Annotated in this window: 95 protein-coding genes, 5 tRNA genes and 1 pseudogene (2 of these 101 running past the window's edge); 36 read left to right on the plus strand and 65 right to left on the minus strand. The window is 70.3% G+C overall.

The genetic code is table 11. The features are described from left to right. Positions 1 to 2,225 carry the 5' portion of an ATP-dependent DNA helicase RecG gene (gene recG, locus ADL01_RS00280; RefSeq protein ID WP_053739788.1) on the minus strand. 13 nt of this gene lie to the left of the window's left edge, so only the first 2,225 of its 2,238 coding nucleotides appear in the window; its start codon is at positions 2,223 to 2,225; its stop codon lies off the left edge, out of view. Between the two features lie 173 nt (positions 2,226 to 2,398). On the opposite strand from recG, the gene ADL01_RS00285 reads away from it, so the two are divergent. Together ADL01_RS00285 and ADL01_RS00290 are read left to right on the plus strand one after the other, a co-directional pair. Beyond that, on the plus strand, positions 2,399 to 4,252 hold the full coding sequence (locus ADL01_RS00285; RefSeq protein WP_053739789.1) for an HSP90 family protein: 1,854 nt from the start codon (positions 2,399 to 2,401) through the stop codon (positions 4,250 to 4,252). Continuing rightward, positions 4,249 to 7,200 carry a hypothetical protein gene (locus ADL01_RS00290; protein WP_053739790.1) on the plus strand — a complete coding sequence of 984 codons (2,952 nt, stop codon included), beginning with the start codon at positions 4,249 to 4,251 and terminating at the stop codon, positions 7,198 to 7,200. The genes ADL01_RS00285 and ADL01_RS00290 overlap by 4 nt, the downstream gene beginning before the upstream one ends. Positions 7,201 to 7,398: 198 nt before the next feature. Here the strand turns inward: ADL01_RS00290 and ADL01_RS00295 are convergent, their stop codons facing one another. Beyond that, positions 7,399 to 9,102, minus strand: coding sequence for a DAK2 domain-containing protein (locus ADL01_RS00295; protein ID WP_053739791.1), 1,704 nt, complete (start codon positions 9,100 to 9,102; stop codon positions 7,399 to 7,401). Between the two features lie 288 nt (positions 9,103 to 9,390). On the opposite strand from ADL01_RS00295, the gene rpmB reads away from it, so the two are divergent. Beyond that, positions 9,391 to 9,576: a 50S ribosomal protein L28 gene (gene rpmB / locus ADL01_RS00300; RefSeq protein ID WP_006376789.1), complete on the plus strand. Its 186-nt coding sequence runs from the start codon at positions 9,391 to 9,393 to the stop codon at positions 9,574 to 9,576. A 116-nt stretch (positions 9,577 to 9,692) separates the two neighbouring features. Here the strand turns inward: rpmB and thiD are convergent, their stop codons facing one another. Continuing rightward, positions 9,693 to 10,484, minus strand: a complete 792-nt coding sequence (thiD, locus tag ADL01_RS00305) for a bifunctional hydroxymethylpyrimidine kinase/phosphomethylpyrimidine kinase (protein WP_107090770.1) — start codon at positions 10,482 to 10,484, stop codon at positions 9,693 to 9,695. Next, on the minus strand, positions 10,481 to 11,446 hold the full coding sequence (locus ADL01_RS00310) for a thiamine-phosphate kinase (protein WP_053739793.1): 966 nt from the start codon (positions 11,444 to 11,446) through the stop codon (positions 10,481 to 10,483). Before ADL01_RS00310 ends, thiD begins: the two co-directional genes overlap by 4 nt. Before the next feature lie 215 nt (positions 11,447 to 11,661). Here ADL01_RS00310 and ADL01_RS00315 point away from each other — a divergent pair, with 215 nt between their 5' ends. Then, positions 11,662 to 11,895: an Lrp/AsnC family transcriptional regulator gene (locus ADL01_RS00315; RefSeq protein WP_053739794.1), complete on the plus strand. Its 234-nt coding sequence runs from the start codon at positions 11,662 to 11,664 to the stop codon at positions 11,893 to 11,895. A gap of 20 nt (positions 11,896 to 11,915) precedes the next feature. Continuing rightward, a complete protein-coding gene (locus ADL01_RS00320) occupies positions 11,916 to 12,416 on the plus strand; it encodes a DUF3515 domain-containing protein (protein ID WP_053739905.1) in 501 nt (166 codons plus the stop codon). Between the two features lie 34 nt (positions 12,417 to 12,450). Here the strand turns inward: ADL01_RS00320 and ADL01_RS00325 are convergent, their stop codons facing one another. Genes ADL01_RS00325 through ADL01_RS00335 form a run of 3 tightly spaced genes read right to left on the minus strand, consistent with a single transcriptional unit; the run spans position 12,451 to position 15,547 of the window. Further along, on the minus strand, positions 12,451 to 13,608 hold the full coding sequence (locus ADL01_RS00325) for a D-alanine--D-alanine ligase family protein (RefSeq protein ID WP_053739795.1): 1,158 nt from the start codon (positions 13,606 to 13,608) through the stop codon (positions 12,451 to 12,453). A gap of 59 nt (positions 13,609 to 13,667) precedes the next feature. Further along, positions 13,668 to 14,678: an NAD(P)H-dependent glycerol-3-phosphate dehydrogenase gene (locus ADL01_RS00330; RefSeq protein WP_053739796.1), complete on the minus strand. Its 1,011-nt coding sequence runs from the start codon at positions 14,676 to 14,678 to the stop codon at positions 13,668 to 13,670. Continuing rightward, positions 14,675 to 15,547, minus strand: a complete 873-nt coding sequence (locus ADL01_RS00335) for a lysophospholipid acyltransferase family protein (RefSeq protein ID WP_053739797.1) — start codon at positions 15,545 to 15,547, stop codon at positions 14,675 to 14,677. Before ADL01_RS00335 ends, ADL01_RS00330 begins: the two co-directional genes overlap by 4 nt. Positions 15,548 to 15,759: 212 nt before the next feature. Between ADL01_RS00335 and cofC the strand changes: the two genes are divergently transcribed. Next, a complete protein-coding gene (gene cofC, locus ADL01_RS00340; protein ID WP_053739798.1) occupies positions 15,760 to 16,398 on the plus strand; it encodes a 2-phospho-L-lactate guanylyltransferase in 639 nt (212 codons plus the stop codon). 9 nt (positions 16,399 to 16,407) lie between these two features. Then, entirely contained in the window at positions 16,408 to 16,629 is a 222-nt protein-coding gene (locus tag ADL01_RS00345) for a hypothetical protein (RefSeq protein ID WP_053739799.1), read from the plus strand. 121 nt (positions 16,630 to 16,750) lie between these two features. Here ADL01_RS00345 and ADL01_RS00350 read toward each other — a convergent pair whose 3' ends face one another. The 4 genes from ADL01_RS00350 to leuC form a co-directional block, all read right to left on the minus strand. Then, complete coding sequence (locus ADL01_RS00350; protein ID WP_053739800.1) at positions 16,751 to 17,359, minus strand: HU family DNA-binding protein; 609 nt, start codon at positions 17,357 to 17,359, stop codon at positions 16,751 to 16,753. A 138-nt stretch (positions 17,360 to 17,497) separates the two neighbouring features. Beyond that, positions 17,498 to 17,728, minus strand: coding sequence for a hypothetical protein (locus tag ADL01_RS00355; RefSeq protein WP_053739801.1), 231 nt, complete (start codon positions 17,726 to 17,728; stop codon positions 17,498 to 17,500). Positions 17,729 to 17,994: 266 nt separating this feature from the next. Then, on the minus strand, positions 17,995 to 18,588 hold the full coding sequence (gene leuD, locus ADL01_RS00360; protein WP_053739802.1) for a 3-isopropylmalate dehydratase small subunit: 594 nt from the start codon (positions 18,586 to 18,588) through the stop codon (positions 17,995 to 17,997). A 6-nt stretch (positions 18,589 to 18,594) separates the two neighbouring features. Next, positions 18,595 to 20,025: a 3-isopropylmalate dehydratase large subunit gene (gene leuC / locus ADL01_RS00365; RefSeq protein WP_053739803.1), complete on the minus strand. Its 1,431-nt coding sequence runs from the start codon at positions 20,023 to 20,025 to the stop codon at positions 18,595 to 18,597. 193 nt (positions 20,026 to 20,218) lie between these two features. Between leuC and ndgR the strand changes: the two genes are divergently transcribed. Next, positions 20,219 to 20,935 (plus strand): IclR family transcriptional regulator NdgR, encoded by a 717-nt coding sequence (gene ndgR, locus ADL01_RS00370; RefSeq protein WP_006383662.1) that lies wholly within the window; start codon positions 20,219 to 20,221, stop codon positions 20,933 to 20,935. Between the two features lie 272 nt (positions 20,936 to 21,207). Next, complete coding sequence (locus tag ADL01_RS00375; protein WP_053739804.1) at positions 21,208 to 21,849, plus strand: MerR family transcriptional regulator; 642 nt, start codon at positions 21,208 to 21,210, stop codon at positions 21,847 to 21,849. Positions 21,850 to 21,911: 62 nt separating this feature from the next. On the opposite strand, the gene ADL01_RS00380 is transcribed toward ADL01_RS00375, so the two are convergent. From ADL01_RS00380 to ADL01_RS00405, 6 genes are all read right to left on the minus strand, one after another. Further along, positions 21,912 to 21,984, minus strand: a tRNA-Glu gene (locus ADL01_RS00380). 44 nt (positions 21,985 to 22,028) lie between these two features. Then, positions 22,029 to 22,100 (minus strand) — tRNA-Gln (locus ADL01_RS00385). Between the two features lie 19 nt (positions 22,101 to 22,119). Beyond that, positions 22,120 to 22,192 (minus strand) — tRNA-Glu (locus ADL01_RS00390). Positions 22,193 to 22,254: 62 nt separating this feature from the next. Beyond that, a tRNA-Glu gene (locus ADL01_RS00395) sits at positions 22,255 to 22,327 on the minus strand. Between the two features lie 49 nt (positions 22,328 to 22,376). After that, positions 22,377 to 22,448: transfer RNA gene (locus ADL01_RS00400), tRNA-Gln, on the minus strand. A 92-nt stretch (positions 22,449 to 22,540) separates the two neighbouring features. After that, entirely contained in the window at positions 22,541 to 23,272 is a 732-nt protein-coding gene (locus ADL01_RS00405; RefSeq protein WP_053739805.1) for an HAD family hydrolase, read from the minus strand. A gap of 83 nt (positions 23,273 to 23,355) precedes the next feature. On the opposite strand from ADL01_RS00405, the gene ADL01_RS00410 reads away from it, so the two are divergent. After that, positions 23,356 to 23,640, plus strand: a complete 285-nt coding sequence (locus ADL01_RS00410; RefSeq protein WP_053739806.1) for a hypothetical protein — start codon at positions 23,356 to 23,358, stop codon at positions 23,638 to 23,640. A 63-nt stretch (positions 23,641 to 23,703) separates the two neighbouring features. Here the strand turns inward: ADL01_RS00410 and gltX are convergent, their stop codons facing one another. The 3 genes from gltX to ADL01_RS00425 all read right to left on the minus strand — a co-directional run bounded on the left by gltX (position 23,704) and on the right by ADL01_RS00425 (position 26,358). After that, positions 23,704 to 25,188 (minus strand): glutamate--tRNA ligase, encoded by a 1,485-nt coding sequence (gltX, locus tag ADL01_RS00415; protein WP_078960238.1) that lies wholly within the window; start codon positions 25,186 to 25,188, stop codon positions 23,704 to 23,706. Continuing rightward, entirely contained in the window at positions 25,181 to 25,957 is a 777-nt protein-coding gene (locus ADL01_RS00420) for a fumarylacetoacetate hydrolase family protein (protein WP_053739808.1), read from the minus strand. Before ADL01_RS00420 ends, gltX begins: the two co-directional genes overlap by 8 nt. A 212-nt stretch (positions 25,958 to 26,169) precedes the next feature. After that, complete coding sequence (locus tag ADL01_RS00425; RefSeq protein WP_053739809.1) at positions 26,170 to 26,358, minus strand: hypothetical protein; 189 nt, start codon at positions 26,356 to 26,358, stop codon at positions 26,170 to 26,172. 610 nt (positions 26,359 to 26,968) lie between these two features. On the opposite strand from ADL01_RS00425, the gene ADL01_RS00430 reads away from it, so the two are divergent. The 8 genes from ADL01_RS00430 to ADL01_RS00465 all read left to right on the plus strand — a co-directional run bounded on the left by ADL01_RS00430 (position 26,969) and on the right by ADL01_RS00465 (position 37,660). Next, complete coding sequence (locus ADL01_RS00430) at positions 26,969 to 30,784, plus strand: nitrate- and nitrite sensing domain-containing protein (protein WP_053739810.1); 3,816 nt, start codon at positions 26,969 to 26,971, stop codon at positions 30,782 to 30,784. Between the two features lie 9 nt (positions 30,785 to 30,793). Then, the gene (locus ADL01_RS00435; RefSeq protein WP_044471908.1) at positions 30,794 to 31,207 is read left to right on the plus strand and encodes a roadblock/LC7 domain-containing protein; all 414 of its coding nucleotides are present in this window, start codon (positions 30,794 to 30,796) and stop codon (positions 31,205 to 31,207) included. Positions 31,208 to 31,314: 107 nt separating this feature from the next. Then, complete coding sequence (locus ADL01_RS00440; RefSeq protein ID WP_006375303.1) at positions 31,315 to 31,713, plus strand: DUF742 domain-containing protein; 399 nt, start codon at positions 31,315 to 31,317, stop codon at positions 31,711 to 31,713. Further along, on the plus strand, positions 31,694 to 32,269 hold the full coding sequence (locus ADL01_RS00445) for a GTP-binding protein (protein ID WP_006375318.1): 576 nt from the start codon (positions 31,694 to 31,696) through the stop codon (positions 32,267 to 32,269). The genes ADL01_RS00440 and ADL01_RS00445 overlap by 20 nt, the downstream gene beginning before the upstream one ends. A 379-nt stretch (positions 32,270 to 32,648) precedes the next feature. Then, positions 32,649 to 35,990, plus strand: a complete 3,342-nt coding sequence (locus ADL01_RS00450; protein ID WP_078960239.1) for a nitrate- and nitrite sensing domain-containing protein — start codon at positions 32,649 to 32,651, stop codon at positions 35,988 to 35,990. Between the two features lie 10 nt (positions 35,991 to 36,000). Further along, positions 36,001 to 36,414, plus strand: coding sequence for a roadblock/LC7 domain-containing protein (locus ADL01_RS00455; RefSeq protein ID WP_005479603.1), 414 nt, complete (start codon positions 36,001 to 36,003; stop codon positions 36,412 to 36,414). Positions 36,415 to 36,510: 96 nt separating this feature from the next. Beyond that, the gene (locus ADL01_RS00460) at positions 36,511 to 37,098 is read left to right on the plus strand and encodes a DUF742 domain-containing protein (protein ID WP_053739812.1); all 588 of its coding nucleotides are present in this window, start codon (positions 36,511 to 36,513) and stop codon (positions 37,096 to 37,098) included. Further along, on the plus strand, positions 37,079 to 37,660 hold the full coding sequence (locus ADL01_RS00465; protein ID WP_026248371.1) for a GTP-binding protein: 582 nt from the start codon (positions 37,079 to 37,081) through the stop codon (positions 37,658 to 37,660). The genes ADL01_RS00460 and ADL01_RS00465 overlap by 20 nt, the downstream gene beginning before the upstream one ends. A gap of 163 nt (positions 37,661 to 37,823) precedes the next feature. Here the strand turns inward: ADL01_RS00465 and ADL01_RS00470 are convergent, their stop codons facing one another. Together ADL01_RS00470 and ADL01_RS00475 are read right to left on the minus strand one after the other, a co-directional pair. Further along, positions 37,824 to 38,018, minus strand: a complete 195-nt coding sequence (locus tag ADL01_RS00470) for an acyl-CoA carboxylase subunit epsilon (protein ID WP_053739813.1) — start codon at positions 38,016 to 38,018, stop codon at positions 37,824 to 37,826. A 70-nt stretch (positions 38,019 to 38,088) separates the two neighbouring features. After that, positions 38,089 to 39,696 carry an acyl-CoA carboxylase subunit beta gene (locus ADL01_RS00475; RefSeq protein ID WP_053739814.1) on the minus strand — a complete coding sequence of 536 codons (1,608 nt, stop codon included), beginning with the start codon at positions 39,694 to 39,696 and terminating at the stop codon, positions 38,089 to 38,091. Positions 39,697 to 40,018: 322 nt separating this feature from the next. On the opposite strand from ADL01_RS00475, the gene ADL01_RS00480 reads away from it, so the two are divergent. The 3 genes from ADL01_RS00480 to ADL01_RS00490 all read left to right on the plus strand — a co-directional run bounded on the left by ADL01_RS00480 (position 40,019) and on the right by ADL01_RS00490 (position 42,325). After that, positions 40,019 to 40,639, plus strand: a complete 621-nt coding sequence (locus ADL01_RS00480; RefSeq protein WP_053739815.1) for a YceI family protein — start codon at positions 40,019 to 40,021, stop codon at positions 40,637 to 40,639. Between the two features lie 193 nt (positions 40,640 to 40,832). After that, positions 40,833 to 41,330, plus strand: coding sequence for a hypothetical protein (locus ADL01_RS00485; protein ID WP_053739816.1), 498 nt, complete (start codon positions 40,833 to 40,835; stop codon positions 41,328 to 41,330). A gap of 209 nt (positions 41,331 to 41,539) precedes the next feature. Next, positions 41,540 to 42,325: a S1 family peptidase gene (locus ADL01_RS00490; RefSeq protein ID WP_053739817.1), complete on the plus strand. Its 786-nt coding sequence runs from the start codon at positions 41,540 to 41,542 to the stop codon at positions 42,323 to 42,325. 214 nt (positions 42,326 to 42,539) lie between these two features. On the opposite strand, the gene ADL01_RS00495 is transcribed toward ADL01_RS00490, so the two are convergent. The 4 genes from ADL01_RS00495 to ADL01_RS00510 form a co-directional block, all read right to left on the minus strand. Next, a complete protein-coding gene (locus ADL01_RS00495) occupies positions 42,540 to 43,901 on the minus strand; it encodes a hypothetical protein (protein WP_053739818.1) in 1,362 nt (453 codons plus the stop codon). Between the two features lie 128 nt (positions 43,902 to 44,029). Then, positions 44,030 to 47,056 (minus strand): glycoside hydrolase family 3 N-terminal domain-containing protein, encoded by a 3,027-nt coding sequence (locus ADL01_RS00500; protein WP_053739819.1) that lies wholly within the window; start codon positions 47,054 to 47,056, stop codon positions 44,030 to 44,032. 198 nt (positions 47,057 to 47,254) lie between these two features. Beyond that, a complete protein-coding gene (gene cimA / locus ADL01_RS00505; protein ID WP_053739906.1) occupies positions 47,255 to 48,859 on the minus strand; it encodes a citramalate synthase in 1,605 nt (534 codons plus the stop codon). A 310-nt stretch (positions 48,860 to 49,169) separates the two neighbouring features. Further along, positions 49,170 to 50,402, minus strand: coding sequence for a hypothetical protein (locus ADL01_RS00510; RefSeq protein ID WP_053739820.1), 1,233 nt, complete (start codon positions 50,400 to 50,402; stop codon positions 49,170 to 49,172). A 182-nt stretch (positions 50,403 to 50,584) separates the two neighbouring features. Between ADL01_RS00510 and ADL01_RS00515 the strand changes: the two genes are divergently transcribed. Then, positions 50,585 to 51,199, plus strand: coding sequence for a dihydrofolate reductase family protein (locus tag ADL01_RS00515; RefSeq protein WP_053739821.1), 615 nt, complete (start codon positions 50,585 to 50,587; stop codon positions 51,197 to 51,199). A 6-nt stretch (positions 51,200 to 51,205) separates the two neighbouring features. On the opposite strand, the gene ADL01_RS00520 is transcribed toward ADL01_RS00515, so the two are convergent. The 6 genes from ADL01_RS00520 to ADL01_RS00545 form a co-directional block, all read right to left on the minus strand. Next, positions 51,206 to 52,786, minus strand: a complete 1,581-nt coding sequence (locus ADL01_RS00520) for a carboxylesterase/lipase family protein (protein ID WP_053739822.1) — start codon at positions 52,784 to 52,786, stop codon at positions 51,206 to 51,208. A gap of 16 nt (positions 52,787 to 52,802) precedes the next feature. After that, positions 52,803 to 53,441 carry a GOLPH3/VPS74 family protein gene (locus ADL01_RS00525; protein ID WP_053739823.1) on the minus strand — a complete coding sequence of 213 codons (639 nt, stop codon included), beginning with the start codon at positions 53,439 to 53,441 and terminating at the stop codon, positions 52,803 to 52,805. A 116-nt stretch (positions 53,442 to 53,557) separates the two neighbouring features. Next, a complete protein-coding gene (locus ADL01_RS00530) occupies positions 53,558 to 54,217 on the minus strand; it encodes a response regulator (protein WP_053739824.1) in 660 nt (219 codons plus the stop codon). Further along, positions 54,214 to 55,395 (minus strand): sensor histidine kinase, encoded by a 1,182-nt coding sequence (locus ADL01_RS00535; protein WP_199834715.1) that lies wholly within the window; start codon positions 55,393 to 55,395, stop codon positions 54,214 to 54,216. The genes ADL01_RS00530 and ADL01_RS00535 overlap by 4 nt, the downstream gene beginning before the upstream one ends. An 85-nt stretch (positions 55,396 to 55,480) precedes the next feature. Further along, positions 55,481 to 56,569, minus strand: coding sequence for a branched-chain amino acid aminotransferase (locus tag ADL01_RS00540; protein WP_053739825.1), 1,089 nt, complete (start codon positions 56,567 to 56,569; stop codon positions 55,481 to 55,483). 269 nt (positions 56,570 to 56,838) lie between these two features. Continuing rightward, on the minus strand, positions 56,839 to 57,879 hold the full coding sequence (locus ADL01_RS00545; protein ID WP_053739826.1) for a 3-isopropylmalate dehydrogenase: 1,041 nt from the start codon (positions 57,877 to 57,879) through the stop codon (positions 56,839 to 56,841). A gap of 142 nt (positions 57,880 to 58,021) precedes the next feature. On the opposite strand from ADL01_RS00545, the gene ADL01_RS00550 reads away from it, so the two are divergent. Further along, positions 58,022 to 59,590: a purple acid phosphatase family protein gene (locus tag ADL01_RS00550; RefSeq protein WP_053739827.1), complete on the plus strand. Its 1,569-nt coding sequence runs from the start codon at positions 58,022 to 58,024 to the stop codon at positions 59,588 to 59,590. 13 nt (positions 59,591 to 59,603) lie between these two features. Here ADL01_RS00550 and ADL01_RS47130 read toward each other — a convergent pair whose 3' ends face one another. From ADL01_RS47130 to ADL01_RS00560, 3 genes are all read right to left on the minus strand, one after another. Next, the gene (locus tag ADL01_RS47130; RefSeq protein ID WP_006374903.1) at positions 59,604 to 59,735 is read right to left on the minus strand and encodes a hypothetical protein; all 132 of its coding nucleotides are present in this window, start codon (positions 59,733 to 59,735) and stop codon (positions 59,604 to 59,606) included. A 448-nt stretch (positions 59,736 to 60,183) separates the two neighbouring features. Next, positions 60,184 to 61,815 carry an L-glutamate gamma-semialdehyde dehydrogenase gene (pruA, locus tag ADL01_RS00555; protein ID WP_053739828.1) on the minus strand — a complete coding sequence of 544 codons (1,632 nt, stop codon included), beginning with the start codon at positions 61,813 to 61,815 and terminating at the stop codon, positions 60,184 to 60,186. A 139-nt stretch (positions 61,816 to 61,954) separates the two neighbouring features. Beyond that, the gene (locus tag ADL01_RS00560) at positions 61,955 to 62,881 is read right to left on the minus strand and encodes a proline dehydrogenase family protein (protein WP_053739829.1); all 927 of its coding nucleotides are present in this window, start codon (positions 62,879 to 62,881) and stop codon (positions 61,955 to 61,957) included. Between the two features lie 152 nt (positions 62,882 to 63,033). Between ADL01_RS00560 and ADL01_RS00565 the strand changes: the two genes are divergently transcribed. Then, positions 63,034 to 64,242, plus strand: coding sequence for a PucR family transcriptional regulator (locus ADL01_RS00565; protein ID WP_053739830.1), 1,209 nt, complete (start codon positions 63,034 to 63,036; stop codon positions 64,240 to 64,242). On the opposite strand, the gene ADL01_RS00570 is transcribed toward ADL01_RS00565, so the two are convergent. After that, the gene (locus ADL01_RS00570) at positions 64,220 to 64,801 is read right to left on the minus strand and encodes a TetR/AcrR family transcriptional regulator (RefSeq protein ID WP_053739831.1); all 582 of its coding nucleotides are present in this window, start codon (positions 64,799 to 64,801) and stop codon (positions 64,220 to 64,222) included. The two genes, ADL01_RS00565 and ADL01_RS00570, sit on opposite strands and share 23 nt — an antisense overlap. A gap of 96 nt (positions 64,802 to 64,897) precedes the next feature. Here ADL01_RS00570 and ADL01_RS00575 point away from each other — a divergent pair. Next, positions 64,898 to 66,483, plus strand: a pseudogene (locus ADL01_RS00575) (MFS transporter); the annotation flags it as partial. Between the two features lie 171 nt (positions 66,484 to 66,654). Here ADL01_RS00575 and serA read toward each other — a convergent pair. From serA to ADL01_RS00605, 6 genes are all read right to left on the minus strand, one after another. Further along, a complete protein-coding gene (serA, locus tag ADL01_RS00580; RefSeq protein ID WP_053739833.1) occupies positions 66,655 to 68,244 on the minus strand; it encodes a phosphoglycerate dehydrogenase in 1,590 nt (529 codons plus the stop codon). A gap of 250 nt (positions 68,245 to 68,494) precedes the next feature. Continuing rightward, complete coding sequence (ilvC, locus tag ADL01_RS00585) at positions 68,495 to 69,493, minus strand: ketol-acid reductoisomerase (RefSeq protein WP_053739834.1); 999 nt, start codon at positions 69,491 to 69,493, stop codon at positions 68,495 to 68,497. A 118-nt stretch (positions 69,494 to 69,611) separates the two neighbouring features. Continuing rightward, a complete protein-coding gene (gene ilvN / locus ADL01_RS00590) occupies positions 69,612 to 70,139 on the minus strand; it encodes an acetolactate synthase small subunit (protein ID WP_053739835.1) in 528 nt (175 codons plus the stop codon). Positions 70,140 to 70,159: 20 nt separating this feature from the next. Beyond that, positions 70,160 to 72,007 carry an acetolactate synthase large subunit gene (locus ADL01_RS00595; protein ID WP_199834716.1) on the minus strand — a complete coding sequence of 616 codons (1,848 nt, stop codon included), beginning with the start codon at positions 72,005 to 72,007 and terminating at the stop codon, positions 70,160 to 70,162. Between the two features lie 255 nt (positions 72,008 to 72,262). Continuing rightward, positions 72,263 to 75,283, minus strand: a complete 3,021-nt coding sequence (locus tag ADL01_RS00600) for a putative bifunctional diguanylate cyclase/phosphodiesterase (RefSeq protein ID WP_053739837.1) — start codon at positions 75,281 to 75,283, stop codon at positions 72,263 to 72,265. Positions 75,284 to 75,685: 402 nt separating this feature from the next. Then, positions 75,686 to 76,636, minus strand: coding sequence for a 2-hydroxyacid dehydrogenase (locus ADL01_RS00605; protein ID WP_053739838.1), 951 nt, complete (start codon positions 76,634 to 76,636; stop codon positions 75,686 to 75,688). Positions 76,637 to 76,712: 76 nt separating this feature from the next. Between ADL01_RS00605 and ADL01_RS00610 the strand changes: the two genes are divergently transcribed. Together ADL01_RS00610 and ADL01_RS00615 are read left to right on the plus strand one after the other, a co-directional pair. Then, on the plus strand, positions 76,713 to 77,711 hold the full coding sequence (locus ADL01_RS00610) for an aldo/keto reductase (protein ID WP_078960240.1): 999 nt from the start codon (positions 76,713 to 76,715) through the stop codon (positions 77,709 to 77,711). Positions 77,712 to 77,804: 93 nt separating this feature from the next. Next, the gene (locus tag ADL01_RS00615) at positions 77,805 to 78,980 is read left to right on the plus strand and encodes a PQQ-dependent sugar dehydrogenase (protein ID WP_078960241.1); all 1,176 of its coding nucleotides are present in this window, start codon (positions 77,805 to 77,807) and stop codon (positions 78,978 to 78,980) included. A gap of 2 nt (positions 78,981 to 78,982) precedes the next feature. Here the strand turns inward: ADL01_RS00615 and ADL01_RS00620 are convergent, their stop codons facing one another. The 17 genes from ADL01_RS00620 to ADL01_RS00705 all read right to left on the minus strand — a co-directional run bounded on the left by ADL01_RS00620 (position 78,983) and on the right by ADL01_RS00705 (position 98,358). Continuing rightward, positions 78,983 to 79,240, minus strand: coding sequence for a DUF6191 domain-containing protein (locus ADL01_RS00620; protein WP_053739840.1), 258 nt, complete (start codon positions 79,238 to 79,240; stop codon positions 78,983 to 78,985). A gap of 16 nt (positions 79,241 to 79,256) precedes the next feature. Continuing rightward, positions 79,257 to 79,517, minus strand: a complete 261-nt coding sequence (locus tag ADL01_RS00625; protein WP_063783424.1) for a type II toxin-antitoxin system RelE family toxin — start codon at positions 79,515 to 79,517, stop codon at positions 79,257 to 79,259. Between the two features lie 32 nt (positions 79,518 to 79,549). Further along, on the minus strand, positions 79,550 to 82,591 hold the full coding sequence (locus ADL01_RS00630; RefSeq protein WP_078960242.1) for a helix-turn-helix transcriptional regulator: 3,042 nt from the start codon (positions 82,589 to 82,591) through the stop codon (positions 79,550 to 79,552). A gap of 257 nt (positions 82,592 to 82,848) precedes the next feature. After that, a complete protein-coding gene (locus ADL01_RS00640) occupies positions 82,849 to 83,034 on the minus strand; it encodes a hypothetical protein (RefSeq protein WP_053739843.1) in 186 nt (61 codons plus the stop codon). Positions 83,035 to 83,248: 214 nt separating this feature from the next. Next, on the minus strand, positions 83,249 to 83,872 hold the full coding sequence (locus ADL01_RS00645) for a hypothetical protein (RefSeq protein WP_053739844.1): 624 nt from the start codon (positions 83,870 to 83,872) through the stop codon (positions 83,249 to 83,251). A gap of 35 nt (positions 83,873 to 83,907) precedes the next feature. Beyond that, a complete protein-coding gene (locus ADL01_RS00650; RefSeq protein WP_053739845.1) occupies positions 83,908 to 84,483 on the minus strand; it encodes a GNAT family N-acetyltransferase in 576 nt (191 codons plus the stop codon). Next, positions 84,461 to 86,791 carry an MMPL family transporter gene (locus tag ADL01_RS00655; RefSeq protein ID WP_053739846.1) on the minus strand — a complete coding sequence of 777 codons (2,331 nt, stop codon included), beginning with the start codon at positions 86,789 to 86,791 and terminating at the stop codon, positions 84,461 to 84,463. The genes ADL01_RS00650 and ADL01_RS00655 overlap by 23 nt, the downstream gene beginning before the upstream one ends. A gap of 198 nt (positions 86,792 to 86,989) precedes the next feature. Further along, entirely contained in the window at positions 86,990 to 87,295 is a 306-nt protein-coding gene (locus ADL01_RS00660) for a hypothetical protein (RefSeq protein WP_053739847.1), read from the minus strand. Positions 87,296 to 87,412: 117 nt separating this feature from the next. Next, positions 87,413 to 88,933 carry an Asp-tRNA(Asn)/Glu-tRNA(Gln) amidotransferase subunit GatB gene (gene gatB / locus ADL01_RS00665; protein ID WP_078960243.1) on the minus strand — a complete coding sequence of 507 codons (1,521 nt, stop codon included), beginning with the start codon at positions 88,931 to 88,933 and terminating at the stop codon, positions 87,413 to 87,415. A 16-nt stretch (positions 88,934 to 88,949) separates the two neighbouring features. Beyond that, on the minus strand, positions 88,950 to 89,192 hold the full coding sequence (locus ADL01_RS00670; protein WP_053739848.1) for a hypothetical protein: 243 nt from the start codon (positions 89,190 to 89,192) through the stop codon (positions 88,950 to 88,952). Further along, positions 89,189 to 90,697 carry an Asp-tRNA(Asn)/Glu-tRNA(Gln) amidotransferase subunit GatA gene (gene gatA / locus ADL01_RS00675; protein ID WP_053739849.1) on the minus strand — a complete coding sequence of 503 codons (1,509 nt, stop codon included), beginning with the start codon at positions 90,695 to 90,697 and terminating at the stop codon, positions 89,189 to 89,191. Before gatA ends, ADL01_RS00670 begins: the two co-directional genes overlap by 4 nt. Before the next feature lie 5 nt (positions 90,698 to 90,702). After that, a complete protein-coding gene (gene gatC, locus ADL01_RS00680) occupies positions 90,703 to 90,999 on the minus strand; it encodes an Asp-tRNA(Asn)/Glu-tRNA(Gln) amidotransferase subunit GatC (RefSeq protein ID WP_015036350.1) in 297 nt (98 codons plus the stop codon). A 179-nt stretch (positions 91,000 to 91,178) separates the two neighbouring features. Further along, entirely contained in the window at positions 91,179 to 93,518 is a 2,340-nt protein-coding gene (locus ADL01_RS00685; protein WP_053739850.1) for a putative bifunctional diguanylate cyclase/phosphodiesterase, read from the minus strand. Positions 93,519 to 93,737: 219 nt separating this feature from the next. Continuing rightward, positions 93,738 to 95,933, minus strand: a complete 2,196-nt coding sequence (gene ligA, locus ADL01_RS00690; protein WP_053739851.1) for an NAD-dependent DNA ligase LigA — start codon at positions 95,931 to 95,933, stop codon at positions 93,738 to 93,740. A 15-nt stretch (positions 95,934 to 95,948) separates the two neighbouring features. Next, positions 95,949 to 96,950: a methionine synthase gene (locus ADL01_RS00695; RefSeq protein WP_053739852.1), complete on the minus strand. Its 1,002-nt coding sequence runs from the start codon at positions 96,948 to 96,950 to the stop codon at positions 95,949 to 95,951. A gap of 147 nt (positions 96,951 to 97,097) precedes the next feature. After that, positions 97,098 to 97,796 (minus strand): SDR family oxidoreductase, encoded by a 699-nt coding sequence (locus ADL01_RS00700; RefSeq protein ID WP_053739853.1) that lies wholly within the window; start codon positions 97,794 to 97,796, stop codon positions 97,098 to 97,100. 22 nt (positions 97,797 to 97,818) lie between these two features. Beyond that, on the minus strand, positions 97,819 to 98,358 hold the full coding sequence (locus ADL01_RS00705) for a TIGR00730 family Rossman fold protein (RefSeq protein WP_053739911.1): 540 nt from the start codon (positions 98,356 to 98,358) through the stop codon (positions 97,819 to 97,821). A 93-nt stretch (positions 98,359 to 98,451) separates the two neighbouring features. On the opposite strand from ADL01_RS00705, the gene ADL01_RS00710 reads away from it, so the two are divergent. After that, positions 98,452 to 98,775, plus strand: coding sequence for a DUF427 domain-containing protein (locus ADL01_RS00710; protein WP_053739854.1), 324 nt, complete (start codon positions 98,452 to 98,454; stop codon positions 98,773 to 98,775). A 31-nt stretch (positions 98,776 to 98,806) separates the two neighbouring features. Here the strand turns inward: ADL01_RS00710 and ADL01_RS00715 are convergent, their stop codons facing one another. The 6 genes from ADL01_RS00715 to ADL01_RS00740 all read right to left on the minus strand — a co-directional run bounded on the left by ADL01_RS00715 (position 98,807) and on the right by ADL01_RS00740 (position 105,881). Continuing rightward, entirely contained in the window at positions 98,807 to 100,114 is a 1,308-nt protein-coding gene (locus ADL01_RS00715) for an ATP-grasp domain-containing protein (protein WP_234354439.1), read from the minus strand. 16 nt (positions 100,115 to 100,130) lie between these two features. Continuing rightward, a complete protein-coding gene (locus ADL01_RS00720; RefSeq protein ID WP_053739855.1) occupies positions 100,131 to 101,093 on the minus strand; it encodes a quinone oxidoreductase family protein in 963 nt (320 codons plus the stop codon). A gap of 50 nt (positions 101,094 to 101,143) precedes the next feature. Next, on the minus strand, positions 101,144 to 102,571 hold the full coding sequence (locus ADL01_RS00725) for a methylaspartate mutase (RefSeq protein ID WP_053739856.1): 1,428 nt from the start codon (positions 102,569 to 102,571) through the stop codon (positions 101,144 to 101,146). Further along, positions 102,568 to 103,029 (minus strand): cobalamin-dependent protein, encoded by a 462-nt coding sequence (locus tag ADL01_RS00730; protein WP_053739857.1) that lies wholly within the window; start codon positions 103,027 to 103,029, stop codon positions 102,568 to 102,570. The genes ADL01_RS00725 and ADL01_RS00730 overlap by 4 nt, the downstream gene beginning before the upstream one ends. A gap of 43 nt (positions 103,030 to 103,072) precedes the next feature. Next, positions 103,073 to 104,287, minus strand: coding sequence for a fatty acid desaturase (locus tag ADL01_RS00735; RefSeq protein WP_053739858.1), 1,215 nt, complete (start codon positions 104,285 to 104,287; stop codon positions 103,073 to 103,075). 307 nt (positions 104,288 to 104,594) lie between these two features. Continuing rightward, positions 104,595 to 105,881 carry an MFS transporter gene (locus ADL01_RS00740; RefSeq protein WP_053739859.1) on the minus strand — a complete coding sequence of 429 codons (1,287 nt, stop codon included), beginning with the start codon at positions 105,879 to 105,881 and terminating at the stop codon, positions 104,595 to 104,597. A gap of 780 nt (positions 105,882 to 106,661) precedes the next feature. Between ADL01_RS00740 and ADL01_RS00745 the strand changes: the two genes are divergently transcribed. The 8 genes from ADL01_RS00745 to ADL01_RS00780 form a co-directional block, all read left to right on the plus strand. Continuing rightward, positions 106,662 to 107,408: an SDR family NAD(P)-dependent oxidoreductase gene (locus tag ADL01_RS00745; RefSeq protein ID WP_053739860.1), complete on the plus strand. Its 747-nt coding sequence runs from the start codon at positions 106,662 to 106,664 to the stop codon at positions 107,406 to 107,408. Positions 107,409 to 107,488: 80 nt separating this feature from the next. Next, positions 107,489 to 107,827: a YciI family protein gene (locus ADL01_RS00750; protein ID WP_053739861.1), complete on the plus strand. Its 339-nt coding sequence runs from the start codon at positions 107,489 to 107,491 to the stop codon at positions 107,825 to 107,827. 1 nt (position 107,828) lies between these two features. Continuing rightward, positions 107,829 to 109,190 (plus strand): PLP-dependent aminotransferase family protein, encoded by a 1,362-nt coding sequence (locus tag ADL01_RS00755; RefSeq protein WP_053739862.1) that lies wholly within the window; start codon positions 107,829 to 107,831, stop codon positions 109,188 to 109,190. Further along, positions 109,190 to 110,467, plus strand: coding sequence for an ATP-grasp domain-containing protein (locus tag ADL01_RS00760; RefSeq protein ID WP_053739863.1), 1,278 nt, complete (start codon positions 109,190 to 109,192; stop codon positions 110,465 to 110,467). The genes ADL01_RS00755 and ADL01_RS00760 overlap by 1 nt, the downstream gene beginning before the upstream one ends. Positions 110,468 to 110,547: 80 nt before the next feature. Continuing rightward, complete coding sequence (locus ADL01_RS00765; RefSeq protein WP_053739864.1) at positions 110,548 to 111,657, plus strand: LLM class flavin-dependent oxidoreductase; 1,110 nt, start codon at positions 110,548 to 110,550, stop codon at positions 111,655 to 111,657. A 101-nt stretch (positions 111,658 to 111,758) separates the two neighbouring features. Then, positions 111,759 to 113,438, plus strand: a complete 1,680-nt coding sequence (locus ADL01_RS00770; protein ID WP_053739865.1) for a GH3 family domain-containing protein — start codon at positions 111,759 to 111,761, stop codon at positions 113,436 to 113,438. Then, the gene (locus tag ADL01_RS00775) at positions 113,435 to 114,319 is read left to right on the plus strand and encodes an alpha/beta fold hydrolase (RefSeq protein WP_053739866.1); all 885 of its coding nucleotides are present in this window, start codon (positions 113,435 to 113,437) and stop codon (positions 114,317 to 114,319) included. Before ADL01_RS00770 ends, ADL01_RS00775 begins: the two co-directional genes overlap by 4 nt. Continuing rightward, positions 114,309 to 115,343, plus strand: partial view of a mandelate racemase/muconate lactonizing enzyme family protein gene (locus tag ADL01_RS00780; protein WP_063783425.1) — the 5' portion only. It continues 216 nt past the right edge of the window; 1,035 of the gene's 1,251 nt are visible here — the first part of the coding sequence; it begins with the start codon at positions 114,309 to 114,311; the stop codon falls past the right edge of the window. Before ADL01_RS00775 ends, ADL01_RS00780 begins: the two co-directional genes overlap by 11 nt.

Here is a 115,343-nt window from a genome sequence, read left to right on the forward strand (position 1 = left end):
AGGTACTGCTCCCTCTCCTCGTCGAGCAGCGCGTCCAATGCCGTGCGCAGCCCCGGGAGGTTCTCCAGGTCCGGGTCCGCGGCGACGACGGCCGCCGCCTCCTCTCTCGCCTCCGCGATGATCTCCTCGTCGTCGATGACGGTGAGCATCCGCAGGGAGGTGCGAGCGCCGGACTGGGCCTGGCCCAGGACATCGCCCTCGCGGCGTTGTTCGAGGTCGATGCGGGACAGCTCGAAGCCGTCGAGGGTGGCGGCGACGGAGTTGAGGCGCTGGCGGGCCGGGCTCGCCTCGGGCATCTCGCTGACCAGGAGACAGAGACCGGGCGCCGCGCCACGGCCGACACGGCCCCGGAGCTGGTGGAGCTGGGAGACACCGAAGCGGTCGGCGTCCATGATCACCATCGCGGTCGCGTTGGGCACGTTGACGCCGACCTCGATGACCGTGGTCGCCACCAGGACGTCCGTCTCCCCGGCGGCGAAGCGGCGCATCACGGCGTCCTTGTCGTCGGGGTGCATCCTGCCGTGCAGGATCTCGACCCGCAGCCCCTGGAGAGGCCCCCGGGTGAGTTGCTCGGCCACCTCCACGACGGCGAGCGGCGGGCGCTTCTCGGCCTCGTCCTCGGCAGATTTCTTCTTGCCGGCCTTCTTGGGGTCGGCGGGTTCGTCGACGTCGTCGCCGATACGGGGGCAGACCACGTAGGCCTGATGTCCCTTGCCCACCTCCTCGCGTACGCGCTCCCACGCGCGCGCCAGGAAATGGGGCTTGTCGGCGGCCGGGACGACATGGCTGGCGATGGGCGAGCGGCCTGCGGGGAGCTGGTCCAGGACAGACGTCTCCAGGTCGCCGAAGACGGTCATGGCGACCGTGCGCGGGATGGGTGTGGCGGTCATGACGAGGAGGTGCGGGGGCTGTTTGCCCTTGCCGCGCAGGGCGTCACGCTGTTCGACGCCGAAGCGGTGCTGTTCGTCGACGACGACCAGCCCCAGGTCGTGGAACTGGACCTTGTCCTCGATCAGCGCGTGCGTGCCGATCACGAGGCCCGCCTCACCGGTGACGAGGTCGAGCAGGGCCTGTCGGCGGGCGGCGGTGCCCATGGAGCCGGTCAGGAGCACCACCTTGGTGGCCTTGTCGGCGCCGCCGAGCATCCCGCCCTCCGCCAGCTCCCCCATCATCTCGGTGATCGACCGGTGGTGTTGCTGGGCGAGCACCTCGGTGGGCGCGAGCATCGCGGCCTGACCGCCCGCGTCGACCACGGCGAGCATGGCGCGCAGGGCGACCAGCGTCTTTCCAGAACCGACCTCTCCCTGGAGCAGCCGGTGCATCGGGTGTTCCGCCGCCAGGTCGTCGAAGATCTCCTTGGAGACCTTCTGCTGGCCCTGGGTGAGGGTGAAGGGGAGTTTCGCGTCGAAGGCGGTGAGCAGGCCGTCCGGGGTGGGTCGGCGCGGGACCGCCGGGAGTTGGGCGTCGGCGTGGCGGCGGCGGGCCAGGGCGACCTGGAGGACGAACGCCTCGTCCCACTTGAGTCGGGTGCGCGCGTCCTCGATGTCCGCCTTGGTGTGCGGGCGGTGGATCTTCACCAGGGCCTCGGGAAGGGCGGCCAGGCCTCTGCCCTCCCGGAGGGAGGGGGGCAGCGGGTCGACGGCCTCCTGAGCGCTGGGCAGGACCGTCTGCACCGACTTGGCGATCTTCCAGGACTCCAGTTTCGCGGTGGCCGGGTACATCGGGATCAGGGCACCCGCCCAGGAGTCGACGGCCTCCGCCGCCTCGTCGGTGTCGCCGCGCAGCAACTCGTACGCCGGATGGGCCAGTTGCAGGCGGCGGTTGAAGACCGAGACCTTGCCGGCGAACAGGGCACGGGTACCGGGGAGGAGTTCCTTGTGGGGTTTGTGGACTCCGTGGCCGAAGAAGACCAGTTGGAGCCGGCCGCTGCCGTCCGTGATGGTCACTTCGAGTCGCTGGCCCTTGCCCCGGGGGGCTTTCGAGGACGCGAAGGTGTGCAGGCGTGCGTCGGCCACCTGGGCGACCACCGTCACGTGCTCGTCCATGGGGAGGTCGGCCAGGTGGGTGAGCTGGCCCCGCTCCTCGTACCTGCGCGGGTAATGGTGCAGGAGGTCGCCGACGGTGTGCAGGCCGAGATGCTCGGCCATCACCTTCGCGGTGGCGGGGCCGAGCACTGACTTCAGTGGTTGTTTCAGTGGTTCTTCCAGTGCGGGCACGAGATCCATTGCACACCACGCCACTGACATTGCCGTATATGTGCTGGGAAGCCGCTGGTCAGACGGCTCGTTCCGGGCCTAGGATGGCGCGCCACCGGCCATCCCCCGCGGTCACCGCCTCACCGGGACCGCCCGACCCCGCGCCGACGCCACAACCTGGTCCCCCCTCCGGCGCTGCGACGATGGACTCCCAGACCTCACAGTCATCCCAGGCACCCCAGTCACCGCACACGTTCCAGGTCGACCTGCGCGGCCTCGTGGACCTGCTCTCCCACCACCTCTACTCCAGCCCCAGGGTCTATCTGCGCGAGCTGCTGCAGAACGCCGTGGACGCGATCACCGCCCGGCGGGCCGAGCAGCCCGACGCCCCGGCGCGGGTACGGCTGTACGCGGAGGGCAACACCCTGCGGGTCGAGGACTCCGGCGTCGGCCTCACCGAGGAGGACGTGCACAACCTCCTCGCGACCATCGGGCGCAGTTCCAAACGGGCGGACCCCGGCGGCATCCAGGAGGCGCGGTCGGAGTTCCTCGGCCAGTTCGGCATCGGGCTGCTGGCCTGTTTCGTCGTGGCCGAGCGGATCAGGGTCGTCAGCCGCAGTGCCCGTACGCCGGACGCGCCGCCCGTGGAGTGGACGGCCACGGACGACGGTTCGTACACCGTGCGGACGCTGCCCGCCGACGCCCGGCCCGAACCGGGCACCACCGTGCACCTGGTGGCGCGGCCCGGGGCCGGCGAGTGGCTCACCGAGGAGCGGGTGCGGGCGCTGGCGCGGGACTTCGGGTCGCTGCTGCCGTACGACGTGCGGGTGGGCGACGAGGCCGTCACCGATCTGCCGGCGCCCTGGAACCGTCCGTACCCGTCGCCCGCCACCCGAAGGGTGGCCCTTCAGCGGCACTGTCACGACCTGTTCGGGTTCACGCCGCTGGACTCGATCGACCTGGACGTGCCGCTCGCCGGGATCCGCGGGGTGGCGTACGTCCTGCCGTCCTCGGTGAGTCCGGCGCAGCGGGCGAGTCACCGGGTGCATCTGAAGGGCATGCTGCTCACCGAGCGGGCCGAACAGCTGCTGCCCGACTGGGCGTTCTTCGTGCGGTGCGTGCTCGACACCGACAGTCTGCGGCCGACGGCCTCGCGCGAGTCGCTGTACGAGGACGAGACGCTGGCCGCCGTACGGGAGGCGCTGGGTGAAAGGATTCGGTCCTGGCTCACCGGGCTCGCCGCCGGGGATCCGGAGCGGCTGGCGGCGTTCCTGTCGGTGCACCACCTGGGGGTCAAGTCCCTGGCCAGGCACGACAAGGAGATGCTGCGCACGATGCTGCCGTGGCTCCCCTTCGAGACGACCGACGGGCAGCTGTCCCTGGAGGAGTTCGCGCAGCGGCACCCGGTGGTGCACTTCACGCGCACCGTGGAGGAGTTCCGGCAGGTCGCGCCCATCGCGTCCGCGCAGGGCGTCGGTGTCGTCAACGGCGGCTACACGTACGACAGTGAGCTGATCGAGGCGCTGCCGTCGGTGCGCCCGGGGACCACGGTCTCCGAGCTGGACGCCGACACCGTGACCGCGCACCTGGACACCGTCGACCCGGGCGAGGAGCTGGCCCTGGGGGCCTTCCTCGGGGCCGCCCGCGCCCGGCTCGACCCCCTGGGGTGCGATGTCGTCCTGCGTGCCTTCCATCCGCTGTCCGTGCCCGCGCTGCACCTGGACGACCGGGCGGCCCGGCACGAGCAGGCGCGCGCGGAGGCCGAGGAGCGGGCCGACGACCTGTGGGCCGGCATCCTCGGCTCGCTGCGGGGCAGCGCCCCGCGCGCGCGGCTGGTGCTCAACCATCTCAACCCGCTGATCCGGAAAGTCAGTTCCCTGGGCGACCCGGAACTGATCGGCACCGCCACGGAGTCCTTGTACGGGCAGGCCCTGCTCATGGCGCAGCGCCCGCTGCGGCCCGCGGACACCGCGCTGCTGAACCGTGCGTTCATCGGCCTCCTGGAGTGGGCCACCCACAGCGATCCCACGGAGCCCACGGAGGACGGCCGACGATGAGCGAGATAAAGGACTTCGACACGCTCCGCGAGGCCATGGCGCTGAACTCGGAGCAGCCCGAGGGACCGGCCCGCAACGCGCGCGCGGAGCAACTGCTGGCCGAGGCCGAGAAGCTGAACATCCCGCTCGCGGTGATCGAGGCGCTCGGGCATCAGCTGAAGGCCTACAACTACAGCTCCGAGAAGGACCGGATGTTCGTCCCCTTCGCGCGTCTGCTGCGCATGTGGGACGAGCGGCCCGAGGACTTCGACGAGTACGAGGTCCACACGCTGCACTGGGTCTTCAAGTGGATGACCACGGGCATGCTGGACCAGCCGCACATACCGCTGGCCTCCATCGAGAAGTGGCTCGGCGAGATGGAGCACCGCTACCGGCTCGCCGGGCACTCCGAACGGGCCGTGCGGGGCGCCGAGTTCAGTGTGGCCGCCCATGTCGGTGACCTCGCGCGGGCCGAACGGGCGTACGCCGCCTGGCTGGCCGCCGACCGCGACAGCATGGCCGACTGCCACGCCTGCGAACTGCACAGCCAGGGCTGGTGGCAGGCCGAGCGGGGCGCGGACGCCGAGGCGCTCGACCTGTGGCGGCCGGTCCTGGAGGGCGAGTTCACGTGCGCCCACGAACCGCACACCGTCCTCGCGTCGTCCCTGGGCCCGCTGCTGCGGCTGGGCCGCCTCGACGAGGCGCGCGCACACCATCTGCGGGGCTTTCGGCTGGTGCGGCCGATGGAGAGCATGCGGGGCGCGTACGCGGACCACGTCGAGTTCTGCGCGCTGACCGGCAACGAGGCGCGCGGGCTCGAGCTGCTCGCGGAGCGCCCGGCGTACTTCACGGACTCCGGGCAGCCGCGCAGCCAGATGGACTTCCTGGCCGCGGTGGCCCTCCTCATGGACCGGCTGACCGGCCTGGGCATGGGCAGCCAGCCGGTGCCCGGACCGGCCGGGCGCGGCTGGACCGCCCGCGAACTCGCCGCCCACGCGCGCGCGGAGGCGCTTGCCCTGTCCGCGCGCTTCGACCTGCGCAACGGCACGTCGTACGTCGGTGAGGACATCCGCGCGCGCATGGACCGTGCTCCCCTGGTGGAACGGCTGCCGCTGGGCGTGCGGGCGGCGAGGGGCATCCCCGCGCCCCGCAGGGCGCCCGCGGAGTCCATGGTGACCGCGGCGGCCGTGGACTCCCCGGAGCAGCGGGCCGACGCTCCTGACGTCCTGCCCGCGCTGCTCGCCGACGCGCGCCGGATGTCGGACGCGCTGCTTCCGCACGCGATGGAAGCGTGGGCGGCAGTCTGGCGGGCCGCCGAGGACGTCGAGCTCCCGGTGGCCGACCGGGCCGAGATCGTCGACCACAGGGCCATGGAGGGCGGTCCTGAGGGCATCGCGCTCTTCGAGCGGGCCGCCGAGCTGTACGCCGAGGCGGGCGACCCCGGCGAGGCCCTGGCCGCCCGCGCCCGCGCCGCGTACGCCCGCGCCCTGGACGGCGACATGGACGCCGCCCTGACGGCCGTTTCCGAGCCGTACGAGGAGGTCCTCGCCCTCTACTCCGAGGAGAGCACCGGCGTACGGCAGGCCGCCGCCGTCCTGATGGGACGCGCCCGCATCCTCATGCGGCAGGTCGAGGAGACCGGCACCGAGCAGACCGTGGCCGCCGCCGAGAACGCCGTACGGGAACTGCTGGCGCTCGTCGACGGCCATGCCGGGGACGACGTCCGGCTCGCCTCACGCTGCGCGGAGGCGCAGGCCATGCTCGGGGAGCTGGCGACGCGCACCGGGGACCTCGCGGAGGCCGCCGAGCTGTTCACCCGGTCCACGGAGGCGTTCGTCGCGGCGGGGCTGCCGTGGTTCGCGGTGGAGTACGAGGCCCGGCTGGCCGGTCTGGCCCACCATCTCGGCGACATCGCCGGCGCCGAGCGGGCGCTGCGCGGGGCCCTGGAGCACGGCGGGGCGTATCTGGAGGCGGCGGGCCAGGCCCAGCTGAACCTGCAGCTCGCCGAACTCCTCGGGGTGCGCGACGAGGTCGCCGAGGCCGCGGACCGCGCCCTGGAGGCCGCGCACTGGGCCGACGAGGCGGGCGAGGGCCCGACCCTCGGCGCCTGGGCCCGGCATCTGCTCGGCGGTTTCCTGCTGCGGCAGGGCCGGTGGGCGGAGGCGGCCGAGGTACTGGAGTCGGCGCTGCCCGACCTCAGCGCCGAGACGCACGGCGACGGAGCGGTCGTACAGACCCTGTGGTGGCTCGGTGACTGTCTGGGCGAGCTGGGTGAGCACCGGGAGTCCGCCGAACGCCGGCTGAGGGCCGCGGAGATCGCGCGGCTCTGGCCCGAGCAGCAGGACCACGCGACCCTCGCCCACCTCGCCGCCGAGTCCCTCGGCCAGGCCGGGCTGCCCGCCGAGGCCGACCAGGCCTACGAACGCGCCGGTGACCTGTGGGACTCGCTCGGCAATGTGCACGGCCTGGTGCGCGCCCTGCGCGCCCGCGCGTGGCTCGCGCTGCGCATGGACGCGGGCCTCGAGGGCGCCCGGCGGCGGATGGGGGACGCGGTCCGTGAGTGTGCGCGAGCCCTGGCCGAGGCGGAGGACCTGGAGTCCCGCGAGCAGCTCGGCGCCGAACTCGCCCACACCCACCGCCAGTTCGGCGACCTGCTGGCCCGCTCCGCAGCGGAGGACGCCGAGGACGGCGCGATCGAGGCGGCGTTCGAGGCGGCGCTGGCCCAGATGACGAAGGCGATCGCCGTGTTCTCCTCCCTCGGCGAGGAGGGCCTCCACGGCCGCACCGGCGCCGAACTGGCCGCGGGCTGGCTGGAGGCGGACCTGAGCCGCCCCTCGGAGGCGGCGGCACGCGCGCGCGGCGTCCTGACCGCGTACGAGGTCTTCGACGACTCCGACGAGGAGGTACGGTCCCGCCGGGCCGAGGCGGAACAGATGCTGCAGCTGATGGAGGAACAGGAGCCCGAGTAGCCCGGCCCGACACCAAGGCCGTGTTTCCCACCCACCCGTTTGCCGCTTCTATCAAGCACAGGCCCAGCCATCTCAGCCCGTCCGGCGTTTGAGGACGAGGCCAACCTTCAGGGCCGGCAGCGGGGTCTGGGGCGGCAGCCCCAGGGACGGGACGGGCAGGGGCGGCGGGGGCGAAACAAACCCCGCCCGCCCCCCACCTCACTCCACCCCAATAAGCAACAACGCCCCCTGCCGACCCCCCCGATAAACCACCGTGTCGACAGCCAAGTACCCCTCCCGCACCCGCCCTTCGAGATGCGCGGCGATGCTCTCAGGCGCCTCGTCGCCGAGGACGAGGGTGACCATCTCGCCGCCCGCCTGGAGCATCCGGTCGATGACGGCCTCCGCGGTGGCCGCGACATCGGACCCGATCACGGCGACGTCGCCGTCGATGAGGCCGAGAACGTCCCCGGTCTGGCAGATGCCGGCCATCGTCCACGACTGCCGTTCCGCGACGGCGAGTTCGGCGTACCGGGTCGCCCCCGCCGCGGAGGTCATCGCGACGACGTCCTCGTCGAACCGGCGTTCCGGTTCGTGCACGGCGAGCGCGGCGATGCCCTGGACCGCCGAGCGGGTCGGGATCAGGGCCACCCGGATGCCCTCCGAGCGGGCCTGTTCGGCCGCCGCGGCGGCGGTGTGGCGCAGGTCGGCGTCGTTGGGCAGCAGCACGACCTCGCGCGCGTGGGCCCGCCGTACCGCCTCGACGAGCTCCCCGCTCGCCGGCGGCTCCCCGGGCCGCGCGAGCACGGTGGTGGCGCCGGCCTCGCCGTACAGCCCGGCCAGGCCCTCCCCGGGGACGACGGCGACGACGGCCCGCTGGACCCGTTCCCGGGGCGGACGCCCCCCGCCGGTGTGCACGTCGCCGACCCCGAAGTGCGTGATCCGGATCCGGTACGGCCGCCCCGCCTCGACGCCGGCCTCCACGGCGGCGCCCGCGTCGTCGACATGGACGTGGACGTTCCACAGCCCGTCGCCCCCGACCACCACGAGCGAGTCCCCGAGCCCGTCGAGCCGCTCCCGGAGCCGCGCGACGGCCGCGTCCTCGGCCTCCAGGAGGTAGATGACCTCGAAGGCGGGCCCGCAGCCCGCGTCGGCGCACTCGTCCGGCCCATCGGGAGCCGGCGCTGTCTCAATCACCTCGGACCGAGCCGGCACACGCACGCGTGCGGCGCCCGCACCCCCCGGCGCCTCTCCCCGGAACGTCTCGACCAGCGCCCCGAGCACCGTGACCAGCCCCCGTCCGCCCGCGTCCACGACGCCCGCGCGCCCCAGGACGGCCAGCTGGCCCGGGGTGGCGGCCAACGCGGCAGAGGCACCCTCGTACGCGGCCCTGGCCACCGTCCCGCAGTCGCCGTCGGCCGCAGTCGCCGCGTCGGCGGCGGCCGAGGCGACGGTGAGGATCGTGCCCTCGACCGGGTGGGCCACGGCCTGCCGCGCCGCGTCGGCCGCGTGCCGCAGGGCCAGGCACAGGCCGGGACCGTCGACGCCGGCGCTCTCCCCGTCCGCATCGGCGGCCAGCACCTGGGCCATGCCGCGCAGCAGCTGCGCGAGGATCGTGCCGGAGTTGCCGCGGGCCCCGATCAGCGCCCCGTGGGCCATCGCCCGGGCCGCGTCGGCCAGCGTCGGAATCCCGGCGGTGCCGGCCGGTCCCGTACCGGTCCCGTGGCCGGCGAAGGCCGCCTCGACCGCCGCGCACGCCGATTCCAGCGTCAGATAGAGGTTGGTGCCGGTGTCCCCGTCGGCGACCGGGTAGACATTGATCGCGTCGATCTCCTCGCGCGCCCGCCCGAGCGCGGCCAGCGCGAGTGCGCACCAGGTGCGTACCGCGAGAGCATCGAAGAATGTCTGCGGCACCTGCGGCACCTGCGCCTCCTTGAGCTGCTGGACGTGGCACGCAGCGTAGACCCCGGGGTGGATCACGGGTGAATGGCGGGTGGCCCGGGGCCGGGCACGGGGCCCTGATCAGCCATGGTAGTTTCGTTGCACTGGCGCAGTCGTTGTATGCTGCTCCGGTTGCCCGATCGAGAAGAGCATCCAAGATGACCTTCCACGTCGGGCCTTCCTCCTGGCAACGCCACTCAGATCCTACGATCCTGATCCCGGCGTGCCGGGATCAACCCGTAAGAGCATCTGAAGTCTTTGGAGTGACCCGTGGCTGCCAACTGCGACGTCTGCGGCAAGGGGCCGGGCTTCGGCAACAGCATCTCCCACTCGCACCGCCGTACACCCCGTCGCTGGAACCCGAACATCCAGCGCGTACGTACCGTGGTCAGTGGGACGCCGAAGCGCGTGAACGCTTGCACCTCGTGCATCAAGGCCGGCAAGGTCTCGCGCTGACGATCAGCTAGCGCGCGGCCACTGCTGGTTCGCTGCTCAGAGCCGGTCCACCTCGGTGGACCGGCTTTTTGCCGTGCCCACCGTACCCGCGCAGCAGCTCTCCACCCACGCAGCCGCTACCCACGCAGCCGCCACCCGTGGTCCACCGGCCCGATCCCGCCCCCGAGCGCGAAGCCGGCCACGATCGCCCCGGTGACGTATGCCTTCGCCGCCGTCACCGCAGCCGGTACCGACTCGCCCTTCGCCAGCTGCGCCGCGATGGCCGACGCCAGGGTGCAGCCCGTGCCGTGCGTGTGCCGGTTGTCGTGGCGCGGTGCGCGCAGCCAGTGTTCCTCGGTGCCGTCCGTGAGCAGGTCCACCGCCTCGCCGGGCAGATGGCCACCCTTGATCAGCGCCCATTGCGGCCCGTACGCCAGCACGGCGTCCGCGGCCTCACGCAACTGACTTTCCGACTCGACCCGTACGCCCGTGAGCTGCGCCACCTCGTCGAGGTTCGGGGTCGCCACGGTCGCGGCCGGCAGCAGGAGCGTCCGGACGGAGTCCAGTGCGGACGCGGCCAGCAGCGGGTCACCGTGCTTGGAGACGCCCACCGGGTCGACGACCGTCGGTACGTCCGTCGTCTTGATCAACTCGGCGACCGCCTCGACCAGTTCGGCCGAGGCGAGCATCCCGGTCTTCACCGCCTGGACGCCGATGTCGTCGACGACACTGCGGTACTGGGCCCGCACGGCCTCCACCGGCAGCTCCCAGGCGCCCTGGACGCCGAGGGAGTTCTGCGCCGTGACCGCCGTGAGCACGCTCATGCCGTGCACGCCGAGCGCCAGCATCGTCTTCAGGTCGGCCTGGATTCCGGCGCCGCCGCCGGAGTCGGAGCCCGCGACCGTGAGAACCCTCGGCGGCGGGCTCACGACTCGATGTCCGCGAAGTGGTCCCAGCCGCCCTTGCTGGTCCACGGCGCCCCGTCGACCGTCACCTGGGGCAGCGCGGACGGGTTGAGGACCTCGCCGATCACCTTCCAGCGGGCGGGCAGCTTCACGTCCGGCGGGAAGGTCGCCACGATCGCGTGGTCCTCGCCGCCGGTGAGCACCCACTGCATGGCGTCGACACCGACGGCCTGCCCGATGTCGTGCATCTGGGAGGGGATGTCGATCGCGCCCGACCTGATGTCGATACGAACCTTGCTGGCCTCCGCGATGTGACCGAGGTCGGCGATCAGCCCGTCGCTCACATCGCACATGGCGGTCGCGCCGAGGCCGGCCGCCGCCGGGCCCGCGTGGTAGGGCGGTTCGGGTCTGCGGTGGGCCTCGACGAAGGCGCGCGGCGAGCGGAAACCGCGCGAGAGCACCGCGTGCCCGGCCGCCGACCAGCCCAGCCAGCCCGTCACGGCGACGACGTCACCGGGCCGCGCGCCGCCCCGGATGACCGGCTCGTGGTTGCGCAGATCGCCGAGTGCGGTGATCGAGACGACGATCGTGTCCCCCCGTACGACGTCACCGCCGACCACCGCGGCGCCCGCGACCTGGCACTCGTCCCGCAGGCCGTCCATCAGTTCGGTGGCCCAGGTGACCGGGAGTTCGGCGGGGACGACCAGGCCGAGCAGCAGCGCGGTCGGTACGGCGCCCATGGCGGCGATGTCCGCCAGGTTCTGGGCGGCCGCCTTGCGGCCCACGTCGTACGCGGTGGACCAGTCGCGGCGGAAGTGCCGCCCCTCCAGGAGGATGTCGGTGCTCGCCACGACCCTGCGGTCGGGCGCGGCGACCACAGCGGCGTCGTCGCCGGGGCCGACCCGGACCGCCGGGGTGGTGGTGAGCCGGGAGGTGAGCTCCCTGATGAGCCCGAACTCCCCCAGTTCGCCCACAGTGCCCTTCATAGTCGTACGTCCCCTTCTGATGCTGTCCCCGTTGCTGCCCTTGCCCGGTCGCGAGGCCCCGTCGGCCTCGGTACGGTCGAGGTGACCGTCAACCTGTGCTGCGTGTGCGCCCCGGCTCGGGTGCCGTGGTCGCGGGTCTCCCCGTGGCACGCGGCGACGCGATACCGTGGCGTTCCTTTTCCCCACATGATCCTCGTGGCCGCCCTGGAGGTTCCGTGGTACAGGCGTACATCCTGATTCAGACGGAGGTCGGCAAAGCGTCGACCGTCGCCGAGACGATCAGCAAGCTCCCGGGGGTGATCCAGGCCGAGGACGTGACAGGACCGTACGACGTGATTGTGCGCGCCCAGGCCGACACCGTGGACGACCTCGGCCGCCTGGTGGTCGCCAAAATCCAGCAAGTGGACGGCATCACCCGCACTCTGACCTGCCCGGTGGTGCACCTGTAGCCCCCGTCTACCCTGTGCCGGTGAACTTCTTCAGTCCCCGGCCACTCGCTCTGCCCGTGCTCGCCCTGTTGATCGTCGTCACGGGCTGCTCCTCAGCAGACGACAGCGCCGGAGTCACGGTTCCCCAGCCGGACGGGAAGACCACGAAGCTGTGCCGGAACCTGGACAGGGCGCTGCCGGCGAAGGTGGACGGCCTGGGCCGCGACGACCCCGAGCCCCGGTCCGCACTGACCGCGGGCTGGGGCAGCCCGGCGATCATACTGCGCTGCGGTGTCGTACGACCGCCCAAGATGACGGACCCCAAGGTCGCCTCGGGGAACGATCCCAAGGCTGTCGGCGGTGAGGTGAACGGGGTCCAGTGGTTGATGGAGCAGGAGGACGGAGGGTCCTCCCGCTTCACCACCGCGTCGCGGCTGGCCTATGTGGAACTGACAGTGCCCAAGGGGCGGGACACCTCGGGGGCGCTTGTCGATCTGGCTGCCGCCGTCAAGAAGGCGGTTCCTGTCGGGATCGCCGACTGAGCGCCGTTCTGGGCCTGTTCCGGCTCGGGGCGCTTCACCTCAGGCCTGTTGAGCGGCGCAGGGCCGCCTGCACCAGGCGGTCCACCAGCTCCGGGTAGCCCACTCCCGTCTCCTGCCACATCCTCGGGTACATGGAGATCGGGGTGAAGCCGGGCATCGTGTTGATCTCGTTGATGACGAACTCGCCGTCCTCGGTGAGGAAGAAGTCCGCGCGGACGAGACCCTCGCAGGACGCGGCGTCGAAGGCCTCGACCGCGAGACGGCGCACCTCGGCGGTCTGCTCCTCGGTGAGCGGAGCCGGGACGATGCCGTCGGCCGAGTCGATGTACTTGGCCTCGAAGTCGTAGAAGGCGTGCGACTGTACGGGCGGGATCTCGGCGGGTACGGAGGCACGCGGACCGTCCTCGAACTCCAGCACCCCGCACTCGATCTCGCGCCCGCGCAGCGCGGCCTCGACGATGATCTTCGGGTCGTGCCGCTGGGCCTCGGCGATCGCCTCGTCGAGGCCGCTCAGCTCGTCGACCTTGGTGATGCCGAACGACGATCCCGCGCGCGCGGGCTTCACGAACAGCGGCCAGCCGTGCTCGCCGGCGAAGTCGATGATCTTCTTGCGTGCCGCCGACTCGTCGCGCTCCCACTCGCGCGGCCGGATCACCACGTACGGGCCCACCTTGAGCCCGAACGAGGTGAACACCCGCTTCATGTACTCCTTGTCCTGGCCGACGGCCGAGGCGAGTACGCCCGCGCCGACGTAGGGGACACCGGAGAGCTCCAGCAGGCCCTGAAGCGTGCCGTCCTCGCCGTACGGGCCGTGCAGGACGGGGAAGACGACGTCCACCTCGCCGAGGGCCTTGGGCACCGATCCCGGTTCGCTGTAGACGACTTCGCGGTTGGCGGGGTCGACGGAGAGCACTACGCCGCCCTCGGCCGACTCGGCGAGCTGGGCGACGTTCGGCGCTTTGCGGTCGACGATCGCCATGCGTTCCGGTTCGTCCGCGGTGAGCGCCCAGCGGCCGTCCTGGGTGATGCCGATCGGCAGGACGTCGTACTTCGTCCGGTCGATGGCACGCAGCACGGCGCCGGCGGTGACCACGGAGATCCCGTGTTCGGAGCTGCGGCCGCCGAAGACGACCGCCACGCGCGGCTTGCGGGACGGCTGCTCGGGGCTCTGGGGGAGGTTCTCGGTGCTCATATCGGGTTGAGGGTACCCGGTGGTAGGGCGCTGAGTCAGCGCCCGCAGACCCCTGTTGCTCAGCGTCGTTCGGGCTTGGCGCTGCGCGACATCAGTTCCTTGAGGGCCACGACCGGCGGCTTGCCCTCGTGCACGATACCGACGACCGTCTCCGTGATCGGCATGTCGACGCCGTGCCTGCGCGCCAGATCCAGCACGCTCTCACAGGACTTGACGCCCTCGGCGGTCTGCCTGGTGACCGCGATGGTCTCCTCGAGGGTCATCCCCTTGCCGAGGTTGGTGCCGAAGGTGTGGTTGCGGGAGAGGGGCGAGGAACAGGTCGCCACCAGGTCGCCCAGGCCCGCGAGTCCGGCGAAGGTGAGCGGGTCGGCGCCCATCGCGATGCCGAGGCGGGCGGTCTCGGCGAGGCCGCGCGTGATGAGTGAGCCCTTGGTGTTGTCGCCGAGGCCCATGCCGTCGGCGATACCGACGGCCAGACCGATCACGTTCTTGACGGCGCCGCCCAGTTCGCAGCCGACGACGTCGGTGTTGGTGTACGGGCGGAAGTACGGGGTGTGGCAGACGGTCTGGAGGCGCTGGGCCACGGCGTCGTCCGTACACGCGACCACGGCCGCCGCCGGCATCCGGGCGGCGATCTCCTTGGCGAGGTTGGGTCCCGTGACGACCGCGATGCGGTCCTGGCCCACCTTGGCGACGTCGTCGATGACCTCGCTCATCCGCATCGCCGATCCGAGTTCGACGCCCTTCATGAGGGAGACGAGGACCGTGTCGGGGGCGAGCAGGGGCGTCCACTCGGCGAGGTTCCCGCGCAGGGTCTGCGAGGGGATGCTGAGTATCGTGAAGTCGGCGTCGCGGGCGGCCTCGGCGGGGTCCGTGGTGGCGCGGAGGTTCCCCGGGAGTTCCACGCCCGGGAAGTAGTCCGGGTTCGTCCGCGTGGAGTTGATCGCCTCGGCGAGTTCGGGGCGCCGGGCCCACAGGGTGACCTCGCAGCCCGCGTCCGCGAGCACCATGCCGAAGGCGGTCCCCCATGATCCCGCGCTGAACACCGCCGCCTTGACCGGCTCGCTCACTTGCCCTGCCCTTCTTCCTGAACTTCCCGTGCCTGCACTGCTGCCGTTTCTGCTGGTGATCCTGCTGCTGTCGCCTCTTCTACCGCCGCCTCGGCGGCCGCTGCCGCCTGCGCGTCCAGCGCGTCCTGCGCCTCTTCCGCCGCGGTGCGACGGCGCTGCTCGATCCGCTCCCGCCGAGGGTCGTACGGCGTCTTGGGCGCCTTCTCGCCGCGGATCTCCTCCAGCTGGCGGGTGACCGCGGCCATGATGACCTCCGTCGCCTCCTTCAGGAGGTCGGGGCTCATCTCCTTGTCGTAGAACCGTGTGAGGTCCACGGGCGGGCCCGCGAGGACGTGGTGGGTCTTGCGCGGAAGGAGGTTGGGCTTCTTCGCGTACGGCGGCAGCAGTTCGTTCGCGCCCCACTGGGCCACCGGGATCACCGGGCACTTGGTCTGCAGGGCCACCCGGGCGGCGCCGGTCTTGCCGGTCATGGGCCACTGGTCGGGGTCGCGGGTGATGGTGCCCTCGGGGTAGAAGACGACACACTCGCCGCGTTCCACGGCGTCGATCGCGGCCCGGAACGCGCTGAGCGCGTCGGTGGTCTCGCGGTAGACGGGGATCTGTCCGGTGCCACGCATCATGACACCGCTGAATCCCTTCTTGAAAAGCGCGCTCTTCGCCAGAAAACGCGGAACGCGGCCACTGTTGTACTGGTAGTGCCCGTAGGCGAAGGGGTCCGCGTGCGAATTGTGGTTCACCGCGGTGATAAATCCGCCCGCCGCCGGAATATTCTCCATTCCGCGCCAGTCCCGCTTGATCAGAACCACCAGCGGCGGTTTGCAGATGACCGCAGCAAGGCGGTACCAGAAGCCGATTCTGCGGCTGGGCACGCGGACACCTTCCTCTAAGGCCTGGACCAGGACCTCCGCCGGTCGGCCTGGGGGCCGCACAAGTGTCGACCCGGGCTTCCGGTCTGTCGAGAACACCGTACGCCCCGGCACCGACACCGCCCGGTGGGCTTTGATGACAGCCAGGTGACAATGGTTGCGACCGGGAGTGCGCCGGAGGAGCAGCCGGTGGACGAGGGAGGGGCGCGACGCTCGTGCAGTGGACAGTGGTCATACCCCTCAAGCCTCTGGCGCGGGCCAAGAGCAGGCTCGCGGACACCGCCCACGACGGACTCCGCCCCGCTCTCGCCCTGGCCTTCGCTCAGGACACGGTGGCGGCGGTGCTCGCCTGCCCGGCGGTCCGCGATGTGGCAGTCGTCACGAACGACGCCCTGGCCGCCCGTGAGCTGGCGGCCCTGGGTGCCGCGATCGTGCCCGACGAGCCCCTTGGCGGCCTGAACGCGGCTCTGACGCACGGAGCGGCGGCCGTACGGGCATTTCGGCCGGACAGTGCCGTGGCGGCCCTGAACGCCGATCTGCCGGCCCTGCGCCCCCTGGAGCTGGCCCGCGTCCTGGACGCCGCCGCCGCGTTTCCGCGCGCTTTCCTTGTGGACGCGGCCACCGTGGGCACAACTGTGCTGACCGCCGGCCCCGGTCAGGAATTGCTTCCGCGTTTCGGCCGGCATTCCCGCAACCGGCACCGCGACTCGGGCGCCGTGGAACTCGCGCTCACCACCGTGCGTTCCGTACGCCAGGACGTGGACACCGGCGACGACCTGCGGGCGGCGCTCGCCCTGGGGGTGGGGTCGCGGACGGCGACCGCCGTCGAGGGGCTGCTGCTCGCGGGCCAGTAGGCTGCCGCCATGCAGGCGACCGCGTACACGTACGACGCCGGGACACGCAGTGGCAGTGTGCTGCTCGACGACGGCACCCCCGTTCCCTTCGACGCGTCGGCGTTCGACGCGGGCGGGCTGAGGCTGCTGCGGCCCGGGCAGCGGGTGCGCATCGAGGTCGAGGCGCCGGAGGTCGCGGACGGGGCTGGGGGCACCCCCAGGATCACGCTCGTCACCCTGCAAACCTTCTGAAAATCTTCAGAAGACCTTCAGAAGACCTTCAGTAGACCTTCTGATCCGCGAAGGCTCCCGGACACGCCGCGGGCCGGACTCCCTCTGGAGTCCGGCCCGGCGCGTGGGTGCCCTTGCGCCCCTACTTGGTGCGGGCGGCGGTGGCCTTCTTGGCGGTGGCGGTGGTGCGGGCCGCCGACTTGCGGGCCGGGGCCTTCTTGGCGGCGGTCTTCTTCGCCGTCGCCGTCGTCTTCTTGGCCGCCGCGGTCTTCGCGGTGGTCTTCTTGGCCGTCGCCGTCGTCTTCTTCGCCGGCGCCGCCTTCTTGGCCGTCGCGGTCGTCCGCTTCGCCGTCGCCTTCTTGGCGGTGGTGGCCTTCTTCGCCGCGGCCTTCTTGACCGTTGCGGCAGCACCGCCGCCGGTCAGGCTGCCCTTGGGCGCCTTCTTGACCGCGACCTCGCCGCCGCGCGGGAGCTTCTTCGAGCCGCTCACCAGGTCCTTGAAGCCCTGGCCCGCACGGAAGCGGGGAACCGAGGTCTTCTTGACCCGAACCCGCTCACCCGTCTGCGGGTTGCGGGCGTAACGGGCCGGACGGTCGACCTTCTCGAACGAACCGAAGCCCGTGACCGAGACCCTGTCTCCGCTGACGGTCGCGCGGACGATGGCGTCCAGGACCGCGTCAACCGCCTCGGCGGCCTGCTGACGGCCACCGACCTTGTCCGCAATGGCTTCTACGAGCTGCGCCTTGTTCACGTCTTCCCCTTCGGAGACATTGCCAGAACGAAAGTGTTCAAGCTTTTTCGCACGTTAGGCAGATATATACCGCAAATCAAACACGAAACGGGCTAATCACCCTTGTGCCGCAACGAACTCGGGCTGTCACGGAGTTCCTCAGCGTTCCTCGTCAGGGAATCGACCCTCGTCGAGGTCCGCCATGAAGCGTTCCAGCCGCCTTGTCGCATCGGCGAGATCGTGCTTGGCCGCGGCCGTAATGACCAGCAGCTTCCGGGTCAGCGCCATCCGTACGCCCTCCGGGACTTGCAGTGCGCGCACTGTTGTGTGCGCTTCCTTTAGTTGGGCCGCGACCGCCATGTAGAGCTCGAGTTGGCCGTCGTGTTCCATGCACAGATTGTGCCATCTGGGGCGAGTTGTCGCCTGCGCAGGGGGCAACTGCCGCCTCAAACGGCCTTCCCTGTTCAGTTCGCGGCCGCCTTGTCAAGACCCGGCTACCCCATCAACACCCGTTCTAACGTGGGAAGTTGAGGCGGACCGGCAGGGGGCGCGAGAGGCTCCGGAGGCAGAAACAGCTGTACCCCCAATCGTGGCGATCGGGGGTACAGCCGGGGTGTTGCGGTGGCCGAAACCCTACTTGCGAAGGGCCTGGCGGGTCAGACCTGGAGCGTCCACGGCTTGTACGAGGGCCGCTTCGCCTCGTACGCCGAGATCTCGTCCTCGTTCTGCAGGGTGATGGAGATGTCGTCCAGCCCGTTCAGCAGCCGCCAACGGGCGTTCTCGTCGAGCTCAAAGGCCGCGGTGATGCCCTCGGCGCGCACCTCGCGGGCCTCGAGGTCGACCGTGATCTCGGCCTGCGGGTCGTTCTCCGTCAGCTCCTGCAGCGCGTTCACGATCTTCTGCTCCAGAACCACCGTGAGCAGGCCGTTCTTGAGCGAGTTGCCGCGGAAGATGTCGGCGAAGCGCGACGAGATCACGGTCTTGAAGCCGTAGTTCTGCAGTGCCCAGACGGCGTGCTCGCGCGAGGAGCCCGTACCGAAGTCGGGACCGGCGACCAGCACCGTCGCGCCCTTGCGCTCCGGCCGGTTGAGGACGAAGTTCTCGTCCTTGCGCCAGGCCTCGAACAGCCCGTCCTCGAACCCGTCCCGCGTGACCTTCTTGAGCCAGTGAGCAGGGATGATCTGGTCGGTGTCGACGTTGCTGCGGCGCAGCGGGACGGCCCGGCCGGTGTGCGTGGTGAATGCTTCCATGGCTGATCAGACTCCAGCGGGCGTACGGGTGTCGGCGTCGGACAGGTCGGCCGGGGAGGCCAGGTGGCCCAGTACGGCCGTCGCGGCGGCGACCTGCGGCGACACCAGGTGCGTACGGCCGCCCTTGCCCTGCCTGCCCTCGAAGTTGCGGTTGGAGGTGGACGCGGAGCGCTCACCGGGGGCCAGCTGGTCGGGGTTCATGCCCAGGCACATCGAGCAGCCCGCGTGCCGCCATTCGGCGCCGGCCTCCTTGAAGACCACGTCCAGGCCCTCGGAGACGGCCTGCAGACCGACCCGCACCGAACCGGGGACGACCAGCATCCGTACGCCGTCGGCGACTTTGCGGCCCCCGACGATCTCGGCGACGGCGCGCAGGTCCTCGATACGGCCGTTGGTGCACGAACCTACGAAGACGGTGTCCACCTTGATGGAGCGCAGCGGCTGGCCGGCCTCCAACCCCATGTATTCCAGGGCCTTTTCGGCGGCGAGGCGCTCCGAAGCGTCTTCGTACGAAGCGGGGTCGGGGACGTCCGCCGAAAGCGGCACGCCCTGGCCGGGGTTGGTGCCCCAGGTGACGAACGGCGACAGCGCGGCGCCGTCGATGACGACCTCGGCGTCGAAGACGGCGTCGTCGTCGGTGCGCAGCGTCTTCCAGTACTCCACCGCCGCGTCCCAGTCCGCGTCGGCGGGGGCGTGCGGGCGGCCCTTGAGGTACTCGAAGGTGATCTCGTCGGGGGCGATCATGCCCGCGCGGGCGCCGGCCTCGATCGACATGTTGCAGATGGTCATCCGGGCCTCCATCGAGAGCTTCTCGATGGCGGAGCCGCGGTACTCCAGGATGTAGCCCTGGCCGCCGCCCGTACCGATCTTCGCGATGATGGCGAGGATCAGGTCCTTGGCGGTGACGCCGTCGGGCAGTTCACCCTCGACCGTGATGGCCATGGTCCGGGGGCGGGCCAGCGGCAGCGTCTGGGTGGCCAGCACATGCTCGACCTGCGAGGTGCCGATGCCGAACGCCAGCGCGCCGAAGGCGCCGTGGGTGGAGGTGTGGGAGTCGCCGCAGACGACGGTGGTGCCCGGCTGGGTCAGCCCCAGCTGCGGTCCCACCACGTGGACGACACCCTGCTCGACGTCGCCCAGCGGGTGCAGCCGCACCCCGAAGTCGGCGCAGTTCTTGCGCAGCGTCTCCAGCTGGACCCGGGAGACCGGGTCGGCGATGGGCTTGTCGATGTCGAGGGTCGGGGTGTTGTGGTCCTCGGTCGCGATGGTGAGGTCGAGGCGCCGCACCTTACGGCCGTTCTGGCGCAGACCGTCGAAGGCCTGCGGGCTGGTCACCTCGTGCAGCAGGTGCAAGTCGATGAAGAGGAGGTCGGGCTCGCCCTCGGCGCGCCGGACGACGTGGTCGTCCCAGACCTTCTCCGCGAGTGTCCTACCCATCGCTTTCCCTCCGGCCGGCCCGTGTGGGCGCCGGCCCAACTAGATAGAGATCTTGTGGAGGCGTCCGTCCGTACCCCTCGTCCGGACTTCTGCCGCCGGGCCCGTGGTCGGCGAACCCCTGTGTCTTCCAGAGTGGCGCGTTCCACCGGAAAATGAACTTGCGTTTCACAGAGTGAGACGCGAGTATCGTTTCATGGACAACAGTAGCGGCGTCGGCGTTCTGGACAAGGCAGCCCTTGTCCTGAGCGCTCTGGAGTCCGGTCCGGCCACCCTCGCGGGTCTGGTCGCGGCGACCGGCCTCGCACGACCCACGGCACACCGCCTCGCCGTGGCCTTGGAACACCACCGCATGGTGGCGCGCGACATGCAGGGCCGTTTCATTCTCGGCCCCCGCCTGGCGGAGCTGGCGGCGGCAGCCGGCGAGGACCGCCTCCTCGCGACCGCCGGCCCGGTGCTCACGCATCTCCGCGACCTGACGGGCGAGAGCGCGCAGCTCTACCGCCGGCAGGGAGACATGCGTATCTGCGTCGCCGCGGCCGAGCGTCTCTCGGGCCTCAGGGACACGGTCCCGGTCGGCTCGACGCTCACGATGAAGGCGGGCTCGTCGGCTCAGATCCTGATGGCGTGGGAGGAGCCGGAGCGCCTGCACCGCGGCCTCCAGGGCGCCCGTTTCACAGCGACAGCGCTGTCGGGCGTACGACGCCGGGGCTGGGCCCAGTCCATCGGCGAGCGCGAACCGGGGGTCGCCTCGGTCTCCGCACCGGTCCGCGGCCCGTCGAACCGCGTGGTGGCCGCCGTCTCGGTCTCCGGCCCCATCGAGCGCCTGACCCGCCACCCCGGCCGCATGCACGCCCAGGCGGTCATCGACGCGGCGGGCCGCCTCTCGGAGGCCTTGCGCCGCACAGGCTGACCACGGTGACGGATGTCGGAGATGGGTCGGCCTCAACGCCGCGGCAGACCTTCACCGACGTCCACCCCGCCTTTCAGGCGCGGGCCTGTACCGATCAGCGGCTCCGAGGTGTCCACCGGCGCCGCCGTCGCCCCCGAGCGGCGACCAAACCGCTTCCCTGCCGGAGCGCCCCCACTTCTCCACTACGCGGACCGGTGGACTCTCATTGGGTAGCGACACTATCCGACTGCCGGTGCTTGGATCGTGGCGTCGTCCGAGGAAAGGCGCAAGGCATGCGGCTGGCGGAGTTGAGCGAGCGTAGTGGTGTGTCCACCGCGACGATCAAGTACTACCTGCGCGAAGGCCTGTTGGCACCCGGACGACAGATCAACACGACCACCGCGGAGTACGACGAGGGTCATCTGCGGCGGCTGCGGCTGGTGCGCGCACTGATCCAGGTGGGCCGTATCCCCGTCGCCACCGCCCGGGAGGTGCTCGGTCACGTCGACGACGACTCCCTGGGCCGTACGGTCCGCCTGGGCGCGGCCCTGTGGGCGCTGCCGCAGGGCACCGAGCCGGACGAGGCGGACCCGGCCGTGATCGCCGCCCGCCGGGAGGTGGACCGACTGCTGGCCGGCCTCGGCTGGGAGACCGCGCGCGAGCTGAGCCCGCTGTCCCCCGTGCACCGCTCGCTGGTGGTGGCGGTGGCCGCGCTGATCCGGCTGGGGTATCCCTGGGACGCCGAACTGATGGCGCCGTACGCGGAGTTGATGCACCAGGTGGCGAACCGGGACCTGGACTATCTGGAGACGCACGCGTCGGAGGCGGAGCGGGTCGAGACGGCGGTCGCGGCGACGGTGCTCTTCGAACCGGTGCTCACGGCACTGCACCGGCTGGCCCAGGAGGAGGAGTCGGCGCGGCGGTACGGCCTGTAGGCACGGGACCACGAAACGGCAAGTGGCCCCCCGCCGAAGCGGAGGGCCACTGTGCTCTGACGTACCCCCGACCGGATTCGAACCGGCGCTACTGCCGTGAGAGGGCAGCGTGCTAGGCCGCTACACAACGGGGGCGAGGATCTTACAGGCGGTCAAAACTACACCGCCGCAGATCCGAGCTGGTCTACCTGGACTCGAACCAAGAATGACGGTACCAGAAACCGTAGTGTTGCCAATTACACCATAGACCAAGGTGATTCAAGTAAAACGTACCCCCGACCGGATTCGAACCGGCGCTACTGCCGTGAGAGGGCAGCGTGCTAGGCCGCTACACAACGGGGGCCCTAGCGATCCTGCGTGAGAGCCAGTGGGTGCGACCCGAACTGACCCTCCGGGAAGGATCTGTACCCCCGACCGGATTCGAACCGGCGCTACTGCCGTGAGAGGGCAGCGTGCTAGGCCGCTACACAACGGGGGCTTGTGTGGAGTCTGATCTCCACGGGTGCAGATTTGAAGCAATCTGCGAGCTGGCCTACCTGGACTCGAACCAAGACTAACGGAACCAGAAACCGTCGTGCTGCCAATTACACCATAGGCCACTGGAACGCGAGCCCCTGCGGGACTCTTGCCCTAGTGTGCGCCTCCGGTTTTCCGGCCTTTCGGCCCGCTGTCCGGCGGCGCAGGAAGAACATTACCCGAAGGTGGACGGCGCTCCAAAACGGGTATCCGCGCCGAGGATCGCGGGCAGTTCGGCGAGGGAGGCGATCCGGTGCGGTCCCCCGGGGGCCCGCTCGACGACGCCGGCGCCGCCGCGGTCGATCCACACGGACAGCATTCCGGCCTCCACGGCGCCCCGCCCGTCGATCTCCGGGTGATCGCCGACGTACGCCACCTGCTCCGGAGGCAGGCCGAGGGCGTCGCAGGCGGCGTGGAAGGCCTGGGCGTCCGGCTTGTGGACGCCCAGCTCGGCCGCGCACAGGACGGCCTCGAAGCGGTCGCGTACGCCGAGGACGCGCAGCTTGCGGTCCTGCACCAGGAGGCTGGAGTTGGAGAGCACGCCGTGCCGATGGCTGGCGGCGAGGAGGTCGAGGACGGGCAGCACGTCCGGGAAGAGCGCCCAGGCGGCCTCGTAGTGCCCGATGTAGCGGTCGAACCAGGCGTCGGCCTCGGCGTCGGTCAGCTCCTCGTCCAGGAACATCCGCACCCGCTCGCGGCGCTGCCCCTGGAAGTCGGTCTCCCCGGCCGCGAACCGCGCCCACTGCCGGTCGGTGACCTCCCGCCACCGCACGAGGGCGTCCTCGACGGTCCCGTACCCGTCGAGCAGCCCCTCGGCCACGAGCTGCTCCCGCATGCCGGCGCGGTCGGCCGTCGTGTAGTCGAAGAGGGTGTCGTCAACATCCCAGACCACGGCTCGGATCGTCATGACACCGACGGTACCGCCGGACCGGCTGGGGGCTCGGGGGTCATCCCCCGATGGACGCGGCCGCGGGCTGCCACACTGGGTGCATGGGCGAGTACCGAGTCCAGTTCACCGTCGAAGCCCGTGCGGTGTACGACGGCCTGTCCGGCGAGCGTCGAGCGCAGCTGGACAGGGCGGTGCGGATACTGTCGCGTGACCCCTTCCGCAAGGCCGCGACAGCGCAACTCGGCCCCGACGAACATCTACGGAAGGCGTACGTGGCCCCCGGTGTGATGCTGGAGTACATGGTCGCGGGGGCCATCATGGTCATTGTCGTACTGGAGATCTTCGACGAGTTCGCGTACCTGATCGACGAGAACGACGCGGTGTGATCCGCACGTGAGAGGGGCGGCACCCGGGGTTTCCGGGTGCCGCCCCTCTCACGTGCGTGGGTGTTACGCGGCCAGCTTCTCCAGCGCCGCGTCGATCCTCGCGAGGGTCTTCTCCTTGCCCAGGATTTCCAGGGACTCGAAGAGCGGCAGGCCGATCGTGCGGCCGGTGACGGCCACGCGGACCGGGGCCTGGGCCTTGCCGAGCTTGAGGCCGTGAGCCTCGCCGGCGGCCAGGACGGCCTCCTTCAGGGACTCGGCGGAGGACCAGTCGGCGGCCTCCAGCTTCTCCCTCGCGGTGATCAGCAGGGCGTCGCTGCCCTCCTTCATCGCCTTCGCCCAGGACGCCTCGTCGAAGGCCGGCTCGGGCAGGAACAGGAAGTCGACGTTGTCCGTGATCTCCGAGAGGACCTTGAGGCGGGTCTGGGCGTGCGGGGCGATCGCCAGCCACTTCGACTCGTCGAAGTCCTCCGGCGCCCAGGGCGCGAAGGGGGCCCGGAGCCAGGGTGCGCAGCGCTCCGTGAAGTCCTTCACGTCCAGCAGCCGGATGTGGTCGGCGTTGATCGCCTCGCACTTCTTCAGGTCGAAGCGGGCCGGGTTGGGGTTCACGTCCGACACGTCGAAGGCGGCGACCATCTCGTCGATCGTGAAGATGTCCTGGTCGGCCGAGAGGGACCAACCGAGCAGGGAGAGGTAGTTGAGCAGGCCCTCCGGGAGGAATCCGCGGTCCCGGTAGAGGTTCAGCGACGACTCCGGGTCGCGCTTCGAGAGCTTCTTGTTGCCCTCGCCCATCACGTACGGCAGGTGCCCGAAGGCGGGTACGGCCTTCGCGACGCCCAGTTCGATCAGCGCCTTGTACAGGGCGATCTGCCTCGGCGTCGACGACAGCAGGTCCTCGCCGCGCAGGACGTGCGTGATCTCCATCAACGCGTCGTCGACCGGGTTGACCAGCGTGTACAGGGGCGCGCCGTTGGCTCGTACGATCCCGAAGTCCGGGACGTTCTCGGGCGTGAAGGTCAGTTCGCCGCGGACCAGGTCCGTGAAGGTGATCGCCTCGTCGGGCATCCGGAAGCGGACGATCGGCGTACGGCCCTCGGCGGTGTACGCCGACACCTGCTCGTCGGTCAGTTCGCGGCAGTGGCCGTCGTAGCCGGAGGGCCGGCCGGCCGCGCGGGCGGCGTCGCGGCGGGTGTCCAGCTCCTCCGTGGAGCAGTAGCAGTGGTAGGCGTGGCCGGCGGCCTGGAGCCTGGCGGCGACGTCCTTGTAGGTGTCCATGCGCTGCGACTGGCGGTACGGGGCGTGCGGGCCGCCGATCTCCGGGCCCTCGTCCCAGTCGAAGCCCAGCCAGCGCAGCGAGGACAGCAGCTGCTCGTACGACTCCTCGGAGTCGCGGGCCGCGTCGGTGTCCTCGATGCGGAAGACGAACGTGCCGCCGGTGTGGCGGGCGTACGCCCAGTTGAACAGGGCCGTACGGACCAGGCCCACGTGGGGGTTACCGGTGGGCGACGGGCAGAACCGTACTCGGACGGCGGGGGCGGGTGCGCTAGCCACGCTTGACAACCTTGTTGGTGAGAGTGCCGATGCCTTCGATGGTGACGGCGACCTCGTCGCCGACGGTGAGCGGTCCGACGCCTGCCGGGGTGCCCGTGAGGATCACGTCGCCGGGGAGCAGCGTCATGGCCTCGGTGATGTTGACGATCAGGTCCTCGATGGAGTGGATCATCTCGCTGGTGCGGCCGAGTTGGCGTTGCTCGCCGTTGACCGTGAGCTGGATCGTCAGGTCGGAGGGGTCGAGATCCGTCTCCACCCAGGGGCCGAGGGGGCAGCTGGTGTCGAAGCCCTTCGCCCGCGCCCACTGCTTCTCGCGCTTCTGGACGTCCCGCGCGGTGATGTCGTTGGCGCAGGTGTAGCCGAGGATGACGTCCTTGACGCGCTCGCGCGGGACCTCCCGGCACATCCGGCCGATGACCACGGCGAGTTCGGCCTCGTGGTGCAGTTCCTCGGTGAAGGAGGGGTACTGGATCTGGTCGCCCGAGCCGATGACCGAGGTGGACGGCTTGAAGAAGGCGAACGGGGCGTCGGGCACCTCGTTGCCGAGTTCCCTCGCGTGGTCGGCGTAGTTGCGGCCGTAGGCGACGACCTTGTTGGGAAGCACCGGCGGCAGCAGGCGGACCTTGTCGAGGGGGACCTTCGTGCCGGAGAGCTCGAAGTCGGCGAACGGGATGCCCTTGATGATGTCGAGGACTAGTTCGTCCGGCTTGTCGCCCTCGACCGCGCCGAAGGCGACGTTCCCGTCGATGGAGAATCTGGCGATGCGCACGGGATTCCTGCGCCCCTTCGCTGGTCCGGCTGGAGTCTGACGCTCCAGGCTAACGCGCCGCGGGCGGGCGCCTCACGCAACAAGCTCGCGCCACAAGGGAGGGCGCCCGTGACCTTCGTACGGCGGGAAACCGGGGTACGAGGGGCAGAGGCGCCCTTGACACACAGACATTTGTGGCTCCGCCCTGAGTAACCGGGCGGCACTCGTGCGTACTACTCCGCGAGGGAGGCCGCGACGGGGGCGTCCATGAGGATGGTGCGACGGGGGTTGGCGGTCTGCGTGGGGAGGTCTACGGAGTGCTCCGGTCGCTCGACGGGCGTCAGCTCGTCGGCGTCCTTCAGGTGCGCCAGCGTCGTGCGTCGCGGGTTTGCGATGTTGTGGAACATCGTCGTCGTCTTCACTGTTGTAGTCCTCGACCCTGTCGTGTCGGGGCGCTCGGCCGGGCGGGGAGCCGCCGTCCGCGCGCGGGTTGGTCGGATTTGCCATCTCTGTAAAGCGTCAGGCTAAACATGCGATTCCCTGGGTAAGTCACGGAGACCCCTTGAACGGTGTGTGAGTTTCCTCACGAATCACTGGGCAAAACGGTCAATTCCGACCTCTACCCCCCCTCCATGAAATGGACATTTCCCTACTGAAGCTGCCATTCCGCTCCTGATCATGGCGACCTGGACACCGCAACCACCCTTGCGACCCATGGGATTTCGCCGGGTATGTACGGAATCGCCTTCTACGCCCCGTGACTGAGTACTCACGAGGCGTCATCGTCGCCACACCGTGACCCATTGGCCTTGTTGGAGATCCGGCACTGTGCTGGAATTCCACGGACCGCCGCGGGAACGAGCCGGCGCACATGGGGCGCGAGTCAGCGCCGAGCGGCGGCACGTGAGAGGGGAACCGCGCCAGGTCACTCACGACCACACCATGGGGGGCGTTTTTCAGGGCGCCCCCTATACGCCGACACCGTCCGTCCGTTCACGCGGAAGGACGCCTGGTCCAGAGGTTGCGACGCTAGTGCAGGGACGTTTCAAGAGGGATGGCAGCGCTTCGGCGGAGCCGGAGCCACACAACGGAGCCGGTAACGGTTCCTCCCCCCAGCACGCCCAGAACCCGGGCCAGGCAGCTCTGACCGGCGACAACGGCGAGCGCTCGACGCGCCCCGGCAGCGGTGCGCCCGGAAAGAACGCCACCGGTGGGCCTTCAGCCGCCGTGCCGCCCGTGAAGCCCGCCAAGGGCTCCAACGGCCCCGGTGCGCGAATAGCGCTGCGCAACTGGCGTATCTCGACCCGCCTCGTCTCGCTGCTCGCCCTCCCCGTGGTCGCGGCGACCTCGCTCGGTGCCGTGCGCATCAGCGACAACCTGGACGACATCCAGCAGCTCGACAACATGCGGCTGCTGACCGACATCACCAAGCAGGCGACCGAGCTCTCCGCCGCGCTCCAGGAGGAGCGCGACCAGTCGGCCGGCCCCCTCGCGCACGGCGCGTCTGCCAGTGATCTCGGCGTCAAGGGCGTACGCGACAAGACCGACCGGGCCCGCGCCAACTTCATCGACGCGTCCGAGGAGATCGACACCGCCAGCAAGAACGGTTCCCTCAGCGGTGTCCGTGACAGCCTGGTGGGTCTCGTCGGTGAGCTGAGCAACCTCAGCGAGATCCGCGGCAACGCCTACGAGGACCCGAACAACTCGACCCAGACGGTCGAGTCCTACCACCGTCTCGTCACCCAGCTGCTCGACCTCTCCCAGGACATGGCCGAGGCGACCAGCAACCCCGAGATGATCACGCGGACCCGCTCCCTGGCCGCCTTCTCGTCGGCCAAGGAGTACGCGTCCATCCAGCGCGCGGTCATCGCGGCGGCGCTGCCCGAGGACCCCAAGAAGCTCGGCAGGCTCACGGAGAACGACCGGCTGTACGCCGAGTCGGCCCTGAGCAGCCAGGACTCCGACCTCGACAGCTTCAAGAGCATCTACGGCTCCGGCGCCGAGGATCTCCTCAAGCCGATCGACGACGGCAGCCCGACGATCACGGCGGCCGACCTCTACGCCAAGCGCATCCTGCAGAGCAGGGACGGCATCCAGGGGCTCCAGCGGCGCTCCTACAAGGACTGGGTCGACGACGACTCGGCGAAGATCCAGCAGATGAAGACCATCGAGCTCACGCTGCTCAACGAGATGGAGCAGAAGGCTCGCGAGCTGCGCAACGACGCCGAGCAGGAAGCGATCATCTCGGGTGCGCTGATCCTGCTCGTGCTCGGTGTCTCGCTGGTCGGCGCCTTCATCGTGGCCCGCTCCATGATCCGCTCGCTGCGCCGCCTCCAGGACACCGCGACCAAGGTCGCCCAGGACCGGCTGCCCGAGCTGGTCAAGCAGCTGTCCGAGTCCGACCCGCAGGACGTCGACACGTCCGTCGAGTCGGTCGGTGTGCACTCCCGGGACGAGATCGGCCAGGTGGCCGCGGCCTTCGACGACGTGCACCGCGAGGCCGTCCGACTGGCCGCCGAGCAGGCCCTCCTGCGAGGCAACGTCAACGCGATGTTCACCAACCTCTCGCGCCGCTCCCAGGGCCTCATCCAGCGTCAGCTGTCGCTCATCTCCGAACTGGAGTCCCGCGAGGCCGACCCGGACCAGCTGTCCTCCCTCTTCAAGCTCGACCACCTCGCGACCCGTATGCGCCGGAACGGCGAGAACCTCCTCGTCCTCGCCGGTGAGGAGCCCGGCCGTCGCTGGACCCGTCCGGTCCCGCTGGTCGACGTGCTGCGCGCCGCGGCCTCCGAGGTGGAGCAGTACGAGCGCATCGAGCTCTCCTCGGTCCCGACCACCGAGGTCGCCGGCCGAGTCGTCAACGACCTCGTGCACCTGCTCGCCGAGCTGCTGGAGAACGCCACGTCGTTCTCCTCCCCGCAGACCAAGGTCAAGGTCACCGGTCACGCGCTGCCCGACGGCCGCGTCCTGATCGAGATCCACGACACCGGTATCGGCCTCTCGCCCGAGGACCTCGCGGCGATCAACGAGCGGCTCGCCGCGCCGCCCACCGTGGACGTGTCGGTCTCCCGCCGCATGGGTCTGTTCGTGGTCGGCCGCCTCTCGCAGCGCCACGGCATCCGTATCCAGCTGCGTCCCTCCGACTCCGGTGGTACGACCGCGCTGGTCATGCTCCCCGTCGACGTCGCCCAGGGCGGCAAGAAGCCCGTTCCGGGCAAGGCCGGCCAGGGCGGTGCCCCCGTGGGCGGTCCCGCCGCCGCGCAGGCCTCCGCCGGTGTGGCCGCGGCTCGCCGGGGCGGTGGCCAGGGCGCTCCCGCCGGTGGCGGCCTCCTCGGCGCCGGCGGCGCACCGCGCGGTCAGGTCGGCTCCGGCCAGGGTGCGCGGGCCGCGCTGCCCGGCCGGGACGGGGGCGGTCGTCCGGGCGGGGCGCCGCGTGGACCGCAGGGTCCGGGCGCGCCTCAGCAGGGCGGCAGGCCGGCTCCGGCCGGTGCCGGTGCGGGCGTCTTCGGCGGTCAGGCACCGGGTGCCCCGCAGGGCCTCCAGGCCGCCGGCGGCTTCGGCGACGGTCCGGGCGGACGCCAGGGCCAGGACGCCTTCGGCAACAGCACCCCGCGTCAGGACGCCTTCGGCGGCTCGCGTGGTCCCGTACCGACTCCGCGCGCCGAGGGACAGGGCGGCGGGCGCCGTCCGCAGCTCCCGCCGCGTGGCGGTGCGCGTCCCGAGCTGCCCGGCGGCAACGCGCCGTCGCGGCCCAGCTGGAGCGACGAGAACGCGCAGCCTCCGGTGCCGCGTGCCTCGCTGGACACCCCGCGCGGTCACGAGGAGCCGGACTCCACCGCGCGGATACCGCGCATCGACGATCTCCAGAACCCGGCGGCCACCTCCGAGTTCGCCCGCCCCGACTACAACGCCCCGCGTCCTGGCGGCCCTTCGGACACCGGCCAGTTCCCGGTGCCCGGGTACAACGGCTCCGTGGACCCCAACGACCAGCAGAACAACGGGTCGTTCGTCCGCTCGGACGTCTTCGGCACCCCGCCCGCCGGGCAGCAGGGCCAGCACAGCCCGCAGCACAACGGGCAGTTCGGGCCGCCGTCGTACGACAACGGTTCGACGGGCCAGTTCCCGGCGCCGACCGGATACGACGCCGGCTCGACCGGCGAGTTCCCCGCGCCCTCCGGTTTCGACAACCGGGGCCAGGTGCCGCGCCGTCAGCAGGACCCGTCGTCCACCGGCCAGTTCGAGCGTCCGCAGCAGGGCGCGGGCCGTGGCCCCGCCGACTTCGGCGGCTCCCGGCCGCCGGTCCCGGCGCGCCCGTCGCAGCCGGAGGCACTGCCGCCGGCGAGCAGCCCCGGTGACGGACGGACCCCGCTGTACGACACCCTGGAGACCAACTGGTTCCATGGGCAGGGTCAGCAGGGTCAGCCGTCGCAAAACGGTCGGCCGCAGGCCAACGGCAGCAGCAACGGCGTCAACGGCAACGTTTCGGCGCCCGCGCAGCCGTCCTCCGCGCCCACTCCCCCGCGTCCGGTGACCGCGCCGGCCGCGACCAGCTCCTGGCGCACCTCGCCGAACGACGAGCTGGGCCGCCAGGCCGAGCGCGTCCGCCAGCCGGCCGCCGGTGGCGTCACGACTTCCGGCCTCCCGCGCCGGGTCCCGCGTGCGAACCTCGTACCGGGTACGGCTCAGCAGCAACAGCACCAAAGCGGTCCGGCGGTCTCGCGTGCGCCCGATGACGTGCGCGGCCGGCTGACCAACCTCCGTAGGGGCATCGCCCAGGGTCGGCAGGCCGGTAACGGCTCCGACCAGACGGGCAGCTTCCCCAGCCCCACTCACCAGCAGGAGCGATAGTTGAGCCAGATGAGCCAGGCGGCACAGAACCTCAACTGGTTGATAACCAACTTCGTGGACAACACCCCCGGTGTGTCCCACACCGTCGTCGTGTCCGCCGACGGTCTCCTTCTGGCGATGTCGGAGGGTTTCCCCCGGGATCGCGCCGACCAGCTCGCCGCTGTCGCCTCCGGGCTCACCTCGCTCACCGCGGGTGCCTCGCGCATCTTCGAGGGCGGCACGGTGGCCCAGACGGTCGTCGAGATGGAACGCGGGTTCCTCTTCCTCATGTCCGTCTCGGACGGCTCGTCGCTCGCAGTCCTGTCCCACCCGGACTGCGACATCGGTCTCGTCGGCTACGAGATGGCGCTTTTGGTCGACCGGGCGGGCGCTGTGCTCACCCCGGATCTGCGCGCCGAACTACAGGGCAGTCTTCTCCACTGACCGTTCCGGTTCCACCCGTCTCACCAAAACACCGTCCGGCCGCCAAATCCCCCCACCGGCCCTGTCAGACGGCACGACTGACCGACGCTGTCCCGCCCGGAGGATTCATGACCCCGCCCACCGCCTCTCATGATCCGTACGCTCATACGTACGAGGACGAGGGCGACCAGCCGCTGGTAAGGCCGTACGCCATGACCGGCGGCCGGACCCGGCCGCGCTACCAGCTCGCCATCGAGGCGCTGATCAGCACGACGGCCGACCCGGCCCAGCTGATGGGGCTCCTGCCCGAGCACCAGCGCATCTGCCACCTGTGCCGTGAGGTCAAGTCGGTGGCAGAGGTTTCCGCACTCCTCGCCATGCCTCTCGGTGTGGCCCGCATCCTCGTCGCGGACCTTGCCGAGGCCGGACTGGTCGCCATCCACCAGCCGGGCGGCGACGAGAACAATGGCGGTGCACCTGCGGTGACACTGCTCGAAAGGGTGCTCAGTGGACTTCGCAAGCTCTGACGGCGGCCGGGCCACCACCTCCGCGAAGATCGTGGTCGCGGGTGGCTTCGGCGTGGGCAAGACCACGTTCGTGGGCGCCGTCTCGGAGATCAACCCGCTGCGTACCGAGGCCGTGATGACATCGGCCTCCGCGGGTATCGACGACCTCACTCACACCGGGGACAAGACCACCACCACGGTGGCCATGGACTTCGGCCGTATCACTCTGGACCAGGACCTGATCCTGTACCTCTTCGGTACGCCGGGCCAGGACCGTTTCTGGTTCATGTGGGACGACCTGGTGCGCGGCGCGATCGGCGCCGTGGTCCTGGTCGACACCCGCCGGCTCGCGGACTGTTTCCCCGCGGTCGACTACTTCGAGAACAGCGGTCTGCCGTTCGTCATCGCCCTCAACGGCTTCGACGGGCATCAGCCGTACAATCCCGAAGAAGTGCGCGAGGCGCTCCAGATCGGGCCCGACGCCCCGATCATCACGACGGACGCCCGGCACCGCTCGGATGCGAAGAGCGCGCTGATCACTTTGGTGGAGCACGCGCTCATGGCGCGCCTGCGGTAGCCAAAAGCGCCATGCTGTACACCAGTTGTCGTAGATACACCGGATCCGGCTGTGGCCTTTGACACGGCCGGCCCCGGTGTTCATAACGTTTCGACAGAGATATCTGGTGGTATGGCCACGCGTCGCGGTCGCCCGGTCTCGCTGCGCTCACATAGGCCCCGTCATTTGACGGGGCTCGTTCTTTTTGACCGTTTTATCTGGGGCTTGCATCACTACGGATCTTCGCATTCCGACGTTTGGAAGAGCGAAGCATGACGTGCTGGAATGCCTGAACTGCCTAATAGTCAAAGACGTACTCCTGTAGAGGGTCTCTGACTTACCGGGCTCTGAGACACTGCGGCACAACGTTGGTGCCTTCCGCCGAGAGGTTGTTGGTCGAGTGAGGCGAAGCAAGAGCGGTCCCGAGCCGTCGGCACGGGGCAACTTCACCCCGCCGCCGCGAGGAGCGGCGCCCGCCGCTGTGCCCGGCTCGGAGCCGATGGCGCCACCCGCACCGAGCGGCAGCCGTTTCTCCCCGCGCAACTGGCGGGTGCCGACCAGGCTGAACGCGATCCTGCTCATACCCGTGGTGGTCGGCCTGATCATGGGCGGCTTCCAGGTGAAGAGCTCGATCGACACCTGGCAGGAAGCCGAGGACGCGGAGAAGACCGCGCGTTTCGTGCAGGCCGCCCTGGTCTACGGCGACGCCGTCTTCCAGGAGCGCGACGTCACCGCGGAGCCCCTGCTGCAGGGCAAGGGCGAGAACGACCCGACGGTCGTCAAGGCCCGCGCGGCCACCGACAAGGCCGCCGACGCCTTCGACATCGCCGCCCAGAACATCCCGGACAAGCCGAGCATCGAGCGTCGGCTCCAGCTGTTCCGCGAGGTCGAGCCCCAGCTGGCGGCGATCCGTGAGACGGCCTACACCTCCAAGCGCAAGGGCGTGGAGTCCGAGGAGAGCTACACCGCGATCTCGCACACCCTGATGGAGTTCTCCAACGAGCTGGGCCTGGGCACGGGCAACATCACCGCCTACGGCCGTACGGTCTACGCGATCTCGCTCACCAAGGCCTCCGTGTCCCTGGAGCGCGCCATCGGCGTGCACCTGCTGACCAACCCCGGCCCCGGCGAGGGCAGCTTCGCCAGCCAGCGCATCGCCCTCTCCTCGTACGCCTACCTGGAGCGGATCGCCATCGCGGAGTACATCGCGGGCGGTACCCCTCAGGACGCCAAGAAGCTTCAGGACGCGACTGTCCAGGTCGCCGCGCAGGGCAAGGCGATGGCCGAGCAGGCCGCGCAGGCCGCCGCGTCGAAGGGCGAGACGTATGTCCCGCCGCCGGCCGACCCCACCCGGATGATCACGGCGCTCGCCGCGCTCCCCTCGACCGACTCGAGCGCCCGTGCCGCCCTCGCGGCGCAGGGCATCACGCGCCAGAACTGGTGGGCGGTCAACACCCTCAAGTACAACGCGTACCTCAAGCTGGAGTCGGACCTCTCGCAGAAGGCCGTGAACGAGGCCGTCAGCATCTCCGACACCGCCAAGCGCGACGCGATCATCGTGGGTGCGGCCGTCGTGGTCGCCCTGCTCCTCGCCTTCATCCTGGCCGGCGCGGTGGCCCGCCAGATGAGCCGCTCGATGCGCCAGCTGCGCAACGCGGCCTTCGGTATCGCCGAACAGCGCCTGCCGATGCTGGTCGACCAGCTCTCGCGCACCGACCCCGGTCGCGTCGACACCCGGATCGCCGCCATCCCCATCAACACCACGGACGAGATCGGCGAGGTCGCCCGCGCCTTCGACCAGGTCCACCGCGAGGCGGTCCGGCTGGCCGCCGAGCAGGCCCTGCTGCGGGGCAACATCAACGCGATCTTCACCAACCTCTCGCGCCGCAACCAGTCCCTGATCGAGGGCCAGCTGACCCTGATCACCGACCTGGAGAACAACGAGGCCGATCCGGACCAGCTGGAGAACCTCTTCCGCCTGGACCACCTCGCGACCCGTATGCGCCGCAACGGCGAGAACCTCCTCGTCCTCGCCGGTGAGGAGCCCGGCCGCCGCTGGGACCAGCCGGTCCCGCTGGTCGACGTCCTGCGCGCCGCCTCCTCCGAGGTGGAGCAGTACGAGCGCGTCGAGCTGTCGGGCGTACCGGAGGCAGAGATCCACGGCCGCGCGGTCACCGACCTCGTGCACCTGCTCGCCGAGCTGCTGGAGAACGCCACCACGTTCTCGTCCCCGCAGACCAAGGTCCGCGTCACCGCGACCCGCCTTCCCGACGGCCGCATCATGGTCGAGATCCACGACAAGGGCATCGGCCTCACCGCCGAGGACTTCGCGGACATCAACCACAAGCTGGCCAACCCGCCGACCGTGGACGCCGCGATCTCGCAGCGCATGGGCCTTTTCGTGGTCGGCCGGCTGTCCGACCGGCACGGCATCCGCGTCCAGCTCCGCCCCTCGGGCGAGCAGGCCGGTACGACCTCGCTGGTCATGCTCCCGGACGCCATCACCCACGGTGGCGGTGGCGAGCAGCAGCTGCAGCGCGACGAGTTCACCGTGTCGCAGATCATCCCGGAGCAGCAACAGCAGCAGTACGTCGGCGAGAACTTCCAGTCCGTCCAGGGGCAGCCGATGCGTACGGCTGCCGAGCTCGGCTTCGACGACAGCCGCTACATCGAGGTCCCGGACGACATCCGCGAGCTGGACCCGGTGGGCCGCTCCCTGATGCGTGACGAGCGACGGGCGCAGCTGGAGGCCCAGGCGCACCCCGAGTCGGCCCCGCAGGAGGCCGTCGAGGCCCCCGCGTACGGCGACGACTTCACCGTCGCGCCGAACGGCCAGACGCCGGCCCTGGAGGAGCCCTTCACGGGCTACGACCAGCAGACGGCGTACGAGGAGCCGCAGCCGTCGTCGTACGAGGAGCCGTACTACAACGGGAGCAACGGCTTCCCGCAGACGGACGGCTTCCCGGCGACCGGGAGCGAGTACCCGGCGACGAACGGCGGCTACCCGTCCTCGAACGGCAACGGCGGCTACCCGGAGCCCGCGTACCAGGAGCCGGTCCAGGAAGAGCCCGCCCCGGCCCACGCCTCCGCCCCGGAGTCCTTCTCGCCCTTCGAGGAGCGGCGCCACCAGGACGACTGGCCGCAGCCGGACGGTTACCGCAACGGGCACAGTTCCGAGTACGCTCCGGAATCGGAATCGACGCAGGCCGCTGACGTGAGTGAGCGGAATCACGTAGGCTTCGAGCATCCGGGACCGGCGCCTTCCGCCGCCCACACGCTGACCGATGCAGGGCTCCCCCGCCGCGGATCCACCGCGAGCGGCACCACCAACGGCACCTCCCGGCAGCACGTGGGCCAGGAGACACCGGCATCGGCACCGGCGGAGCAGAACGGCACCGCGAACGGCAACGGGACCGGCAACGGGACCGGTCCCGACGACTGGCGTTCGGCCAACGACGAGCGCTGGCAGCAGGCCTCACAGCTCCGCAAGCCCAAGGCGGGCGGGGTGACCTCCTCCGGCCTGCCGCGTCGGGTACCGAAAGCCAACCTGATCGAGGGCGCCGCGGAAGCGACTCCCCAGGGCGGCCCGTCGGTCTCCCGCGCCCCCGAGGACATCCGGGGCAGGTTGAGCAACCTGCGCCGGGGCGTCCAACGAGGACGCACCGCAGGTAGTGAGACGAACGGCCAGGCCACCAGGAATCACCACGGTGGGCCTGACAGCACCTACAACCAGGAGCGTTAGTGTGAGCCCGATGAGCCAGGCGGCGCAGAACCTTAACTGGTTGATCACCAACTTCGTGGACAACACCCCCGGGGTGTCGCACACCGTGGTGGTCTCCGCCGACGGACTCCTTCTGGCGATGTCCGAAGGCTTTCCGCGAGACCGTGCGGACCAGCTCGCCGCTGTCGCCTCCGGTCTGACCTCTCTCACCGCGGGTGCCTCGCGCATCTTCGAGGGCGGCAGCGTGAACCAGACGGTTGTGGAGATGGAGCGGGGATTCCTGTTCATCATGTCCGTGTCCGACGGTTCCTCGCTCGCGGTGCTTGCACATCCGGAGGCCGACATCGGTCTCATTGGGTACGAGATGGCACTTCTGGTCGACCGTGCCGGTACGGTCCTCACACCCGATCTGCGTGCGGAGCTCCAAGGGAGCCTTCTCAACTAACAGTCAGACGGTGCGTTTTGGCGTTCCGGGACGGTAGGTTTCGGACGCGGCGCCACAGTGATGCGGTGCCCGGCACAGTCGGAGGAGGAGAAGAAAGTGGCAACACCCCCAGGCGGTTCACCCTCGGGCAATTGGTCGTACGGCCCTGGCCAGGGTCAGGGCCAGGGTGACCAGAACCGGTACAACTTCCCCTCCGCACCGAGCCACCGTCGGCAGCAGCCGTACGCGCCCCAGAACCCGCAGGGTCCCGGACCGTCGCCGTACGACCAGCCGCCGGCGCCGCGCATCCAGCCCGTTCAGCCGCAGCGCCGCTCCCCGGAGCCGTCGCCCGCCGGGGGGGCCAACAACCCCCTGGTACGTCCGTACGCCATGACCGGCGGCCGGACCCGCCCGCGCTACCAGCTCGCCATCGAGGCGCTGGTGCACACCACTGCGCAGCCGCATCAGATGCAGGGCCAGTTGCCCGAGCATCAGCGAATCTGCAACCTCTGCCGAGAGATCAAGTCGGTGGCCGAAATCTCGGCGTTGCTGACCATCCCTCTCGGTGTGGCCAGGATCCTCGTCGCCGACTTGGCGGAGGCAGGCCTGGTCGCCATCCATCAGCCCGGCGGCGACGAGAGCGCCGGCGGCCAGCCAGACGTGACTTTGCTCGAAAGGGTGCTCAGTGGACTTCGCAAGCTCTAGCGGAGGGCCTTCCCGCTCCACCACGTCCGCGAAAATCGTGGTGGCGGGCGGCTTCGGCGTGGGTAAGACCACGTTCGTCGGGGCCGTCTCGGAGATCAATCCGCTGCGTACCGAGGCCGTGATGACGTCCGCGTCCGCGGGCATCGACGACCTTACGCACACCGGGGACAAGACGACGACGACCGTCGCCATGGACTTCGGCCGCATCACCCTGGACCAGGACCTGATCCTGTACCTGTTCGGTACGCCGGGCCAGGACCGCTTCTGGTTCATGTGGGACGACCTGGTGCGCGGCGCGATCGGTGCGATCGTTCTCGTCGACACGAGACGCCTCGCCGACTGCTTCCCCGCGGTGGACTACTTCGAGAACTCGGGCCTTCCCTTCGTGATCGCCCTGAACGGGTTCGACGGCAACCAGCCGTACAACCCGGACGAGGTGCGGGAGGCTCTGCAGATCGGGCCCGACACTCCGATCATCACCACGGATGCCCGGCACCGTGCCGATGCGAAGAGCGCGCTCATCACTCTGGTGGAGCACGCGTTGATGGCTCGCCTGCGGTAGGTAGACGGTTTTTGCGGCTACTGGGCTGCCACGGACGGTTGTAGACCGTCTGCGGCAGCCCAGTGGCTTGTCGCGCAGTTCCCCGCGCCCCTACAAACAAAACAAAACGCCTGAAGGGGCCCCTCTCTCTGAGAGAGGGGCCCCTTCAGGCGTTTACAAAGCGTCAGTGCCAGCTGTGCGGGGCGCGGAAGCCGCCCTCGCGCTCCAGGCGGCGCCAGCCGGCCTTCGGGTGGCCGCGGTGGTGGGCCGGGGCGGCCGCCGGGGCCAATGCCGCGCGGGCCAGGAGGATGGCCGTGATGGCGGCGACTTCCTCGGGCTCGGCGTGGCCCTTCTCGACGCGAATGTCAGAGGTGCTCATAGGTCACAGTCTCCGTGAGAGAGGTTTCCGCGGGGGGACCGCGAAGGATCCGCTGGGTTACCGAGCGGGATCACTGCGGGGGGTTGCCGTGCTTTCGCGAGGGCAGGTCGGCGTGCTTGGTGTGCAGCATCGCGAGCGACCTGATGAGCACCGAGCGCGTCTCGGCCGGGTCGATGACGTCGTCGACCAGACCGCGCTCGGCGGCGTAGTAGGGGTGCATCAGCTCGGACTTGTACTCCTTGACCATCCGAGCCCTCATCGCCTCGGAGTCCTCTGCGTCCGCGATCTGGCGGCGGAAGATGACGTTGGCGGCACCTTCGGCGCCCATCACGGCGATCTCGTTCGTCGGCCAGGCGTAGGTGAGGTCGGCGCCGATGGACTGGCTGTCCATGACGATGTACGCGCCTCCGTACGCCTTGCGCAGGATCAGCGAGATCCTCGGAACGGTCGCGTTGCAGTAGGCGTACAGCAGCTTCGCGCCGTGCCGGATGATCCCGCCATGCTCCTGGTCGACGCCCGGCAGGAAGCCGGGGACATCCAGCAGCGTGACGATCGGGATGTTAAAAGCGTCGCACATCTGGACAAAGCGTGCAGCTTTTTCCGAGGCCTCGATGTCCAGGACCCCGGCGAGGCTCTGCGGCTGGTTGGCGACGATGCCGACCACCCGGCCATCGAGGCGACCGAGCGCGCAAATGATGTTGCGGGCCCAACGCTCGTGGATCTCGAGGAAGTCGCCGTCGTCGAGGATCTCCTCGATGACCTTGGCCATGTCGTAGGGCCGGTTGCCGTCGGCCGGTACGAGGTCCAGCAGGACGTCGCTGCGCCGGTCCGCGGGGTCCTCGGACTCGACGCGCGGCGGGTTCTCGCGGTTGTTCTGCGGGAGCATCGCGAGGAGGTAGCGGACCTCGGCGATGCAGGTCTCCTCGTCGTCGTACGCGAAGTGCGCCACACCGCTGGTCTCGGCGTGCACGTCGGCGCCACCGAGGCCGTTCTGGGTGATCTCCTCACCGGTGACCGCCTTGACGACGTCCGGACCGGTGATGAACATCTGCGAGGTCTCGCGGACCATGAACACGAAGTCGGTGAGCGCGGGGCTGTAGGCCGCGCCGCCCGCGCACGGGCCGAGCATCACGCTGATCTGCGGGATGACACCGGACGCCCTGGTGTTGCGCTGGAAGATGCCCCCGTACCCGGCCAGCGCCGAGACACCCTCCTGGATACGGGCGCCCGCACCGTCGTTGAGCGACACCAGCGGCGCACCGGCCGCGATGGCCATGTCCATGATCTTGTGGATCTTCGTGGCGTGAGCCTCGCCCAGCGCACCACCGAAGATCCGGAAGTCATGGGCGTACACGAAGACCGTACGGCCCTCCACCGTGCCCCAGCCGGTGATCACACCGTCCGTGAACGGCCGCTTCGCCTCCAGACCGAAGCCGGTCGCGCGGTGCCGCCGCAGCTGCTCGACCTCGTTGAAGGAGTCCGGGTCGAGGAGCAGCTCGATGCGCTCCCGGGCGGTCAGCTTGCCCTTGGCATGCTGCGCCGCGGTGGCCTTCTCGCTGGGTCCGGCCAGGGCCTGCGCACGGATCCCGTGCAGCTCGGCCACTCGCCCGCGTGCGTCGGTCGGCTCCCCCGCCGACTCGCCCGCCAACTCACCCTGCGCCTCATCCAAAACGGTCATGTAGCGACCATACGAAATCGAGCAAGAAAACCGGGCCGTCGACTCCGTACAGTCTCCGGCGCGTTTTCCTGGTACCCCTGAACAGAACAGCGTCGGGATGCGGCCGACCCGACTGTTCAGAGGCCATGCGGGTTGTAGGGGTCACACAAAGTCGCATCGGCGACACCCGCGACCTCACACACCGACCTACGACACTTGGAGTAACCGTTCGCTCACCTCATGGATACAGTTGAAAATTGAACGGAATAGGACTACGGTGGCGCTCGTTGGGCTGATTCAATATTCAACAACTTCGGCACACCCCTCCCCAAGGAGTCACACCATGAGCATCTTCGGCCGCAAGAGCACCGCCGCCGGCGACACCGCCACCACCACGTCCGTGGCCACCGCGGTCAGCCCCGAGCTCGCCGCGCTGACCGGCGACTACACGATCGACCCGTCCCACACGACGATCGGCTTCGTCGCCCGGCACGCCATGGTGACGAACGTCAAGGGCAGCTTCCAGGAGTTCGAGGGCGCCCTCCACCTCGACGGCAGCGACCCCACCAACTCGACGGCGTCCCTCGACATCAGGATGGACAGCATCGAGACGGGTTCCGCCGACCGCGACGGCCACCTGAAGAGCTCCGACTTCTTCCGGACGGACGAGTTCCCGACGATGACGTTCCGCTCCACCAAGGCGGAGTCCCTCGGCGGCGACGACTACCGCATCACCGGCGACCTGGAGATCCTCGGCACCACCAGGCCGATCTCCATCGACCTGGAGTTCAACGGCTCGGCGAAGGACCCGTTCGGCAACGAGCGCGTGGGCTTCGAGGGCAAGGCGGAGATCCTGCGCTCGCAGTGGGGCCTGACGTGGAACGCGGCACTGGAGACGGGCGGCGTGCTGGTGTCCGACAAGATCAAGCTGAACTTCGACATCTCGGCCATCAGGAACGCGTGACGCGACATGGGCGGGGCGGTCAGTCCCCGACCGGGGGGGCGGAGGGGTGCCGGTGCCCCAACTCCCGGTCAGGGACGCCCCACTTGACGCTGTACGGGCTTGACCTCGACGGGCGTCGGCGTACGGCCGTCGGCGGCCCGTCCCGCCGGGATAACCCGGTGCGAGGTCGCCGCCCGGGAGCTAGCCTCCGATCATGACCTGGCTCCCCCGCGACTTCGCCCACCCGCTGCGTGTCGACGTACCCGGTGGGTATCATCTGCGGCCGATTCGCGGGGCCGACGCGGCCCTCGACTACCCGACCGTCATGGGCTCGCGTGAGCGGCTGTGGGGCATCTTCGGGGAGGCCTGGGGGTGGCCGGCCGCCACCATCACGTACGAGGCCAACCTTGCCGATCTCGAGCGGCACGCCGCCGAGGCCGATGCCCACGAGTCCTTCAACTACGTGCTGCTCAATTCCGACGAGACCGTCGAACTCGGATGCGTCTACATCGATCCGCCCGAGAAGGCCGGCGCCGACGCCGAGGTCTCCTGGTGGGTGGCGGACAGCGCTGTGGGGAGTGCTGTGGAGCGGGCTCTCGACTCTCTCGTGCCTCAGTGGATCGCCGACGACTGGCCCTTCGCGCGGCCTCGGTTCATCGGGCGGGATCTGTCCTGGGCGGAGTGGCTGCGGCTGCCCGACGCGGGCGCATAGTCCCGGCCCTCACACACCACCACCACGGTTCGACCCGGTGGCTCGATGGGCGCGGCTGGAATTCGCCCCTTGTGGGTGCGCTCGCGGAATTCACATAATCCTTCAACGGATTTTGACCAGGCCATGCCACCCCTCGCGGGAGTTCCTTCTGCTATTTGGCATGAGCCTGACATCTCTGCGTATGTCCACCCCCCACGGAAGGCATCACGTTGAAGAAGCTCGTCACCGCGTTCAAGAGAGCCGCGGCCGCCGGCGCCGCCGCGCTCGCGATCATCAGCCTTCAGCCCCTTTCCTCGGCGCAGGCCGCCACGGCGCCCGTCGTCGGCGGCACCCGTGCCGCGCAGGGGGAGTTCCCGTTCATGGTCCGGCTCTCCATGGGCTGTGGGGGCGCGCTCTACACGCAGCAGATCGTGCTCACCGCCGCGCACTGTGTGGACGACTCGGGCGCCAACACGAGCATCACGGCCACCGCCGGTGTCGTGGACCTCCAGTCCACCTCCGGTCGTGTCCAGGTCAGGTCCACCCGGGTCCTCGTGGCCCCCGGCTACAACGGCACCGGCAAGGACTGGGCGCTGATCAAGCTCGCCCAGCCGATCAACCTGCCGACGCTGAAGATCGCCACCACCACGCAGTACGACACCGGTGACTTCACCGTCGCCGGCTGGGGTGCGACCCGTTCCGGCGGCGCTCAGCAGCGCTACATGCTCAAGGCCACGGTGCCGTTCATCAGCGACGCCACCTGCAAGGGGTACGGCGGTCTCTACAACCGCCTCGTTCCCGGCGAGGAGATCTGCGCCGGCTACGCGTCGGGCGGTGTCGACACCTGCCAGGGCGACTCCGGTGGTCCGATGTTCCGCAAGGACAACGCCGGTGCCTTCGTCCAGGTCGGCATCGTCAGCTGGGGTGACGGCTGCGCCGGCGCCAAGGCCCCCGGCGTCTACACCGAGGTCTCGCACTTCGCCTCGGCCATCGCCTCGGCGGCGTCGACTCTCTGATCCTCGTCTTCGTTCCGCTCCGTACGGCGTCCACGGGCTCGGTGCTGTTTCAGCGCCGGGTCCGTGGCTGTGTGTCGTGGGGGCTCGCGGTTCCAGGGGTTTTCGCCCCCGCCGCCCCTTCCCGTCCTCGGGGGCGCTGCCCCCGAACCCCCGCTCCTCAAACGCCGGAGGGGCTGGAATGGGCGCCGCTGGATTTGGTCGGAGGGGAGCTTGGTCAGAAACCGCCGCCGAAGTCTCCGCCGCCGTCGAAACCGCCGCCGCCGTCGAAACCGCCGCCGAAGTCACCCGGGGTGAAGTCCGCGCCCGACATGTCGCCGCCGTCGAAGCCTCCCGTGGCTCCGAAGTCGCCGTAGCCGGCGCCGTAGTCGGAGGCGTAGGACGGGGTGGCCATCATGGTGCCCAGCATGGTGCCGACGAGGAGGCCGGGGAGGATGCCGCCGCCGAAGTAGCCGCCCGCCCAGGGGCCGTACGCCGGGCCCGCGTCCCAGTAGGGGCGGGGGCCGGAGGCCGTTTCCACCTCGCGGACCGCCGGGTCGTGGCCGTCGGCCAAGCGGGCCTGGTCGGCGGCGCAGACCGGGACTTCGCGGGGGGTGCCGCCTGCCGGGGTCCAGGTCGCGTCGGTGACCGAGGGGCCGTGGCGCGGGTCGAAGAAGCAGGGGCCGCGGCGTTCGGGAAGCGGGCGGCCCTCGCGGCGCGCGGCCAGTTGCGCGAGGGAGAACCGGCCGTCCTCCAGCGCCTGCGTCACCCCGCGCACCTCTTCCGGGCGCCGAACCGCCGCCATCAGCGACTTCGCCTTCTCGTACGCGTCCAGCGACCGTTCGTAGTCCGCGCGCATCACGTCGTCGGCGCCCGCCTCGGCGGGGTGGAAGTCGAGCCGGTCGAGTTCCTCGCCGAACGCGGTGATGTCCTCGTCGACGACGACCGTGAGCTTGGCGAGCGCCGCCCGCCGCTCCTCCTCGTGCCGCCGCCGGTTGCGCCGGACCAGTGCGTACGCGCCGGCGCCGCCCGCCGCCAGCACCGCGCCGACGGTGATCAGCGCCCCGGTGTCCACTCCACCGCCGCTGCCCGAGCCGCTCCAGGTGGCGGGCGCCGTACCTCCGACATTGCCGCGCAGTGCCGCGTCGACGAAGTCGTTCAGCTGGGCCTTGGTGTCGCCCGCGCCCCGGACCGCCGTCACGAGGTTGCCGACCGCCGCGTGGCTCAGCACACTGCTGTCGGCCCGCGCGTCGAAGCGGTCGCCGAGGCGGACGGCGTACACGCCCGTGATCCCCGTCTCCGTACGCAGGTTCGTGAAGAGGTTCCGGGTCGGATAGCCGGCCGGGAGGACGGCCACGAACACGGGTTTGTCGGCGTCCTTGATCCTGGCGGCGAGCGCCTGGGCGTCGGACGGGGACAGCAGGTCGGAGGCGGCGGGGTCCACATAGACCGGGCCCGCGCGCAGTGCGTCGGCGACCGTGGAGAGGTCGGTGGACGCGTGCGCGCCGGGCGCGGACATGAGCAGGGTGAGGGCCGCGAGTGTCACGGCGAAGGGCATCAGCAGCAGACGTACGACACGACGGACCACCACGGCCTTCATATGTTCGAAGCTACCCGACGGAGGGGAGAAACGGACATCGGTCCCGGTGAGGTTCCCGCTGCTCCCGTTCCTCCTGCTCCTCTCCCCCGCTCCTCCCTCTCCTCCCCAGGTCCGCCGCCGCCCCCCGCTCAGGCTGCCCGGTACGCGGCCCTCAGTTTCTCCACGGCCGCGCCGTACCGCCCGGTCAGCAGCAGATGGTCGGCGTCGGCGAAGGGCTTGGCGGTGGCCGGCGTGATCCGTCCGCCGATCCGCTCCTGGACCAGCAGCCTCGCCCTGGTGACGAGCGCGCGTCCCGCCTTCTCGTCGTGGGCCTTCTGTGCCTCGCCGGCCTCGGCCGACAGTGCCCTCAGGGTCTTGTCCCCGCCCTCCGTGATCTTGGTCCTGGTCGTGAGTCCCCAGCCGTACGGGAACTGCGGATCGTACGTCGTGTCGCCCACGTTGATCGGCAGCTGGGCCTCGGACTTCGGCCAGGTGAGCGGGAGTTGGCCGGTGAACGCGCGCTTGCCGTAGAGCACGTCGGCGACGCCGTCGCCCTCGGTGCCCGGCAGCCAGGAGGCGACCAGGGCGTCGATGTCACCGAGCCGGTCGCCGATGAGCTGGGGGCGCCCGGCGACCACCAGCACCGCGCACCTCATCGCCGCGCACACCCGGTCGACCGCTGTCTTGTCGGCGTCGCTCAGCTCCAGGTCGTTGCCGTTGCCGACGTCTCCGCGGCCCTCGGCGTACGGGGTCTCGCCGACGACCACCACACCCACGTCGTAACCGGTGGTCGGAGCGGAGGCGTCCTTGGAGTAGGTGACGCTGCCGCCCGCGTTCCGCATGCCCGCCAGGATCGTCGTGCCCTTGGTGATGTTCCCGGAGGAGCCCTGCCAGGTGACGGTCCAGCCGCCGGACTGGTTGCCGATGTCGTCGGCGTTGGATCCTGCGACGTACACCTTCTGGGATGTGGCGAGAGGCAGCAGGCCGTTCCCGTTCTTCAGCAGGACCTGCGACTTCGCCGCCAACTGCCTTGCCACCGCCCGGTGTTCGGCCGAGCCGATGTCCGCCGCGCCGCTCGTGTCCGCGTACGGCTTCTCGAAGAGGCCGAGCTTGAACTTCTGGGTGAGGATGCGGGAGACGGCGTCGTCGATCCGCTTGGCGCTGATCCGGCCCGCGTTCACCTCGGCCATGAGGGTGGTGTGGAAGTCCTGGTAGGCGTTCGGGACCATGATCATGTCGAGGCCCGCGTTGACGGACGTACGGACGTCGGAGGCGTAGTCGCCGGGGATCTGGTCGATGGCCTGCCAGTCGCTGACCACGAAGCCGTCGAAGCCCATACGGCCCTTCAGCACGCCGTTGATCATGTCGGCGCGGGCGTGCATCTTCACCGGTCCCTGGCCGTCGCCCGCGATGTCGAGGGAGGAGTAGGACGGCATGACCGAACCCACACCCCGGTCGACGGCGTCCTGGTAGGGGGCCAGGTGGACGGCTTCCAACTGCTTCCGGGTGACCTGGGTGACGCCCTGGTCGATGGTGTACGAGCCGGTGGTGGAGGAGCCGTACGTGGTGCCGCCGTCGCCGACGAAGTGCTTGGCGGTGGCCAGGACCTTGTCGTTCCTCTTCAACTCCGTGCCGTCCGCGCGCCCTTGGAGGCCCTGGATCACCGTCTCCATCTGCTCGACGAGCGCCGGGTCCTCACCGAACGACTCGTACGTGCGCCCCCAGCGTTCGTCACGGGACACGCAGAGACAGGGCGCGAAGTCCCAGGGGACGCCGGTGGCCCGGACCTCGGCCGCCGTCACCTTTCCTGCCCCGTAGGCGAGTTGGGGGTCGCGGGCGGCCCCGATGCCGATGTTGTGCGGCATGATCGTGGCGCCGACGAGGTTGTTGTGGCCGTGCACCGCGTCCACCCCGTAGATCAGCGGGATCTGGAACCGCGTTGCCCGCGCCTGGAGTTGGAAGCCGTCGATCATCTTCGCCCAGGCCGCCGGGGTGTTGGGCGTGGGTGTCGAACCGCCGCCGGAGAGCAGCGAGCCCAGGTCGTAGGAGGCGATGTCACCGGGGGTCGCCACGACCGCGCCGCGCTCGGCCTGGGTCATCTGGCCGGCCTTCTCCGCCAGGGACATCCGGGACAGGAGGTCGGCGACGCGCCGCTGCACCGGCAACTTGCCGTTCAGATACGGGAGTCCGTGGGCGTCGATGACGATCTGCGGGGTCTGTGCCGGGGCCTTGGCGCCGGTGACCGTGAGCTTGAGGGGGATCGTCTCCGCCGGTTCCGCCGACTTGTCCTTGCGGGTGGGGACCTGGATCGTGCGGGAGGCGCCGGAGGCGGTGCCCGCCGGGAAGGTGAACTCGCCGTGGACGGGCTTGTAGTCGGCGCCGCCCGACGCCGTACCGCCGGTCGTCGTCTCGTAGGTGACCGTCACTGGGTCGGCGAGCGGGGCGGAGCCGGTCGTACCGAGCGTGACGGCGACCTTCGCCGTGCCGCCCTCCCGCACCGGGTACACGACGGAATCGGTGGTGACGGACGCGCGCAGCGATTGATCGGCCTTGCCGTACAACTCAACGCCGTCCATGGCGAATTGACCGCTGATCCCGACGGGGAGGGTGAGGCCGTAGCCCCACATCGCGGTGAGGCCGAGGATCTGGTCGATACCGCCGACGGGCTGGTAGTCCGTGCGGTACACGAAGCTGGTGAAGGGGAGCTCGATCTGCTTCCAGCCAGTGAAGTCGTCGGTGAAGGAGGTCGTCCAGAGTTCGGAGGCCTCGCCGTTGGCGCCGCCGTCCTTCAGCTCGAAGTTGACCTTCTTGCCGTTGCCGTGGCCCTCCCACCAGAAGCGGATGCCCTTGCTCGCCGACCAGTCGTGGGCGGGCTCGGCGAAGGCGAAGTCGTGGGTGAAGCCGCCGTATCCGCTGATGTCGTAGGTGCCGGTGAGCACTTTGGCGCCCTCGGGGGCGTCCGCCCGTTCGGTGAGGGCCAGTCGGGGCGGATCGTCGGCGTCGCCGCCCCAGGTGAAGATGCCTCCGGCGGGCGGGGAGGCGAAGGGGACCTCGCCCTCGAAGCGGTCCAGCGGGACGGGGGCGGGGTCGTCGGCCCCGGCCGCCGTGCCCGCGGCGGCCAGGGGCAGCAGCCCGGTCAACAAAGTGGCGCAGACGAGCAGGGCGGTTCGGCGCATGGACCTTCCCTCGGCTCTCGCAGTACTGGAGTCCTTGAGTCCCTGAGACTCCGGGGTTCTTGAGCCCCAGAGTTCTCGAGTCCACTTGAACACCTCTCGTGAACTCACGGCTTGGAACACGCCGCGAGTCAACAAGTGCCCCTGTGAGCCGTCAAGGTGCCGAACGCGCCTCCCGCCACTTGGCCCGAATACGGCCCCCTACTTCGCGGGCTCGACGCCCGCCCGCAGCAGTCCGTACGTGTAGGCGTCCGCCAGCGCCTCCCACGACGCGGCGATCACGTTGTCGGCGACGCCGACCGTCGACCACTCGCCCTTGCCGTCCGAGGTGGAGATGAGGACACGGGTCGTGGACTGCGTACCGTGCTTGCCCTCGAGGATGCGGACCTTGTAGTCGACCAGTTCCAGCTTCGCGAGCTGGGGGTAGATCTTCTCCAGGGCCACCTTCAGGGCGCGGTCGAGGGCGTTGACCGGGCCGTTGCCCTCCGCCGTCGCGACGATGCGCTCGCCCTTGGCGAAGAGCTTGACCGTGGCCTCGTTGGCGTGACTGCCGTCGGGGCGGTCCTCGACGATCGCGCGCCAGGACTCGACCTCGAAGTACGTACGGGCCCTGCCCTCGGCCTCCGCGCGCAGCAGCAGCTCGAAGGACGCGTCGGCCGCCTCGAACGTGTAGCCCTTCAGCTCTCGCTCCTTCACCCGCGCGACGACCCGGCCGACCAGTTCGCGGTCGTCGCCCAGGTCGACGCCGAGCTCCTTGCCCTTGAGCTCGATCGACGCACGGCCCGCCATGTCGGAGACCAGCATCCGCATGGTGTTGCCGACCTGCTCGGGGTCGATGTGCTGGTACAGGTCGGGGTCGACCTTGATGGCCGAGGCGTGCAGGCCCGCCTTGTGCGCGAAGGCCGAGACTCCCACGTACGGCTGATGCGTGGACGGCGTCAGGTTGACGACCTCGGCGATCGCGTGGGAGATACGGGTCATCTCGCGCAGCGCGCCCTCGGGCAGGACCTTCTTGCCGTACTTCAGCTCCAGTGCCGCCACGACGGGGAACAGGTTGGCGTTGCCGACGCGCTCGCCGTAGCCGTTCGCCGTGCACTGGACGTGGGTCGCGCCCGCGTCGACGGCGGCGAGGGTGTTGGCGACCGCGCAGCCCGTGTCGTCCTGGGCGTGGATGCCGAGGCGGGCACCGGTGTCGGCGAGGACCGTGGCGACGACCGCCTGGACCTGGGCCGGGAGCATGCCGCCGTTGGTGTCGCAGAGGATGACGACATCGGCGCCGGCCTCGGACGCGGCGCGGACGACGGCCTTGGCGTACTCGGGGTTCGCCCGGTAGCCGTCGAAGAAGTGCTCGCAGTCCACGAAGACACGGCGGCCCTCGGAGCGCAGGTGGGCGACGGTGTCGCGGACCATCTCCAGGTTCTCGTCGAGAGTCGTGCGCAGCGCCAGCTCGACGTGCCGGTCGTGGGACTTGGCGACCAGGGTGATGACGGGCGCGCCGGAGTCCAGGAGGGCCTTGACCTGCGGGTCCTCGCTCGCCTTGGCGCCGGCCCGGCGGGTGGCGCCGAAGGCCACGAGCTGGGCGTGCCGGAAGTCGATCTCCTGCTGGGCGCGGGCGAAGAACTCGGTGTCGCGTGGGTTGGCGCCCGGCCAGCCGCCCTCGATGAAGCCGACGCCGAAGTCGTCCAGGTGCCGTGCGATGGCCAGCTTGTCGGCGACGGTGAGGTTGATGCCCTCGCGCTGGGCGCCGTCGCGCAGGGTCGTGTCGAAGACGTGGAACGAGTCGTCGAGCTCGCTGGTTTCCGTCATGATCTCAAGGCTCCTGAGGATGTCGATCTCGGTCTGTACCGGAATGACCGGTTCCACCGTCCCCCTATGATCCCTCGCGCTCCTTCTCCGGCTGAAGGTGGGCCAGAAAAGCGAAAAACCCCTCGCGGGTGCGAGAGGTCTGCGCGCGGGTCGAAGACGACGATGGCCGCCCGTACCTGGTCGTACGAGGCGGTCACTGCGGACCGGCGCGCCTGCTGCCAATAATCGTGGCGAACGAGAGCACGGGGGCAGTCTGGCACAGACCGCTCCCGCGCTCACCCTCCGTCTCAGGATGCGAGCACTGGGCTGATCATCCGAGGTGCCGTACGAACGCGTCGGTGCCGTCGTTGGTGTCGCCGGCCGGGACGAGTGTCGGGTCGGACGACTGGAAGACGATGCGGCGGGCACCGTCGGCGATCCGGCCCGGCAGGACCTCGGCGGTCGCGGCGCCGCCGTGGGTGTCGGGGGTGACCAGCGTGGTGGTGCCCTTCTTCAGGTCCCGCAGGTAGACGGGGTACTCCTTGCCGTACTGGCTGCCGGGTTCCGTCACCTCCGACATGAACGTGAGATAGCGGCCGTCCGCGCTGACCGCGGCGTCCCGCGTGTAGACCTCGCCGGGGCCGCCCTGGGTGCCGTGGACGCGCCGGTTCTTGCCGGTGCGGACGTCGTGCACGAACACGTTCCAGCTGGCGTCGAGGTCATCGGCGACCAGATGGATGTCCCGGGACTCGAAGACGACCGTACGGCCGTTGCCGCTGATGGACGGGTTCAGGGACTCCTTCTCGGTCGGTGTGCCGTCGTGGGAGCGGTCGATCTGGGTGTACTTGCGGGTGGTGCGGTCGTACATCCAGACGTCGCCCCAGTCGTCGCCGCGCGGGCCGTTCATGTAGTTGTACTGGTAGACGACGCGGCGCCCGTCGTCGCTGACCGTCGGCTGGAAGGCGTTGCGCGGCTCCCAGGTCGGCTTGGGGTGGCTGATCCGCTGGGTGGTGCCGGCGACTCGGTCGCGCAGGAAAACGACGCTGCTGTTGTTCTGGGCGGTTTCCTGGAGCGTGTAGACGGCGTAACGGCCGTTGGGGCTGACGGAGACCTCGGAGGGCTGACCGGAGAAGCCGTCGGGGATCTCGATGCCGAAGCCCACCCGCCTCGCCGACCCGACCTTCTGGATCCACACGTCGGTGTCCTCGGCGGGCGCCACGTACTGGGCGTAGACGTAGCGGCCGTCGTTCAGAACCGCCACCAGGCCGCCGAACCCGGCGAAGCGGAGCTTGCCGGTGTGCCGATCGCGGACGTACATGCCGGCGTGCGACACCCGGGGGTCCAGGTCGTCGGCCGCCGAAGCGATGGCGATATGGCGGCCGTTGCGGCTGATGACAGAGGTGGACGTGGCGCCGTTGCCCGCCTTGCCCGCGGGAGAGACGCTGATCGGCTCGGTGTACGGCGCCCTGGGTGCGGCGCCCGCGACGGGTGCGGTGAGCGCCGCCGAGGCGACGACGGCGACCGCCAGAGCGGCGCGACGATGCGTGGCTCGGTACGTGGACATGATTGTTCCCCCCGTGATGGTTGTTCCCCCGTGATGGTCGTTCTCAGGGCACTGTCCGCAGGAAGACGTCCGTTACCCCGTTGGTGTCCCCTTTCACCTGATCGGGTGATGCCGACTCGAACGCGACTTCTGACATCCCCGGTGAGCGATGAGTTCGGGCGGTGGACCGGGTCTGCCCTGACATGACTCGCATCATCGCCGACATCTCGGTCTCCCTCGACGGCTTCGTCACCGGCCCCGACCCCGGCCCGGCCAACGGTCTGGGCACCGGCGGCGCGGCCCTGCACACCTGGGCGTTCTCCGACGACCCCGAGGACCGCCGGGTCCTGCGCGACGGAACCGCCCGCTCGGGTGCCGTCGTGCTCGGCCGCCGGCTCTTCGACGTGGTCGACGGGCCGGACGGCTGGGACGACACGACCGGCTACGGCGCCGGAGAGGTCGGCAAGCCCGCGTTCGTCGTCGTGACGAGCTCGACGCCGCGCTCCGTGCGGCTCGCCGGCCTCGACTGGACGTTCGTCACCACCGGTCTGGCCGACGCCGTCGCCGCCGCGCGCGAGCTGGCCGAGGCGGCGTCGTCGGCCGGCGGCAAGGACCTCGATGTGGTCCTCATGGGCGGCGGCGCCACCGTCGGCTCGGCACTCGACGCCGGGCTGGTCGACGTACTGAGCCTGCACCTCGCGCCCGTCGTCCTCGGAGCGGGGACGCCACTTTTCACCGGCCGGGCGCCACGCACGCTGGTGCAGCGGAGCGTGACGCCGACATCGACCGCGACGCACCTGACCTACGACGTCCGGTGACGATCCTCAGCGGGCGTCCCAGAACGCGCAGTGGTGGCCGAACTGCCCTGCGGGGGCCGGGACGACGTGGTCCGGTGCCAGGGTCAGTACCGCGTGCCGGGGCCAGTGCGGTGACGACGGGCCGTTCGGGTCGGCGGTGCGGGCGAAGCGGGTCCAGTAGTCGATCATGGTGTTGGCCAGCCGGTGCTGTGCGGCGGTCAGGTCGCGGGGGCGGCCTCCCAGGTCGAAGAGGTAGGACAGCTCGGTCGCGTGCGATGCGCCGAGCGGGAAGGGCGGTGTCCCCGGGGTGAGCGGCGGGGCGTCCTTGTCGGCGAACTCGTAGCGCCAGACCGGTACATGGGCGGAGAGCAGGCTGTCGGCGCGCGCCGTCGGGCAGGCGAAGTCGGCGTCGCCGATGACCGCGCCGAACACCGGGCCCCCGTCGGTGGAGTGCACCGGGTACTCGCGCACGATCGCCTGCGCCTCCCCCGGCGCGGGGAAGAAGGCGGACACGATGTCGGGCCAGGTGTCGGGGGTCACGGGATGGCCTGCCTGGACGATCCCGGCGGCCCAGCCGTTGCCCTCGTCGTGGTTGTTGCCGATGAGGACGGGGACGTGGTGGAAGCGGCCGGCGGCGATCGCCCGCGCGGGGTCGCTGGGCAGCAACGGGGTGGAGGAGGAGGGGTGTTGGTCGACGTCCTGGGCGTCGAACAGCTGGGAGACGGGCACGCGCCGCAGACAGGACAGGACGTCGCGGGCGGTTCCGCAGCCGACCTTCGCCGCGAGGTCCGCGCCCATGGCACGCGCCGTGGACAAGGGGACGGAGGACGGCGCGAACGGCAGGTCCAAGCGGCCTGTGCACGGGCCGCTCTCAATGATCGCCCGGTCGAAGAGCCCCGCCGCCGAGGGTGAGGTGAGCTGGGCGCAGACGCTGTAGCCGCCCGCCGACTCACCGGCAAGCGTCACGTTGCGCGGGTCTCCACCGAAGGCGCCGATCCCGGCGCGGACCCAGCGCAGCGCCGCCTGCTGGTCGGCGAGGCCGAAGGTGCCGGAGCCGGGCAGTCCGCTGTGCGCGAGGAAACCGAGGGCCCCGAGGCGGTAGTTGACGGTGACCACCACGACGTCGCCCCGGGTGGCGATGCGGTGGGCGTCGTACGAGCTGCCCGCTCCGGTGGTGAAGCCCCCGCCGTGCAGCCACACGATCACCGGCCGGGGGTGTGCCGGTTCCGCGTCGTCCGGCGTCGTGATGTTCAGGTGGAGACAGTCCTCGTCGGTGCTGCCGCCGGGCACCTCGCCGGCCGGCTGCGGGCAGGCGCTCGCGGGCCGGGTCGCGTCCCGTACCCCGGACCAGGGCGTCGGGCGGTGGGGCGGCGCCCAGCGCAGGCCGCCGACCGGGGGCGCCGCGTAGGGGATGCCCTCGAAGGTGCGGTAGCCGTGGCGGGCGGCGCCGCGCACGAGGCCGTCGTGGGTGCGTACCGTCGTGGCGGCGGCAGAAGGGGCGGCGGCAGGCGTGGCGGGCTCTGTCGGTGGCGGCGCGGACCAGGCCGTCGCGAGTACGGCGGTCAGGGCGCAGCCCAGGGTGGTCAGGACACGGTGCATGGTCGTCATCTCCCCGTCGGGTCGGTCAGCCGCCGCCCATGCCGCCCTGTGCGGCGATCATGGTCGTCGGCAGAGCGCGTACAGCTTTCTCCAGGCCGGGCGCGAGGTCGGCGAGACGTCCTGTGCAGGCGTCGATGCGTGCCCGGAAGGTCTTCTGGTCCTGGCGGGACACGACCGGGCGGACAGCGCCCGCGGCGGCCAGCGCCAGCAGTACGGCGTCGGCTGCGGGGATCTCCCGTACCGGGCCGTCCCCGTGCAGCGCCGTGGATACGCGCGCGCGGAGCGCGGCGGGCACGGCTCGGTCCGTCACGGTCAGTCGCCGGGTGCCGAAGCGGGTGCGGGGCGCCCGCACGGTGAGGAGCCCCGCCTCGGCGAGCCGATCCTCCACCTCCGTCAGCGTCCGCTCGCGGTGGCGGCGGATGAGGTGCTTCCAACCGTGCCCGTCGGCGGCATCGCGCAGGACGCCGTCCAGGACGGGGTTCCCGACCGGCTCCGTACCGGACACGGTGACCGTGCCGCCCGCCTCCCGCAGCCGGCCGCGTGAGGCGAGGTCGGCCAGGGCCGCGGCACGGACCAGCAGCTCCGTACGGGAACGGTCGTAGGGGCCTTCGGCCGTGTCGTCGAGGGCGAGCAGATACATGAGGCTGGGCAGGTCGTCGGTCACACCTCGACGCTATGGCCGACGGCCCCGGCCACGGATCGGCCGAGAGAACGGGCCGCCGCTGGGAACGCGGGTGGATGGCGCCCCCGGCCTCCTCCTTGAGGAGGAGACCGTGCCCGTCAGGGCCGGCGCGCCCGCACGAGGCCGTGGTCGTAGGCGGCGACGACGGCCTGGACGCGGTCCCGCAGGCCCAGTTTGCGGAGCACGGCGGTGACATGGTTCTTGACGGTGGCCTCCGACAGACCCAGCCGCCCGGCGATCTCCGCGTTCGACAGCGCCTGCCCGATCAGGGTGAGCACCTCCCTCTCCCGGCCGGAGAGGGCCTCCAGGGAGGGCGGGGGCGTCGGGTCGGGTGTGGTGCGCAGGAACCGGTCGAGTACGCGGCTCAGCACGGTCGGCGCCAGCAGCGCGTCGCCGCGCGCGGTGAGGCGGATCGCGTCGACGAGTTCGGCGGGCCGGATGTCCTTCAGCAGGAAGCCGCTCGCCCCGGCCCGCAGGGCGTCGACCACATGCGCGTCCACGTCCCAGGTGGTCAGCACGAGCACCCGGGCCCCGCTGCCCGACTCCGCGATCCGCCGGGTCGCCTCGATGCCGTCGACGACGGGCATGCGTACGTCCATCAGCACCACGTCGGGCGCCAGTTCCCGCGTCAGCCGCACCGCCTCCTGGCCGTCGGACGCCTCACCGACCACCTCGAGGTCGTCCCGGGCCTCGATGATCATGCGGAATCCCGTACGGACCAGGACCTGGTCGTCGGCCACCACCACGCGCAGTGTCACTCCGTGCCCTCCACCGGCAGCCGCGCCGCCACCTCGAACCCGCCTCCGGCGCGCGAACCGGCACGCACGCTGCCGCCCACGAGCCGTGCGCGCTCCTTCATCCCCACCAGTCCGCGCCCCTCCCCCACCATGGCCGAACGGCCCTGCGGCGCACGCCCGTTGTCCACCACCGTGACCTTCACACACTCCCCTTCGGCGGTCACGCGCACACTCACCTCGTCCGCGCCGGCCGCGTGGCGCAGCGTGTTGGTGAGGGCTTCCTGGACGATCCGGTACGCCGCCAGATCCACCGCGGCCGGCAGCCCGTCGACGGCGCCCTCACACCGCACGTGCACGGTCATCCCGGTCGCGCGCACCGTGTCGGCCAGCTCGTCCAGACGTGCGAGCGAGGGCCCCGGCTGCCGCTGCTCCCCGGCCCCGGCCCCGGCCCCGTCTTGATCCTCGTCGGGCCGGAACGCCCGCAGCAGCAGGCGCAGTTCGCCCAGGGCCGAGCGGGCGCCCGTCTCGATGGCCCGCAGTGCCTGACGGGCCTGGTCGGGCCGTTCGGTGAACACGTCGTCGGCGGCGCCCGCCTGAACGACCATCACCGACAGGGTGTGCGCCACGATGTCGTGCACCTCGCGCGCGATCCGCGCTCGCTCCTCGACCACGGCCTGGCGCGTCTCCGCCCTGATCCGTTCCCGCTGCGCCCTGCGCCACTGCCCCGTGGTCCACGCCAGGACCACAGTCAGCAGAAAGATCGCCAGGCCTGCGGGACCGCCCGCCCCGAACGCCAGCGGGGCGGGCAGGCACATCGCCGCGAGCGCCCGTACCGACACCCGGCGCGGCCTGGTGGCCGACAGCACGCACAGCGTGACCTGCGCGGCGAGCAGCGCCCCCGTGAGGGTCACCGCGGGCAGCAGCGCCCAGACCGCGAGGCCGGTCACCGCGTTCGCGGCCAGGACGGCGGCCGGGGCGCGCGCCTGCCACCGCAGGGCGCAGACCTGGGCGAGGACGAGGGCCAGGGCCACGGGCAGTCGCCACCCGTGCTCCGCGCCGACGACGAGCACCGAGGTCCCGAGGACGGCGAGCACCGCACCGGCCGACCCCCACCACAGCGCCCGCGCCGCCCGCACCGACAGCTCACCGCGGGCTTCCCCCGCGAACGCGGCACCGGGCTGTCCACTGCTGCGATCCACGCCCCGAGCCTAGGGCCTGTCGCATGACACCCGCCCGGCAGATCGGTCGGCCGGGCGGGTACGTAGACAGGCAGGTAGGCAGGTCCTAGCCCAGCTGGTGCATCCAGCCGTGCTTGTCCTGTGCCGTGCCGCGCTGGATGTCGAGGAGTGCCTCGCGCAGCCGCAGGGTGACCTCGCCCGGCTCGCCGCCGCTCTGCTGCCATTCGCCGCTGGTGCGCTTGACCGTGCCGACGGGGGTGATGACGGCCGCCGTGCCGCAGGCGAAGACCTCGGTCAGGGTGCCGTTCTCGGCGTCGCGCTGCCAGTCGTCGACGGTGATGCGGCCCTCCTCGGCGGTGTAGCCGAGGTCGCGGGCGACGGTGAGGAGGGAGTCGCGGGTGACGCCCTCCAGGATGGAGCCGGTGAGGGAGGGGGTGACGATCCGGTCCCCGTACACGAAGTACAGGTTCATCCCGCCGAGTTCCTCGATCCACTTGTGCTCGACGGCGTCGAGGTAGCAGACCTGGGCGCAGCCGTGCTGGGCGGCCTCGGCCTGGGCGAGGAGGGAGGCCGCGTAGTTGCCGCCGGTCTTGGCGTCGCCCATGCCGCCGGGGACGGCGCGGACACGGTCCTCGGAGAGCCAGATGGAGACGGGCTTGACGCCACCGGGGAAGTAGGCGCCGGCGGGGGACGCGATCACCAGGAACAGGTACTCGTTGGCCGGCTTGACGCCGAGGCCGACCTCCGTGGCGATCATGAAGGGGCGCAGGTAGAGGGACTCCTCACCGCCGTGCGCGGGCACCCAGTCGCTGTCCTGCCGGACGAGCGCGTCGATGGCCTCGATGAACGTCTCGACGGGCAGCTCGGGCATCGCGAGACGGCGCGCGGAGTGCTGGAAGCGCAGGGCGTTGCGCTCCGGGCGGAAGGTGGCGACGGAGCCGTCGGGCCGGCGGTAGGCCTTGAGTCCCTCGAAGATCTCCTGCGCGTAGTGCAGGGTCATGTTGGCCGGGTCGATCGAGAGCGGGCCGTACGGGACGAGCTGCCCGTCGTGCCAGCCGCGGCCCTCGGTCCACCGGATCGTCACCATGTGGTCGGTGAAGTGGCGGCCGAAGCCGGGGCTGGCCAGGATCGCCTCGCGCTCCGCGCCGGAAAGTGGCGAGGCCGAGGGCTTGAGCTCGATCGTGGGCGTCGTCATGAGTGGTTGTCCTTCACCGGTCTTGTGTGTGACGGGCCGCGCTCCACGCCCGTGACCGTCGGTCGGTCGGTACGAGGACGTCCGAGCATTCCCAGGTCCACGGCTCCGCGTTCGATTATCTCGCGAGCGGGGCCATGGACGAAAAGGGCGTGAATGCGACCCAGGGGATGATGGTGACACCCGGCGGGGACATAAGAGAAGCCGCCGGGTGCGGATGCGACCCGGCGGCTTCGAAACTCTTCGAGACTCTTCGAATGAGGCGCCGCGGGTCAGCCGGCTACTCGTACGGCGAGGGCGTCGCCGATCTCGTCGGTCGTACGGGTCTTGGTGCCGCGCTCCGCGAGGTCGGCGGTGACGGCGTCCTCGATGCGGACGGCCTCCGCCTCGTAGCCGAGGTGGCGCAGGAGGAGGGCGACGGACAGCACGGTGGCGCTGGGGTCGGCCTTGCCCTGGCCGGCGATGTCCGGGGCCGAGCCGTGGACGGGCTCGAACATCGAGGGGTACTCGCCGGACGGGTTGATGTTCCCGCTCGCGGCGACGCCGATGCCGCCGGAGACGGCCGCGGCGAGGTCGGTGATGATGTCGCCGAACAGGTTGTCGGTGACGATCACGTCGAAGCGCTCGGGCTGGGTGACGAGGTAGATCGTCGCCGCGTCGACGTGCATGTACTCGGTGGTGACGTCGGGGAACTCCTCGCCCACCTTGTTGAAGATGTCCGTCCACAGGTGACCGGCGTGCACGAGCACGTTGTTCTTGTGGACGAGCGCCAGCTTCTTGCGGGGGCGGCCCTGGGCGCGGGCATAGGCGTCGCGGACGACCCGCTCGATGCCGAAGGCGGTGTTCAGCGACACCTCGGTGGCGACCGCGTGCGGCGTGCCCTGGCGGATGGTGCCGCCGTTGCCGGTGTACGGGCCCTCGGTGCCCTCGCGGACGACCACGAAGTCGATCGCGGGCTGTCCGGCCAGCGGGGTCGCGACCCCGGGGAGGAGCCTCGACGGACGCAGGTTGACGTGGTGGTCGAAGGCGAAGCGGAGCTTCAGCAGGAAGCCGCGCTCGAGGACACCGGAGGGGACGCTCGGGTCACCGATCGCGCCGAGCAGGATGGCGTCGTGCTTCTTGAGGGCGTCCAGGTCGGCGTCGGTGAGGGTCTCACCGGTGGCCTGGTAGCGCCGGGCCCCGAAGTCGAACTCCTTGGTCTCCAGCTTCACATCCTGCGGAAGGACGGCGGAGAGCACCTTCAGCCCCTGGGCCACGACCTCCTGGCCGATGCCGTCACCGGGGATCACTGCGAGATTGATGCTGCGAGACATACCGGAACCGTACTCCTGGTCCCATGGGATGACACTCGCTGTCCGCGATACGGACAGCCCGCGAAACGCCTCAGGCCGCTCTTCGCCCGGTGTTCACCTGGACTTCTGGCGGACGTCGGGGATTCCTGGGAGGTTCCCACCCATGGACAGCGCTCCGGACACCCCCGACGTCGGCATCCCACCCCGGCTGGCCCGGCGGATGAGCATGGCGGAGCAGTACGAGTATCTGCACACGCGGCTCGTCCGGCGCCGCACGCTGGTGACGGCGGGCGCGCTGGCCGGCGGCGGCCTGCTCACGGGCTGTTCGTCGAGCACGGGGACGGCGAATCCCGCGACCGGCAAGGTCCCGGGTTCCGCCGTCACGCCTTTCGGCCGCCACCTCGCCTTCGGCGCCGACCCGAAGACGCAGATGCGGATCTCCTGGCAGGTCCCGTTCGCGGTGCGGAAGCCGTACGTACGCGTCGGACCGACCCCCGGGAACCTGAGCCGACGCATCGACGCCGAGCTGCGCCCGCTGCACACGCCGGGCCTGACGGGCATCCGCCTCGACCTGGACCAGTACTACGTGCACGCGGCTCTCGACGGACTGCGCCCCGGGACGACGTACTACTACGGCGTGGGCCACGAGGGCTCCGACCCGGCGACCCACGCGCACCAGCCCACCCTCGCCACGTTCCGCACGGCCCCCGCGACCGCCCCCGCGAGCTTCGTGTTCACGGCATTCGGCGACCAGGGAGTGACCCCCGACGCGCTCGCCAACGACCGGGTGCTCCTGAGCCAGAACCCCGCCTTCCACCTCCACGCGGGTGACATCTGCTACGCGGACGTCACGGGCCATGGCGAGAAGTCGGACGGCTTCGACCCGACCGCCTGGGACCTGTTCCTGAAGCAGACCGAGACGGTCGCGAAGTCGGTGCCGTGGATGGTGACGACCGGCAACCACGACATGGAGGCCTGGTACTCGCCCAACGGGTACGGCGGCCAGTCGGCCCGCTGGTCCCTCCCGGACAACGGCTTCGACGCCCGCAGCACCCCGGGCGCCTACTCGTTCACGTACGGCAACGTCGGGGTCGTGGCGCTGGACGCGAACGACGTGTCGTACGAGATTCCCGCGAATCTGGGCCACTCGGACGGCCGCCAGACGGCGTGGCTGGACCGGCGGCTCACCGAACTGCGCGCGTCGGACGCGGTCGACTTCGTCGTGGTCTTCTTCCACCACTGCACGTACTCCACGTCCAACCACGCCTCCGACGGCGGCGTACGGGACGCCTGGCTGCCGCTCTTCGACAAGCACCAGGTGGATCTGGTGATCAACGGCCACAACCATGTGTACGAGCGGACGGACGCCCTCAGGGGCGGCCGGGTGGGCCGGCGGGTACCGGTCGGCGGGTCGACGGACCCGACGCGGGACGGCACCGTGTACGTCACGGCGGGCGGCGCGGGCCAGAGCCTGTACGCCTTCCCCTACGGGGTGAAGGACAGCTTCGAGGGGAAGATCGCCGACCGGGAATCGGTGGAGAGCTACTACTGGACGAAGTCGCAGGAGCGGCACGAGGACACCGTGGAGTGGTCCCGGGTGCGCTACACCGGCTACTCGTTCCTCTCGGTGGAGGCGACGGCGGGCGTACCCGGCACGGCTCCCCGGCTCACGGTGTCGGCACTGGCGCAGAGCGGGGAGCGCATCGACCACTTCGAGGTGCGGCGCGCCTAGGCGCTAGGTGTCCTCAGTGACCTGTCTGGCCGCCGTTGTCCCGGCGGTCGAGGGCGCGCTGGAGGGCTGCGGCGGCGTTCTTGCGGTCGGACTCGCTCGTCGGGGAGACGTGGCGGACTCGGCGGCGGACGGTCGTCTCGGCCATGGGAAATCGACTCCTTCAGGGAATCCTGGAGTACGGCAGGGGGAATGCGAGACGCCGGTTGGGGCGGGGAGCCGCGGTACCGCAGGGGTTGCCTGCATGGGGCACCGGCTCACGACCGCCATTCGCTTGGTCCAGCGAGACGTTCGGCTCCTACCAAGCTAGGCGAGGACCAGGCATCTGTCTCCACAATTACTCGGACTTCCTACTATCTGAGACGGTGGATTAGCCCACACCACCCTGAGCTGACCTTTTACGAACCGCCACCACCAGGGGTGAGCAGCCGGAATCAGATGATCACCGCCGCCACCACCGCCCGGACCCTGCTCACCACTGAGGGCAAGGCAGCCTTCGACGGACTGCCCGGAGTACACGCGTCGATCCACTGAAACGAAGACACCCGCGGGCCGGGAAGCCGACAACTCCCGACCCGCGCCCACATGACGGAACGTCAGCCCATGTGCGGGTACGTGTAGTCGGTCGGGGCGACCAGCGTCTCCTTGATGGCGCGAGTCAGGGTCCAGCGCATCAGGTTCTGCGGGGCGCCCGCCTTGTCGTTGGTGCCGGACGCGCGCCCCCCGCCGAACGGCTGCTGCCCGACGACCGCGCCGGTCGACTTGTCGTTGATGTAGAAGTTGCCGGCCGCGTAGCGCAGCTTCTCCATCGTGTACGCGGCTGCCGCGCGGTCACCGGAGATGACCGAGCCGGTCAGCGCGTAGTCGGACACGCACTCCATCTGGGTCAGCATGGCGTCGTACTTCTCGTCCTCGTAGACGTACACGGCGAGGAACGGGCCGAAGTACTCGGTGGTGAAGACCGGGTTCGCCGGGTCCGTGCACTCCACGACCGTCGGGCGGACGAAATAGCCGACCGAGTCGTCGTAGGAGCCGCCCGCCACGATCGTGCACGTCGGGTCGGACTTCGCCCGGTCGATGGCGGCCTTGTTCTTGGCGAAGGCACGCTCGTCGATGACCGCGCCGACGAAGTTGCCGAGGTCGGTGACGTCACCCATGGTCAGGTTGTCGACCTCGGCGGCGAACTCCTCACGGAAGCCGTCGTTCCAGATGGAGGCCGGGATGTAGGCGCGGGAGGTCGCGCTGCACTTCTGCCCCTGGTACTCGAAGGCACCGCGCGTGAGGGCCGTCTTCAGGACCGCCCGGTCGGCGCTCGGGTGAGCGACGACGAAGTCCTTGCCGCCGGTCTCGCCGACGAGCCGCGGATACGAGCGGTACTTCTCGATGTTCGCGCCGACCGTCTTCCACAGGTACTGGAAGGTCTTCGTCGATCCGGTGAAGTGGATGCCGGCCAGATCGTGGTGCTCCAGGGCCACCTTGGAGACCTCGATGCCGTCACCGGTGACGAGGTTGATGACGCCCTTGGGCAGCCCGGCCTCCTCCAGCAACCGCATGAGGAGAACGGCGGCGTGGGTCTGCGTGGGCGACGGCTTCCACACCACCACGTTGCCCATGAGGGCGGGCGCGGTGGGCAGGTTGCCCGCGATCGCCGTGAAGTTGAAGGGGGTGATCGCGTAGACGAAGCCTTCGAGGGGGCGGTGGTCGAGACGGTTCCAGACGCCCGGCGAGTTGGCGGGGGGCTGCTCGGCGAGCAGGTCACGCGCGTACTTGACGTTGAAGCGCCAGAAGTCGACCAGTTCGCAGGGGCAGTCGATCTCCGCCTGCTGGGCGGTCTTCGACTGGCCGAGCATGGTGGAGGCGGCGAGCGTCTCACGCCAGGGGCCGGCCAGCAGCTCGGCGGCGCGCAGGATGATCGCGGCACGGTCGTCGAACGACATCGCGCGCCAGGCGGGCGCGGCGGCGAGGGCCGCGTCGATCGCGTCCTTGGCGTCCTGCTGGGTGGCGTTGGCGTAGGTGCCGAGGCGGGCCTTGTGGTGGTGCGGCTGTACGACGTCGAAGCGCTCGCCGCCGCCCATGCGCCGCTCGCCGCCGATGGTCATCGGCAGGTCGACGGGGTTCTGGGCGAGCTCCTTGAGCTTGACCTCCAGGCGGGCCCGCTCGGGCGACCCGGGGGCGTAGCCGTGCACCGGCTCGTTGACGGGGGTGGGGACCTGGGTGACGGCGTCCATGCTTGCGTAACTCCTTGAGGGGCGAGTGAGTGGGTGTTGTCGGGGGCCAAATCCCTTGATCTCAGCCCTTGATCTCAGCTATTGGTCTCAGCTATTGGTCTCAGCTATTGGTCTCAGCTCGCGGCCTTGGCGCATGGCCTTAGCTCTTGGTGAGGATCGAGCGCCCGAAGAACAGCAGGTTGGCGGGCTTCTCGGCCAGTCGCCGCATGAAGTACCCGTACCAGTCCGTCCCGTAGGCGGTATAGACACGCATCCGGTGTCCCTCGGCGGCCAGCCGCAGATGCTCGTCGCTCCTGATGCCGTACAGCATCTGGAACTCGTACTCGTCGGGCTTGCGCCTGGCGCGCCGGGCGAGTTCCTGGGCGATGGAGATGAGGCGCGGGTCGTGGGACCCGATCATCGGGTACCCCGTGCCGTCCATCAGGATCCGCAGGATGCGGACGTACGCCTTGTCGGTCTCGGACTTCTGCTGGTAGGCGACCTCGGCGGGCTCGTTGTACGCGCCCTTCACCAGTCGTACGCGGCTGCCGCTGTCGGCGAGGCGGCGGGCGTCGGCCTCGGTGCGGTACAGGTAGGCCTGGATGACGCAGCCGGTCTGCGGGAAGTCCTTCCGCAGCTCCTCGTGGATGGCGAACATCGAGTCGAGGGTGGTGTGGTCCTCGGCGTCGAGCGTGACCGTCGTACCGATCGCGGCCGCCGCCTCGACGACGGGCCGGACGTTGGCGAGGGCCAGCTCATGGCCGCCGGGGAGCGCCTGGCCGAACAGGGACAGCTTGACGGACATCTCGGCGCGCGTGCCCAGGTCGAGTTCCCCGAGCCGCTCGACCAGCTCGAGGTAGGCGTCCCGGGCGGCGGCGGCCTGTTCGGGGGTGGTGATGTCCTCGCCGACCACGTCCAGGGTGACTTCCAGGCCCCGGTCGGTGAGGTCCTGGACGATCGGCACGACGTCGTCGACCGTCTCGCCGGGGATGAAGCGGTCGACGACCGGCCTTGTCACCGGGGCGGCCGAGATCAGCCGACGCATCCGGTCGCTGCGCGAGGCGGCGAGAATCACGGGACCCAGCACGGGGCACCTCCACAAAAGGCCGGTAAACGGAGAACCACCGTGAAACCTAAGGATCCCTCCGATCGTCGGCCATCGACAGCTGTCACGCATCCGTGCCCCAGATCTCATACAGATGTCTGAAGGCGGCGCGGACATGCGCGAGAATTGCCCGCATGAGCCAGGCGAGCGGCGACCACCACGGCGACTACCAGGAACTGGTGGACGACATCTCGGAGCTGCTCGGCGCGCCCGCGACACTGGAGAACCGCGACTTCGAGCTGCTCGCCTTCGGCGCGTACGACGAGGGCGAGCTCGACCCGTCGGCGCTCGACCCCGTCCGCGCCCGCTCGATCCTGACCCGCCGCTCGACATCGGCGGTACGCGCGTGGTTCGAGGGCTTCGGCATCACCCGCGCGAACGGCCCGGTCCGCATCCCGCCCACACCGGAGGCGGGGGTGTACCGGGGACGGATCTGTCTGCCCGTACGCCATCGGAGTGTCGTGCTCGGCTACGTCTGGCTGCTGGACGACGACCCGGGGCCCTCGGCGGAGCAGTTGGCGGGCGCCATGGAGGTGACGGACCGGATCGGCGCGCTGCTCGCGGACGACGCGCAGGCGGGCGCCGACCTGACCCGCGAGTTCCGGACGGTGCTGACCGCCGAGCGCGGCTGGCAGCGGGACATGGCGGTGGCGGCGCTGCGTACGGCCCTGGGTGCGCGCGGCGAGGGCCCGCACGCGGTGGTGTGCGTGGCGCCCTGGCCGTCGGCGGATCCGGACGACGCCCCCTCGGCCCGTACGGTGCCGCACGCGACGGCCGTGTGCACGGTGCCGTGGGGCACGGCGGCCCAGAGTCTGGCGCTGCTGATCAGGCTGCGCGCGACGGACGTACCCGCCCCGGCGCTGTCGGCGGCGTCCCGGCTGCTTAAGGAGACGGAGTGCGCGGTCGCGGCCGGCGTCGGCGCACCGCGCACCGGCCTCGCCGGTCTGGGCGCCGCCTGGCAGGAGGCGTCGGCGTCGGCCCGCGCGGCCCTGGCTCAGCCGCACCTCGGCCCGGTCGCGGAGTGGGGCGCCATCGGCCCGTACCGCCTCCTCACGGCGCTCCCCCCGGACACGGCCCAGGACCCCGCCGTACGCGCCCTGCTCTCTCCCGCCCACCAGGAACTGGCCCGCACGGCGGAGGTCTACCTCGACCGCGCGGGCCAGGCGGGCCGTACGGCGGCGGAGCTGGGCATCCACCGGCAGACGCTGTACTACCGCCTGTCCCGGGTGGAGCAGCTGACGGGCCTGGATCTGGCCGACGGGGAGGACCGCCTGCTGCTGCACATGGCGCTCAAGGGTGCGCGGCTCCAGGCGTCGCGCTCTACAGCGCCGCCGCCCCGATGACGCGGCGGAACCCTTCGGTGAGCTGCTGTGCGCTCGGTGCGGTCGTCGGGTCGAAGACGTGCTGGCAGATGAGCCCGGTCATCAGGGTGTTGTAGAACTGCCCGACGGTGTCGACGTCGTCCTCCGACACGTCCTCCTCCTTCCCTCCGAGGAACAGCGGGATGAGACCGCGCCCCGCCTCACGCTGGGCCTGTGCCAAGTGGTCGCGGACTGCGGGCAGTTGGTCCCCCATGGCGACGATCTCCATGCTCAGGCGCCATAGCGATCCCGGCTGCCGCATGGTGGCGATGATGTTCGACCAGACCTCCTGGAACCGGTCGACCGAGCCGGCGTCGGTGTCGCCGGCCGTCCCCATGGCGGGGGTGAAGTCGTCGGAGAGCCCCTCCACCAGGGAGACGTACGCCTCCGCGAGGAGCTTGTCCTTCGAGCCGTAGTGGTAGCCGATCGACGCCAGGTTGGTCCCCGACTCCTTGACGATGTCGCGCGCCGTCGTGCGCACGAAGCCCTTCTCCAGCAGGCAGCGCTTGGCGCCTTCGAGCAGATCCTCACGATGTCCCATGCGTCCACCCTACCCGCGATCCATACGATCGTCCTAGACAAACGAATTATACGAGCGTCCTAGACAGCCGTTTAAAACAGCCGTACATTTCTCGGCATGACGAACTCGACGACACCGACGAGCACGACCCCTTCCCCCGGCCCCCGTGCCGGCCGCCGCGAATGGACGGCGTTCGGTGTGCTGATGCTGCCGCTGCTGCTGGTCTCGATGGACGTCTCCGTCCTCTACTTCGCGGTCCCCGCGATCAGCGCCGACCTGGCACCGACCGGCACCCAGCAGCTGTGGATCTTCGACATCTACGCCTTCGTCCTGGCCGGCCTGCTGATGACGATGGGCTCGCTCGGCGACCGCATCGGCCGCCGCAAGCTCCTCCTCATCGGCGCCGCCGCCTTCGGCGCGGGCTCGCTGCTCGCCGCCTACGCGAACAGCGCCGAGACCCTGATCGCGGCCCGCGCGGTCCTCGGTATCGGCGGCGCGACCCTGATGCCGTCGACGATGGCCCTGATCCGCACGATGTTCAGCGACCCCGGCCAGCGCGCCAAGGCGCTCGGCCTGTGGTCGGGCGTGATGACCGGCGGTGTCGCCCTCGGCTCGGTGATGAGCGGACTGCTCGTCCAGTACTTCTGGTGGGGCTCGGTCTTCCTGGTCAACCTGCCCGCGATGGGGCTGCTGCTGGTCCTCGGCCCGATCCTGCTCACGGAGTCGAAGAACCCGAACCCCGGTCGCTTCGACCTCCTCAGCGTCCCCCTGTCGATGGCGGCCGTGCTCCCCGTGGTCTACGGCCTGAAGGAGATCCCGTCGGAGGGCTGGCACACGGAATACGTTCTCTCGCTCACCGTCGGCCTGTTCTTCGCGTACCTCTTCGTCCAGCGCCAGCGCACGACGGCCTCGCCCCTCATCTCCCCCGCGCTGTTCCGGGGGCGCGGCTTCGGCCCGGCCGTCTTCCTGAACCTCCTCTCGGCGTTCGCGATGATGGGCTCGGCGTACTTCACCACGCAGTACCTCCAGTCGGTGCTGGGCAGGAGCTCCCTTGAGGCCGCGCTGTGGAGCCTGCTGCCCGCGGTCCTGGTCGGCGCCGCCGCACCGGCGTCGGCCGCCCTGGTCCAGCGGGGCGTCGACCGCGCCCACGTCGTCGCCGGCGGCTTCGCCGGCGCGGCCTGCGGATACGGGCTGCTGGCCCTGGTCGGCACGGACTCCCTGTGGCTGGTGCTGATCGGGGCGGGCGTCCTCGCGGCCGGCATCGTCACCGTGATGTCCCAGATGATGGACCTGGGCCTGAGCACCGCCCCCCTCGACAAGGCGGGCGCCGCCTCCTCCCTGCTGGAGACGGGCGCGGAGTTCGGCGGCGCGCTGGGCATGGCCGTACTGGGCTCGATCGGTACGGCGGTCTACCGCCACGGCATCCCGGCCGCGGCACCCGCCCCGGCCCACGAAACCCTGGGTGGCGCCCTGGCAGTGGCCCAGCAACTCCCGGCGCGCACGGGAGACGCGCTGATCGCCACGGCAAGGGAGGCGTACACCCACGGGATGCAGGCGGCGGCCGTCGCGGGCGTGGTGGTGTCACTGGGAGCGGCACTACTGGCGGCGCGGGCACTGCGGGGGGTGACGGTGCGGGAAGCGGTGAGTGAGTGAGGGGAACGGAAAACGCCGGTCGGGCTGAGAAACTCAGCCCGACCGGCGTTTGCGCGTGCTCCTGGCCGACGGCCACTCCCAGCCCGTCCGGCACTTACGCGGCTCCGGTCCAGGCAATCCCAGCCCGTCCGGGGGTCCCCCCTCTGGGGGAGTTTGAGGACGAGGCCCCTTCAGGGCCGAAGCGGGGGCCTGGGGGCGGCAGCCCCCAGACGACGGTCACCTCAGACCAGGTTGACCGATCGAGCAGACGTCGCGCCGATCTCCTCGGCAACCTCGTTCAGCACACCCACGGCCACCGTGTCATCGACGGTCAGCACGGCCAGCGCCTCGCCCCCCGCCACCGACCGCGAAACCTGCATCCCGGCGATGTTGATCCCGGCCTCACCGAAGATCCGCCCCACCGTGCCGACGACGCCCGGCCGGTCCGCGTACCGGTACACGACCATGTGGTCGGCGAGCGCGAGGTCGACATCGTACTCACCGACGGCGACGATCTTCTGGTGGTTCTTGGGACCGGCGAGCGTGCCGGAGACCGACACCTCCTCGCCGTTGCTGAGCGTGCCGCGCACGGTCACGACGTTGCGGTGGTCGGCCGACTCCGAGCTGGTCGTCAGCCGCACCTCGACGCCGCGCTCCTGCGCGAACAGCGGGGCGTTGACGTAACTGACGGTCTCGTCGACGACGTCCTCGAACACGCCCTTCAGCGCGGAGAGCTCGAGCACCTTCACGTCGTGCTGGGTGATCTCGCCGTACACCTCGACGTCGAGACGGACCGCGACCTCACCCGCGAGCGCGGTGAAGATACGGCCGAGCTTCTCGGCGAGCGGCAGACCCGGCTTGACGTCCTCGGCGATGACGCCGCCCTGGACGTTCACCGCGTCCGGGACCAGCTCACCGGCGAGCGCGAGACGCACCGAGCGGGCGACGGAGATACCGGCCTTCTCCTGCGCCTCGTCGGTGGACGCGCCGAGGTGCGGGGTGCAGACGACCTCGTCGAGCTCGAACAGCGGGGAGTCCGTGCAGGGCTCCTTCGCGTACACGTCGAGACCGGCGCCGGCGACGCGGCCCTCCTTGAGCGCCGAGTACAGCGCCTCCTCGTCGACGATCCCACCGCGCGCGGCGTTCACGATCCGCACCGACGGCTTGACCTTGTGCAGCGCCTCGTGACCGATGAGACCGACCGTCTCGGGGGTCTTGGGCAGGTGCACGGTGATGAAGTCGGAGACTTCCAGCAGCTCGTCGAGGGTGAGGACCTTGACACCCATCTGCGCGGCCCGGGCAGGCTGGATGTAGGGGTCGTAGGCGACGACCTTCATGCCGAACGCCGACATGCGCTGGGCGACCAGCGCGCCGATGCGTCCGAGGCCGACGACACCGAGGGTCTTCTCGGCCAGCTCGACGCCGGTGTACTTCGAACGCTTCCACTCGCCGTTCTTCAGCGCGGAGTTGGCCTGCGGGATGTGGCGCGCGGTGGCCAGCAGCAGACCGCAGGCGAGCTCGGCGGCGGTGACGATGTTCGAGGTGGGCGCGTTGACGACCATCACGCCGGCCTTGGTGGCGGCGGAGACGTCCACGTTGTCCAGGCCGACACCGGCTCGCGCGACGACCTTCAGCTTGCGGGCGGCGGCGACCGCCTCGGCGTCGACCTTGGTGGCCGAGCGGATCAGGATGGCGTCGACGTCGGCGATGGCGGGGAGCAGTTCGGCTCGGTCCGCTCCGTTGCAGTGCCGGATCTCGAAGTCCGGGCCGAGCGCGTCGACAGTCGCGGGCGACAGCTCTTCAGCGATGAGTACGACAGGTTTCGAGCTCACGTGTGTCCTCACTCAGTCCTATGCGGACGGCCGTCCCGACGGCCGCAGGCGGTGGAGGGGCTACCGCGTTGGAGACGCACGACGCTGTGGGCCTGACGCGTATGTAGTACGGCAGTGTAGTGGCGCGGCGAAGGCGTCCGGCGCCCCTGCGGAAGGATCACTCATCCGTGGGCGGCCTACGCGGACAAGGCCTTACCCAGGGTTCGGAAACGAGGCCGCGGCATGCGCCGCGGCCCCCGCCCCTCAGGGCTTACGCCTCGTCGTCGACCCAGGACATGAGCTTGCGGAGCTCCTTGCCCGTGGTCTCCAGGAGGCTCTTCTCGTCCTGCGACTTGTACTCGTTGTACTTCTTCAGACCGCCGTGGTACTCGGCCATCCACTCGCGCGCGAAGGTGCCGTCCTGGATCTCGGCGAGGACCTTCTTCATCTCGGCCTTGGTGGCGTCCGTGATGATCCGCGGGCCGGTGACGTAGTCGCCCCACTCGGCGGTCTCGGAGACCGACCAGCGCATCTTCTCCAGGCCGCCCTCGTACATGAGGTCGACGATCAGCTTGAGCTCGTGCAGGCACTCGAAGTACGCGATCTCCGGCTGGTAGCCGGCCTCGGTCAGCGTCTCGAAACCGGCCTTGACCAGCGCGGCGGTACCACCGCAGAGGACGGCCTGCTCACCGAACAGGTCGGTCTCGGTCTCCTCGGTGAACGTCGTCTTGATGACGCCGGCACGGGTGCCGCCGATGCCCTTGGCGTACGACAGGGCCAGCGCGAAGGCGCCGCCGGTCGCGTCCTGCTCGACGGCCGCGATACACGGAACGCCGCGGCCCTCCTCGTACTGGCGGCGCACGAGGTGGCCCGGGCCCTTGGGGGCGACCATGCAGACGTCGATGCCGGCCGGGGGCTTGATGAAGTCGAAGCGGATGTTCAGGCCGTGGCCGAAGAACAGCGCGTCGCCCTCGCTGAGGTTGTCCTTGATGGACTCCTCGTAGACCTGGGCCTGGATCGGGTCCGGGACGAGGATCATGATGACGTCGGCCTCGGCGGCGGCCTCGGCGGGCGTCACCACGCGCAGGCCCTGCTCCTCGGCCTTCGCCTTCGACTTGGAGCCCTCGTGCAGACCGACACGGACGTCGACACCCGAGTCACGGAGCGACAGCGCGTGGGCGTGGCCCTGGCTGCCGTAACCGATGACCGCGACCTTGCGGCCCTGGATGATGGACAGGTCGGCGTCGGCGTCGTAGAACAGCTCGGCCACTTTGGGTTCTCTCCTTGAGTACAGGTGTTGCGTCCCACCGTATGACGGCGGGCGGGAGTGAGGTTTCGGGGTCTCGGTATACGGGCGGCCGGTGTCACCCGACCGCCCTCATCCGCGGTTACGCCGACCGGTCGAGGGCCCGCAGCGACCGGTCGGTGATCGAGCGCGCGCCGCGCCCGATCGCGATCGTGCCGGACTGCACCAGTTCCTTGATGCCGTACGGCTCCAGCATCTTGAGCATGGCGGACAGCTTGTCGCTGCTGCCGGTGGCCTCGATGGTGACGGCCTCCGGGGAGACGTCGACCGTCTTGGCGCGGAAGAGCTGGACGATCTCGACGATCTGGGAGCGCGTCTCGTTGTCCGCGCGCACCTTCACCAGAACGAGTTCACGCTGAACGGCCGAGCCGGATTCCAGTTCGACGATCTTCAGCACGTTGACGAGCTTGTTGAGCTGCTTGGTCACCTGTTCGAGGGGAAGTGCCTCGATCACGTTGACCACGATGGTGATGCGGGAGATCTCGGGGTGCTCGGTGACGCCGACGGCGAGCGAGTCGATGTTGAAGCCGCGCCGGGAGAACAGGGCGGTGATCCGGGCGAGGACACCTGGCTTGTTCTCGACGAGGACGGAGAGGGTGTGCTTGGACATGTCTTGGGGATCTTCCTCGCTCAGTCGTCTTCGTTGTCGCCGAAGTCGGGGCGGACGTCCCGGGCGGCCATGATCTCGTCGTTGGAGGTGCCGGCGGCGACCATCGGCCACACCATGGCGTCCTCGTGGACGATGAAGTCGATCACCACGGGGCGGTCGTTGACCGAGTTCGCCTCCTCGATGACCTTGTCGAGGTCTTCCGGGGACTCGCAGCGGATCGCGTAGCAGCCCATCGCCTCGGACAGCTTCACGAAGTCGGGGACGCGGGTGCCCTTGGCGTCCGGATTGACGTCGTTGGGGCCGGAGTGCAGCACGGTGTTGGAGTACCGCTGGTTGTAGAACAGGGTCTGCCACTGGCGGACCATCCCGAGGGCGCCGTTGTTGATGATGGCGACCTTGATCGGGATGTTGTTGAGCGCGCAGGTGGTGAGTTCCTGGTTGGTCATCTGGAAGCAGCCGTCACCGTCGATCGCCCAGACCGTACGGTCCGGGGCGCCGGCCTTGGCTCCCATCGCGGCCGGGACCGCGTATCCCATCGTCCCGGCGCCGCCGGAGTTCAGCCAGGTCGCGGGCTTCTCGTACTGGATGTAATGCGCGGCCCACATCTGGTGCTGGCCGACGCCCGCCGTGAAGATCGTGCCCTCGGGCGCGAGCTGTCCGATGCGCTCGATGACCTGCTGGGGCGAGAGCGAGCCGTTGTCGGGCTGCTCATAGCCGAGCGGGTAGGTCTCGCGCCAGCGGTTGAGGTCCTTCCACCACGCGGTGTAGTCGCCGGTCTGGCCCTCGCTGTGCTCCTTCTGCACGGCCTGGACCAGGTCGGCGATGACCTCGCGGGCGTCTCCGACGATCGGGACGTCGACGGCCCGGTTCTTGCCGATCTCCGCCGGGTCGACGTCGGCGTGGACGATCTTGGCGTACGGGGCGAAGCTGGACAGCTTGCCGGTGACGCGGTCGTCGAAGCGGGCTCCGAGGGCGACGATCAGGTCGGCCTTCTGCAACGCGGTGACGGCGGTGACCGCACCGTGCATGCCCGGCATTCCCACGTGCAGCGGGTGACTGTCGGGGAATGCGCCGAGCGCCATCAGTGTGGTGGTGACGGGCGCTCCGGTGAGCTCGGCGAGAACCTTGAGCTCGGCGGTGGCCTGCGCCTTCATGACGCCGCCACCCACGTACAGGACGGGCCGCTTGGCGCTGGTGATCAGTTTCGCGGCCTCGCGGATCTGCTTGGCGTGCGGCTTGGTCACCGGGCGGTAGCCGGGCAGGTCCTGCTGCGGCGGCCAGGAGAACGTCGTCTGCGCCTGCAGGATGTCCTTCGGGATGTCCACGAGGACCGGTCCCGGCCGGCCGGTGGAGGCGATGTGGAACGCCTCGGCGATCGCCTTCGGGATGTCCTCGGCCCTGGTGACCAGGAAGCTGTGCTTGGTGATCGGCATGGTGATGCCGACGATGTCCGCCTCCTGGAAGGCGTCCGTGCCGATCGCCTTGGAGACGACCTGGCCGGTGATCGCGACCAGCGGCACCGAGTCCATCATCGCGTCCGCGATCGGTGTGACCAGGTTGGTGGCACCCGGGCCCGAGGTGGCCATGCACACGCCGACCTTGCCGGTGGCCTGCGCGTAGCCGGTGGCCGCGTGGCCGGCGCCCTGCTCGTGCCGGACGAGCACGTGCCGCACACGCGTGGAGTCCATCAGCGGGTCGTACGCGGGAAGGATCGTGCCGCCGGGAATGCCGAATACCGTCTCGGCCCCGACCTCCTCAAGCGAGCGGATGAGGGACTTCGCTCCCGTGACGTGCTCGGGTGCGGACTGCTGTCCTCCGGAACGGGGCCGCGGCTGCGGGTGATGGGCCCCGGTGGCCTGCTCGGTCATCGGCATTCTCTTCTCGATGCTGAGGGTTTTTGCGAGGTTTGTGCGGTGTGCGTTGCGATTGCGTCACTGTTCGACCGGTTCCGGTGCAACAAAAAACCCCTCGTGCCGTGAGGCAAGCGAGGGGAGCGCGCCGGGTGCGGTCGCTGGAGGTTCCGGGTCCGTCCGAAACGTTCACCAGCGTCAGCCGACGCGCTTTCCAAGTACGAGAATTCGGGTGCGCATGGGGTCGACCCTCCCCCCGGCACACACCGACTGTCAAGTGGGTGGGACGGGAGTCTCATTATGTGAGCGGAGGGCCGTTCCGCCTCCGAAAACAGCGGGCACACCCGTACTTGTGTACACCCCGGAGCCGCCCCCCGCGAACGCGGGCTCGGCCGGACCATTCGGCACCGGATAGCGGCCGGTGGACAGGGCCCGGCGCAGCCGGTACTCGTCCAGCGGCGCGGAGAAGGCCATGCCCTGGCCGTGCGTGCAACCCATCGCACGCAGGGCGACCACCTGCTCCGGCAGGTCCACCCCGTCGGCGACGGACTGGAGCCCCAGATCGTTGGCGATTCTGAGCAGCCCGCCGGTGATCTTGTGCAGCTGCGGCGACTCGACGACGCCCTCGACCAGACCGCGGTCGAGTTTCAGTACGTCGACGGGGAGCCGCCGCAGCGCCGTGATCGCCGCGTAGCCGCTGCCGAAGCCGTCCAGCGCGATCCGTACGCCGAGCAGCCGGAAGGCGTTCAGGCGGCGCTCCAGCTCGTCCAGGGAGACCCGGGGGTCGGTGTCCGCGAGTTCGATCTCCAGGGCGCCCGTGGGGAGCCCGTGGCGGGTCAGCAGGGTCTCGATCGACCCGAGGGGCAGGGAGCGGTCGAGGATCCGGTGGGCGCTCATCCGGACGGCGACGGGGACGGCGAGCCCGGTCGCGGCGCGTTCGGCGGCCAGTTCTACGGCCTCCTCCAGCATCCAGCGGTCCAGGTCGGCGGTCTTGTCGCCGTCCTCGGTGACGCGCAGGAACTCGGCGGGCGTGAAGAGGACACCCTGGGAGGAGCGCCATCGCGCCTGGGCGGAGACCGAGGTGATCCTGCCGCTGTCCAGCGCCACCACGGGCTGGTGCAGCAGCGCGAACTCGCCGTCGTGCAGAGCGGCACGCAGGCGCGTGGCCAGTTCCGCCTTCCGTGCGACGTCCTGCTGCATCTGGGGCGCGTAGAGCTCGACGCGCCCCTTGCCGGAGGCCTTGGCGCGGTACATCGCCAGGTCGGCGTTGCGCAGCAGCTCGCCCGCGCCGAGGCCGGGCTCCGCGAAGGCGACGCCGATGGAGGCGTTGACCCGGACATCGTTGCCGTTGATCTCGTACGGCTGCGAGAGGGTGAGGCGCAGCCTGTTGGCCAGTTCCATTATGTGGCGTTCACGCGCGCCGCGGTCCCGGGTGCCGTCGCCGACGATCAGGGCGGCGAACTCGTCACCGCCGAGCCGCGAGGCGGTGTCCCCGTACCGGACGGCGTCGTGGAGCCTGCGGGCGGCCTGGACGAGGAGTTCGTCCCCGGCCTGGTGCCCGATGGTGTCGTTGACGGCCTTGAAGCCGTCGAGATCGATGAAGAGGACGGCCGTGCCGCGGTCGGTGGAGCGGCGGCCGGACAGGGCCTGCTGCACGCGCTGGGTGAACAGCGCGCGGTTGGGCAGGTCGGTGAGCGGGTCGTGCTCGGCGTTGTGCTGCAACTGTGCCTGGAGCCGCACTCGCTCGGTGACGTCCCGGCTGTTGAAGATGAGGCCGCCGTGGTGCCGGTTGACCGTGGACTCCACGTTCAGCCAGCCTCCGCCGCTCTCGGTTTCGGTCGATCGGGAGGTGCCCCCACCGCCGGCCTTGAAGCGGCACTCGATGCGGGTGGTGGGTTCGTCGTCGGGGCTGGCGGCGAGGAAGCGGCGCAGTTCGTGCACCACGCAGCCCAGGTCCTCCGGATGGATGAGATGGGCCAGTTCGGTGCCGACGAGCTCCTCCGCGGACCGTCCGTAGACCCCCGCGGCGGCCGGGCTGACGTACCGGAGCATCCCGCTCGGGGCGGCGATCATGATGACGTCGCTCGAGCCCTGCACCAGGGAGCGGAAGTGGTTCTCCTTCTGCGCCAGCTCCTGGGTGAGGGTGATGTTGTCGAGCAGCATGATGCCCTGGCGCACCACGAGCGCGAGGACGACGGCGCCCGCGGTGATGAGCACCACACGGTCGGGGCTGCGGCCGTTGAGCACGTTGTAGAGGATGCCCAGCGTGCACACGGCGGCGGCCAGATACGGCGTGAGCGCGGCCAGCGAACCGGTGACGGGCCGGTTGACCGGATACCGGCCGTGATCGCCTCCGGGTGCGGGCGCAGACCCCTGCCCGGGGGCCGGCGCGTGGCTCTGGCGGGGTACGGGCCGGGGCCCGCCGGGCCTGCCCGGGTGCTGTCGCCCGGGTCGATGTTCGTGCACCACGCGCGTGTGCCCCTCGGATGTACCCGGGCCGCCCTGGCCGGAGTCGACCCATGGCGCGTACGCCAGCAGCAGCGAGCCGGCGAACCAGCCCGCGTCGAGCAACTGGCCCGAGTGGTAGCTGTTGTGCATGAGGGGCGAGGTGAACAGGGCGTCGCAGCCCACGGTCAGGGCGAGCGCGCCGATCGCGGTGTTGGCGGCGGAGCGGCTCGCCGTGGAGCGCCGGAAGTGCAGCGCCAGGATCATGCTGACGAGGGCGATGTCGAGCAGGGGGTAGGCCAGCGACAGCGCGGCGTGCGCGACGCTCGGCCCGTCGAACCTCGCCGCCTGGGCCAGGGCGAGGCTCCAGGACAGGGTGAGCAGCGAACCGCCGATCAGCCAGGCGTCGAGGACCATGCAGACCCAGCCGGCCTTGGTCACCGGCCGCTTGGCGAGGACCAGGAGTCCCACGATGGCGGGCGGGGCGAAGCACAGGAAGAACAGGTCGGCGAAGCTCGGGCTCGGCACATCCCGCTGGAGCACGACCTCGTACCAGCCCCAGACGAGGTTGCCCAGGGAGGCCATGGCGGAGGACAGCGCGAAGAGTAGCCAGGCGGGTCGAAAGCGGATCCGGCGCCGGGCGTAGAGGAAACAGGACACGGCCGCGGCGGCCGCCGCGGCGCTCAGCCCGAAGTCGCCCATGATCAGGGCGAGTCGGGGCGACCCCCAGCCGAGCGCGGAGCCGACGGCGTATCCCGCGCACACCAGGGCGAATACGAGCTGCGTGACCAGGCTCGCGCCTCTACCGGAGACCGGTCGGCGCGCCAACAGTGTCCCGGGGGAACTCACCGGACGCTCCGGGCCCGCGCCGTGCCCGTGTCCCGCGTGCCCCGGTGCGCCAGGTGCACGGCGGGGGCGGGGTGCGTGGAGTGGTCGTGCCGTCGGCGAACGCTGTGCCGGCGGTGCTGGTGATGGCTGCTGTGACCGCGTCTGCCCGCGGTCGTGCGCCAGGGTTGCCGTCGGCGGCCCCGCCGCGTCGGATCGTTCGTCCATTGGCCGTGCATCGCCCGTCGCCCCCCTCACAGTCTGCAATGTCCATCCCCGGCGCCGATCGTTGCGCGGCGCAGCCCCTGTCGGGACGATACACCAGTCTCGTCACTCAGGGACATAGTTCCTCTACTCTCCGTAACGACAAGTGGCGGCAGCGACACACCCCGCATCCGAGGGAATGCGGAGGGTGTCCGAAGTGGATCAGGCGTCGCCCGCCCCCGTCGTAAGGATCACGTTCCGCAGCGGTTCCTGGTTCAGGAAGCGGCCGAGCTGGTCCACCAGCAGCCGATCGGCGCGTGGCCGGAACGCGGATGTCGGGCCGCCGACATGCGGGCTGATGAGCACGCCGGGCGCCTGCCACAAGGGATGTGCCGGAGGCAACGGCTCCGGATCGGTGACGTCGAGGGCGGCCGTGAGGCGCCCCGATTGCAGCTCGGCCAGCAGCGCCTCGGTGTCGACGACGGGCCCCCTGGCCACGTTCACGAGGAGCGCGCCGTCCTTCATCCGCGCCAGGAACTCGGCGTCCACCAGCCCTCTTGTCTGATCGGTGAGGGGCGTCGCGAGGATCACGATGTCGGCCTCGGGCAGGAGGGCGGGCAGTTCGGTGAGCGGATGCACCGGTCCGCGCGCCGTGGTGCGCTCAGAGCGCGCGACGCGCGCCACCCGCGTGAGCTCGAAGGGCGCGAGCCGGTCCTCGATGGCGGCGCCGATGGAGCCGTAGCCGACGATGAGGGCGGTCTTGTCGGCGAGCGCCGGCCGGAACCCGCCCAGCCACTCCCCCTTGTCCTGCGCCCGCACGAAGTCGGGGATGCCGCGCAGCGAGGCCAGGATCAGGGTGAGGGCGAGCTCGCCGGTGCTCGCCTCGTGCACCCCGCGCGCGTTGCACAGCCGTACGCCCGGGCGCAGGTGCCCGAGCCCTGGCAGGACGTTGTCGACGCCGGCGGACAGCGTCTGGAGAACCTGGACGTGGGTCATGTCCGGCAGGGGACGTACGCAGAGCTCGACGGGCTTCATGTACGGGACGACGTAGAAGGCGCAGTCGGCCGGGTTCCCGGGGTAGTCGTGATCGCCGTTCCAGAAGAGGTAACGGGGGCCGTCGGGGAGGCCCTTGACCTCCTCCGGCGGGATGGGGAGCCACACGTCAGCAGTCATGGTCACGAGCGTAGGCGAACCCCTGTGCGTACAGAGGTTAGGTTTGGGGTGCAAGGAGAGAGAGGTTCACGACCAGGTGGAGCGCAGGACGATCGGCGCGGCGGCGCTCGAAGTGGGGGCCGTGGGCCTCGGGTGCATGCCGATGAGCTGTGCCTACAGCGCTTCTCGGCAGCGTGGCGAGGAGTCGGTGCGAGCTGTGCACCGGGCCCTGGACGAGGGCTCGTCGCTGCTGGACACCGCCGACATGTACGGCCCGTTCACCAACGAGCTGCTGGTGGGGCGGGTGTTGAGGCAGCGGCGTGCGGACGCCTTCGTGTCGACGAAGGTCGGTCTGCTGGTGGGCGATCAGCACATCGTGGCCAACGGCCGCCCGGGATACGTGAAACGGGCCTGCGACGCCTCGCTCCGCCGCCTCCAGACGGATGTCATCGACCTCTACCACCTGCATCGCGCGGACCCGGAGGTGCCCGTCGAGGAGACGTGGGGCGCCCTGGCGGAACTCGTACAGGCGGGAAAGGTACGGGCGTTGGGGCTGTCCGCGATGGGCGCGCGGGCCGGGCGCCGGTCGGCGGGCGGTCTGCACGACGCGACGGTCCGTCAACTGGAGCGGGTGCAGCAGGTGTTCCCGGTCAGCGTGGTGCAGGCCGAGCTGTCGGTGTGGTCGAGGGAGGCGCTGGAGACGCTGCTGCCGTGGTGTGCGGCGCGCGGGATCGGCTTCCTGGCGGCGATGCCGCTGGGCAACGGCTTCCTGACCGGGACGCTGACCCCGGGCGAGGGCTTCGAACGGGAGGACCTCCGCGCCCGCCACCCCCGGTTCACGGCCGAGATGATGGCCGCGAACCAGCCGATCGTGGCCGGCCTGCGCCGGGTCGCGGCACGGATCGGTCCGGACGTCTCCCCGGCCGAGGTGGCACTGGCGTGGGTGCTCGCGCAGGGCCGGCACGTGGTGCCCGTACCGGGGGCGAAGCACGAACGGTGGGTGGCGCAGAACGCGCGGGCGGCGCGCCTGCGGCTGTCGCCGACGGACCTGGCCGAGGTGGCGGGCCTGCCCAGGGCGCAGGGGTCGTGGGACTAGGACGACCCAGACCGGCATCAGGCTCGGCGGATCGGGAACTCGTGGGGCGCGGACGAGGTATGACAGGGAGAACCCCGTCGCGTCGAAGGGACCATGATCGTGCAACGTAGAGCTGTGACGGCCGTGCTGGCCGCGGCCACGCTCCTGCTCGCGGCCGGCTGCTCCTCCGACGCGGGAGGCGGCGGGGGCGCGGGCGGCAGCGACACCGCGTCGCCGAGCCGTACCGGTCCGCAGGCCGCGCCCTCCGCCCGGGCGACCGAGCCGGCCCCGCCGGCCAAAGGCTCGGTGAAGGTGCTGCGCACGGTCGCCGAGGGCCTGAAGACCCCCTGGGGCCTGGCCCCGCTGCCGGACGGCGATCTGCTCGTCTCCTCCCGTGACGAGGGCACGATCACCCGGGTCGACTCGAAGACGGGCAAAAAGACGGAGCTGGGCGAGGTGCCGGGCGTCTCGGCGGCCGGCGAGGGTGGTCTGCTGGGCCTCGCGCTGTCTCCTTCCTTCGCGTCGGACCACATGGTCTACGCGTACTTCACGACGGACTCGGACAACCGGATCGCCCGCATGCTGTACGAGGAGAAGAAGCCGGCGGGCGAGCAGTTGGGTGCCCCGAACACGGTCCTGCGTGGCATCCCCAAGGGCTACATCCACAACGGCGGCCGGATCGCCTTCGGCCCGGACAGGATGCTGTACGCGGGCACGGGCGAGACTGGTGAGAGGGGCCTGGCGCAGGACAAGGCGTCGCTGGGCGGCAAGATCCTGCGGCTGACCCCGGAGGGCGAACCGGCCCCGGGCAACCCCTTCCCCGACTCCCCGGTGTACTCGTACGGCCACCGCAATGTGCAGGGCCTCGCCTGGGACTCGAAGCAGCGGCTGTTCGCCTCGGAGTTCGGCCAGGACACCTGGGACGAGCTGAACCAGATCAAGCCTGGCGACAACTACGGCTGGCCCGAGGCGGAGGGCGACAGCGACGACTCCGCGTTCCACAACCCCGTCGCGAAGTGGCACACGGACGACGCGTCACCCAGCGGCATCGCCTACGCCGAGGGCTCGATATGGATGGCGGGGCTGAAGGGCCAACGCCTGTGGCGGGTCCCCCTGAAGGGCACGGAGGCCGCGGCCGACCCGCAGGGCTTCCTCAAGGGCGAGTACGGCAGGCTCCGTACGGTCGTGTCGGCGGGCGGCGACAAGCTGTGGCTGGTGACCAGCGAGACAGACGGCAGGGGGTCCCCGGAGAGCGGGGACGACCGGATTCTGGAGCTTCAGGTGACGTGACTTCAGGTGACGTGAGGCGAGTCCGGCTCCTCCGCGCCTCCCGGTTCCTCCGGTTCCTCCGCGCCTCCCGGTTCCTCCGAGCTTCCGGGTTCCTCCGGCTGCTCGGAGCGGCGTATGACGACCTTTCCGGACGCGAGGTCTATCGGCCCGCGTCCGGGGTCGGTGTCGCCGACGTCCTCGCGGGTCAGCTCCAAACGTTTCTGCTCGTCACGCGTGTGCTTGCGTCCCGGTGCGAAGAGCTCCTCGAACATGTTGAACACAAGGCATGGCTCCCGACTACTCGTCTTCGATGAGCGACTGATCGAGGATCGCCACGGAAACCAGGATCAGGAACGCCCGGTGAACCATGTAGTCGACGGTCAGGCCCGAGGCCACGGACACCACGCGGATGTCCTCGCCGCTGACCGCCTGCGACACCGGCGTGAAGGGGTCCTCGGCGAGCTTGTTCAGGCCCCGCTCCAGAAGCTTGCGCCGGTCCTCGGAGAGTGCGTCACGCTGCGCGGCAGCGCGTTCGGTGTACTCGATCTGGTACAACACAGCGCCTCCGCCAGTAGGTGGGTCTCCTGCCATTATCCCGCCACCAGGCGATCCTCGGTCCCCGCCGGGAACAATCCCAGGCGATGCGCCACCGCCGCCGCCTCTCCCCGGCCCGAGACGCCGAGTTTGGCCAGGATGTTCGAGACGTGGACGCTCGCTGTCTTCGGCGAGATGAAGAGTTCCTCGGCGATCTGGCGGTTGGTGCGGCCCGCGGAGACCAGGCGCAGTACGTCCCGTTCGCGGCTGGTGAGGCCCAGGGACTCGGCCGGGTCCGGCGCGCGAGGGGACGGGGTGCCGGTCGGGGTGAGGCGGGCGCGTTGGGCGAGGAGCGTGACGGCGTCGCCGAGGGGACGGGCGCCCAGGTGGCCGGCGACGGTGGCGGACAGGCGGAGGAGCTCGGTCGCCCGGTCGCGGTCGTCGGGCTCCGCGCCGTCCGTCAGCAGGGCCTCGGCGAGGCGGTGGCGGACCCGGGCGAGGTCGTAGGGGCGGTCGAGGGCCTCGAACGCGGTGACGAGCCGTGACCAGGTGTCGGGGGTGGCCGTGCCGTCGGCGCGCTGGAGTTCGGCGCGGACCCACTGCTCGTGGGCGAGCCAGACGGGGGCGTCCGTGGTGAGCTTCTTGGCGGTGTCGAGGATCCGGGCCAGGATCTCGGGGCGGCCCGGCGCGGCGGTGGACAGGGCGCGGGCGTCGGACTCCGCGATGGTCGCGGCGAGGAGCAGCGGCCAGCCGTAGCGATGGGTGCCGGGCGGGAAGCCGGCGTCCAGGGCGTGGCCCAGTTCGGTGCGGACGTCGAGGAGGCGGCCCTCGGCGGCGGCGACGCCGATGGTGACGAGGGCGAGCAGCAGGTCGTGCTGGGGCATGGGGTCGTGGGTGCCGAAGTGCTCGTGCGCGGTGGCGAGTTGGCGCGCGGCCTCGGACAGGTCGCCCCGGCCCAGGGCGAGCCGGGCCAGGCAGATGGCGCCGGCGCCCTGCGGCTTGGTGCTCTGTCCGCGCCGTAGCGCGTGGGCCGCGGCCTCGGCGGCGTCCTGCCAGCGGCCGAGTGAGTACAGCGCTTCGGAGAGGTTGCCCCACACCCAGGCCTCGGAGTCCAGCAGCCCGAACTGCCGGGTGTAGGCGACCCCCTCCTCCAGAATGGGGAGGGCTTCCTGGGAACGGCCGACCGCTTCCAGTCCGTTGGGGAGGTTGACGTAGGCGCGTCCGGCGACGAAGAAGACGTTCTCCGCGACCGCCCGTTCCTTGACCTCGCGCATCTGCGCGAACCCGGTCTCCGCGGCCCCGGCGTCGACCAGGAGGCCGCCGTGGGTGAGGCGGGCGTGCAGTTCGATCTCGGCGGCGCCCACCATCCGGGCGTACTCGACCGCCTGTTCGGCGGCGGCGAGGGCCTCGGGGCCGGGGCAGTGCAGCATCGACCAGGCGGCGACGTTGGCGAGGACCTCGGCGTGGACCTCCGAGGGCGGCAGGCCCCGTACGAGCTCCTGGGCGGTGCCCAGTTCCTTCCAGCCGTCGCCTCGGGACTGGGCCTGGACCAGGCGGGAGCGCTGGCACCAGAACCAGGCGGCGCGCAGGGGGTCACCGTCGTCCTCCAGGAGGTGCAGCGCACGCTTGATGATCTTCAGGGCGCGGTCCCGCTCCCCGCACAGCCGGCCCGCGACCGCGGCCTCGGCCATCAGGTCGAGGTAGTGCAGCGGGGTGGTGGCCGGGTCACAGCCACAGGGCGGGTAGACCTCGGTGTAGTCGACGGGGCGCAGGGTGGTCCGTACGGCGTCTGGGGCCGTGTCCCAGAGCTCCATCGCCCGTTCGAGGAGCCGTAGTTGCTCGGAGTAGGCGTATCGGCGGCGGGCGGTGACCGAGGCGTCCAGGACGGCCGGGAGGGCCTTGGCCGGGTCGTGGGCGTGGTACCAGTAGCTGGCCAGGCGGGTTGTTCGTTCGTCGGCGGGGACGAGCGTCGGCTCGGCTTCCAGGGCCTCGGCGTAGCGGCGGTTGAGGCGGGAGCGTTCGCCGGGGAGGAGGTCGTCGCCGACGGCCTCGCGGACCAGGGAGTGGCGGAAGCGGTAGCCGTCGCCGTCCGGGGTGGCGAGCAGGATGTTGGCGCCGACGGCCGCGCGCAGCGCCTCGATGAGGTCGTCCTCGGCGAGTCCGGCGACGGCGGCGAGCAGCCGGTACTCGACGGTGGAGCCGCCCTCGGCGACGATCCGGGCCACCCGCTGGGCGCTCTCGGGCAGGCTCTCGACGCGGACGAGGAGAAGGTCGCGGAGAGTGTCCGTGAGCCGGGTGCGGCAGCCCTCGTGGGCGGCGACGGCGAGTTCCTCGACGAAGAACGCGTTGCCGTCGGAGCGGTCGAAGATCTCGTCGATCTGGGCCGGTTCGGGTTCGGTGGCGAGGATGCCGGCGATCTGGCGGCCCACTTCGGCACGGTTGAAGCGGCTCAGCTCGATCCGGCGGACCGTGCGCAGCCGGTCCAGTTCGGCGAGGAGGGGGCGCAGCGGATGGCGGCGGTGGATGTCGTCGGCGCGGTAGGTGGCGAGGACGACGAGGCGGCCGGTGCGCAGGGTGCGGAAGAGGTAGGCCAGGAGGTGGCGGGTGGAGGCGTCGGCCCAGTGGAGGTCTTCGAGGGCGACGACGACCGTGCGGTCCGCGGCGACGCGTTCCAGGAGGCGGGCGGTGAGTTCGAAGAGGCGCGCCAGGCCCTCCTCGTCGTGCCGTCCGGCGCTGGTCTCGCCCAACTCGGGCAGCAGCCGGGCCAGTTCCTCCTCCTGCCCGGCAGCGGCGGCGGCCAACTCCTCGGGCAGCGCGCGGCGCAGGGCGCGCAGGGCGGTGGAGAAGGGCGCGAAGGGCAGTCCGTCGGCGCCGATCTCGACGCAGCCGCCGAGCGCGACGACGGCGCCCAGGCGGTTCGCCGCGTCGGCGAACTCCTCGACGAGCCGGGTCTTGCCGACTCCGGCCTCCCCACCGAGCAGCAACGCCTGCGGCTCTCCGGAGGCGGCGCGGGCCAGCGCGTCGTGCAACACCCCCAACTCATCGCTGCGACCGACGAACACCGGACAGACGGACCTGGTCTCCACGGGCCAGAGCATCGCACAGGGCTCTGACATCGCGGGACTGGTTATCGAGCCGATGGCCGCGGTGCCGGGCGGGAGGGCGGGCGACATGCCGGACGGGCCGGTCGCCGAGCGGGCGACCGGCCCGTTGCCGGTGGTGGAGCGGACTGAGGCGGCGTGCGCGGGGCGGAGCGCCGCGGTGGGATCAGTGGTGGCCGACGCGCTGCCGGACCCGGGGCGGCCGGCATGTGACGCGCTGGATTCCGTACGGCTGTCCGCCCGTCCCCCGGGCCTCACGCGGCCCGGGTGAACCAGTGGCGGCGCTGGTCGTCGGGATGCACCTCGCCCTCGGCGGCGCGGCCGGATTCCTCGCGGCGGGCGGCGCGGGCGCTCCGGACCGCTTCCCGGGCCAGGCGCTCGTCCGCGGCCTCGCGCCGCAGTTCGGCGGAGCGGAACTGGTGGAGTTCGTACTCGAACATGTGATGCCCCTCAGGTCTGAGACGAGATCGGTTGGTCTTCGCTCTCTGCGATGACTCAACCTTCGTCTCCCAGGGGGGTCGGCCGCATCGGGAGAGTTCCGCATCTTCCGATGGGGTGGGGGCCTTAGAAACGGAGGGAGGGGCCTCAGACGGGTCGTAAGGTGCTGACGACCGACCTAAGGCCCCTCATGACGTGCGGTGATTCCGCCCCGGGTCAGGGCGCGGAGGGCAGGCCCAGCAGGACGTCGGTGTACTTGAGGACCGCGAGGAGCAGTCCGAGGACGCCGAGCGCGACGCCCGCCCAGGAGACCGACTTGATCCAGGCGGCCTGCGGCTTGCCCGGGGCGCCGAACGCGGGCCGGGCGAGGGCCGCGACACCGACGAGCAGCCCGAGGAGCGCGAAGATGCCGGCCCAGAGCGCGGTGGTCTGCCAGGCGTCGCCGTAGACCTCCTTGATCTGGGTGGCGACGCTCGCCTGGGACGCGGTATGCAGCTGGCCGACGAGCGTCTCGCGCGCGGCGGCCACCGTGCCCATCCAGCTGCCGGTGAGCGAGACGAAGCCGAGGACGGCGGACGCGACGGCGGCAGCGCCCTGGCCCACCCCGGAGTCCGCCTTCTCGGCCGCGATCCCTGCCTCGTCCAGGTCTTCCAGGTCCTCGATGTCGTCGCCCTCGTACGCGTCGGCGTCGCCCAGGACCTCGACCTCGGTGTCGGCCGCGGCCTCGGTCGGCTGCTCGTCCTTGGTGATGTCCACCGTGTCGTTACCGCTCTTCACGTCGTCACTCTTCGCCTCGGTACCGGTCTCGGCGCCGGTCTCGTCTGCTGTCTTGGTTCCCATACGCCGCACCGTACGGACGTCGTCTGAGAAGTTCCTTAATGATCCCTGTGAGCGGCACGCGCGCGTGCGGCACGCCACTCGGGCGCGAGTACCGACCAGATCTCGGTGTCCGCGCGGACCCCCCGGTGCGGGTAGTTCTCCCGCAGCAGGCCCTCACGGCTCATGCCCAGCCGCCGCGCCACGTTGATGCTCGCTTCGTTGACGGACGACGCGTGCCACTCCACACGGTGGATGCCACGTACGTCAATCGCCCAGTCGATCAGGACACGCATCGCGCGCGTGATCAGTCCGCGTCCGGTGCCGGCCGGTTCCAGCCAGCAGCCCACCTCGCAGTTGCCCTGCTCCGCGCTGAAGTTGAGGAACAGCACCCCGCCGACGAGCTTCCCGTCCAGCCAGATCCCGTGCAGCGACCCGGTGTCGGCGGCGCGCTGGTCGGCGTACCGCTGGAGCTGGGCGCGGGCGGAGTCGAGGTCCGTGGACTTCATGCCGAAGGGGACGTGGCGGGTGATGAAGTCCCGCCCCCGGTCGAGGTGTGCGAGGAACTCCTCGGCGTGCCAGGGCTCCAGGGGGCGCAGTTCGGCGCCGTCGTCACCCAGGGATATCGCGTACATCCTGCGGTCGCTCCTTCACCAGTACATCCCGTACGTCCATGACCTCTACGTCCATGGCCCCTACGTCCATGACCGCGACGTCGGTGACATCTGCGTCGGTCACGCCCGGAATGCTCGCACGCGCGGCCTCCTCGGCGCCCGACGGTCGCGCGGCGGCGACGCGGCACTCGGGCGGCTCGATGCTGATGCGCGGCAGCCGCCTGTCCAGCCAGCGGGGCAGCCACCAGTTGGCGCCGCCGAGCAGGTGCATCAACGCGGGCACCAGGAGTGTGCGCAGGACGAAGGCGTCGAGGGCGACGGCGGCGGCCAGGGCGATGCCGAACATGGCTATCACCCGGTCGCCGCTCAGCACGAACGCGAGGAAGACGGAGATCATGATGACCGCCGCGGAGTTGATCACGCGGCTGGTCTCGGCGAGGCCGACCCGGACGGCGCGCCGGTTGTCGCCGGTCTCCAGCCACTCCTCGTACATCCGGCTGACCAGGAAGACCTGGTAGTCCATGGAGAGCCCGAAGAGGACCGAGACCATGATCACGGGGAGGAAGGGCTCGATCGGGCCCGCGCTGCCGAGGCCCAGCAGTTCGCTTCCCCAGCCCCACTGGAAGATCGCGACGACGACCCCGAACGCGGAGGCGACGGCGGCCACGTTCATCGCGGCGGCCTTGAGCGGGATGCCGAGGGAGCGGAACGCGAGCAGGAGCAGCAGACAGCCCAGGCCGATCACGACACCGACGAACAGCGGCAACTTACCGACGATCACATCCGCGAAGTCGTCGTAGCTCGCCGTGACCCCGCCGACGTACAGGTCGAGCGAGGTACCGGTCTCCGCGCGCGGGAGCACCCTCTCGCGCAGCCGCTCCACCAGGTCACTGGTCCGCGCGGACTGCGGGGAGGACGTCGGTACGACGGTGAGGTACCCGGTGGCGCCGCTCGGGCTGTAGGTCACCGGGGAGGCCGACGCGACGCCCTCGGTGGTCCGCAGGGTCGCGGCGAGGTTGTCGAGAACGAGCTTGTCCTCGGCGTCGCCCACATGGGTCACGAGGGTGAGCGGGCCGTTGACGCCGGGGCCGAAACCGTCGGCGAGGAGGTCGTAGGCCTGCCGTGTGGTCGTCGCTTTCGGGTTGTTTCCCTGGTCGGAGGTGCCGAGGTGGAGCGAGAGCGTGGGCAGGGCGAGCAGCGCGATGACGACCAGGGCGGCGGCGCCGAGCACCTTGGGGTGGCGTTCGACGAACACGGACCAGCGGGCGGCGAACCCGGTGGGCAGCTCCGGCTCGGGCCCGTGCTCGGCCAGCCTGCGCCGCTCGCGCCGGTTCAGGGCGCGCGGCCCGATGAACGACAGCAGGGCGGGGAGCAGGGTCACGGAGGCCGCGACCGTCAGGATCACCGTCAGCGAGGCCGCGATCGCGACGCCGTTGAGGAAGCCGAGGCGCAGGATCAGCATCCCCAGCAGGGCTATGCAAACGGTCGCACCCGCGAAGACGACGGCGCGTCCGGTGGTCGTGACGGCGTTGGTGGCGGCTTCGGCGACGGACAGGCCGCGTTTGAGGCCCCGCCGGTGTCTGGTGACGATGAACAGCGCGTAGTCGATGCCGACGCCGAGCCCGATCAGCATGCCGAGCATGGGCGCGAAGTCGGCGACGGTCATCGCGTGCCCGAGCAGCACGATCCCTGCGTACGCCGTGCCGACGCTCACCAGCGCGGTGGCGATGGGCAGCACGGAGGCGGCGAGCGAACCGAAGGCGAGGAACAGCACGAGGGCCGCGACGACCACCCCGATGACCTCGGCGAGATGCCCGCCGGGCGACTCGGTGAGCGCGATGGCGCTGCCGCCCAGCTCCACCTGGAGCCCGTCGGCGCGCGCCGCCTGGGCCGCGTCGACGACGGCCCGCGCCTCGCCCTTGCCGATGTCCTCGGCGGACTTGTCGAAGGTGACGGTGGCGTACGCCGTCCGCGCGTCGGCACTGATCCGGCTGGAGCCGCGGCCCTCGTACGGGCTGTCGACCGAGGCCACGCCGGGCAGGTCGGCGACGCGGTCCAGGGTGCGGGTCATCGTCTGTTCGACGTCCGGGGCGCGGACCGTACCGGCGGCGGTGTGCCAGACGACGGTGTCGGTGTCTCCACCGAGCCCGGGGAAGCCTTCCTCCAGGAGCTGGGTGGCGCGGCCCGATTCGGTGCCCGGGGCCTCGTAGTCGTTCGAGTACGCCGAGCCCATGACAGCGGCGGCGGCGGTCACCCCGGCGAAGGCGGCGAGCCAGATGAGAACGACGACGAGGCGGTGCCTGACACACCAGCGTGCGAGGACTGCCACAGACGTGCTCCCTGACCGAAGAGTGGATCTTTGACCGGGAACCGTTGTGAATGAACAGAAAGGCCCGCAAAGAAACGAAAGGACGCAAGAGTGATGCCGAACCACTGTTACAGGCGTCGATGATCGTTTGAGCCGTAAGTGCCCTTATTCGCAAGAGTGCGAGTCATGTCACAGGACAGTCACGGGGACTCTGTCGCCTCAGTCGAACTGGTCTCCGAGCGCCATCACCATCACGCCGACGATCAGCAGCCACAGGGCCCGCCGGGTGCGCCCCCGCGCCCCCAGCACCGACGCGAACGCGCAGACGGCGGCCCCGAAGGCGTACGCGCTCGGTACGAGGACGGGCAGGGAAGCCGTGAGACGGAGCGAGGAGGCCACGAGCCCTACGAGGGCCAGCAGCGCCCCGGTCCCGGTCGCCGTCCAGCGGGCCCGCCGCGCGTCCAGCGCAGCGTCCTCGTAGTCCTCCGCGGTGTCCTCCGCGTGCTCCTCCGCTTTCTCGTCCATGGCGCGGGAGCGTACCGTGCCCAGCCGGGAATCCGGATGCCTGCCTGGCTTCGTACGAGGCGTAAAGCCTGAGGGGCGCGTCGGGAAATCCGACGCGCCCCTCAGATGCTGTTCGGCTCAGCCCTCGCTGACGCCCAGCTGCTCAAGGATCAGTTCCTTGACGCGGGCCGCGTCGGCCTGGCCCCTGGTCGCCTTCATGACCGCGCCCACCAGGGCGCCGACCGCGGCCACCTTGCCGCCGCGGATCTTGTCGGCGATGCCCGGGTTGCCGGCGATGGCTTCCTGGACGGCGGTGTTGAGTGCGCCGTCGTCGGAGACGACCTTCAGACCGCGCTTCTCGACGACCTCGTCAGGACCGCCCTCACCCGCGAGGACGCCCTCGATGACCTGGCGGGCCAGCTTGTCGTTCAGGTCGCCGGAGGTGACCAGCGCGGCGACCCGGGCGACCTGACCGGGGGTGATGGCCAGCGCGTCGAGCGGGGTGCCCGACTCGTTGGCGCTGCGCGCGAGCTCGCCCATCCACCACTTGCGGGCGGAGGCCGCGTCGGCCCCGGCGTCGATGGTGGCGACGATCAGGTCGATGGCACCGGCGTTGAGCATCGACTGCATGTCGGTCGCCGTGACGCCCCACTCCGCGACGAGCCGGTTGCGGCGGGCCAGCGGCAGCTCGGGCAGCTCGGCGCGGATCTGCTCGACCCACTCGCGGGAGGGGGCCACCGGCACCAGGTCCGGCTCGGGGAAGTACCGGTAGTCCTCGGCCTCCTCCTTCACGCGGCCCGAGGTCGTCGACCCGGTGTCCTCGTGGAAGTGCCGGGTCTCCTGGATGATCGTCCCGCCCGAGTTCAGTACGGCGGCGTGCCGCTGGATCTCGAAACGGGCGGCACGCTCCACGGAACGCAGCGAGTTGACGTTCTTCGTCTCGCTGCGGGTGCCGAACTTCTCGCGGCCGTGCGGGCGCAGCGACAGGTTCACGTCGCAGCGCATCTGCCCCTGGTCCATCCGGGCTTCCGACACCCCGAGGGCCTTGATGAGCTCGCGCAACTCGGCGACGTACGCCTTGGCGACCTCGGGAGCGCGCTCGCCGGCGCCCTCGATCGGCTTGGTGACGATCTCGATGAGGGGGATGCCGGCGCGGTTGTAGTCGAGGAGCGAGTGCGAGGCGCCGTGGATACGGCCCGTCGCGCCACCGACGTGCAGCGACTTGCCGGTGTCCTCCTCCATGTGGGCGCGTTCGATCTCCACGCGGAAGGTCTCACCGTCCTCCAGCTGGACGTCGAGGTAGCCGTTGAAGGCGATCGGCTCGTCGTACTGGGAGGTCTGGAAGTTCTTCGGCATGTCCGGATAGAAGTAGTTCTTCCGGGCGAAGCGGCACCACTCGGCGATCTCGCAGTGCAGCGCGAGACCGATCCTGATGGCGGACTCGACGCCGATCGCGTTGACGACCGGGAGCGCGCCGGGCATGCCGAGGCAGGTCGGGCAGGTCTGCGAGTTGGGCTCGGCGCCCAGCTCGGTCGAGCAGCCGCAGAACATCTTGGTGCGGGTGCCGAGTTCGACGTGGACCTCGAGGCCCATGACGGGGTCGTACGACGCCAACGCGTCCTCGTACGACACCAGTTCGGTGTCGGTCGTGGTGGTCACGGTGAAAACTTCCCTCTCAGCCCAGCAGGACGTCGTCGTCGCCCAGCCGCTTCAGCTCGCGGTAGAGGATGGCGAGGCCGGTGACGATGGCGGCGGCGGACACGGCCGCGTCGATGAGGCGCAGCGTGTCGCTCTCCGCGCGGGCCTTCTTGGCCTGCTTGACGACGCTGACGGCTCCGAACGCGGTGGTCGCGATGGACAGGTACGTGCCGGACTTGGACTTCTTGAAGCCCTTGGCCTTCGAAAGAGCTTTGCTCACAGCGACGGTGCCTCCTCGAGCAGCGGGTGCCCCCACTTTTCCACGAAGGCGGCCTCGACGGCGGCGCCGACCTTGTAAAGACGGTCGTCCTTCAGGGCCGGGGCGATGATCTGGAGCCCGACCGGCAGTCCGTCCTCCGGCGCGAGCCCGCAGGGCAGGGACATGGCCGCGTTGCCGGCGAGGTTGGTCGGGATCGTGCAGAGGTCCGCGAGGTACATCGCCATCGGGTCGTCGGCGCGCTCGCCGATCGGGAAGGCGGTGGTGGGCGTCGTCGGGGAGACGATCACGTCCACCGACTCGAACGCCTTCTCGAAGTCTCGGGTGATGAGCGTACGGACCTTCTGGGCGCTGCCGTAGTACGCGTCGTAGTAGCCGGAGCTGAGCGCGTACGTGCCGAGGATGATGCGGCGCTTGACCTCGGGGCCGAAGCCCTCCGCACGGGTGAGCGAGGTGACCTCTTCGGCGGAGTGCGTGCCGTCGTCGCCGCTGCGCAGGCCGTAGCGGAGCCCGTCGAAGCGGGCGAGGTTCGACGAGCACTCGCTCGGCGCGATCAGGTAGTACGCGGACAGCGCCAGGTCGAAGGACGGACAGTCCAGCTCGACGATCTCGGCGCCCAGCTCCTTGAGGAGGGCGACGGACTCGTCGAAGCGCTGGATGACGCCGGCCTGGTAGCCCTCGCCGCGGAACTGCTTGACGACGCCGACGCGCATGCCCTCGACGCTGCCGTTGCGGGCGGCCTCGACGACCGGCGGGACCGGCGCGTCGATCGAGGTCGAGTCGAGCGGGTCGTGCCCGGCGATGACCTCGTGCAGGAGCGCCGCGTCCAGGACCGTACGGGCGCAGGGGCCGCCCTGGTCGAGGGAGGACGAGAAGGCGACCATGCCGTACCGCGACACGGCCCCGTACGTCGGCTTGACGCCGACCGTGCCGGTGACGGAGGCGGGCTGGCGGATGGAACCGCCGGTGTCCGTACCGATGGCCAGCGGCGCCTGGAAGGAGGCGAGCGCGGCGGAGGACCCGCCACCGGAGCCACCGGGGATGCGGGTGAGGTCCCACGGGTTGCCCGTCGGCCCGTACGCGCTGTTCTCGGTGCTGGACCCCATGGCGAACTCGTCCATGTTGGTCTTGCCGAGGATGACGACGTCGGCGGCCTTCAGCCGCTTGGTGAGGGTCGCGTCGTACGGCGGGATCCACCCCTCGAGGATCTTGGAACCGACGGTGGTCGGCATCCCCTCGGTGGTGAAGATGTCCTTGAGCGCGAGGGGTACGCCGGCCAGCGGGCCCAGCGTCTGACCGCGCTCGCGCTTCGCGTCCACGGCACGGGCCTGGGCGAGGGCGCCCTCCCGGTCGACGTGCAGGAAGGCGTGCACCTTCTCGTCGACGGCCTCGATCCGGGCCAGGTGGGCCTCGGTGACCTGGACAGCCGTGAGCTCGCCGGAGGCGATCTTCGCGGCGGTCTCGGCAGCGGTGAGCCGGATGATGTTGACGTTGCTGTGGTCCGTCATGGTGATTAGTCCTCCCCCAGGATCTGCGGCACCTTGAAACGCTGCTGCTCCTGGGCGGGGGCGCCGGAAAGCGCCTGCTCGGGGGTGAGCGACGGACGGACCTCGTCCGCGCGCATGACGTTCGTCAGCGGCAGCGGGTGCGAGGTCGGCGGTACGTCTTGGTCGGCGACCTCGCTGACGCGGGCGACCGCGCCGATGATGTCGTCGAGCTGGCCTGCGAAGTGGTCGAGCTCTTCGCCCTTCAGCTCCAGACGCGCCAGCCGTGCGAGGTGGGCGACCTCCTCGCGCGTGATGCCAGGCATGCAGCGATCCTCTGGGTGAGTGCGGTGTGGTTTTGGCCCCAATCCTAGGGGGCAGGGGAGACAACCCGCGCACGGGTTTGCCTCACCACACCTGAGGCCACCGACGGCGAGGACCCCCCACAGGCGACGCCGGCCTTTCAACGGGCGGCAAACGGGCGGTGTGCGGGTGTGAGATCTCCCTATGATTCCGCGGCGGGCAGAGCCGCCCGCGGTCGCTGCCACCCACGAGTCCCCCGCGCCAGCAACCACGCGGTGGCCTCCTCGGGAGGCATCGCCGCGGCGACGAGCCACCCCTGCACCGCGTCACACCCCATGTCCCGCAACCGCTCCCACGTCTCGTCGTCCTCGACACCCTCGGCGACCACGAGCAGCCCCAGGGAATGCGCGAGGTCCACCGTGCACCGCACGATCTCCGAGTCCTCCGTGTCCACCGCAAGGCGCGCCACGAACGAGCGGTCGATCTTCAGCTCGCTCACCGGCAGCCGCCGCAGGTGCACCAGCGACGAGTACCCGGTCCCGAAGTCGTCCAGCGACATCTTCACGCCGTGCGCGGTCAGCGCGGCCAGGGTGTCCGCCGCCTTCTGCGGGTCTTCGAGGAGCACGTGTTCCGTTATCTCCAGTTGGAGCGCCCCCGGCGGGACCTCGTGGCGGGCCAGCCGCGCGGCGACGGAACCGGCGAAGCCGGGGGTGTGGACGTCACGCGGGGAGACGTTGACGGCGACCGGGACGAACAGCCCCTGGGCGCGCCACTTCGCGACCTGTTCGAGCGCCCTCTCCAGCACGTATTCCGTGAGGTGCGGCATCAGCCCGGACGACTCGGCGATCGCTATGAACTCGTCCGGCGGTACCTTCCCGCGCTCCGGGTGCACCCACCGCACCAGCGCCTCGAGGCCGGCGACCTGCCCGTCGAAGCGCACCTTGGGCTGGTAGTGCAGCTCGACCTCGTGCGCGTCGAGCGCGCGCCGCAGGTCGCCCAGCAGACCCAGCCGGTCCGGGGTGTTGGAGTCCCGCTTGACCTCGTACACCTCGACACCCGTACGGTCCCGCTTCGCCTGGTACATCGCGACATCGGCGCGCCGCAGCAGTCCCTCCGCGTCGAGCGCGTGGTCGGGGAAGACGGCGAGGCCCGCGCTGGCCTCCAGGACGAGGGTGAGTCCGTCGAGGTCGAGCGGGGAGCCGAGGACGGTGACCAGGTTGCGGGCGACGCGGGTGGCGGACGTCGTGGAGTCGACGACCGGCAGTAACACGGCGAACTCGTCGCCGCCGAGCCGCGCGGCCTCCGCGCCGCGCGGCAGGGCGAGCCGCAGCCGGTCCGCTATCTGGAGGAGGAGTCGGTCACCGGCGAGGTGGCCGAGGGTGTCGTTGACGGACCGGAAGCGGTCGAGGTCTATGAGCATCAGCGCGGCCCGCGCGTCGATGCGTTCGGCATCGTCGAGGGCCGTCCAGGTCCGTTCCAGGAGCCACTGTCTGTTGGGCAGTCCGGTCAGCGGGTCGCGCAACTGTTCCTCGGCCCTGGCCCTGGCTATCCACAGGGTGGAGTCGAGGGCGATGAGGGGAATGGCGAACAGGGGCAGCAGGATCGGCAGGGCGACGGCGACGACGCAGATCAGCGGCGCGATGGCGAGCAGCGCGATCGCGACCAGACCCTGTCTGACCAGGGCGGAATGGGCGACCGTGGGCAGTCCGCCGCGCGGGGTGTGCAGATACCAGACCAGGGTGCGGGTGAGCGCGAGGTAGGTGACCGCGACCAGCATCACCTCGGGCGCCGTGTAGACGCTCCAGGTCTGCGGGTTCCACGGTGTCTCGACCGAGGGGACCCGGCCGAACGCGGCGAGCACCAGCGCGCCGACGCCGATGCCGAGGATGTCCACCGAGCCGTGCAGGACGCCCTGCCGCCAGCGGTGGCGCCGGGCTATGCCGACCAGGACGACGACGGTGAGGCTGACCATGCCGGCCGCCTCCCACCCGTACAGCAGCAGTACGGAGAGGGTGAGCGCGGAGCCGGATCCGGTGCCGCCCCACCAGCGGGCGCGGCCGAGGGCGACTAGGTGGCCGACGATGACCCCGGTGAGCACGGCGAGGGCCCAGCCGACGGTGCCGGAGGGAAAGAGCGCGCTGTGGCCGGTGAGGCCGCGGTAGAAGCCGGCGCCGAGGACGAGCCCGGCCGACGCGACGACCGCCGCGGGCAACGCCGGCCAGGTCAGCTGACGTGCGGGGTCGTGGGCGTGCAGATGGGCGACGCGTTCCTCGGCGGTGAGGTGGGCCGTCAGCGGGGTCGACACCCTGCTGTCGGCGACGATGCGCTGACCGGTGCCGCCCGTCCCGCCCCTGCCCGCCGGGCCGGCCGTCCGCACGCCGATGCCCGCCCGCTCCAGGAAGCGTGCCGTCCGGCGGACCACGCCCTCTTCCCGGCCAGGCTCGGGACGGCCCGTGAGGAGGCCGGAACTCCGGCGCCAGAGGCCGGACATCCGGCCTCCGCGCAGCCGAGAGGGAGGGGCGGCGCTATCGGTCGGTTCCATTCCCGTCCCTCTCACAGCCGGCGGTGCCCACGCCACGCGGTCCGCTGTCCGTCAGCCCTCAACGGCACCGCGTCCGAAACCGCGTCCGGACACGGCAGGCGCTTACGTCAACAGTAGGCCGCAGGAGGCCTCCACGGGCAGCGGTCGTCGATGGTTGCCCGAATGCGACCCAGCCACCCGTATGCATCTGGTATGCGCCGATCGGGTGGTGTTCAACCCCTACTCCTCGTTCGGAAGCGCCGCTTCGGCCGCTGCCTCGGGCCCCTGTTCGAGCAGGACGGCGAAGCCGTCCTCGTTCAGAACAGGCACCTTCAGCTGCATGGCCTTGTCGAACTTCGATCCAGGATTGTCGCCCACAACCACAAAGGACGTCTTCTTCGAAACAGAACCGGTCACCTTTGCTCCACGGCTCTGCAGCGCCTCCTTCGCGCCGTCCCGGGTGTGGTGTTCAAGGGTGCCGGTCACGACGACGGTGAGCCCTTCGAGCGGGCGCGGCCCCTCGTCCTCGCCGGAGCCTTCCTCCTCCATCCGCACTCCGGCGGCCCGCCACTTGCGCAGGATCTCCTGGTGCCAGTCCACCGCGAACCACTCCTTGAGCGAGGCCGCGATGATCGGGCCGACCCCGTCCGTGGTGGCCAGTTCCCCCTCGGAGGCCTGCTCGATGCGCTCGATCGAGCGGAATTCACGGGCCAGTGCCTCGGCGGCGACCGGCCCGACGTGCCGGATCGACAGACCGGTGATGATCCGGGCGAGCGGACGGTCCTTGGCGGCGGCGATGTTGGCGAGCATCGACACCGCGTTCTTCCTGGGCTCGCCCTCCTGGTTGGCGAAGACCGTGGCGATCTTCTCCTCGCCGGTCTTCGGATCACGCTTGGGCAGCCCGCTGTCCTGGTCCAGGACGTACGCCTTGATGGGCAGCAGCCGCTCGATGGTGAGGTCGAAGAGGTCGCCCTCGTCGATCAGCGGCGGCTCGGCCGGCTCCAGCGGCTTGGTGAGCGCGGCCGCGGCCACGTAACCGAAGTTCTCGATGTCCAGGCACTTGCGCCCGGCAAGGTAGAACAGGCGCTCCCTCAACTGGGCGGGGCAGCTCTGCCCGTTGGGGCAGCGCAGGTCGACGTCGGCCTCCTTCATGGGCCGCAGCGGCGTACCGCACTCGGGGCACTCGGCGGGCATCTCAAAGGCCCTCTCCGTGCCGTCGCGCAGGTCGGCGACCGGGCCGAGGATCTCCGGGATGACGTCCCCGGCCTTGCGCAGCACCACGGTGTCGCCGATGAGGACGCCCTTGGCCTTGACGACGTCCTGGTTGTGCAGCGTGGCGAACTCGACCTCCGAGCCGGCCACCGTCACCGGTTCGACCTGCGCGTACGGCGTGACCCTGCCCGTGCGCCCCACGCCCACGCGGATGTTGATGAGCTTGGTGTTGACCTCCTCCGGCGCGTACTTCCAAGCGATCGCCCAGCGCGGGGCGCGCGAGGTCGAGCCGAGGCGGCCCTGGAGCGGGACCTCGTCGAGCTTCACGACGACCCCGTCGATCTCGTGCTCCACGGAGTGCCGGTTCTCGCCGTAGTACGCGATGAACTCCCGTACGCCGTCGAGGTCGTCGACCTGCTTCGCGTACCGCGTGGTCGGCAGGCCCCACTCGTGCAGCAGGGTGTACGCCTCGGAGAGGCGGGTCAGCGGGTCGAAGCCTTCCAGGGCGCCGATGCCGTGGACCACCATGTGCAGCGGGCGCGTCGCGGTGACGCGCGGGTCCTTCTGGCGGAGCGAACCGGCCGCCGCGTTGCGCGGGTTGGCGAACGGCTTGTCGCCGCCCTCCACCAAGCGGGCGTTGAGCTCCTCGAACTTCTCCATCGGGAAGTAGACCTCGCCGCGGATCTCCACCAGGCCGGGGACGTGGTCGCCCTTCAGCCGGTCCGGGATCTCGGCGATCGTCCGCACGTTGGGCGTGATGTCCTCGCCGGTACGGCCGTCACCGCGGGTCGCCGCGCGCGTGAGCCGCCCGTTCTCGTACGTCAGGTTGACGGCGAGGCCGTCGACCTTCAACTCGCACAGGAAGTGGTGGTCCGAGGCCCCGACGTCCTTGTGGACGCGCTCCGCCCACGCCGCCAGTTCCAGGTCGTCGAAGGCGTTGTCGAGGGAGAGCATGCGCGAGCGGTGCTCGACGGAGGTGAACTCCGTCTCGTACGCCCCCGCGACCTTCTGGGTCGGGGAGTCGGGCGTGCGCAGCTCCGGATACTCCTCCTCCAGCCCCTCCAGGGTGCGCAGCAGCTTGTCGAACTCCGCGTCGCTGACGACGGGAGCGTCGTTCACGTAGTACCGGAAGCGGTGTTCCTCGACGCGCTCGGCGAGCTGGGCGTGCCTGTCGCGCGCCTCGGCGGGCACCGATGTGGACTGTGCGTGCTGTTCGCCGGCCACCGTGTTGTCCTCCCGTTACTCTGGGTTGTCCGCGAGTGATCTCGCCGCCTGGACGCAGTGGGCGAGCGCCTTCCATGCGTACTGCGGGGAAGCGCCCGCGAGTCCGCACGACGGCGTGATGGTGACCGCCTCCGCGAGAAGTCCCGGATGCAGCCCCAGCCTGCGCCACAACGTCCTGACACCACTGACGCTACCGGCAGGGTCTGACAACGGGCCGTCCGTGCCCGGGACGACACCGGCGAACAGCCGCGTACCGCCTTCCACCGCCTCGCCGATCGCGTCGTCGTCACGCTCGGTGAGGAGGGAGAAGTCGAAGGAGACACCGGCTGCGCCGGCCCTGCGGAGCAGGGCGAACGGGACGTCCGGAGCGCACGAATGCACCACGACCGGCCCGTCACCGGCCGCCCCGACGACCTCCCGGAGGGTCGACTCGACCACCTGACGGTCGGGGGCGCGGTGGGTGCGGTAGCCGCTGGCGGACCGCACGTGGCCGCGCAGTACGGCCATGAGGGACGGTTCGTCGAGCTGCAGGACGAGTTGGGCGCCAGGGATGCGGCGGCGCAGGTCGTCGAGGTGGAGGCGGATGCCTTCGGCGAGGGAGCCGGCGAGGTCGCGGCAGGCGCCGGGGTCGGAGAGGGCCAGCTCGCCGTTCCTGAGCTCCAGGCCGGCGGCCAGCGTCCAGGGGCCGACGGCCTGTACCTTCACCTGGCCCTCGTATCCCTGGGTGAACTCCTCCAGGGCGTCGATGTCCTCGCCGAGCCAGGAACGGGCCCGCTTGGTGTCCCGGCCCGGGCGGTCGCCGAGGCGCCAGCCGCTGGGTTCCACGCGGGCGTACATCTCGACGAGCAGGCCGGTGGTGCGGCCGATCATGTCGGCGCCGGGGCCGCGGGCGGGGAGCTCTGGCAGGAAGGGGAAGTCCTCGAAGGTGCCGGTGGCTGCCTTGGCGGCTTCTCTGGCGTCGCCGCCGGGGAGGGAACCGATGCCGGTGGCGGGGCCGAAGGTGGGGTTCGCGTTCACGTGGCGAAGCCTATGGTTTCTCGCCCCCGCCGCCCCTTCCCGTCCCGTCCTTCTGGGGCTCCGCCCCAGACCCCGCTCCTCAAACGCCGGAGGGGCTGGTTTTCAGCCCGTCCGGCGTCTGGGGGCGGGCAGCCCCCAGGGGTGGGGTCATCTGCCCGGGCGTACCGTTACGTCGTTGATTGCCGCGTCTCTGGGGAGGTCCAGGGTCAGCAGGATTGTCGTGGCCACCGACTCCGGGTCGATCCACTTCGACGGGTCGTACTCCTTGCCCTCCTGCTGGTGCACCTTCGCCTGCATCGGACTCGCCGTCCGCCCCGGATACACCGTCGTCACCCGCACCCCCGCCCCGTGTTCCTCCTGGCGCAAGGAGTCCGCGAGGGCCTTGAGGCCGTGCTTGGACGCGGCGTACGCGGACCAGTCGGCACCCGCGTTCAGCCCGGCCCCGGAGTTGACGAAGATCACCTGGCCCTGGGAGACCCGGAGTTGCGGCAGGAAGTGCCGGGTCAGTTCGGCGGGGGCGATCAGGTTGACGTTCAGCTGATGGCGCCAGGTCTTGGGGGTCAGTTCGCCGACCGGGCCGAGATCGACCACGCCCGCGATGTGCATCAGGGAGTCCACCCGTTCCGGCAGCGTCTGGTGGGAGAACGCCCAGGACAGGCGCTCCGGGTCGGCCAGGTCGCCCACCAGCGTCCGCGCCCCCGGAAACTCCGCCGCCAGCTCCTTCGCCCGCCCCGCGTCACGCGCGTGCAGCACGAGTTGGTCCCCGCGCGCGTGCAGCCGCCGCGCGACCGCCGCTCCGATGCCCGACCCCGCCCCGGTGATCACATGTGTAGCCATACCCGCCATGCTCGCATCACGGGGCCGGCCCTCACGCCGTGCCCTGGCTCTCCTCCAGGTACGCCAGCGCCCCCACCGGCTCCTCCGCGAAGAACACGAGGTCGGTGAGCGGGCGCGGCAGGAAACCCTCCGTCTCCATCCGGCGGAACTGCTCCTTCAGACCGTCGTAGAAGCCCGCGGTGTTCAGCAGCACCACCGGCATGTCCGTCCTGCCGTGCTTCTTCAGCTCCAGGATCTCCGTGGCCTCGTCGAGCGTTCCGGTGCCGCCGACCATGATCACGACGGCGTCCGCCTTCTCCAGCAGCAGCCGCTTGCGTTCCCCGAGGTCCCGCGCGATCACCATCTCGTCGGCGCCCGGCCGTGCCTTGGCCGCGAGGAAGTCCACCGAGACGCCCAGGAGCCGGCCGCCCGTCTCCTGGACGCCGTCCGCGACCACCTTCATCAGGCCGACGTCCGAGCCGCCCCAGACCAGGGTGTGGCCGCCCTTGCCGAGCAGTTCCGCGAACTCCCGCGCGGGGCGCGTGTAGCGGTCGTCCAGGTCGGCGGCGGAGAGGAAGACGCAGATGTTCATGCCGTCACCGTACTCGGGCGGATCACCGGCCCTTCCCCTGCCGATCGCGGGCCGGTCCGGGAACAAATCGAGCTGGGCGCACGCTCTTTCGACATGACTGACGGACACACGATCACCATCGAGCAGCACACCGCGCGCGTACGGGCCGTCCACGGCGGACAGGTGCTCGCCGAGAGCGAGCAGGCCCTCGTCCTGCGCGAGACGGGCTGTCCCCCGCGGTACTACTTCCCCGCGTCGGACGTCCGCCTCGACCTGCTGGCGCCCTCCGAGACCCACACGTACTGCCCGTTCAAGGGCACGGCGTCCTACTGGTCCCTCCCGGACGCGGACGACCTCGTCTGGGGGTACCCCGACCCGAAGCCGGAGGTGGCCCTGATAAAGGACCACCTCTGCTTCTACGAGGTCGAGACCGTCTAGCCGGAAGCCGGACCTTCGGGTCTCCCCAGTCCTACTCCGCCGGTTCCGTCACGAACCGCACGCCCGCCTCCAGCTTCCGGGCCAGTGCCTGCGCCTCCTCCGGGGTGTCCGCGCCGACCGCGATGTGGCCGACGCGGTTCCACACCGAGCGGTGTTCGGCGACGACCGCGCCGGGGGCGATCGCCAACTCGGCGTGGATCAGGGCGGGGTGGGCCAGCACCTCGTCCCAGCCCTCGATCGCCGTCAGGCGGCCGGGGGGTGGGGTGAGGAAACGGATCGCGGAGCCTCGTACGGGCTTCAGCGCGGCCTTGTCGACCGGTCGGCCCAGGACGTCGTCGTAGACCAGGCCGAACCACTCCAGGCCGGGGATGACGTGCGGCAGCATGCGGTGGATCCAGCCGCCCGCGTTGCGTACGTGGACCTCGCCGAGGACCACGCCCCGCTCGGTCCACCACAGCTCGACGTGGAACTGGCCGAACCGCAGCTCCAGGGCCGTCAGGGCGGCCACCACCTGCTTCTCGATCTCGGCGGCCGTCTCGTCCGGGAGGATCGCCGGGATGACGTACTCGATCTCGAAGAAGTTGGGCGGCGGGAGCAGTTCCTTCGAGGTCAGGGCCAGGACGTGCGGGGCGCCGTCGATGAACACGCCCTCCGCGCTGTACTCCGGGCCCTCCACGAACTCCTCGACGATGAACGACACACCCTCGGTGTCGTTGCCCGGCAGGAACTCCAGGGCCGCCGCCAGCTCGGTCGCGGACTCGATGCGGGTGACGCCCTCGCTGCCCATCGCGTCGCGCGGTTTCACCACCCAGGGGCCTGTGGAGGCAGCCAGGAAGTCACGGGCCTCCTTCTCGTCCACGCAGACCCGGAAGGCCGGCTGGAGGAAGCCCGCGGCGGTGAGGTGGGCACGGGCCTCGTCCTTGGTGCGGACCCGGTGGACCGCGTCCGGCGCGTTGCCGGGCAGGCCGAGCGCGTCGGCGACCTCGGCGACGGCTTCCTGTGCCATCTCCCGTACGCCGAACACGATTTCGTACTGGTCCCCGGCCGCGATCCGGTCGCGTACCCACGCGGCGCTCTCACCGCGTACGGAGAAGTCGACGGCCGAGACGGTGTCGGCCAGGGCGCTGACCGTGGGGGTGGCCGCCAACGTGTCTTCCTGGTTGGTGACATGGATGCGCAGGCCACGGGCCTGGGCCTCACGGAGGGCCGTCTCTACGACGTCCACCCCGAGGGTGGCGTTTCCCGCGCCGCCGACGAAGAGGAGGTGAGGGCTGCTCGCCTCGGCCATGTGTGCTCCCGGAGTGGTGAAGTTGCGGGTGATGGTGGTGCGTTGGGGCATGTGCGGGGTGTTCGGGTCAGGGCGTCAGCAGGAGCTTGCCCGTGGTGGCGCGGCTCTCCAGCAGGCGGTGCGCCTCGGCCGCGTCCGCGAGCGGGAGTACCGCGTGCAGCAGCGGCTTCAGCACTCCGGAGGCCAGGTGGCCGAAGACGGCCCCGCCGGCCGCGCGGAGCGTGGGGGCGTCGTACACGTAGTCCTTCATCGTGGGGCGGGTCAGGAACAACGAGCCGCCGCCACGCAGGAGTTCGATGTCCAGCGGCGGCACGGGGCCGCTGGACAGACCGCACAGCGCGAGTGTGCCCCGGCGGCCGAGGGCGCGCAGGCTGGTGAGGTGGGTCGTGGCGCCGACCGAGTCGTAGACCACGCGCGCTCCCTGACCGCCCGTCACTTCCCGTACGGCGTCGTCGAACTTGTCGTATCCGAAGGTGTGGTGGGCGCCTGCCCGGCGGGCGACCGCTTCCTTCTCGGGAGTGGAGGCGATGGCCACGACGGTGGCCCCGCGGGCGGCGGCCAGCTGGACCAGGAGCCGGCCCAGGCCCCCCGCCGCCGCCAGGACGACCACCGTCTCGCCCTCGGCGACGGGGTACGTCTCGTGGGTGAGGTAGTACGCGGCGAGGCCCTGGAGTGTCACAGCGGCCGCCTCGGTCAGGTCGACGCCGTCGGGGACCGGGATCAGCTTGTCCTCGGGGACCACCGTGTACTCGGCGTAGGCGCCCAGTTGGGACGCGTACGCGACCCGCGCACCCGGCGCGAACGTGCTCGCCCCCTCCCCCACCGCCTCCACCACACCGGCGGCCTCCTGGCCCGGGGTGAAGGGGGGTTCGGCGGGATAGGTGCCGTCGCGGTAGTAGACGTCGATGTAGTTGACGCCTGCGGCGGTGTTGCGGACCAGGGCCTGACCGGGGCCGGGAACCGGCAACTCGGTGTGTTCGAGCCGGAGTTCGGCCGGGTCGCCGGGCCGGGTGACGCGGATGGACTGCATTGGTTGTCTTCCCACTCCTGGGTCGTGCCGTGCGGTGGTATGTGCTCAGCTCATGACGGGGACACGGGGGCCTGCGTGACAGGAGCCTGCGGGGCGGAGTTCTCCGCCACGGCCTCCCTCGCTGCGCCGGCGCCGGTGCTCTCGCCGAAGATGCCGAGGAAGTAGTTGATGTCGGAGGTCAGCCCCTTCACCATGTCCCCCAGCCGGGACTCCCCACCTGCGGCGAGGCTCTGTTCGTGGTGCCTGCGGGTGCGGTCGGAGAACGGCAGTGATCCCGTGGCGAAGTAGCGTATGGCACCGTCGCCCGCGCGGCGCGGAATGATCGCCGAGCGTGCCGAGCGGCTGGCGCTGAACGGTATGTCGAGCCGTCCTTCCTCGAACGCGACCGGAATCTCCTTGTGGAGATCGGCGGTTGAGAGAATGGGCTCGACGATCTCGGCCACCTCCCGCAGGATCCACTCCAGTTCGGTGCCGATGCGGTCCTCATCGAGCGTGATGAAGTCCAGGAGCGGTGAGTTGGCGCGCGAGGCGAGCAGCAGCCCGTCGATGTTGGCGCGGGTGTCGGGGATGCCGTGCGCCTCCTGGTAGGTCTTGCTGATCAGCTTGCTCGCGCCGCCGAGCCGGGCCACGAGGGCGCCGTAGAGGATGAGGTCCTCGGCGTGCGGCCGTTGCTTCGGGAACACACCCATGAACTCGTGCAGTACGGCGTGGACTTCGAGGCCGGTGGGAAGGTACCGGGCCGCGAGTTCGGGGATGGCCCGCAGTGCGGCCACGTCCTGCTCGAAGTGGCCGCCCTGCGGATACGCCACCGAGATGCACCGCACCCCTTCGCGCGCCGCCGCCACCGCCTCCAGGACGCTGATCGCCAGCGAGATGGACGGCGGGACGAGTACGGCGGTCAGGGTGCCGAACGTCTCCCGGTCCACCACCAGTCCGTGCCGGGCGAGTTCACCGCACCGGGCGTCCACGTCCCGCCAGGCGGCGAGGGACTCGGCGAGCGGGATGTCCTTGCAGTACGGCAGGTTGTACGAGATCCCGCCGCCCTCGAACGAGGTGATGCCGGACGCCACCGTCACCTCGAACAGCAGCCGCGCGTCGGGCGTCCCGTGCCGTATCTCCAGCGGCGCGGCCACCGCCTCGTTGAGCTGACGCCCTCTCACCCAGCCGTGGGTGACCAGCGGATACCCGTTCAGGTCGGCGGGGTTGCGCTCGAGCACCCGGCGGGCTGTGTCGAACTGCTTCAGCCGGGTGTAGGAGTCGATGGTGAGCGTGAGGATGTCGGGCCGGGCGTGCCGTTCCAGGTCCTGGAGCAGCGTCGTCATCTGGGCGTGCGAGCCGACCCCGCAGCGGGGTTGCAGCGCGAGCCGACCCGCCGCCCGCGCGTCCCGCAGCACATCGGCGACGGTTGGTTTCCCCAGCTGTCGTACGTAGGCCACGGAGTCGGCGAGTTCGGGGATCGGCGGACCGGTCTCGCTCATGACGCGGCGACCGGGGCCGCCGCCGGGACGCGGGTCCTCAACTCGTCCAGTGCCTGCGGGAGTTCGTCCAGGTCGGTCAGGACGACGTCGACGCCGAGCGCGTACAGCCGCTCGTGGTCGGCGGCGCCCTTGTAGCTGCCGACGGACAGGTTGCCGCCGAGGATCACCGGGCAGCGCAGGCGACCGGCGGCGCGGGCCGCGGGCAGGTCGTGGAGGTCGCCGTGGGCGTGTCCGTTGAGACTGCCGATGATCACCGCCTCGGCCTCGGGGTGTTCTGCGTACGCTTCGGCGAATTCGGCCACCGAGGTGCAGGCGCCGAGATTGACGACCTGGAATCCTTCGGCGCGCAGTGCGTGGGCGATGAGGTGATTGGCCACGACATGACTGTCGCTGGCCGCTACACCGAGAATGACCGTGCGCGTCTGTGTCGCTGATTCTTGTTCTTTGGTGTGCTGCATGGCGAGCCCCCGGGAACTTCGGACGGAATCGTGGGAAGAATGTTCAGTCGTCGAATGCGGCGAACAGTTCCCTTTTACTGACCTCACGCAGCCGCGCGACATTGAATTCCTCCGGATCGGCCGCGGAAAGCGAGTCGAAGACCAGGTTGATCGCGGGCACGAGACCCCAGGCATGGGAATAGGGCGGCCAGCCGGGGCTGCCCTTTTCCAGGTCCGCCTGGCGTTCGAAAATATAGTTCGCCCACTGGGGAGTGGACGGATACCGGTGATGGAAGTCGTGGACGACCGTGTCGCCGGTGAGGACGAGATAACGCGCCGGAGCGTGCACGAACAGCATGCGCAGGGACCACACTCCCCAGGCGGCTGCCCGGCGCAGCGGCGGCAGTTCGGCGACGGGTGCCGCCTCGCCGATGAAGATGGCGTTGGTGAGGCCGCCGAAGTACTCCTTGCCGCGCCGGACGGTGAGCTCGCGGCCCGGGAAAGTGTGCTTGACGCACAGCCGCAGGGTGTTGCTGATCTGGAAGAGCGGGATCAGCGGAACGAACCAGACGATCAGCAGGGCCGGCCAGGTCCCGGTCAGCACGGTGGCCGCGATCACGGTCGAGTAGAGGGCGAGGAAGGTCGCCTTCTCGGTCCGCGCCGAGCCGTGCCAGAACGAACGGGCGCGTGCCACCAGGAAGTTCAGGTGGAACCAGGGTGACACCAGCTTGCCGAGGACGCGCCGCCACATCTGCCGGCGGGTCATCCCGGGGTGCAGGTCGAGGCTGACCAGGAAGGCCTGGACGGTGGGGTCGCGCAGCGTCATGTGGTGGGCGGCGTGGTGGTCGCTGACGTGCTCGCGGCTGTAGCGGACGAAGTTCTGGATGACCAGCACGCTGGAGGTGAGCCGGCCTATCGCGGTGTCCAGGCGTCGTCTTCGGTACATGTTCCGGTGGGAGCACTGGTGGTAGATCATCATGCGCAGGTTGCGCATGCCGTGCAGGGTGACGGCCCAGCCCGCGGGCACCAGCAGCAGCCAGGCGCCGCCCAGACCCAGTCCGGTAATGCCGGCGGCGACGCCGAGAGCCATGGAGAGATACGCCGTCAGAAGATGAAATCCGGGCGTCCACCAGGACAGGGAAGCCTGTCCAGGTAATGCCTTTCCAGTAAAAAGGGTGAGTGGGTACTGAGTGAACCGGGGCAGGGCACGCATGGTTTCGCGGGGATCTGAGTAATCCGCAATGCCTTCGGTCCGGTAGCCACTGTCGATGGCTGCCATCGCACTCCTCTAGGTCAGGGATCTGAGGTGCCTGATAGGCGATCGCCCTGTCGGACGGTCGGGGATATCGGCACACGAAAGGTCTGTGACTGGGTGCGTGGTTGATCCTGACAGGCGGTCACCCGCAAGGTCAACCAGTTATCGAGAAACTGAACGAAAAACGGGGCGAAAAAAGGGGACGAAAAACGGAGTGCGTCACGACCGATCACCCATCGGACGGCCGACCGCACAGGCCAGGCAAATGTCAGATGAATAGCAGGACAGCCACTCGGCGGTGAAATCGGAAATACGTCAGCCGTGCGCGAATTCACGCGGGCGTGACGGGCGCGTCCTGGGTGTGCGGTGGCTCCGGCTCGGGCACGGGGTCGGGCAGGACCCTGCGGGCCCGGACCGGCGAGAGGAAGACGGGCAGGAAGGCCGTCGACACGAACACGCCGCCCACCCACAACGTGGCCTGGACCCCGACGAGTTCACCGAGCACACCGGAGATGGCGGCACCGACCGCCAAGGCGCCCGTCAGCAGGAACCGGAACGTCGCGTTCATCCGGCCGAGCAGCGAGCCGGGGGTCATCCGCTGCCGCAGACTGACCCCGAGCACGTTGTCCATGCCCACCTTGAACATGGCCAAACACCACCCGGCGCCCGCGAGAATCAGCCACGGCCCCCGGTCGACCAGCGGCACGAGCAGCCCCGCCGGGGCCAGACACACCCCGGCCAGACCGAGCGTACGGCCGAATCCCAGCCGGGCGGCGATGGGCCGCGCGCTGCGGGCGCCGATCAGCAGACCGATCCCGCCGGCCCCCCAGAACAGGCCCAACGCGAAGCTTGGAAGGCCGAGTTCGCGGACGAACCAGATCGGCAGCATGGTGTTGATGACGGACGAGCCGAGGTTGGCGAGGGCCGCGGTGAGCACCAGTGCCCGCAGCTCCGGGTTACGGAAAACATGCCGTACGCCCTCGGCGATCTGGGCACGCAACCGGTTGCCCGCCCCGTTTTTCGCCCCGGTGGGCGGCGGGGTACGCCGGATCGCGATGAGCCCGAGCCCGGAGGCCAGATAGGTGCCGGCCGAGACGAGCACGGCCGCGGGTGCGGTGAGCAGCGAGACCAGGCCGCCGCCCGCGCTGCGGCCCAGCACGTTGCCGGCGGCGATCAGCGTGTTGATGTCGGCGTTGGCCTGAACTAGCGCTTCTTTGCCGACCAGTTGGGGCAGCACGCTCTGTGAACCGACGTCGAAGAACACGGTCGCGCACCCGCTGAGCAGGACGACCGCGTAGAGCTGGGCCAGGGTGAGCGCGTCCAGCCACCAGGCCAGCGGCACAGAGGCGTAGAGCAGCGCGCGGCACAGGTCGGCGGCGATCAGCACCCGGCGGTGACTGAGCCGGTCCACCCAGGCCCCGGCCGGCAGGCCGATGACCAGGAAGGCGATCGTGCTCAGGGTGGCGAGGGCGCCGACCTGGCCGGGTCCGGCGTCCAGCGCGGCGACGGCGACCAGAGGTACGGCAACGTAGCTGACATTGCTGCCCAGTTGACTGAGCGCGGATGCGGTGAACAGCGTGCGGAAGTCGGCTGTCCGCCATGGGGAGTCGGGTCGCATGATCCGTTCGTCCGGTGGGGTCGGTGAAGGCGGAAGGAGAGGCGCTCGGCAGGGCGGAAGCAGGTGGGGGGCTCCCTGAGCCCTGGGGCGACAGGCCCTACGGGCGCGAGAGGCCCTACGGGCGCGGCTGGCCCGGCCGTGGCGCGGGCCGTCGTGCGGCCGGGTCGGCAGGGTGTGCCGGTGGTCCTGACGCGCCCCAACAGAATGGCGCGATGCCACGCCTTCTTGGCCGGAAAACACCCGCCAGAAGATTGTTCATCCTTGCCCCCGTTCCGCTTCTTCCTCTTCGGGATGGCCGAAGACCACCCCTGGAGGATGCCGCCGGAACCCGTTCGCTTCCCAGGATCCCGACGTCATTTCATCGACTGTTCACAGTAGTTGGCCGTGCCATGGAGCATACTTCCGACGTGCTCGGACGACCGGCGGACAGTAGCCGGTCGGCACGGTCCGAGCGCAAGGATCTCCGGTTTGTGCGTGTCACGGCAAGCGGGCGACGGAATTTCCGTAACTCGTTGACAACGACCGAAGACAGATGTGATCGTCTTGGAGGTGCCGAGGGGGCGGCCACCCTTCTGTGCCAGTTAGTTGCGTACGTCGGAGCGACACCGCGACCCGTACTTGCGACACAGCACACACCGTTTGCGACACAGCACACACCATGCCACCCGCAGCCCGATGACGATTCGGGCCGATTGGCGTGGGGTTCTACCGAGCTTCCCTCACCAGGACCCTGCTCGTTCAGGGTCGCCGACTTCAGTAAAGTTTGGGTGAAAAGCAAAAGTGACTGCTCGTACCGCGCTCTTGATCGGTGCCGCCGGGGGAATTCTCTCCGAGGTGGCCAGGGGTCTCGCGAAGGAAGGCCACTCACTCGTCCTCTTCGACAGGAACGAGGAGACGGTCACCCGCCTGGCCGATGAACTCTCCGAGCTGACGAAGACCGAGGCGGTGGTCGGTGACATCACCGACATCGAGGCCGCCGAGCGGCAGTTGGCCGAGATCGTCGAGCGGCACGCGCCGTCCGTTCTGGTGAACGGTGTCGGCGGCGACACCCGGGTCATCGGCTACGCGGATCTCGACCGCGGCCATTTCGAACAGACCCATCTGGAGAACGTGATCAGCACCTGGATCGCGGTCAAGGTCTGCGCACCCCGGATGGCCGCGGACGGATATGGCCGGATCGTCAACTTCGCCTCGGCTGGCGGGCGTACATACAGCCACTTCAACAACGCCGCGTACGTCGGCGCGAAGGCCGCCGTGATCGGGATGACCAAGCAGCTGGCGTACGAACTGGCCGGCACCGGAGTGGTCGCGAACGTGGTCGCCCACGGGCCGATCGCCACCGACCGGGTCGCCGGCGCCTTCGAACGCCGTACCGAGGAGTCGAAGAAGGACGTCCTGGGGCGGCTGCCCATGGGGCGCTACGGCACGGTCGCCGAGGCTGTCGGCAGCGTGCTGCACCTGTGCTCCGAGAGCGCCGGCTACTCCACGGGAGCCGTGATCGACATCAACGGCGGCCTCTACATGTGACCTGTTCACGGGCGGATCCGTGACCTTCCGGCGCAGCGCGCTACGCGCGTTGTCCCGATTCCCACTGCAAGGAGCTGGGTGTGGCGAAGTTTGTCGTCGAATTCGAGTACAACGTCGACCGGGCCGGCCGCCAGGGCCTGCATCCGGCACATGCCGAGAACCTCTACCGGCTGGCCGACAAAGGTGTCCTGCTGCTCGGCGGACCACTCGTCGGCGAGAACTCGGGACTCCTCGTGTACGAGGTGGAGACCCGCGATGAACTGCAACGGATCCTCGACGACGAACCCTATGTCAAGGGTGGCCTGGTGGCCCGTACGCGCATTCAGGAATGGGCGCCCGGCAAGGGAAGCTGGATCACCGCGTTGAACAACTCGGGAAATGCCGCGAAGGAAGTTCCGGCCGTTGAGGGAGCCCACTGATATGTCCGTCACGACCGAGTCCACCGAAACCATCACGGCTCTGGGGACCGACATCCCGGTGTCTTTCGCCCTCGAATCCCTGCACGCCGGAATCGTCGATCCGGGCATGGACTCCATGCGGATCCTCAGCGAGACGGCACTGCGTTTCCCCGACGCGCTCTCCTTTTCCTCGGGAGCGCCCTACGACGGAAACCATGATCTGGCCAATCTCACCTTCTACACCGAGCGCTATATCAAGCACCTGCGCGACAAGGGCGTCCCCGAACAGCGCATCACGCGGCTGATGTTCCAGTACGGGCCCGTCAACGGCCTGATCCAGGACGAGGTCGCCCTGATGCTGAAGCAGGATGAGGGCATCGACGTCCCGCCCGAGGCGATCATGATCACCCACGGCTTCCAGGAGGCCGCCCTGGTCGCCCTGCGCGGCCTGTTCGCCTCCCCGGACGACGTGCTGCTGTCGGTTTCCCCGGCGTACGTCGGCATCCTGGGAGCCGCCCGGATGCTGGACATCCCCGTACGGGGCGTCCTGGAGGGCCCTCAGGGTCTCGACCCGGAGACGGTGCGCGCGGCGGCCCGTGCCGTGCGCGCCGAGGGACGCCGGCCGGCCGCTCTCTATCTGGTGCCGGACTTCTCCAACCCGTCGGGCTCGGTGTTGCCGCTCGCCGCGCGGGAACGCCTGCTGGAGGTGGCCGCCGAGGAGGACTTCATGATCCTCGAGGACAACCCCTACGGGCTGTTCGCGCGGGACGGCGAGTCGATGCCCACCCTGAAGTCCCTCGACTCCCGTGGCCGGGTGCTGTATCTCGGCTCGTTCGCGAAGTCGGCGTTCCCGGGCGCCCGGCTCGGCTATCTGGTCGCCGACCAGGAGGTCACCGACGCCGGCGGCACCACGCGTACGCTGGCCCAGACCCTGTCCAAGGCCAAGGCGATGTACAGCGTCGGCTCCTCCACCCTCTCGCAGGCCGTGATCGGCGGTTTCCTGGTGGAGCAGGGCTACGATCTACGGTCCGCGACGCGGGAGTTGGCGGCCGTCTACCTGGAACGGCTGGACGCGGTACTGGCCGCGCTGGCCGAGGAGTTCCCCGCCGGCGGCGATCACGGCGTCACCTGGAACACCCCGCGCGGCGGTTTCTTCCTGACCCTGAAGGTGCCGTTCACCGCCGACCTGACGGCCATGGAGCGCTCCGCCCGTGATTTCGGGGTGAGTTGGGCGCCGATGAGCATGTTCTACCTCGAAGGCGGCGGCGACCGCGAGATCCGGCTCGGCTTCAGCAACCTCGCTCCCGACCTGATTCGGGAAGGCATCGCCAGGCTGGCACGCTTTGTCGCGGACACTCCCCGCGACATACCCGGAGGACAGTAATGAGCACCACATCAGACAGCCCAACTCCAGTCGCTCCGACTGCCGTTGTGGTCGACGGCTACGGAGCCGGCAACTTCTACCCCGCCGCGTTCAACGCCCTCGGCGCCCGGGTGGTCCATCTGCAGACCACGGCCGAGCTGATGCCGACGATGCTCGCGCCGAACCTGACGGCGTACGAGGACAACATCGTGAGCCCGGACGCGGCCAAGCAGGCCGAGCTGGTGGGCGCGCTCTCGCCGGTCGCCGTGGTGCCGGGGCAGGAGTTCGCGGTGGCGGCGGCCGACCGGGTCAGTGAGGTGCTCGGGGTGAAGTCCAACGGCACCGCGCTCACCCCGGCCCGCCGGGACAAGTACGAGATGATCGAGACGCTGCGCCGCGCGGGGGTGCGCTGCGCCGATCAGTTCAAGAGCGACGACGCCTCGCTGATCGTCAAGTGGGCTGAGGACCACGGCAGTTGGCCGGTCGTGGTGAAGCCCCTCGACTCGGCCGGCTCGGACTCGGTGTTCGTGTGCCGCAACGCCGGTGAGGTGCGCGGCGCCGCCGAGACGATCCTGGCCGGCGGGACCCTGTTCGACGTCGCCGTCACCACGGAGGCGCTGGTCCAGTCGTATCTGAAGGGCACCGAGTACATCGTCGACACGGTCAGCGCGGACGGCCACCAGTATGTGTGCGGGGTCTGGGAGTACGAGAAGACGCTGCTGCCGACCGGCCGGAACATCTACAACCGGGACATCCTCGTGGCCCCGGACGCCGACCCCGTGCCCGCCCTGATCAGCTACGTCACCGAGGTCCTCGCGGCGCTCGACGTGCGCTGGGGGCCGACGCACGCGGAGGTCATCGTCACGGACGAGGGCCCGGTGCTGGTGGAGATCGCCACCCGCCTCAACGGCAACCTGAACCCGGTCTTCCACGACCTGTGCCTGGGCCACAACCAGGCGCAGCTGTCGGCGCTGGCGTACCTCCGCCCGGAGGAGTTCGTCCAGCGGTACGGCGGCGGGGTGTACCGCAAGCTCCAGTCCGGCTACACGTACAACGCGCCCACCGCGCTGGACGGCGTCGTGACGGCCGTGGACCAGGACGCCGTGGCGGCGATCGAGGCGCTGTCCAGCACCGTCGTCACCGGCGTCAAGTACCGTCCCGGCTCCCGTATCCGGCCCACGGCCGACCTGATGACGGCTGCCCTGCGGATCTGTCTGACCTCGCCCGACGACGACCGGCTGACCGCCGACTACGAGCGGGCGAAGGAGCTCAAGGACGCGGTCTACCAGGTGAACTGACGAACCGTCGGACCACCCGCTTATCGGGCCGGTCCGGCGTGCTCAGCCCGCGTACTCAGTCCCAGGGGGAGGATTCGAGAGTGCACAGCCGCATGGGCCTGTTCCTTTCGCCCGTTCACGAGACGGGTCAGGATCCGCATCTGGCGATCCACCGCGACCTCGAGCTGGTGGAGCTCGCCGACCGGCTCAACTTCGACGAGGCCTGGTTCGGCGAGCACCACACGCTGGGCTGGGGGCTGGTCGGCGCCCCGGAGACCCTGATCGCCGCCGCGAGTCAGCGGACCCGGCAGATCAAGCTGGCCCACGGGGTGGTGCCGCTCTCCGGGCACCACCCCTTCCACGTGGCCAGCAGGGCCGTACATCTGCACCACCTCACCCGGGGCCGCTACCTCCTGGGGGTGGGCCCGGGGGTGCCGTTCGACGCCGCGATGTTCGGGCTGGACGGCACGAAGCAGCGCGAGCGGCTGGCCGAGGCGCTGCCGACGCTACTCGAACTCGTCAACGGCGAGGAACCGGTCACGCAGCGCACCGACTGGTTCCAACTGGTCGACGCCAGGCTCCAGTTGCCCCGCTTCGGCCCCGACCCGATCGAGGTGGCGCTGGCCACCTCCGGCACCTCGGTGAGCAGTCCCCGGCTGATCGGCCGGTACGGGCTGAGCATGACCTCGTTCGCGCTGCCCTTCGGACTGCCGGCGAAGGGCGCCTCGGAACACCTGGGCCTGGCCCAGCAGTGGAAGCACGCCGAGGAGGCGGCCGACGAGTACGGGCGGACCGTGCGCCGCGAGGACTGGCGCATCGCCCTTCCGGTCCATGTCGCCGAGACCCGCGCCCAGGCCTTCGCCGAGGTCCGCGAGGGCTACGACCGCTGGGTCTTCGACTACTTCGGCCGGATCTGCGGACGGGACGTCCTCGCGCCCGGCGCCGACCGCAGCAGGGCGCTGGAGGACCGGGTGGCGGCGGGCGGCGCGCTGGTCGGTTCGGTCGACGACGTGGTGGCCGGAATCCGATGTATGCAGGAGGCGACCGGCGGTTTCGGCACGCTCCTCGTGTACGTCGCCGACTGGACGTCGTACGAGAACACCGATCGCAGTCTGGGCCTGCTGGCCCGGCAGGTGGCCCCGCGGATCAACGGTGCCGCCGCCCGCCCGCAGGAAGCCGTCGACCGGGCGGTCGCACGACGGGGCCGGTGACCGGCACCCGAACAGCGTTCACATCTGACGGTGTCGTCCCGGAGAACCCGGCGACGACGCCGCCCGAATCGAGCCAACAAGCCGAGGGAGAAGCTGAAGTCGTGGGCGGTTCGTACTGGCAAGAGCACTGGAACACGCGTCGCGTCCCCTTCCAGGAGGAGTGCCGGCGGGCCCGGGCGGCGCTGCTGGCCGACCTCGGGGACCCGGCGGCCACCCAAAGGCGGGTCCTCGCGGACGTCGTCGAACTGTGCCGGGACTCCCTGCACTGGAAGGAGCGCGGCTACGACACGGTCGGCGCCGACGACAAGAGTTTCCGGGACACCCTCCCGGTCCGGCGCTACGACGACTTCGCGGCCGAGATCGACCGCGAGACCCGGACCAAGGGCGGTGTCCTGTCCTGCAGCCCGGTCCTGCGCTGGCTGAAGACGAGCGGCACGACCGGCGCGCCGAAGCGCGTCCCGTACACCCTGCACTGGCTGCTGAACTACCGGGTCCCGGCGATGCAGGCCATGTGGGGAACGTATCTGGACCTCCACCCGGCGCTCCTCGACCATCCGTACGCCACCTTGGACACCCAGACGGTCCACGAGAACGTCGACGACTTCCTGTACGGCGTCCAGTATCAGGCGATCAGCAACCGGCACCCGCGGATCAACAGCCGTGACTGGAACCCGCCGTGGTCGGCGGCGCCCTGGTTCGGCGTGGAGGCGCCGACCTCGCACACGGGCCGGATGTACCACCGCATCCGCCATTTCGTGGGCCGACGGCTGGAGTTCATCACCGCGATCAACCCCAGCACCCTCATCTCGCTGCGCGACCTGATCGCCGAGCACGGCCGAGACCTGGTGCGTGACCTGGCCGCCGGCACCATGGAGGGGCGACCGTACGGCGATCCCGACCCCGAGGCCGCCGCGCATCTCCAATCGGTGCTGAACCAGGGCGAGTTCACCCTCAAGGACGTATGGCCCTCGCTGGGCGCCTACAGCTGCTGGCTGTCCTCCTCCGCCGGGCTCTACCGGTCGAAGCTGGACGCGGTGTTGCCCGGGGTGCGCGCGATGCCCTTCATGAGCTGCGGGACGGAGGGGGTCACCACGCTCCCGGTCGACCCCTCGCTCGACAGCCAGCCGCTGGCGGTCAACCAGGCGTTCTTCGAGTTCGTACCGGCGGAGGTCGAGCTGGGCAAGCTGCTGGACGCGGGTGAGCGGGTCGAGACGCTGCTGTTCGACGAGGTCGAGGCGGGTCGCGACTACCACCTGATCATGACGCAGGCCAACGGCCTCTACCGGCTGTGGAGCGGTGACATCTACCGCGTCGACCGGGTCGCCGACGGCGTCCCGTGGATCCACTTCGTGCACCGCGACGGTGTCTTCCACTCCTTCACCGGCGAGAAGATCACCGAGGCCCAGGTCACCCAGGCGGTGGAACAGGCGCTGGCCGCGTACGGCATCGAGGGCGGCCTCTATCTCTGCGGGCCCCGCTGGGGCGAGCCCCCGCACTACCTCATGGTCGGCGAAGTACCGCACCCCAGCCCCGAGTTGGACCACCGGCTGTCCGACGCAGTGGACCGGGCGCTCGCCACCATCAACATCGAGTACGCCAGCAAGCGCACCAGCGGACGCCTCGGCCCGCTGGAGTTCCACACCGTGGGCCACGACACCATCGCCGCGTACACCGAGTCCCGGCGTCAGCGCGGCAACACCACCCAGTACAAGTACAGCCCCTTCCAGAAGGACACCGATTTCGTCGCCGACCTGGTCGGCGGGGCGGGAGTATCCCGGTGATCGAGACCAAGAGGCCGCCGCAGAACGTACGTCGGGAGATCATCACGCTCTCCGTGGGCGGCACCGACCTCGCGCTGCATCTGTGGCGTCCGCGCGGGGAGACCAAGGGCGCGGTCTTCTACTTCCACGGACTGCAGTCCCACGCGGGCTGGCTGTGGGAGGTGGGGCCGCAGTTCGCCGACAACGACATCGCCTTCTTCGTACTCGACCGGCGCGGCAGCGGCATCAGCGGCGGCGAGCGCCAGGACGTGCCGGACGTCGGCACGATCCTCGCGGACTACGTCACCGCGATCGCCCATGTCCGTGAACTGATCGGCGACGACGTCCCGTTGACCCTGTTCGGGCACTGCCTGGGCGGTTCCTTCCTGGCCGCCCTCCTCCACCATCCCGACTTCGCCGTCCGCTACGACGCCACCGTCTTCTGCTCGACCTGGCTGGGCCGGCTGCACGCGGTGCTCGGCGACGAGGAGCGGGCGGCGCTGGCCGCCGAGACCGGGACGGAGCCGTGGGACGCCGGGCTGAGGTCGGCGGACTTCACCGACGATCCGCGCTACCGGGAGTTCATCGACAACGACGACCTCGCGGCCCGCACCCTGACGCGCCGTTCACGAGCGGTCCTGCTGGCCCTCGAAGAGCTCTACCTCTCTCCTGACCGTCCTCAACTCCCGGACGTACCGGCCGCGTTCGTGTCCGGGCTGACCGACCCGATCGTCGATCTCGACGCGACCCGCGAGGTCTTCCAGGACCTGTTCTGCGACGGCGGTCTTCTCGTCCAGTTCCCCACCGACCGGCACTATCTCTTCTACACGGACGTCAGCCGCAGCCTGGTCGACTGGACGTCCACGCACACCCTGTTGCAGGGGCTGGACCGTGGCGTCTGAGGCGCGGCTGTACCGGGTGGCGCTGCCGATGCGCGTCGGCTTCGACCACCCGGCGGCCCGCCGCCGCACCAGCGACAGCCTGGTCCTGCGCCTGAGCGTCGACGACGCGACCGGCATCGGGGAGTGCGCGCCCCGCTCGTACGTCACCGGCGAGACGACCGACAGCGTGACGGAAGCACTCCAACGTGTGCCGCTGCACGCCCTGTTCGGCCGTCTGCGCACGACACCACCGGCGGACCTCGCCGACCGACTCCGCGCCGACGGCTTCGAGTCGACGTTCCCCGAACTGTTCACCCACACCCTGGGGGCCGCGCCCGGCACCAACCTGGTGTGCCTGCTGGAGACGGCCGTACTGGATCTGCTGTGCCGTCAGCTGACCGTCCCTGTAGGTGAGTTGCTGTATCCGGGGGGTGCCGAGCTGCTGTCCCTGCCGGTCTCCCAGGTGCTGGATCTGAGCATCGGGGTCGAGGAGTTCCTCGACACGCGCGGGCCCTTCCACTTCGTGAAGGTGAAGGCATCCGACGACATCGAGCGGGACGTCCGCACGGTGGCCGCGATCAGGCACCGGCTCGGCGCGGACGTGCCGGTGATGGTGGACGCCAACATGAGCTGGACGCCCCGGACGGCCGCGCCGTACGCGCGCCGGCTGCGCGAGGCCGGCGTGGACCTCGTCGAGGAACCGCTCCCCCGCCGCTCCTGGGCCGACCTGCGTGCGCTGCGCCGGGCGACGGGCGTCCGCGTCCTGCTCGACGAGTCGGTGTGCACGGCGGCGGACGCGCGTGCCGCGGTGGCCGCCGGGGCGTGCGACGCGGTGAACGTCCGGGTGTCCAAGAACGGCGGGCTGCTCGCCTCGGCCCGGCTGACCGAGTACGCCCGTGCCGAGGGCCTCGGTTTCCAGATCGGCGTCCAGGTCGCCGAGACCGGCCCGCTGATCAACGCGAGCAGGGCGCTGGCGCTGCGCACCCCCGGCGCCCTGACCGTCGAGGCCGGCCAGTCCGACCGCTTCTTCGCGGAGACCGACGCG

It is taken from the genome of Streptomyces sp. NRRL WC-3618 (genome assembly GCF_001280005.1).
In the GTDB taxonomy this organism is placed as follows: domain Bacteria; phylum Actinomycetota; class Actinomycetes; order Streptomycetales; family Streptomycetaceae; genus Streptomyces.

What these genes read in the sequence shown, in the direction of transcription:
- ADL01_RS00595 (WP_199834716.1), bottom strand. Translation starts at nt 72,007, where the DNA reads ATGACCGAGCAGGCCACCGGGGCCCATCACCCGCAGCCGCGGCCCCGT.
- ilvN (WP_053739835.1), bottom strand. Translation starts at nt 70,139, where the DNA reads ATGTCCAAGCACACCCTCTCCGTCCTCGTCGAGAACAAGCCAGGTGTC.
- ADL01_RS00345 (WP_053739799.1), top strand. Translation starts at nt 16,408, where the DNA reads ATGCAGGCGACCGCGTACACGTACGACGCCGGGACACGCAGTGGCAGT.
- ADL01_RS00740 (WP_053739859.1), bottom strand. Translation starts at nt 105,881, where the DNA reads ATGCGACCCGACTCCCCATGGCGGACAGCCGACTTCCGCACGCTGTTC.
- ADL01_RS00760 (WP_053739863.1), top strand. Translation starts at nt 109,190, where the DNA reads ATGAGCACCACATCAGACAGCCCAACTCCAGTCGCTCCGACTGCCGTT.
- ADL01_RS00605 (WP_053739838.1), bottom strand. Translation starts at nt 76,636, where the DNA reads ATGACTGCTGACGTGTGGCTCCCCATCCCGCCGGAGGAGGTCAAGGGC.
- gatA (WP_053739849.1), bottom strand. Translation starts at nt 90,697, where the DNA reads ATGACGGACCACAGCAACGTCAACATCATCCGGCTCACCGCTGCCGAG.
- ADL01_RS00570 (WP_053739831.1), bottom strand. Translation starts at nt 64,801, where the DNA reads ATGGGACATCGTGAGGATCTGCTCGAAGGCGCCAAGCGCTGCCTGCTG.
- ADL01_RS00405 (WP_053739805.1), bottom strand. Translation starts at nt 23,272, where the DNA reads ATGACGATCCGAGCCGTGGTCTGGGATGTTGACGACACCCTCTTCGAC.
- ADL01_RS00565 (WP_053739830.1), top strand. Translation starts at nt 63,034, where the DNA reads ATGAGCCAGGCGAGCGGCGACCACCACGGCGACTACCAGGAACTGGTG.
- ADL01_RS00470 (WP_053739813.1), bottom strand. Translation starts at nt 38,018, where the DNA reads ATGAGCACCTCTGACATTCGCGTCGAGAAGGGCCACGCCGAGCCCGAG.
- leuC (WP_053739803.1), bottom strand. Translation starts at nt 20,025, where the DNA reads ATGGGTAGGACACTCGCGGAGAAGGTCTGGGACGACCACGTCGTCCGG.
- ADL01_RS00500 (WP_053739819.1), bottom strand. Translation starts at nt 47,056, where the DNA reads ATGCGCCGAACCGCCCTGCTCGTCTGCGCCACTTTGTTGACCGGGCTG.
- ADL01_RS00545 (WP_053739826.1), bottom strand. Translation starts at nt 57,879, where the DNA reads ATGTCTCGCAGCATCAATCTCGCAGTGATCCCCGGTGACGGCATCGGC.
- ADL01_RS00540 (WP_053739825.1), bottom strand. Translation starts at nt 56,569, where the DNA reads ATGACGACGCCCACGATCGAGCTCAAGCCCTCGGCCTCGCCACTTTCC.
- ADL01_RS00325 (WP_053739795.1), bottom strand. Translation starts at nt 13,608, where the DNA reads ATGAGCACCGAGAACCTCCCCCAGAGCCCCGAGCAGCCGTCCCGCAAG.
- ADL01_RS00685 (WP_053739850.1), bottom strand. Translation starts at nt 93,518, where the DNA reads ATGGAACCGACCGATAGCGCCGCCCCTCCCTCTCGGCTGCGCGGAGGC.
- ADL01_RS00475 (WP_053739814.1), bottom strand. Translation starts at nt 39,696, where the DNA reads ATGACCGTTTTGGATGAGGCGCAGGGTGAGTTGGCGGGCGAGTCGGCG.
- pruA (WP_053739828.1), bottom strand. Translation starts at nt 61,815, where the DNA reads ATGGACGCCGTCACCCAGGTCCCCACCCCCGTCAACGAGCCGGTGCAC.
- ADL01_RS00615 (WP_078960241.1), top strand. Translation starts at nt 77,805, where the DNA reads ATGATCGTGCAACGTAGAGCTGTGACGGCCGTGCTGGCCGCGGCCACG.
- ADL01_RS00650 (WP_053739845.1), bottom strand. Translation starts at nt 84,483, where the DNA reads ATGTACGCGATATCCCTGGGTGACGACGGCGCCGAACTGCGCCCCCTG.
- ADL01_RS00735 (WP_053739858.1), bottom strand. Translation starts at nt 104,287, where the DNA reads ATGGCAGCCATCGACAGTGGCTACCGGACCGAAGGCATTGCGGATTAC.
- ADL01_RS00715 (WP_234354439.1), bottom strand. Translation starts at nt 100,114, where the DNA reads ATGCCCCAACGCACCACCATCACCCGCAACTTCACCACTCCGGGAGCA.
- ADL01_RS00730 (WP_053739857.1), bottom strand. Translation starts at nt 103,029, where the DNA reads ATGCAGCACACCAAAGAACAAGAATCAGCGACACAGACGCGCACGGTC.
- ADL01_RS00550 (WP_053739827.1), top strand. Translation starts at nt 58,022, where the DNA reads ATGGACAGCGCTCCGGACACCCCCGACGTCGGCATCCCACCCCGGCTG.
- gatC (WP_015036350.1), bottom strand. Translation starts at nt 90,999, where the DNA reads ATGCCTGGCATCACGCGCGAGGAGGTCGCCCACCTCGCACGGCTGGCG.
- ADL01_RS00495 (WP_053739818.1), bottom strand. Translation starts at nt 43,901, where the DNA reads ATGAAGGCCGTGGTGGTCCGTCGTGTCGTACGTCTGCTGCTGATGCCC.
- ADL01_RS00290 (WP_053739790.1), top strand. Translation starts at nt 4,249, where the DNA reads ATGAGCGAGATAAAGGACTTCGACACGCTCCGCGAGGCCATGGCGCTG.
- ADL01_RS00510 (WP_053739820.1), bottom strand. Translation starts at nt 50,402, where the DNA reads ATGTCCACGTACCGAGCCACGCATCGTCGCGCCGCTCTGGCGGTCGCC.
- ADL01_RS00440 (WP_006375303.1), top strand. Translation starts at nt 31,315, where the DNA reads ATGACCCCGCCCACCGCCTCTCATGATCCGTACGCTCATACGTACGAG.
- ADL01_RS00645 (WP_053739844.1), bottom strand. Translation starts at nt 83,872, where the DNA reads ATGGGAACCAAGACAGCAGACGAGACCGGCGCCGAGACCGGTACCGAG.
- ADL01_RS00630 (WP_078960242.1), bottom strand. Translation starts at nt 82,591, where the DNA reads ATGCTCTGGCCCGTGGAGACCAGGTCCGTCTGTCCGGTGTTCGTCGGT.
- ADL01_RS00485 (WP_053739816.1), top strand. Translation starts at nt 40,833, where the DNA reads ATGACCTGGCTCCCCCGCGACTTCGCCCACCCGCTGCGTGTCGACGTA.
- cimA (WP_053739906.1), bottom strand. Translation starts at nt 48,859, where the DNA reads ATGACGGAAACCAGCGAGCTCGACGACTCGTTCCACGTCTTCGACACG.
- ADL01_RS00435 (WP_044471908.1), top strand. Translation starts at nt 30,794, where the DNA reads ATGAGCCAGGCGGCACAGAACCTCAACTGGTTGATAACCAACTTCGTG.
- ADL01_RS00710 (WP_053739854.1), top strand. Translation starts at nt 98,452, where the DNA reads ATGACTGACGGACACACGATCACCATCGAGCAGCACACCGCGCGCGTA.
- ADL01_RS00375 (WP_053739804.1), top strand. Translation starts at nt 21,208, where the DNA reads ATGCGGCTGGCGGAGTTGAGCGAGCGTAGTGGTGTGTCCACCGCGACG.
- ADL01_RS00725 (WP_053739856.1), bottom strand. Translation starts at nt 102,571, where the DNA reads ATGAGCGAGACCGGTCCGCCGATCCCCGAACTCGCCGACTCCGTGGCC.
- leuD (WP_053739802.1), bottom strand. Translation starts at nt 18,588, where the DNA reads ATGGAAGCATTCACCACGCACACCGGCCGGGCCGTCCCGCTGCGCCGC.
- ADL01_RS00310 (WP_053739793.1), bottom strand. Translation starts at nt 11,446, where the DNA reads ATGAAGGGCACTGTGGGCGAACTGGGGGAGTTCGGGCTCATCAGGGAG.
- ndgR (WP_006383662.1), top strand. Translation starts at nt 20,219, where the DNA reads ATGGACAACAGTAGCGGCGTCGGCGTTCTGGACAAGGCAGCCCTTGTC.
- ADL01_RS00720 (WP_053739855.1), bottom strand. Translation starts at nt 101,093, where the DNA reads ATGCAGTCCATCCGCGTCACCCGGCCCGGCGACCCGGCCGAACTCCGG.
- ADL01_RS00355 (WP_053739801.1), bottom strand. Translation starts at nt 17,728, where the DNA reads ATGGAACACGACGGCCAACTCGAGCTCTACATGGCGGTCGCGGCCCAA.
- ADL01_RS00410 (WP_053739806.1), top strand. Translation starts at nt 23,356, where the DNA reads ATGGGCGAGTACCGAGTCCAGTTCACCGTCGAAGCCCGTGCGGTGTAC.
- ADL01_RS00700 (WP_053739853.1), bottom strand. Translation starts at nt 97,796, where the DNA reads ATGGCGGGTATGGCTACACATGTGATCACCGGGGCGGGGTCGGGCATC.
- ADL01_RS00480 (WP_053739815.1), top strand. Translation starts at nt 40,019, where the DNA reads ATGAGCATCTTCGGCCGCAAGAGCACCGCCGCCGGCGACACCGCCACC.
- ADL01_RS00640 (WP_053739843.1), bottom strand. Translation starts at nt 83,034, where the DNA reads ATGTTCGAGTACGAACTCCACCAGTTCCGCTCCGCCGAACTGCGGCGC.
- ADL01_RS00755 (WP_053739862.1), top strand. Translation starts at nt 107,829, where the DNA reads ATGTCCGTCACGACCGAGTCCACCGAAACCATCACGGCTCTGGGGACC.
- ADL01_RS00660 (WP_053739847.1), bottom strand. Translation starts at nt 87,295, where the DNA reads ATGGACGAGAAAGCGGAGGAGCACGCGGAGGACACCGCGGAGGACTAC.
- ADL01_RS00455 (WP_005479603.1), top strand. Translation starts at nt 36,001, where the DNA reads ATGAGCCAGGCGGCGCAGAACCTTAACTGGTTGATCACCAACTTCGTG.
- ADL01_RS00285 (WP_053739789.1), top strand. Translation starts at nt 2,399, where the DNA reads ATGGACTCCCAGACCTCACAGTCATCCCAGGCACCCCAGTCACCGCAC.
- ADL01_RS47130 (WP_006374903.1), bottom strand. Translation starts at nt 59,735, where the DNA reads ATGGCCGAGACGACCGTCCGCCGCCGAGTCCGCCACGTCTCCCCGACG.
- ADL01_RS00520 (WP_053739822.1), bottom strand. Translation starts at nt 52,786, where the DNA reads ATGACGACCATGCACCGTGTCCTGACCACCCTGGGCTGCGCCCTGACC.
- ADL01_RS00515 (WP_053739821.1), top strand. Translation starts at nt 50,585, where the DNA reads ATGACTCGCATCATCGCCGACATCTCGGTCTCCCTCGACGGCTTCGTC.
- ADL01_RS00705 (WP_053739911.1), bottom strand. Translation starts at nt 98,358, where the DNA reads ATGAACATCTGCGTCTTCCTCTCCGCCGCCGACCTGGACGACCGCTAC.